This window comes from Streptomyces sp. NPDC058308, assembly GCF_042880275.1.
GTDB lineage: Bacteria > Actinomycetota > Actinomycetes > Streptomycetales > Streptomycetaceae > Streptomyces.
Genome location: NZ_JBHVZA010000011.1, coordinates 114,832 through 229,355 on the forward strand (window position 1 = coordinate 114,832; position 114,524 = coordinate 229,355).

General features: G+C 71.3%; 98 protein-coding genes, 5 tRNA genes and 2 pseudogenes (2 of these 105 only partly in view). 33 read left to right on the forward strand and 72 right to left on the reverse strand.

Annotated features, from left to right (window positions below):
* On the forward strand, nt 1-352 hold the 3' portion of the coding sequence (locus tag ACFVYL_RS17255; RefSeq protein ID WP_389716591.1) for a winged helix-turn-helix transcriptional regulator. It extends 29 nt beyond the left edge of the window; only the last 352 of its 381 coding nucleotides appear in the window; the start codon falls outside the window, past its left edge; its stop codon occupies nt 350-352.
* On the opposite strand, the gene mutM is transcribed toward ACFVYL_RS17255, so the two are convergent.
* The 9 genes from mutM to ACFVYL_RS17300 form a co-directional block, all read right to left on the reverse strand.
* Nucleotides 325-1,185 carry a bifunctional DNA-formamidopyrimidine glycosylase/DNA-(apurinic or apyrimidinic site) lyase gene (mutM, locus tag ACFVYL_RS17260; protein WP_389716593.1) on the reverse strand — a complete coding sequence of 287 codons (861 nt, stop codon included), beginning with the start codon at nt 1,183-1,185 and terminating at the stop codon, nt 325-327. The genes ACFVYL_RS17255 and mutM overlap by 28 nt on opposite strands.
* A gap of 91 nt (nt 1,186-1,276) precedes the next feature.
* Entirely contained in the window at nt 1,277-2,095 is an 819-nt protein-coding gene (gene rnc, locus ACFVYL_RS17265) for a ribonuclease III (protein ID WP_389716595.1), read from the reverse strand.
* 7 nt (nt 2,096-2,102) lie between these two features.
* Nucleotides 2,103-2,276 (reverse strand): 50S ribosomal protein L32, encoded by a 174-nt coding sequence (gene rpmF, locus ACFVYL_RS17270; protein ID WP_026165248.1) that lies wholly within the window; start codon nt 2,274-2,276, stop codon nt 2,103-2,105.
* Between the two features lie 2 nt (nt 2,277-2,278).
* Nucleotides 2,279-2,962: a YceD family protein gene (locus ACFVYL_RS17275; RefSeq protein ID WP_389716833.1), complete on the reverse strand. Its 684-nt coding sequence runs from the start codon at nt 2,960-2,962 to the stop codon at nt 2,279-2,281.
* Between the two features lie 129 nt (nt 2,963-3,091).
* Nucleotides 3,092-4,156, reverse strand: coding sequence for a cell division initiation protein (locus ACFVYL_RS17280; protein ID WP_389716597.1), 1,065 nt, complete (start codon nt 4,154-4,156; stop codon nt 3,092-3,094).
* Nucleotides 4,157-4,267: 111 nt separating this feature from the next.
* Nucleotides 4,268-4,747, reverse strand: a complete 480-nt coding sequence (gene coaD, locus ACFVYL_RS17285; RefSeq protein WP_389716835.1) for a pantetheine-phosphate adenylyltransferase — start codon at nt 4,745-4,747, stop codon at nt 4,268-4,270.
* A gap of 26 nt (nt 4,748-4,773) precedes the next feature.
* Complete coding sequence (gene rsmD, locus ACFVYL_RS17290) at nt 4,774-5,367, reverse strand: 16S rRNA (guanine(966)-N(2))-methyltransferase RsmD (protein ID WP_389716599.1); 594 nt, start codon at nt 5,365-5,367, stop codon at nt 4,774-4,776.
* A 70-nt stretch (nt 5,368-5,437) separates the two neighbouring features.
* On the reverse strand, nt 5,438-7,666 hold the full coding sequence (gene recG / locus ACFVYL_RS17295) for an ATP-dependent DNA helicase RecG (RefSeq protein ID WP_389716600.1): 2,229 nt from the start codon (nt 7,664-7,666) through the stop codon (nt 5,438-5,440).
* 122 nt (nt 7,667-7,788) lie between these two features.
* A complete protein-coding gene (locus tag ACFVYL_RS17300; protein WP_389716602.1) occupies nt 7,789-9,468 on the reverse strand; it encodes a DAK2 domain-containing protein in 1,680 nt (559 codons plus the stop codon).
* A gap of 239 nt (nt 9,469-9,707) precedes the next feature.
* Here ACFVYL_RS17300 and rpmB point away from each other — a divergent pair, with 239 nt between their 5' ends.
* From rpmB to ACFVYL_RS17315, 3 genes are all read left to right on the forward strand, one after another.
* Nucleotides 9,708-9,893 (forward strand): 50S ribosomal protein L28, encoded by a 186-nt coding sequence (gene rpmB / locus ACFVYL_RS17305; protein WP_150186427.1) that lies wholly within the window; start codon nt 9,708-9,710, stop codon nt 9,891-9,893.
* Between the two features lie 133 nt (nt 9,894-10,026).
* The gene (locus tag ACFVYL_RS17310) at nt 10,027-13,083 is read left to right on the forward strand and encodes an ATP-binding protein (RefSeq protein ID WP_389716605.1); all 3,057 of its coding nucleotides are present in this window, start codon (nt 10,027-10,029) and stop codon (nt 13,081-13,083) included.
* 35 nt (nt 13,084-13,118) lie between these two features.
* A complete protein-coding gene (locus ACFVYL_RS17315) occupies nt 13,119-14,351 on the forward strand; it encodes an FAD-dependent monooxygenase (RefSeq protein WP_389716606.1) in 1,233 nt (410 codons plus the stop codon).
* Here the strand turns inward: ACFVYL_RS17315 and thiD are convergent.
* Entirely contained in the window at nt 14,324-15,118 is a 795-nt protein-coding gene (gene thiD, locus ACFVYL_RS17320; RefSeq protein WP_389716608.1) for a bifunctional hydroxymethylpyrimidine kinase/phosphomethylpyrimidine kinase, read from the reverse strand. The genes ACFVYL_RS17315 and thiD overlap by 28 nt on opposite strands.
* Nucleotides 15,115-16,083, reverse strand: a complete 969-nt coding sequence (locus tag ACFVYL_RS17325) for a thiamine-phosphate kinase (protein WP_389716609.1) — start codon at nt 16,081-16,083, stop codon at nt 15,115-15,117. Before ACFVYL_RS17325 ends, thiD begins: the two co-directional genes overlap by 4 nt.
* A 209-nt stretch (nt 16,084-16,292) precedes the next feature.
* On the opposite strand from ACFVYL_RS17325, the gene ACFVYL_RS17330 reads away from it, so the two are divergent.
* Both ACFVYL_RS17330 and ACFVYL_RS17335 read left to right on the forward strand, forming a co-directional pair.
* The gene (locus ACFVYL_RS17330) at nt 16,293-16,526 is read left to right on the forward strand and encodes an Lrp/AsnC ligand binding domain-containing protein (protein WP_361720591.1); all 234 of its coding nucleotides are present in this window, start codon (nt 16,293-16,295) and stop codon (nt 16,524-16,526) included.
* Between the two features lie 20 nt (nt 16,527-16,546).
* Nucleotides 16,547-17,044, forward strand: coding sequence for a DUF3515 domain-containing protein (locus ACFVYL_RS17335; protein WP_389716610.1), 498 nt, complete (start codon nt 16,547-16,549; stop codon nt 17,042-17,044).
* Between the two features lie 24 nt (nt 17,045-17,068).
* Here ACFVYL_RS17335 and ACFVYL_RS17340 read toward each other — a convergent pair whose 3' ends face one another.
* The 3 genes from ACFVYL_RS17340 to ACFVYL_RS17350 are packed head-to-tail and all read right to left on the reverse strand — an operon-like array spanning nt 17,069 to nt 20,101.
* Nucleotides 17,069-18,247, reverse strand: a complete 1,179-nt coding sequence (locus ACFVYL_RS17340; RefSeq protein ID WP_389716613.1) for a D-alanine--D-alanine ligase family protein — start codon at nt 18,245-18,247, stop codon at nt 17,069-17,071.
* 46 nt (nt 18,248-18,293) lie between these two features.
* Nucleotides 18,294-19,322: an NAD(P)H-dependent glycerol-3-phosphate dehydrogenase gene (locus ACFVYL_RS17345; protein ID WP_389716616.1), complete on the reverse strand. Its 1,029-nt coding sequence runs from the start codon at nt 19,320-19,322 to the stop codon at nt 18,294-18,296.
* Nucleotides 19,319-20,101 carry a lysophospholipid acyltransferase family protein gene (locus tag ACFVYL_RS17350; protein ID WP_389716618.1) on the reverse strand — a complete coding sequence of 261 codons (783 nt, stop codon included), beginning with the start codon at nt 20,099-20,101 and terminating at the stop codon, nt 19,319-19,321. Before ACFVYL_RS17350 ends, ACFVYL_RS17345 begins: the two co-directional genes overlap by 4 nt.
* Nucleotides 20,102-20,299: 198 nt before the next feature.
* Here ACFVYL_RS17350 and cofC point away from each other — a divergent pair, with 198 nt between their 5' ends.
* Both cofC and ACFVYL_RS17360 read left to right on the forward strand, forming a co-directional pair.
* Complete coding sequence (gene cofC / locus ACFVYL_RS17355) at nt 20,300-20,935, forward strand: 2-phospho-L-lactate guanylyltransferase (RefSeq protein ID WP_389716621.1); 636 nt, start codon at nt 20,300-20,302, stop codon at nt 20,933-20,935.
* A gap of 14 nt (nt 20,936-20,949) precedes the next feature.
* Entirely contained in the window at nt 20,950-21,153 is a 204-nt protein-coding gene (locus ACFVYL_RS17360; RefSeq protein ID WP_389716623.1) for a hypothetical protein, read from the forward strand.
* A gap of 153 nt (nt 21,154-21,306) precedes the next feature.
* On the opposite strand, the gene ACFVYL_RS17365 is transcribed toward ACFVYL_RS17360, so the two are convergent.
* The 4 genes from ACFVYL_RS17365 to leuC all read right to left on the reverse strand — a co-directional run bounded on the left by ACFVYL_RS17365 (nt 21,307) and on the right by leuC (nt 24,669).
* Entirely contained in the window at nt 21,307-21,999 is a 693-nt protein-coding gene (locus tag ACFVYL_RS17365; RefSeq protein WP_389716625.1) for an HU family DNA-binding protein, read from the reverse strand.
* Nucleotides 22,000-22,160: 161 nt separating this feature from the next.
* Nucleotides 22,161-22,397, reverse strand: coding sequence for a hypothetical protein (locus ACFVYL_RS17370; protein ID WP_389716628.1), 237 nt, complete (start codon nt 22,395-22,397; stop codon nt 22,161-22,163).
* 248 nt (nt 22,398-22,645) lie between these two features.
* Nucleotides 22,646-23,239 (reverse strand): 3-isopropylmalate dehydratase small subunit, encoded by a 594-nt coding sequence (gene leuD / locus ACFVYL_RS17375; RefSeq protein ID WP_389716630.1) that lies wholly within the window; start codon nt 23,237-23,239, stop codon nt 22,646-22,648.
* A 5-nt stretch (nt 23,240-23,244) separates the two neighbouring features.
* Nucleotides 23,245-24,669, reverse strand: a complete 1,425-nt coding sequence (gene leuC / locus ACFVYL_RS17380) for a 3-isopropylmalate dehydratase large subunit (RefSeq protein WP_389716632.1) — start codon at nt 24,667-24,669, stop codon at nt 23,245-23,247.
* A gap of 180 nt (nt 24,670-24,849) precedes the next feature.
* Between leuC and ndgR the strand changes: the two genes are divergently transcribed.
* Complete coding sequence (gene ndgR / locus ACFVYL_RS17385) at nt 24,850-25,566, forward strand: IclR family transcriptional regulator NdgR (RefSeq protein WP_135330737.1); 717 nt, start codon at nt 24,850-24,852, stop codon at nt 25,564-25,566.
* A gap of 126 nt (nt 25,567-25,692) precedes the next feature.
* Here ndgR and ACFVYL_RS17390 read toward each other — a convergent pair whose 3' ends face one another.
* Entirely contained in the window at nt 25,693-26,178 is a 486-nt protein-coding gene (locus ACFVYL_RS17390) for a DUF4188 domain-containing protein (RefSeq protein WP_389716636.1), read from the reverse strand.
* Nucleotides 26,179-26,283: 105 nt separating this feature from the next.
* On the opposite strand from ACFVYL_RS17390, the gene ACFVYL_RS17395 reads away from it, so the two are divergent.
* A complete protein-coding gene (locus ACFVYL_RS17395) occupies nt 26,284-26,940 on the forward strand; it encodes a MerR family transcriptional regulator (protein ID WP_389716639.1) in 657 nt (218 codons plus the stop codon).
* A gap of 42 nt (nt 26,941-26,982) precedes the next feature.
* On the opposite strand, the gene ACFVYL_RS17400 is transcribed toward ACFVYL_RS17395, so the two are convergent.
* The 9 genes from ACFVYL_RS17400 to ACFVYL_RS17440 form a co-directional block, all read right to left on the reverse strand.
* A tRNA-Glu gene (locus ACFVYL_RS17400) sits at nt 26,983-27,055 on the reverse strand.
* A gap of 55 nt (nt 27,056-27,110) precedes the next feature.
* Nucleotides 27,111-27,182 (reverse strand) — tRNA-Gln (locus tag ACFVYL_RS17405).
* A gap of 31 nt (nt 27,183-27,213) precedes the next feature.
* A tRNA-Glu gene (locus ACFVYL_RS17410) sits at nt 27,214-27,286 on the reverse strand.
* A 62-nt stretch (nt 27,287-27,348) separates the two neighbouring features.
* Nucleotides 27,349-27,421: transfer RNA gene (locus ACFVYL_RS17415), tRNA-Glu, on the reverse strand.
* A 55-nt stretch (nt 27,422-27,476) separates the two neighbouring features.
* A tRNA-Gln gene (locus tag ACFVYL_RS17420) sits at nt 27,477-27,548 on the reverse strand.
* Nucleotides 27,549-27,635: 87 nt separating this feature from the next.
* Nucleotides 27,636-28,364 carry an HAD family hydrolase gene (locus tag ACFVYL_RS17425; RefSeq protein WP_389716641.1) on the reverse strand — a complete coding sequence of 243 codons (729 nt, stop codon included), beginning with the start codon at nt 28,362-28,364 and terminating at the stop codon, nt 27,636-27,638.
* Between the two features lie 81 nt (nt 28,365-28,445).
* A complete protein-coding gene (gene gltX / locus ACFVYL_RS17430; protein ID WP_389716643.1) occupies nt 28,446-29,924 on the reverse strand; it encodes a glutamate--tRNA ligase in 1,479 nt (492 codons plus the stop codon).
* Nucleotides 29,917-30,693 (reverse strand): fumarylacetoacetate hydrolase family protein, encoded by a 777-nt coding sequence (locus ACFVYL_RS17435; RefSeq protein ID WP_389716646.1) that lies wholly within the window; start codon nt 30,691-30,693, stop codon nt 29,917-29,919. Before ACFVYL_RS17435 ends, gltX begins: the two co-directional genes overlap by 8 nt.
* A gap of 243 nt (nt 30,694-30,936) precedes the next feature.
* The gene (locus ACFVYL_RS17440) at nt 30,937-31,137 is read right to left on the reverse strand and encodes a hypothetical protein (protein WP_389716648.1); all 201 of its coding nucleotides are present in this window, start codon (nt 31,135-31,137) and stop codon (nt 30,937-30,939) included.
* Nucleotides 31,138-31,710: 573 nt separating this feature from the next.
* Here ACFVYL_RS17440 and ACFVYL_RS17445 point away from each other — a divergent pair.
* From ACFVYL_RS17445 to ACFVYL_RS17480, 8 genes are all read left to right on the forward strand, one after another.
* The gene (locus ACFVYL_RS17445; RefSeq protein ID WP_389716650.1) at nt 31,711-35,631 is read left to right on the forward strand and encodes a nitrate- and nitrite sensing domain-containing protein; all 3,921 of its coding nucleotides are present in this window, start codon (nt 31,711-31,713) and stop codon (nt 35,629-35,631) included.
* A gap of 9 nt (nt 35,632-35,640) precedes the next feature.
* Entirely contained in the window at nt 35,641-36,054 is a 414-nt protein-coding gene (locus tag ACFVYL_RS17450) for a roadblock/LC7 domain-containing protein (protein WP_030787430.1), read from the forward strand.
* A gap of 143 nt (nt 36,055-36,197) precedes the next feature.
* On the forward strand, nt 36,198-36,599 hold the full coding sequence (locus ACFVYL_RS17455; RefSeq protein WP_389716653.1) for a DUF742 domain-containing protein: 402 nt from the start codon (nt 36,198-36,200) through the stop codon (nt 36,597-36,599).
* A complete protein-coding gene (locus ACFVYL_RS17460; RefSeq protein WP_389716655.1) occupies nt 36,580-37,170 on the forward strand; it encodes an ATP/GTP-binding protein in 591 nt (196 codons plus the stop codon). Before ACFVYL_RS17455 ends, ACFVYL_RS17460 begins: the two co-directional genes overlap by 20 nt.
* A gap of 339 nt (nt 37,171-37,509) precedes the next feature.
* A complete protein-coding gene (locus tag ACFVYL_RS17465) occupies nt 37,510-40,698 on the forward strand; it encodes a nitrate- and nitrite sensing domain-containing protein (RefSeq protein ID WP_389716657.1) in 3,189 nt (1,062 codons plus the stop codon).
* Nucleotides 40,699-40,708: 10 nt separating this feature from the next.
* Nucleotides 40,709-41,122, forward strand: a complete 414-nt coding sequence (locus ACFVYL_RS17470; protein WP_055564496.1) for a roadblock/LC7 domain-containing protein — start codon at nt 40,709-40,711, stop codon at nt 41,120-41,122.
* 94 nt (nt 41,123-41,216) lie between these two features.
* A complete protein-coding gene (locus ACFVYL_RS17475; RefSeq protein ID WP_389716660.1) occupies nt 41,217-41,807 on the forward strand; it encodes a DUF742 domain-containing protein in 591 nt (196 codons plus the stop codon).
* Entirely contained in the window at nt 41,788-42,372 is a 585-nt protein-coding gene (locus ACFVYL_RS17480; protein ID WP_030361923.1) for an ATP/GTP-binding protein, read from the forward strand. The genes ACFVYL_RS17475 and ACFVYL_RS17480 overlap by 20 nt, the downstream gene beginning before the upstream one ends.
* A gap of 86 nt (nt 42,373-42,458) precedes the next feature.
* Here ACFVYL_RS17480 and ACFVYL_RS17485 read toward each other — a convergent pair whose 3' ends face one another.
* Entirely contained in the window at nt 42,459-42,848 is a 390-nt protein-coding gene (locus ACFVYL_RS17485) for a 4-oxalocrotonate tautomerase family protein (protein WP_389716662.1), read from the reverse strand.
* Nucleotides 42,849-42,964: 116 nt separating this feature from the next.
* Here ACFVYL_RS17485 and ACFVYL_RS17490 point away from each other — a divergent pair, with 116 nt between their 5' ends.
* Nucleotides 42,965-43,828: a LysR family transcriptional regulator gene (locus ACFVYL_RS17490; protein WP_389716664.1), complete on the forward strand. Its 864-nt coding sequence runs from the start codon at nt 42,965-42,967 to the stop codon at nt 43,826-43,828.
* A gap of 54 nt (nt 43,829-43,882) precedes the next feature.
* Here the strand turns inward: ACFVYL_RS17490 and ACFVYL_RS17495 are convergent, their stop codons facing one another.
* From ACFVYL_RS17495 to ACFVYL_RS17525, 7 genes are all read right to left on the reverse strand, one after another.
* On the reverse strand, nt 43,883-44,074 hold the full coding sequence (locus ACFVYL_RS17495) for an acyl-CoA carboxylase subunit epsilon (RefSeq protein WP_389716666.1): 192 nt from the start codon (nt 44,072-44,074) through the stop codon (nt 43,883-43,885).
* 50 nt (nt 44,075-44,124) lie between these two features.
* Entirely contained in the window at nt 44,125-45,717 is a 1,593-nt protein-coding gene (locus ACFVYL_RS17500; protein ID WP_389716668.1) for an acyl-CoA carboxylase subunit beta, read from the reverse strand.
* Between the two features lie 184 nt (nt 45,718-45,901).
* Entirely contained in the window at nt 45,902-48,259 is a 2,358-nt protein-coding gene (locus tag ACFVYL_RS17505; protein ID WP_389716670.1) for a polysaccharide lyase 8 family protein, read from the reverse strand.
* Nucleotides 48,260-48,365: 106 nt separating this feature from the next.
* The gene (locus ACFVYL_RS17510) at nt 48,366-49,196 is read right to left on the reverse strand and encodes an ABC transporter permease (protein ID WP_389716672.1); all 831 of its coding nucleotides are present in this window, start codon (nt 49,194-49,196) and stop codon (nt 48,366-48,368) included.
* Entirely contained in the window at nt 49,193-50,158 is a 966-nt protein-coding gene (locus tag ACFVYL_RS17515) for an ATP-binding cassette domain-containing protein (RefSeq protein ID WP_389716674.1), read from the reverse strand. The genes ACFVYL_RS17510 and ACFVYL_RS17515 overlap by 4 nt, the downstream gene beginning before the upstream one ends.
* A 411-nt stretch (nt 50,159-50,569) precedes the next feature.
* The gene (locus ACFVYL_RS17520; protein WP_389716677.1) at nt 50,570-51,418 is read right to left on the reverse strand and encodes a DUF4097 domain-containing protein; all 849 of its coding nucleotides are present in this window, start codon (nt 51,416-51,418) and stop codon (nt 50,570-50,572) included.
* A 399-nt stretch (nt 51,419-51,817) separates the two neighbouring features.
* Complete coding sequence (locus ACFVYL_RS17525; protein ID WP_389716679.1) at nt 51,818-52,366, reverse strand: hypothetical protein; 549 nt, start codon at nt 52,364-52,366, stop codon at nt 51,818-51,820.
* A 239-nt stretch (nt 52,367-52,605) separates the two neighbouring features.
* On the opposite strand from ACFVYL_RS17525, the gene ACFVYL_RS17530 reads away from it, so the two are divergent.
* The gene (locus tag ACFVYL_RS17530) at nt 52,606-53,232 is read left to right on the forward strand and encodes a YceI family protein (protein WP_389716681.1); all 627 of its coding nucleotides are present in this window, start codon (nt 52,606-52,608) and stop codon (nt 53,230-53,232) included.
* A 46-nt stretch (nt 53,233-53,278) separates the two neighbouring features.
* Nucleotides 53,279-53,827 (forward strand): hypothetical protein, encoded by a 549-nt coding sequence (locus ACFVYL_RS17535; RefSeq protein ID WP_389716683.1) that lies wholly within the window; start codon nt 53,279-53,281, stop codon nt 53,825-53,827.
* Nucleotide 53,828: 1 nt separating this feature from the next.
* Here the strand turns inward: ACFVYL_RS17535 and ACFVYL_RS17540 are convergent, their stop codons facing one another.
* The 10 genes from ACFVYL_RS17540 to ureA form a co-directional block, all read right to left on the reverse strand.
* A complete protein-coding gene (locus ACFVYL_RS17540) occupies nt 53,829-54,719 on the reverse strand; it encodes an alpha/beta fold hydrolase (protein WP_389716686.1) in 891 nt (296 codons plus the stop codon).
* A gap of 194 nt (nt 54,720-54,913) precedes the next feature.
* On the reverse strand, nt 54,914-55,837 hold the full coding sequence (locus tag ACFVYL_RS17545) for an RNA polymerase sigma-70 factor (protein WP_389716687.1): 924 nt from the start codon (nt 55,835-55,837) through the stop codon (nt 54,914-54,916).
* A gap of 167 nt (nt 55,838-56,004) precedes the next feature.
* On the reverse strand, nt 56,005-56,478 hold the full coding sequence (locus ACFVYL_RS17550) for a carboxymuconolactone decarboxylase family protein (RefSeq protein ID WP_389716689.1): 474 nt from the start codon (nt 56,476-56,478) through the stop codon (nt 56,005-56,007).
* A gap of 115 nt (nt 56,479-56,593) precedes the next feature.
* Nucleotides 56,594-57,961, reverse strand: a complete 1,368-nt coding sequence (locus ACFVYL_RS17555) for a hypothetical protein (RefSeq protein ID WP_389716691.1) — start codon at nt 57,959-57,961, stop codon at nt 56,594-56,596.
* A gap of 59 nt (nt 57,962-58,020) precedes the next feature.
* Nucleotides 58,021-59,625, reverse strand: coding sequence for a citramalate synthase (gene cimA / locus ACFVYL_RS17560; protein WP_389716694.1), 1,605 nt, complete (start codon nt 59,623-59,625; stop codon nt 58,021-58,023).
* Nucleotides 59,626-59,986: 361 nt separating this feature from the next.
* Nucleotides 59,987-61,249 carry a hypothetical protein gene (locus ACFVYL_RS17565; RefSeq protein ID WP_389716697.1) on the reverse strand — a complete coding sequence of 421 codons (1,263 nt, stop codon included), beginning with the start codon at nt 61,247-61,249 and terminating at the stop codon, nt 59,987-59,989.
* Nucleotides 61,250-61,376: 127 nt separating this feature from the next.
* Nucleotides 61,377-61,985: a TetR/AcrR family transcriptional regulator gene (locus ACFVYL_RS17570; RefSeq protein WP_389716700.1), complete on the reverse strand. Its 609-nt coding sequence runs from the start codon at nt 61,983-61,985 to the stop codon at nt 61,377-61,379.
* 14 nt (nt 61,986-61,999) lie between these two features.
* The gene (locus tag ACFVYL_RS17575) at nt 62,000-63,037 is read right to left on the reverse strand and encodes an agmatine/peptidylarginine deiminase (RefSeq protein WP_389716703.1); all 1,038 of its coding nucleotides are present in this window, start codon (nt 63,035-63,037) and stop codon (nt 62,000-62,002) included.
* Nucleotides 63,038-63,048: 11 nt separating this feature from the next.
* Nucleotides 63,049-64,770, reverse strand: a complete 1,722-nt coding sequence (locus ACFVYL_RS17580) for an urease subunit alpha (protein ID WP_389716706.1) — start codon at nt 64,768-64,770, stop codon at nt 63,049-63,051.
* The gene (gene ureA / locus ACFVYL_RS17585; RefSeq protein ID WP_389716709.1) at nt 64,767-65,513 is read right to left on the reverse strand and encodes an urease subunit gamma; all 747 of its coding nucleotides are present in this window, start codon (nt 65,511-65,513) and stop codon (nt 64,767-64,769) included. Before ureA ends, ACFVYL_RS17580 begins: the two co-directional genes overlap by 4 nt.
* A 155-nt stretch (nt 65,514-65,668) precedes the next feature.
* Here ureA and ACFVYL_RS17590 point away from each other — a divergent pair, with 155 nt between their 5' ends.
* Entirely contained in the window at nt 65,669-67,096 is a 1,428-nt protein-coding gene (locus ACFVYL_RS17590) for a cytosine permease (RefSeq protein WP_389716712.1), read from the forward strand.
* Between the two features lie 113 nt (nt 67,097-67,209).
* Here the strand turns inward: ACFVYL_RS17590 and ACFVYL_RS17595 are convergent, their stop codons facing one another.
* Together ACFVYL_RS17595 and ACFVYL_RS17600 are read right to left on the reverse strand one after the other, a co-directional pair.
* Nucleotides 67,210-68,301 (reverse strand): branched-chain amino acid aminotransferase, encoded by a 1,092-nt coding sequence (locus tag ACFVYL_RS17595; RefSeq protein ID WP_389716715.1) that lies wholly within the window; start codon nt 68,299-68,301, stop codon nt 67,210-67,212.
* 247 nt (nt 68,302-68,548) lie between these two features.
* On the reverse strand, nt 68,549-69,589 hold the full coding sequence (locus ACFVYL_RS17600) for a 3-isopropylmalate dehydrogenase (RefSeq protein ID WP_389716717.1): 1,041 nt from the start codon (nt 69,587-69,589) through the stop codon (nt 68,549-68,551).
* A 129-nt stretch (nt 69,590-69,718) separates the two neighbouring features.
* Between ACFVYL_RS17600 and ACFVYL_RS17605 the strand changes: the two genes are divergently transcribed.
* Nucleotides 69,719-71,311: a purple acid phosphatase family protein gene (locus tag ACFVYL_RS17605; protein WP_389716719.1), complete on the forward strand. Its 1,593-nt coding sequence runs from the start codon at nt 69,719-69,721 to the stop codon at nt 71,309-71,311.
* A 16-nt stretch (nt 71,312-71,327) separates the two neighbouring features.
* Here the strand turns inward: ACFVYL_RS17605 and ACFVYL_RS17610 are convergent, their stop codons facing one another.
* A complete protein-coding gene (locus ACFVYL_RS17610; RefSeq protein ID WP_361181394.1) occupies nt 71,328-71,456 on the reverse strand; it encodes a hypothetical protein in 129 nt (42 codons plus the stop codon).
* Between the two features lie 301 nt (nt 71,457-71,757).
* A complete protein-coding gene (locus ACFVYL_RS17615) occupies nt 71,758-72,285 on the reverse strand; it encodes a GNAT family N-acetyltransferase (protein ID WP_389716838.1) in 528 nt (175 codons plus the stop codon).
* Between the two features lie 160 nt (nt 72,286-72,445).
* On the opposite strand from ACFVYL_RS17615, the gene ACFVYL_RS17620 reads away from it, so the two are divergent.
* Nucleotides 72,446-73,153: a nitroreductase family protein gene (locus ACFVYL_RS17620; protein WP_389716722.1), complete on the forward strand. Its 708-nt coding sequence runs from the start codon at nt 72,446-72,448 to the stop codon at nt 73,151-73,153.
* Nucleotides 73,154-73,227: 74 nt separating this feature from the next.
* Nucleotides 73,228-74,145 (forward strand): class A beta-lactamase, encoded by a 918-nt coding sequence (bla, locus tag ACFVYL_RS17625; RefSeq protein WP_389716725.1) that lies wholly within the window; start codon nt 73,228-73,230, stop codon nt 74,143-74,145.
* Nucleotides 74,146-74,232: 87 nt separating this feature from the next.
* On the opposite strand, the gene pruA is transcribed toward bla, so the two are convergent.
* Entirely contained in the window at nt 74,233-75,873 is a 1,641-nt protein-coding gene (gene pruA, locus ACFVYL_RS17630; RefSeq protein WP_389716728.1) for an L-glutamate gamma-semialdehyde dehydrogenase, read from the reverse strand.
* A 52-nt stretch (nt 75,874-75,925) separates the two neighbouring features.
* Entirely contained in the window at nt 75,926-76,906 is a 981-nt protein-coding gene (locus tag ACFVYL_RS17635) for a proline dehydrogenase family protein (RefSeq protein WP_389716731.1), read from the reverse strand.
* A gap of 163 nt (nt 76,907-77,069) precedes the next feature.
* Here ACFVYL_RS17635 and ACFVYL_RS17640 point away from each other — a divergent pair, with 163 nt between their 5' ends.
* A complete protein-coding gene (locus tag ACFVYL_RS17640) occupies nt 77,070-78,275 on the forward strand; it encodes a PucR family transcriptional regulator (RefSeq protein WP_389716733.1) in 1,206 nt (401 codons plus the stop codon).
* Between the two features lie 49 nt (nt 78,276-78,324).
* Here the strand turns inward: ACFVYL_RS17640 and ACFVYL_RS17645 are convergent, their stop codons facing one another.
* On the reverse strand, nt 78,325-79,716 hold the full coding sequence (locus ACFVYL_RS17645) for a sporulation protein (protein WP_389716736.1): 1,392 nt from the start codon (nt 79,714-79,716) through the stop codon (nt 78,325-78,327).
* Between the two features lie 425 nt (nt 79,717-80,141).
* Here ACFVYL_RS17645 and ACFVYL_RS17650 point away from each other — a divergent pair.
* The 4 genes and pseudogenes from ACFVYL_RS17650 to ACFVYL_RS17665 form a co-directional block, all read left to right on the forward strand.
* Nucleotides 80,142-81,608, forward strand: a pseudogene (locus ACFVYL_RS17650) (asparagine synthetase B family protein); the annotation flags it as partial.
* 221 nt (nt 81,609-81,829) lie between these two features.
* Entirely contained in the window at nt 81,830-82,270 is a 441-nt protein-coding gene (locus ACFVYL_RS17655) for an NUDIX domain-containing protein (RefSeq protein ID WP_389716739.1), read from the forward strand.
* A 72-nt stretch (nt 82,271-82,342) separates the two neighbouring features.
* On the forward strand, nt 82,343-83,662 hold the full coding sequence (locus ACFVYL_RS17660) for a UDP-glucose dehydrogenase family protein (RefSeq protein ID WP_389716741.1): 1,320 nt from the start codon (nt 82,343-82,345) through the stop codon (nt 83,660-83,662).
* 67 nt (nt 83,663-83,729) lie between these two features.
* Nucleotides 83,730-84,083 carry a hypothetical protein gene (locus tag ACFVYL_RS17665; RefSeq protein WP_389716744.1) on the forward strand — a complete coding sequence of 118 codons (354 nt, stop codon included), beginning with the start codon at nt 83,730-83,732 and terminating at the stop codon, nt 84,081-84,083.
* A gap of 110 nt (nt 84,084-84,193) precedes the next feature.
* On the opposite strand, the gene ACFVYL_RS17670 is transcribed toward ACFVYL_RS17665, so the two are convergent.
* Nucleotides 84,194-84,793, reverse strand: a complete 600-nt coding sequence (locus ACFVYL_RS17670) for a TetR/AcrR family transcriptional regulator (RefSeq protein WP_389716747.1) — start codon at nt 84,791-84,793, stop codon at nt 84,194-84,196.
* A 114-nt stretch (nt 84,794-84,907) separates the two neighbouring features.
* On the opposite strand from ACFVYL_RS17670, the pseudogene ACFVYL_RS17675 reads away from it, so the two are divergent.
* Nucleotides 84,908-86,436: pseudogene (locus ACFVYL_RS17675) on the forward strand (MFS transporter).
* Between the two features lie 123 nt (nt 86,437-86,559).
* Here ACFVYL_RS17675 and serA read toward each other — a convergent pair.
* The 6 genes from serA to ACFVYL_RS17705 form a co-directional block, all read right to left on the reverse strand.
* A complete protein-coding gene (gene serA, locus ACFVYL_RS17680) occupies nt 86,560-88,164 on the reverse strand; it encodes a phosphoglycerate dehydrogenase (RefSeq protein ID WP_389716749.1) in 1,605 nt (534 codons plus the stop codon).
* 223 nt (nt 88,165-88,387) lie between these two features.
* Nucleotides 88,388-89,389 carry a ketol-acid reductoisomerase gene (ilvC, locus tag ACFVYL_RS17685; RefSeq protein WP_389716752.1) on the reverse strand — a complete coding sequence of 334 codons (1,002 nt, stop codon included), beginning with the start codon at nt 89,387-89,389 and terminating at the stop codon, nt 88,388-88,390.
* Between the two features lie 115 nt (nt 89,390-89,504).
* Nucleotides 89,505-90,032 (reverse strand): acetolactate synthase small subunit, encoded by a 528-nt coding sequence (ilvN, locus tag ACFVYL_RS17690; RefSeq protein ID WP_055568881.1) that lies wholly within the window; start codon nt 90,030-90,032, stop codon nt 89,505-89,507.
* Nucleotides 90,033-90,061: 29 nt separating this feature from the next.
* Nucleotides 90,062-91,909 (reverse strand): acetolactate synthase large subunit, encoded by a 1,848-nt coding sequence (locus tag ACFVYL_RS17695; RefSeq protein ID WP_389716756.1) that lies wholly within the window; start codon nt 91,907-91,909, stop codon nt 90,062-90,064.
* A gap of 235 nt (nt 91,910-92,144) precedes the next feature.
* A complete protein-coding gene (locus tag ACFVYL_RS17700) occupies nt 92,145-95,129 on the reverse strand; it encodes a putative bifunctional diguanylate cyclase/phosphodiesterase (RefSeq protein ID WP_389716759.1) in 2,985 nt (994 codons plus the stop codon).
* Between the two features lie 398 nt (nt 95,130-95,527).
* Nucleotides 95,528-96,481 carry a 2-hydroxyacid dehydrogenase gene (locus tag ACFVYL_RS17705; RefSeq protein WP_389716762.1) on the reverse strand — a complete coding sequence of 318 codons (954 nt, stop codon included), beginning with the start codon at nt 96,479-96,481 and terminating at the stop codon, nt 95,528-95,530.
* Nucleotides 96,482-96,598: 117 nt separating this feature from the next.
* Here ACFVYL_RS17705 and ACFVYL_RS17710 point away from each other — a divergent pair, with 117 nt between their 5' ends.
* Complete coding sequence (locus tag ACFVYL_RS17710) at nt 96,599-97,624, forward strand: aldo/keto reductase (protein ID WP_389716765.1); 1,026 nt, start codon at nt 96,599-96,601, stop codon at nt 97,622-97,624.
* Between the two features lie 103 nt (nt 97,625-97,727).
* Nucleotides 97,728-98,891 carry a PQQ-dependent sugar dehydrogenase gene (locus tag ACFVYL_RS17715; RefSeq protein ID WP_389716840.1) on the forward strand — a complete coding sequence of 388 codons (1,164 nt, stop codon included), beginning with the start codon at nt 97,728-97,730 and terminating at the stop codon, nt 98,889-98,891.
* On the opposite strand, the gene ACFVYL_RS17720 is transcribed toward ACFVYL_RS17715, so the two are convergent.
* From ACFVYL_RS17720 to ACFVYL_RS17775, 12 genes are all read right to left on the reverse strand, one after another.
* A complete protein-coding gene (locus tag ACFVYL_RS17720; protein ID WP_389716767.1) occupies nt 98,892-99,191 on the reverse strand; it encodes a DUF6191 domain-containing protein in 300 nt (99 codons plus the stop codon).
* Nucleotides 99,192-99,271: 80 nt separating this feature from the next.
* Entirely contained in the window at nt 99,272-102,406 is a 3,135-nt protein-coding gene (locus ACFVYL_RS17725) for an AAA family ATPase (RefSeq protein ID WP_389716770.1), read from the reverse strand.
* A 67-nt stretch (nt 102,407-102,473) separates the two neighbouring features.
* A complete protein-coding gene (locus ACFVYL_RS17730; protein WP_389716773.1) occupies nt 102,474-102,653 on the reverse strand; it encodes a hypothetical protein in 180 nt (59 codons plus the stop codon).
* Between the two features lie 205 nt (nt 102,654-102,858).
* A complete protein-coding gene (locus ACFVYL_RS17735; RefSeq protein WP_389716775.1) occupies nt 102,859-103,494 on the reverse strand; it encodes a hypothetical protein in 636 nt (211 codons plus the stop codon).
* Nucleotides 103,495-103,529: 35 nt separating this feature from the next.
* The gene (locus ACFVYL_RS17740; RefSeq protein WP_389716778.1) at nt 103,530-104,108 is read right to left on the reverse strand and encodes a GNAT family N-acetyltransferase; all 579 of its coding nucleotides are present in this window, start codon (nt 104,106-104,108) and stop codon (nt 103,530-103,532) included.
* Entirely contained in the window at nt 104,077-106,338 is a 2,262-nt protein-coding gene (locus tag ACFVYL_RS17745; RefSeq protein WP_389716780.1) for an MMPL family transporter, read from the reverse strand. Before ACFVYL_RS17745 ends, ACFVYL_RS17740 begins: the two co-directional genes overlap by 32 nt.
* A gap of 244 nt (nt 106,339-106,582) precedes the next feature.
* Nucleotides 106,583-108,745 carry a phosphocholine-specific phospholipase C gene (locus ACFVYL_RS17750; RefSeq protein WP_389716783.1) on the reverse strand — a complete coding sequence of 721 codons (2,163 nt, stop codon included), beginning with the start codon at nt 108,743-108,745 and terminating at the stop codon, nt 106,583-106,585.
* Nucleotides 108,746-109,010: 265 nt separating this feature from the next.
* Nucleotides 109,011-110,525 (reverse strand): Asp-tRNA(Asn)/Glu-tRNA(Gln) amidotransferase subunit GatB, encoded by a 1,515-nt coding sequence (gene gatB / locus ACFVYL_RS17755; protein ID WP_389716785.1) that lies wholly within the window; start codon nt 110,523-110,525, stop codon nt 109,011-109,013.
* 16 nt (nt 110,526-110,541) lie between these two features.
* Nucleotides 110,542-110,781, reverse strand: a complete 240-nt coding sequence (locus tag ACFVYL_RS17760) for a hypothetical protein (protein ID WP_389716788.1) — start codon at nt 110,779-110,781, stop codon at nt 110,542-110,544.
* Nucleotides 110,778-112,271: an Asp-tRNA(Asn)/Glu-tRNA(Gln) amidotransferase subunit GatA gene (gene gatA / locus ACFVYL_RS17765; protein WP_389716790.1), complete on the reverse strand. Its 1,494-nt coding sequence runs from the start codon at nt 112,269-112,271 to the stop codon at nt 110,778-110,780. Before gatA ends, ACFVYL_RS17760 begins: the two co-directional genes overlap by 4 nt.
* Nucleotides 112,272-112,275: 4 nt before the next feature.
* Nucleotides 112,276-112,572, reverse strand: coding sequence for an Asp-tRNA(Asn)/Glu-tRNA(Gln) amidotransferase subunit GatC (gatC, locus tag ACFVYL_RS17770; RefSeq protein WP_010984178.1), 297 nt, complete (start codon nt 112,570-112,572; stop codon nt 112,276-112,278).
* A 177-nt stretch (nt 112,573-112,749) separates the two neighbouring features.
* Nucleotides 112,750-114,524: the 3' portion of a putative bifunctional diguanylate cyclase/phosphodiesterase gene (locus tag ACFVYL_RS17775; protein ID WP_389716842.1), read on the reverse strand. Its footprint extends 349 nt past the window's final position; only the last 1,775 of its 2,124 coding nucleotides appear in the window; its start codon lies off the right edge, out of view; the stop codon is at nt 112,750-112,752.

Below are 114,524 nucleotides of genomic sequence, written 5' to 3' on the forward strand. Positions count from 1 at the left end.
GTTCTCCCGGCAGTGCCCCTCCCGGGCCACGCTGGAGCACGTCACCGGACGCTGGGGTGCGCTCACCCTCGGAGCTCTGCACGAGGGGACGTTCCGTTTCAACGAACTGCGCCGCCGCGTCGACGGCGTCAGCGAGAAGATGCTCTCCCAGACCCTGCACGCCCTTGAGCGCGACGGCCTGGTGCACCGCACCGCACAGCCGACCAACCCGCCGCGCGTGGACTACCGACTCACCCCGCTGGGACAGGAGATCACCGAGCGGCTGCTCGCCCTGATCCGCTGCGTGGAGGGCAGGCAGGACGAGGTGCTGCGGGCGCGGGAACGTTACGACGAGGCGCGCGGCGCCCGCTGACAGCGGGGGCAGAAGTAGCTGGACCGGTTCATCCAGGGGCGCCGGCGGATCGCCGTACCGCAGCGGCGGCACGGCTCGTCCTCCCGGCCGTAGGCGTCCAACGACCGCTCGAAGTAGCCCGATTCGCCGTTCACATTGACGTAGAGGCTGTCGAAGCTGGTGCCGCCGACGGCGAGGGCCGCGTTCATCACGTCCCTTACGTGGCCCAGGAGTTCGGCCGTGCGCGGGCGCGTGAAGGTGCCGGTGGGCCGCTCGTAGTGCAGCCTCGACCGCCACAGCGCCTCGTCCGCGTAGATGTTGCCGACGCCGCTGATCAGCGACTGGTCGAGCAGCGCCCGCTTGATCGTCGTACGGCGGCCGCGCAGCGCCTGATGGAAGGCGTCGTCGTCGAACGCGGCGTCCAGCGGGTCGCGCGCGATGTGCGCGATGACGTCGGGCAGGCCGTCGGCGGTGTTGTCGTGCAGCGAGAGCCCGCCGAAGGTGCGCTGGTCGACAAAGCGGAGCTCGGTGCCCTGCTCGTCCGCGAAGCGCATCCGGATCCTCAAGTGCTTCTCGTCCGGGGCCTCTTGGGGCTGCACCAGAAGCTGCCCGCTCATGCCCAGATGGGCCAGGACGGACTGCGCGGAGTCGGCGAGCGGCAGCCACAGGTACTTGCCGCGCCGCTGGGCGAGCCCCATCCGGTGCCCGGTCAGCCGGGCCGCGAAGTCCGCACCGCCCGCCACGTGCCGCCGCACCGCACGCGGGTGCAGCACCTGCACCTCGCCGATGAGACGCCCGCTGACCCACCGCTCCAGACCACGCCGGACGACTTCGACTTCGGGCAGCTCGGGCATGTCCGCTCCGGGAGGGTGTGAGGGGCTGGGGAAAACACAGCGCCGGCCACCCTCACGAAGAGGGCGGCCGGCACCGAAGGATGGGCGGCCGTCAGGCCGAGGGGGTGTCGGCGGTCCCCTCGGACTGTGCGGCAGCGGCGGCCTCGGCCACCTTGATCCGCTCGTCCGCGGCGGCGCGGATCGCGCGCCACGCGGACTCGGCGGCCTGCTGCTCCGCTTCCTTCTTGCTGCGGCCGGTGCCGGTGCCGTACGAGACGCCTCCGACGCGGGCGGCAGCAGTAAAGGTCTTCTCGTGGTCGGGGCCGCTCTCCGTGACGAGATACTCGGGCACGCCGAGGCTCTCCGTCGCGGTGAGCTCCTGGAGACTGGTCTTCCAGTCCAGGCCCGCACCCAGGTTCGAGGACTTTTCGATCAGCGGGTCGAAGAGCCGGTGCACCAGCTCACCCGCCGCGTCCAGACCCTGGTCCAGATAGACCGCGCCGATCACCGCTTCAAGGGTGTCGGCGAGGATGGATGCCTTGTCCCGGCCACCCGTACCCTCTTCGCCCCGGCCGAGCCGGATGAAGGAGCCGAGTTCAAGGCCGCGGCCGACCTCCGCCAGCGCACGCGAATTGACCACCGCGGCCCGCAACTTGGCCAGCTGGCCTTCGGGCAGATCGGGGTGGGTCCGATACAGCGTGTCCGTGACGACGAGGCCGAGCACCGAGTCCCCGAGGAACTCGAGCCGCTCGTTCGTCGGCAGACCGCCGTTCTCGTACGCGTACGAACGGTGGGTCAGTGCACGCACCAGAAGGGCGGACTCGAGCTTGTACCCGAGCCGCCCTTCCAGAAGCGTGTGGGACGAGGCCGTTGTCTCCGCCAATTTCTTGGCGTCTTCCGCCTTCTTGGGGCTAGACACGGTGCCTCTCACCAGCCGCTCAGACCTCGAGGACCTGGCGCTTGTTGTAGGTGCCGCAGCTCGGGCACGCGATGTGCTGCTGCTTGGGCTCCTGGCAACGCTCACACGAAACCAGGGTGGGGACCGCAGCCTTCCACTGCGACCGGCGGTGGCGCGTGTTGCTGCGCGACATCTTCCGCTTCGGAACAGCCACGGCTACTTCTCCTGCTTCTCGTCGACGCCCGCTTGTGCTTCGGCGCCGCTCATCTCGTCCTTCTCGCCGTCCTGGATGGTGCCAGCGAGTCCCTGCAAAGCCGCCCAACGGATGTCGACGGCGTCATGGTGGTGGTCCGGGTCGTCCGCGAGCCGCACTCCGCACTGGGAGCACAGGCCCGGACAGTCGTCCTGGCACACCGGCTGCATCGGCAGTGCGAGCACCACCGCATCACGCAGCACAGGCTCGAGGTCGAACATGCCGTCCTCGAGGTAGAGCCTGCCCTCGTCTTCCTCGGCGTCGTCGGCCGGTTCCGCGGTGCGGCCCCGGTCGTCGGCGTCAGGGTACGAGAACATCTCCTGGAAGTCCGCGTCGAGCTCAAGGCCGAGCGGCTCCAGACACCTTACGCACTCCCCCTCGGCCGTTGCACGGGCGGTGCCTGTGACAAGCACCCCTTCCATGACCGACTCCAGTCGGACCTCCAGCTCGACCGGAACGCCCTGCGGCACTCCGATGACCCCTTCGATACCGAAGGCGCCCGGCGGGCCGGGCGCTTCGATCTCACGGGTCAGCCGCTGCATGGCACCAGGACGCCGCCCCAGCTCGTGTGTGTCGAACACGAGAGGGTTTCGGTGGTCGAGGCGCGTAGTCAGGGCTTTTCCTGCTTTCGAATCCGGGAAGTCCAGGGGGGAGGCCGCCGCACCGGTGCCGCGAGCACGGCTTGCGTGGGCAGCCTGCTTCGCGGACGCATGCGCGACCGAAGAGCCAGGATACTTGACCATCCGCTCTCGGCCCAATCCGGTCCGGGTGCTCGGCTAGCGCCCCTGTTCGTACTGGCGGAGCTGCTCGGCGCTGATCATGGTCGTGTCGAAGAGGCTGGTCTCGTCGAGCACCGCCGGCTGCTGGGGCTGGCCCTGCGTCTGGGGCTGGAGCTGTGCCTGCTGCAGCTGGCCCTGGTCGTAGCCCTGCTGCGGATAGCCGTACTGGTCGTGCTGCTGGTACGCGTACGGATCCTGCTGGCCGTACGGCTGCTGGTACCCGTACTGGTCCTGAGGCTGGTGCTGGTACCCATAGGGGTCGGGGTGCTGCTGCGGCGGCACGTAGGGCTGCTGTGCGGGGACCTGCGGGGCCCGGGCGGGCTGCTGCGGCAGGGGCTCCGCGGGCGCGGGGCCCGCGAGGTCCGCCAGGTACTCCGCGTCGGTGGTGTGGCCCTGGGCCGCGACACCCTCGCCCAGCGCGCCGAGCTCGTCGGCGGGGGCATGGCCGTGCAGGGTCTGACGGCCGCGGCCGACGGCCTCCAGCGTCTTGGCGAGGACCGCCTCGAAGGCGCCGAGCTTGGCGTCGACGTACGCGTCGGCGTCGCGGCGCAGCGTCTCCGGGTCGTGACTGCGCTCCGGGGCGTCCTCGTCCTCGTAGCCCTGCTCGTCGAGGCCGGGCCCGGTGCCGAGGAGCTTCTCGCGGCCGCGGCCGACCGAGCCGAGGGTCTTGGTGAGGACGACCTCGAAGTTGGCGAGCTTGCTGTCCACGTAGTCGTCGGCCTCGGCGCGGACCTCCTCGGCGGTCCTGCGGGCCTCGGAGAGAATGCGGTCGGCCTCGCCCTGGGAGTTGCGGGCGACCTCCGTGTCGGAGATCAGGGAGCCGCGCTCGGCGTGCGCGCTCTCGATGATCCGCTCCGCCTCCTGGCGGGCCTGCTCGACCAGCTGGTCGCGGCCGCCGATGAGCTCCTGCGCCTGGGCCAGGGAGCCCGGCAGGGCCTGGCGCACCTCTTCGAGCATCGAGAGCAGATCGGCGCGGTTGACCACGCACGAGGCCGACATGGGCATGGACCGGGCACTGCCGACCGCCCGGACGATCTCGTCGATCTTCTTCTGCACGTCCACCGTGTGCTCGCCACTCTCTACAGCTGGTTGGGAGACGGACGGGACGACTGTAAGGCCAGTGGCCGCCCGTCCGACACCGACTGACGCACTGTCAGTGGGGTGGCCGAGAGGTCACTTCTCGCCCAGGCGTTCCACGAGAGCCGCGTGGACCACCGGGGGCAGCAGGTGGGCGACGTCGCCGCCCCAGGCCGCGACCTCCTTGACCAGCGAGGAGGAGAGGAAGCTGTAGGTGGGGTTGGTCGGGACGAAAAGGGTCTCGACGCCCGAGAGGCCGTTGTTCATCTGGGCCATCTGCAGCTCGTAGTCGAAGTCGCTGACCGCCCGCAGGCCCTTGACGATGGCCGGGATGTCGCGCTGCTTGCAGAAGTCGACGAGCAGGCCGTGGAAGGCCTCCACCTCGACGTTGCCGAAGTCGGCTGTGACCTGGCGGATCAGCTCGATCCGCTCGTCGATCTCGAAGAGGCCCTTCTTCGACTGATTGATCATCACCGCGACGTGCACCACGTCGTACAGCTTGGAGGCGCGGGCGATGATGTCGAGGTGTCCATTGGTGATGGGGTCGAAAGACCCCGGACATACGGCGCGGCGCAACGTGAGTCCCTCGCTCTCCGGTCCGGTCATGGCGCGACACTTGAGTCGTCGCACGTAGAGGCGGCGCGACCGTACCAAAAGGTCCCTTCGCCGTAGCGACGGGACCTGAGGGACTCGAATCCCTCCGGCCAGCTGAATTCCCCGCCTCTTGTACTGCGTTCAACGGTGACGAGCGCGTCGGGCGTGAGCCAGCCTTCCGAGCGGAGTGTGAGCAGGATCTCCCGAAGATCGTCATCGCCGACGGCGTACGGCGGATCGAGAAAGACCAGGTCATACGGGGTGGTGGGGGCCCCGCCCCGGACGATCTGGGCGGCTTTGCCCGCTCGCACCTCCGCGCCGGGCAGGCCGACCGATTTCACGTTCTCCCTGATGGTGCGCGCCGCCCTGACGTCCGCCTCGACGAGCAGGGCGTGCGCGGCGCCGCGGGAGAGCGCCTCCAGACCGACGGCGCCGGACCCCGCGTAGAGATCGAGGACGCGGGCCCCGTCGAGCGGACCCTGGAGGGCCTGCCAGGTGGAGAAGAGGCCCTCGCGCGCGCGGTCGGACGTGGGGCGGGTGCCGTTGCCCGGCGGGACGGACAGGCGGCGTCCGCCGGCGGTGCCGGCGATCACGCGGGTCATCTGGTTCCTTCTGGCTGGCCGGTATGCGCCACGTTGGTGGGCTCTCTCCACGATATGGCGTACCCGGCGCTCAGCCCTTGTCGAGGTACCTCTCGCGCTCCGCGTCGAGCAGGGCGTCCAGGGCGGTGCGCAGTGCGGGAAGCCGCTCCAGGCCGGGGTCGTCGGCGACGACGGTGACTGCCTCCTCGCGCGCGGCGGCGATGATCTCCTCGTCCTCGATGACCGCGAGCATGCGCAAGGAGGAGCGGACTCCGGACTGGGCCTGGCCGAGCACGTCGCCCTCGCGGCGCTGCTCCAGGTCGATGCGGGAGAGCTCGAAGCCGTCGAGCGTCGAGGCGACGGCGCCGAGGCGGGCGCGGGCGGGACTGGCCTCGGGCATGTCGGTGACCAGGAGGCAGAGGCCGGGGGCCGAGCCGCGGCCGACGCGGCCGCGGAGCTGGTGCAGCTGGGAGACGCCGAAGCGGTCCGCGTCCATGATCACCATGGCGGTGGCGTTCGGCACGTTCACCCCGACCTCGATGACCGTCGTCGCGACCAGGACCTGCGTCTCGCCCGCGGCGAAGCGGCGCATCACCGCGTCCTTGTCGTCGGGCTGCATCCGGCCGTGCAGGACCTCGACCCTCAGCCCCTGGAGAGGTCCGTGCGCGAGCTGCTCGGCGACCTCGATGACGGCGAGCGGAGGCCGCTTCTCGGCGGTGGCCGCCTCCTCCGCCTTCTCCTCGGCGGACTTCTTCTTGCCGGACTTGCCGGCCTTCCTGGGCTCGTCCTCCTCGTCGCCGATGCGCGGGCAGACCACGTACGCCTGGTGGCCCTTCTCCACCTCTTCGCGCACGCGCTCCCACGCGCGGGCGAGGAAGTGCGGCTTGTCCTGCGCGGGGACGACGTGGCTGGCGATCGGGGAGCGCCCGGCGGGGAGCTGGTCGAGGACCGAGGTCTCCAGATCGCCGAAGACCGTCATCGCGACCGTGCGCGGGATGGGGGTGGCCGTCATGACCAGGAGGTGCGGGGGCTGCTTGCCCTTGCCGCGCAGGGCGTCGCGCTGCTCGACCCCGAAGCGGTGCTGCTCGTCGACGACGACCAGGCCCAGATCGTGGAACTGCACCTTGTCCTCGATCAGCGCGTGCGTGCCGATGACGATCCCGGCGTCACCGGTGACCAGATCGAGCAGGGCGTGCCGCCGGGCGGCGGCCCCCATGGAGCCGGTGAGCAGCGTGACCTTGGTGGCGTGCTCGGTCCCGCCGAGCATGCCGCCCTCGGCCAGCTCGCCCATCATCTCCACGATGGAGCGGTGGTGCTGCTGGGCGAGGACTTCGGTGGGCGCGAGCATCGCGGCCTGCCCGCCCGCGTCCACGACGGCGAGCATGGCGCGCAGGGCGACCATGGTCTTGCCCGATCCGACCTCGCCCTGGAGGAGCCGGTGCATGGGGTGTTCGGTGGCGAGGTCGTCGAAGATCTCCTTGGAGACCTTTTCCTGGCCCTCGGTGAGGGTGAAGGGCAGTTTGGCGTCGAAGGCGTCGAGGAGGCCGCCCGCCTTGGGCCTGCGGGCCACGGCGGGCAGTTGCGCGTCCGCGTACCGCCGCCTGGCCAGGGCGACTTGGAGGACGAAGGCCTCGTCCCACTTGAGGCGGTCGCGGGCGGCGGCGATGTCCGCCTTCGAATGCGGCCGGTGGACCTTCAGGAGCGCCTCGGGAAGCGGGACGAGACCTCGGCCGTCGCGCAGGGCTGGCGGCAGCGGGTCCTCGGCCTCCTGGGCACTGGGCAGCACCATGTCGACCGACTTGGCGATCTTCCAGGACTCCAGCTTGGCGGTGGCCGGATAGATCGGCAGGAGGGCGCCGGCCCAGGAGCCGACGGTCTCCCCGGCCTCGTCACCCTCGGCGCGCAGCAGTTCGTACGCGGGGTGGGCCAGCTGCATCTTGCGGTTGAAGACCGACACCTTGCCCGCGAACATCGCGCGGGTGCCGGGCAGGAGGTCCTTGTGCGGCTTGTGGATGCCCCGGCCGAAGAAGACGAGCTGGATCTGGCCGCTGCCGTCGGTGATGGTGACTTCGAGGCGCTGGCCCCTGCCGCCGTTGAACTTCAGGATGCGCGCGGTCGCGACCTGGGCGACCACCGTGACGTGCTCGTCCAGCGGGAGGTCGGCGAGGCGGGTGAGCTCGCCGCGCTCGGCGTACCGCCGGGGGTAGTGGTGCAGGAGATCGCCGACCGTGTGCAGGTCGAGGTTCTCGGCCATCACCTTCGCGGTGGCGGGGCCGACCACTTTCTTCAGGGGTTCTTCGAGCGCAGGCACGAGATCCATTGCACACCACGCCACTGACAATCCGCCGTACGTCCCCCGGATACGTGCCCGGTCATCCGGATCCGGGGGATGTGACGGCAACGGCGACGGCGACTGCGACTGCGACGGTGACGGCGACCTCTCTACTCGACGCCGATCAGCATCAGCGCCGACTGGCGGCCGCCGCGGTAGACCACGGTGTCGACCGCCAAGTACGCCTCGCGCACATGCTTCTCCAGGTGCTCCGCGACGGTGTCGGGCACGGATTCACCGAGCACCAGCGTGACCATCTCGCCGCCCGCCGACAGCATCCGGTCGAGGACGGAGGCCGCGGTGCGGGCCACTTCGGAGCCGATCACGGCGACATCGCCGTCGATCAGGCCGAGCACGTCCCCGGCCTGGCAGATGCCCGCCATGGTCCAGGACTGCCGCTCGGCGACGGCCAGTTCGCCGTACCGGGTCGCGCCGGCCGCCGAGGTCATGGCGACGACGTCCTCGTCGAAGCGCCGGTCCGGCGCGTGCACGGCGAGCGCCGCGATGCCCTGGACCGCGGAGCGGGTGGGGATCAGGGCGACCCGCACGCCTTCGGTCCTGGCCTGCTCCGCCGCGGCGGCCGCGGTGTGCCGCAGCTCGGCGTCGTTCGGCAGCAGCACCACCTCGCGGGCGTGGGCCCGGCGGATCGCGTCGACGAGCTCGCCGCTCGCGGGCGGCTCTCCCGCGCGCGCGGGCACGGTGGTCGCCCCGGACTCGGTGTAGAGCCCGGCGAGGCCCTCTCCGGGCACGACGGCGACGATGGCCCGCTGCGTACGTTCCCGGGGCGGCTGCGAAGTGGTGTGCGCGTCGCCCACTCCGAAGTGGGTGATCCGGATGCGGTGCGGGCGGCCCGCCTCCACGCCCGCCTCGACGGCCGCGCCCGCGTCGTCGACATGGACGTGGACGTTCCAGAGGCCGTCGCCGCCGACCACGACGAGCGAGTCGCCGAGCCGGTCGAGCCGGGAGCGGAGCCGGGCGACGGCGGCGTCGTCCGCCTCCAGGAGGTAGATCACCTCGAAGGCGGGGCCGCCTCCGTCGACGGGCAGCTCCTCGCACTCGGCGTCCTCCACGCGCGCGTGGGAGCCGTCCCCCGTCGCACGGGAACCGCCCGTGCTCTTGAGGGCGACGCTCTCGCCGGACAGGGCGACCACCAGCGCCCCGAGTACCGCCACGAGCCCCCGGCCGCCGGCGTCCACCACTCCGGCGCGGCCGAGCACCGCCAGCTGCCCCGGCGTCGCCTCCAGGGCCGCGCAGGCCCCGTCGTACGCCGCCCTGGCCACCGCCCCGCAGTCTCCTCCGGCACCGGCCACCGCGTCGGCCGCAGCCGTGGCCACCGTCAGGACGGTGCCCTCCACGGGATGGGCGACCGCCTGGTAGGCGGATTCGGCGGCCTGCCGCAGCGCGCGCTCCAGGACGGGGCCGTCGACGTGATCTCCCTCACCGTCCGCCCGGCCCCCGGGCACGTCCGCCTCACCGCCGATGACCTGCGCCATCCCCCGCAGCAGCTGCGACAGGATCGTGCCCGAGTTGCCCCGGGCCCCGAGGAGCGCTCCGTGCGCCATCGCGCGCACCGTCTCGGCGAGCGAGGGGAGGGCGGGATCGTGGCCCGTGAACGCCGCGTCGACCGCCTGGGAGGCGGATTCCACGGTCAGATAGAGGTTCGTCCCGGTGTCCCCGTCGGCGACCGGATAGACGTTGATGGCGTCGATCTCCTCGCGGGCCCTGCCGAGGGCGTCCAGAGCCAGTCGGCACCAGGCGCGCACCGCGACCGCGTCGAGGTTCTGCGGCACCTGTTCGCCTCCTTGACCTTCCGGAATGGACGCAGCGTAGACCCAGCGTGAACACCGGGCCCGGGGCGGGGGCCGGGCCGTCCGTGGTAGTTTCGTTCTATCGAAGCAGTCGTTGTATGCTGCTCCGGTTGCCCGATACACATCGGGACATTCCTCCTGGCAACGCCATCCCGATCATTGCACTGATCCCGGCATGCCGGGTTTAACCGTAAGTGCATCTGAAGTCTTTGGAGTGACCCGTGGCTGCCAACTGCGACGTCTGCGGCAAGGGGCCGGGCTTCGGCAACAACATCTCGCACTCGCACCGCCGTACGCCCCGTCGCTGGAACCCGAACATCCAGCGTGTGCGTGCCATGGTGAGCGGGACGCCGAAGCGCCTCAACGCTTGCACCTCGTGCATCAAGGCCGGCAAGGTCTCGCGCTGACGTCAGCGCGGCCACCTAGCTGGTTGCTGAAAGAGCCGGTCCCCTCTGGGGGCTGGCTCTTTCGTATGCGCTCAGCTCGTCTGCACTCGGGCGTTCGCCCACGCGCGTGCGGCGGGCTGCCAGAATCTGCCGAATGCGCTTCGGCATCCTCGGCCCCCTGACCGTCCGCTCCCCCGGCGGCGCTCCCCTGGACCCCGGCGGGCCGCGCCCCCGCGCGCTGCTCACCCTGCTGCTCCTGGACGCGGGCCGCACCATCTCCGTGGCCGGGCTGACCAACGGGCTCTACGGTGACGAGCCGCCCGCCGGCGCCGCGAACGCCCTGCAGTCCCAGGTCTCCCGCCTGCGCAAGCGCCTGGGCCTGGACATCGAGGCCACCCCGGCCGGCTACCGCCTCGTGGTCCGCGCCGACGACGTGGACCTGCACCGCTTCCAGCGGCTGGCCCGCGAGGGGCGCGCGGCCCTCGGCTCCGGCGACCACGTACGGGCCGCCGGTCTCCTGAAGGAGGCACTCGGCCTGTGGCGCGGGGCCGCTCTCGCCGAGCTGGCCGACGCCCGGCCCCTCGTCGCCCGGCTCGACGAGCTGCGCCTGACGGCGGTGCAGGACCGTGTCGAGGCGGATCTCGCGCTGGGCCTCGGCCCCGAGCTCGTGCCCGAGCTGCGCGAGCTGATCGCCGGGCACCCGCTGAGCGAGCGGCTCCACGGGCAGTTGATGCGGGCGCTGCACGCGGGCGGGCGGCTCGCCGAGGCGCTCACCGTCTACGAAGACGCGCGGCGCGTCCTGGCGGAGGAGCTCGGCACCGACCCCTCCGCCGAGCTGTCCGCGCTCCATCTGGAGCTGCTGCGGAGCCGGGGGCCGGCCCGGCAGCGGGGCGTGCCCGCCCAGCTGACACAGCTCGTCGGGCGGGCCGACGAGCTCGCGCGGATCGGCGCCCTGCTGGCCGGATCGCGCCTGGTCACGCTCACCGGACCCGGCGGGGCGGGCAAGACGCGGCTGGCGATCGAGGCCGCTCGCACGCTGCCCGACGTCTGCTTCGTGGAGCTGGCGCCGCTCGACGACGGTGCCCGGGTGACGTACGCGATCCTCACCGCGCTCGGGGTGCGGGACAGCTTCCGTGCGCAGGGCGGCGACACCACGGAGCGGCTGCTGTCCGCGGTGCGCGGCCGTGAGCTGCTGCTCGTCCTGGACAACTGCGAGCACTTGGTCGACGACGCGGCGCGGGTCACCGGGCTGCTGCTCGGGGCCTGCCCGGACGTTCGGGTGCTCGCCACGAGCCGGGAGGGGCTCGGGATCACGGGCGAGGTCCTGTGGCCGGTGCCGCCGCTGGCCCCGGGTCCCGCGGCCCGGCTCTTCGCGGACCGGGCGGCGGCGGTGCGGCCCGACCTGGAGAGCCCCCGCGACGCGCACGAGCAGCGGCTGACGGGCGAGATATGCGCGGCCCTCGACGGGCTGCCCCTGGCCATCGAGCTGGCCGCCGCCCGGCTGCGCACCCTCACCCTGGACGAGCTCGCCGCCCGCCTCGGCGACCGCTTCCGGCTCCTGTCGCGCGGCGACCGCACGAAGGCGCCCCGGCACCGCACGCTGCACGCGGTCGTGGAGTGGAGCTGGGAGCTGCTCGACGACGAGGAGCGGGAGCTGGCGCGTCGGCTGACCGTGTTCTCCGGAGGGGCCACGTCGGAGGCCGTGGAGGCCGTCTGCGGGGTCCCGTATCCGGAGGACCTGCTCGCCTCCCTCACGGAGAAGTCGTTCCTCGACGTGGCCGACGGGCGCTACGGCATGCTGCAGACCATCCGCGCGTTCTGTGCCCGGCAGCTGGCCGAGGCGGGTGAGGAGGAGCGGCTGCGGGCCGCGCACGGCGGGTACTTCCGGCGCCTGGCCGAGCTGTCCGAGCCCCTGCTGCGCGGCGGCGAACAGCTCTCCCTGCTGGCCGTGCTCGACGCCGAGCAGACGAACCTGGACATCGCCCTGCGCCACCTGACGCGCACCGCACCGCACGACGGGCTGCGGATGATGGCCGCGCTCTCCTGGTTCTGGCGGCTGCGCGGCCGCTACGGAGAGCGGACCGAGCTCGCCGTGGCCCTGCTGGACGCGGTGGGCGCGCGGCCACCGGCGGGCCTGTGCGAGGAGTACGTCCTCTGTCTGATCAACTCGATCGCGGGGGACGGTGACGACCCGGCCGAACCGGCCCGCCTCGCGCGCACGGACGCCTTGCTCACGGCGCTGGAGGGTCCGCTGCGGCTGCCGTACCTGGTGGTGCTCTGGTCGGTCGCGGGCGGTCCCGCGCGCGCCATGGAGGACCGGGTGCGGGCCCAGGTCGACGGCGACGCCTGGGGGGTGGCTCTCCTCGACCTCGGACAGGGCTTCAGGGAGCTGTTCGCGGGCCGCGCCGAGGCGGCCGACGCGGCCTTCGCCCGGGGGCTGACGGGCTTCGGGACGACCGGCGACCGCTGGGGCATGGCCAACTGCCTGGACCCGCTGGGGATGCTCGCCGCATGGCGGGGAGAGTGGGAGCGCGCGCTGGCGCTGCTCGACGAAGGTTTGGAGTACGCAAGGGAGTTGGCCGCGCCCGAGGAGAGGGCCGACCTGCTGCACCGGCGCGCCACGGTCCTGCTGCACCGGGGCGATCTCGTGGAGGCAGCCGCCCACTACACGCGCTCCGCCGCCCTGGCCCGCACGACCGGTGCCACCGACAAGGTGGCGACCGCACGGCGCGGGCTCGGCGACGTGGCCCGGCTTTCCGGCGATACGGCACGCGCGCGTACGCACTATGAGGCGGCTCTGGAGGCGTGCGCCGCCAACTGGTTCAGCCGAGCGGAGCGCGTGCGGATCCTGATCGGGCTCGGCCGCACCGCACTGGCCGAGTCCCACGCGCGGGAGGCCGCCGAGCGGTTCGAGCAGGCCCGGGCGCTGGCCCGCGCGGGCGGCGCGGGGGCTTCGGGCGGCGGCATCCGCTTCCCCGGCACCGGTGAACTGGCCGAGGTGGCCGAGGCGTTGGCGTCCGTCGCCGCGGAGCCCGAGGAGGCCGCCCGGCTCCTGGGCGCCGCCCACGGCCTGCGCGGCCTCCTGGTCGCCGGCGACACCGATGTCGTACGCGTCGAGGAGGCGGCCCGCGCGCGGCTCTCTCCGGAGGCGTACGACAGGGCCTTCGAGGAGGGGCGGAGCCTGCGGTCGGCGGCGGTCAGCGAACGGTAGGCGGACGGTCAGCGGCCACCCCGAAGCTGCCCGGCATGACGAACCTTCCCCACCCCACCCACAGCCTCGCCCACCTGAACGTGCTGATCTCCGGCGCCAGCGTCGCGGGACCCGCCCTCGCCCTGTGGCTGGCCCGCTACGGAGCCCGCGTCACCGTCGTGGAGAAGGCACCCGCCCTGCGCGCGGGCGGTTTCGCCGTCGATTTCCGGGGCCCGGTGCACCGCACCGTGCTGCGGCGCATGGGGATCTGGGACGAGGTCCACCGCCGTCAGACGCGCATGGGCCGCCAGACCGTCGTGGAGGCCGACGGCAAGGAGCGGGTCGATCTGCCCGCGTTCTTCATGAGCGGCGATGTGGAGATCTTCCGCGGCGACCTCTCCGAGATCCTCCACGAGCGCACCGCGGACCGGGTGGAGTACGTCTTCGGGGACTCCGTCGCCACGCTGAGCGAGGACTCCGAAGGCGTCGACGTGACGTTCGAGCGCGGTGCTCCCCGCCGCTTCGACCTGGTGGTCGGCGCCGACGGACTGCACTCGCACACCCGCCGTCTGGTCTTCGGCGACGAGTCGCGCCACCTGCGGCACCTGGGCTACTACGTGGCGGGGTTCGCGGTCCCCAACCACCTGGGCCTGGACCGGACCGCCCGCATCTACAGCGAGCCCGGCCGCACCGTAATGATCAACAATTATGGGGACGACCCCGGCCGGGCGGGGGTGGCCCTGGTCTTCCGCTCCGACCGGCTCGATCACGACCGGCACGACATCACGCAGCAGAAGAAGATCCTCGCGGACCGGTTCGCGGGCATGGCCTGGAACCACGCCACAACGGCCCTGGAAGGCCTCCGGAGCGCCGAGGACCTCTACTTCGACGCCATCGCGCAGATCCACGTCGAGCGGCTCTCCCAGGGCCGTGTGGTGCTCCTCGGGGACGCCGGGTACGGCGCGACGATGGGCGGCATCGGCACGGGCACGGCCCTGGTCTGCGCGTACGTCCTGGCCGGTGAGCTCGCGGCCGCGGGCGGCGACCACCGGGCCGGGTTCGCCGCGTACGAGGCGGAGATCGGGGCGTACGCCCGGGGCTGTCAGAAGTCGTCGGGCAACGCCGGGCCCTTCCTCGCCCCGCCGACCGAGAAGAAGATCCGCAGCCGCGACCGGGCGTACCGCGTGCTCAGCTCCCGCCTGGTGGCGGGCCTCTTCAAGAGGCTGACGGAGCGGGCCGCGAGCGACCTCGTGCTCAAGGACTACGCCCGCCCGGACCGCCAGCCGTGATCCACCGGGCCGATCCCGCCGCCGAGCGCGAACCCGGCGGCGATCGCCCCGGTCACGTACTCCTTGGCGGCCGTCACGGCCTCCGGGACGCTTCGCCCCTTCGCGAGCTGCGCCGCGATGGCGCTGGCGAGGGTGCAGCCCGTGCCGTGCGTGTGGCGGTTGTCGTGGCGCGGCGCGCGCAGGACGTGCTCTTCGGAGCCGTCGGTCAGCAGGTCCACAGCGTCGCCGCTGAGGTGGCCGCCCTTGATGAGCACCCACTTCGGTCCGTACGCGAGGACGGCGGCCGCCGCGCGCCGCAGGCCGTCCTCCGAGTCGACCTCGACGCCGGTGAGTTGGGCCACCTCGTCGAGGTTGGGCGTCGCGACCGTGGCGACCGGCAGCAGTGCGGTGCGTACGGATTCGAGGGCGGACGCCGCGAGCAGCGAGTCGCCGTGCTTGGAGACGCCGACCGGGTCGACGACCGCGGGGGCGTCCGTGCCCGCGAGCAGTTCGGCGACCGTCTCGACCAGTTCCGCGGAGGCGAGCATGCCGGTCTTCACGGCCTGTACGCCGATGTCGTCGACGACGCTGCGGTACTGCGCCCGCACCGCCTCGACGGGGAGCTCCCAGAAGCCCTGGACGCCCAGGGAGTTCTGCGCGGTGACGGCCGTGACGACGCTCATGCCGTGCGTCCCGTGGGCGAGCATCGTCTTCAGGTCGGCCTGGATCCCGGCGCCGCCGCCGGAGTCGGACCCGGCGACGGTGAGAACGCGCGGCGGCGCGGTCACTCGGCTTCTCCGTTGTCCCCGAAGTGGTCCCAGCCCTTGCTGGTCCACGGCGCGCCGTCGACGGTCACCTGAGGCAGCGCCGAGGGGTTGAGAACCTCGCCGATGACCTTCCAGCGGGCGGGCAGTTTCACGTCCGGCGGGAAGGTCGCCACGATCGCGTGGTCCTCGCCGCCGTTGAGCACCCAGTGCAGCGGGTCGACGCCGACGGCCTGCCCGATGTCGTTCATCTGCGTGGGCACGTCGACGTCTCCGGAGCGGATGTCGATGCGCACCTTGCTGGACTCGGCGATGTGCCCGAGGTCGGCGATCAGGCCGTCGCTGACGTCCGTCATGGAGGTCGCGCCGAGGCCGGCGGCCGCGGGGCCCGCGTGGTACGGCGGCTCGGGCCTGCGGTGGGCCTCCACGAAGGCGCGCGGCGAGCGGAAGCCGCGGGAGAGCACCGCGTGCCCGGCGGCGGACCAGCCGAGCCAGCCCGTCACGGCGACCACGTCGCCGGGCTGAGCACCCGCGCGCGTGACGGGCTCGTGGTTGCGCAGGTCGCCGAGGGCGGTGATCGCGACGGTGATGGTGTCGCCGCGCACGACGTCACCGCCGACGACGGCGGCGCCCGCGACCTGGCACTCGTCCCTGAGGCCGTCCATCAGCTCGATGGGCCAGCTCGCGGGGAGCTCGGCGGGTACGACCAGGCCGAGCAGCAGCGCGGTCGGCACGGCGCCCATGGCCGCGATGTCGGCGAGATTCTGCGCGGCGGCCTTGCGGCCCACGTCGTACGCGGTGGACCAGTCGCGGCGGAAGTGCCGCCCCTCAAGGAGGATGTCGGTGCTCGCCACGACCCTGCGGTCAGGAGCGGACACGACCGCCGCGTCGTCACCGGGGCCGAGCCGTACGGCCGGCGTGGAGGTGAGCCGCGAAGTGAGCTCTCTGATGAGCCCGAACTCCCCCAACTCGCCCACGGATCCCTTCACCGAGTCTCACCATGCCCTTTCACGCTGCCCGGCCCCCGGTCGCGAGCCGTGTCTGTCGTCGGTACGGTCGAGGTGACCGTCAACTTCTGTTGTCCGTCCACCACGATGTGCGCGCCACAGGCCACCCGGGTCTCCCCGTGGCGAGCGGCGACGCGGTACCGTGGCGTCCCTTCCCCCCACATGATCCTCGTGGCCGCCCTGGAGGTTCCGTGGTACAGGCGTACATCCTGATCCAGACAGAGGTCGGCAAGGCGTCGACCGTCGCCGAGCTGATCGGCAAGATCGCAGGAGTGATCCAGGCCGAGGACGTGACCGGACCCTACGATGTCATCGTGCGCGCCCAGGCGGACACGGTGGACGAACTCGGCCGCATGGTGGTCGCCAAGGTCCAGCAAGTGGACGGCATCACCCGAACCCTGACCTGCCCGGTCGTGCACTTGTAGCCCCCGTCTACCCTGGCCCGGTGAACATCCCCCGTCTCCGGCGCCGCTGCCTCGCAGGCACATCCGCTGTCGCACTGCTGATCACGGCGGCAGCCTGTTCAGCTACGGACGACGAGGCGTCGGTGGTGGTTCCTTCCCCGGCCGCGAAGGCCGCCGGACTCTGCCGGGACCTGCACGAACAGCTTCCGGAGGAGATCGACGGGCTGGGGCGCACCGACCCGGGACCGAAGTCCGAGCTGACCGCCGGGTGGGGAGACCCGGCGATCATACTGCGCTGCGGTGTGCAGCGGCCCCCCGAGATGATCGATCCCTCGTACGCCAGGGACAACGGCGTGCGGGTGAACGGCGTCGCCTGGCTCCTGCAGAAGCGCGACGACGGCTCGTACACCTTCACCACCGGGGCGCGGCTCGCCTATGTCGAGGTGACGCTGCCCAAGGAGCGGACGGGGGACGGCCTCGGTCCGCTCACGGACTTCGCCGCCCCCATCAAGAAGACGATCCCCAAGGGCATTGCCTGACCCCGGGCGGGACCGTCCGAGCCGTCAGCGCAGGCCCGTGGAGCGGTTGAGGGCCGACTGGATGAGCCGGTCCACCAGCTCCGCGTAGCCGACGCCGCTCTTCTCCCACATCTGCGGGTACATCGAGATGGGCGTGAAGCCCGGCATCGTGTTGATCTCGTTGATCACGAACCGGCCGTCCTCGGTGAGGAAGAAGTCCGCGCGCACCAGGCCCTCGCAGGACGCCGCCTCGAACGCCTCGACGGCGAGCCGCTGGATCTCGGCGGTCTGCTCGGGCGTCAGCGGGGCCGGCACCATCCCGGGCGTCGAGTCGATGTACTTCGCCTCGAAGTCGTAGTAGTCGTGCGTCTGCACGGGCGGGATCTCGGCCGGGACGCTCGCGCGCGGCCCGTCCTCGAACTCCAGGACGCCGCACTCGATCTCACGGCCGCGCAGCAGCGCCTCGATGAGGATCTTGGGGTCGTGGCGCTGCGCCTCGGCGATCGCCTCGTCGAGGCCATCGAAGGACTCGACCTTCGTGATGCCGATGGAGGACCCCGCGCGCGCGGGCTTGATGAACAGCGGCCAGCCGTGCTCGCCGGCGAAGTCCGCGATGCGCTGCCGGGCCCCCGTCTCGTCCTGTCGCCACTCGCGGGGGCGGATCACCAGGTACGGGCCGACGTTCAGTCCGAAGGAGGCGAACACCCGCTTCATGTAGTCCTTGTCCTGGCCGACGGCCGAGGCGAGGACGCCGGAGCCGACGTAGGGCACTCCGGAGAGTTCGAGCAGCCCCTGGAGGGTGCCGTCCTCTCCGTAGGGACCATGGAGCATCGGGAAGACGACGTCGACCTCACCGAGCGCCTTGGGCACGGAGCCGGGCTCGCTGTAGACGACCTCGCGGTTGCCCGGGTCGACCGGGAGCACGACGCCGCCCTCTACGGAGTCGGCGAGTTCGGTGACGTTCGGCATCCTGCGGTCGGTGATGGCCATCCGCTCGGGCTCGTCGGCGGTCAGCGCCCAACGGCCGTCCGTGGTGATGCCGATCGGCAGGACGTCGTACTTGGTGCGGTCGATGGCGCCGAGGATGGCGCCGGCCGTCACCACGGAGATGCCGTGCTCCGAGCTGCGGCCGCCGAACACGACGGCCACGCGCGGCTTGCGGAGCGGCTCAGAGCTCGGCTCGGGGCGCGGCTCAGGGCTCTGGGGGAGGTTCTCGCTGCTCATATCGCGTTGAGGGTACCCGTTGGCCCGGAAGTAGTCAGGCGTGCCGTCAGCGGCGCTCGGGCTTGGCGCTGCGCGACATGAGGTCCTTGAGGGCGACCACCGGGGGCGTGCCCTCGTGCACGATGCCCACGACCGTCTCCGTGATCGGCATGTCGACGCCGTGCCGACGGGCCAGATCCAGCACGGATTCGCAGGACTTGACGCCCTCGGCGGTCTGCTTGGTGACCGCGATGGTCTCCTCCAGGGTCATGCCCTTGCCGAGGTTGGTGCCGAAGGTGTGGTTGCGCGACAGCGGCGACGAGCAGGTGGCCACCAGGTCGCCCAGGCCCGCGAGTCCGGAGAAGGTGAGCGGGTCGGCGCCCATGGCGAGCCCGAGCCGGGTGGTCTCCGCGAGGCCGCGCGTGATGAGCGAGCCCTTGGCGTTGTCGCCGAGGCCCATGCCGTCCGCGATGCCGACGGCGAGACCGATGACGTTCTTGACCGCGCCGCCGAGCTCACAGCCGACCACGTCGGTGTTGGTGTACGGGCGGAAGTACGGGGTGTGGCAGGCCCTCTGCAGGCGCTGCGCGACGGCTTCGTCCCGGCAGGCGACCACGGCGGCGGCGGGCTGCCGCGCGGCGATCTCGCGGGCGAGGTTGGGTCCTGTGACGACGGCGACGCGGTCGGCGTGGACCTTCGTGACGTCCTCGATGACCTCGCTCATGCGCATCGCGGAGCCCAGTTCGACGCCCTTCATCAGGGAGACGAGGACGGTCTCGGGGGCCAGCAGCGGCGCCCACTCGGCGAGGTTCCCGCGCAGCGTCTGCGAGGGCACGGCGAGGACGGTGAAGTCGGCGCCCGCGGCGGCCTGTGCCGGGTCGGTGGTGGCCCGGATGTTCTCCGGGAGCCCGACGCCGGGGAGGTAGTCAGGGTTCGTCCGGGTGGAGTTGACGGCGTCGACGAGTTCGGCGCGGCGGCCCCACAGGGTGACGTCGCAGCCCGCGTCGGCGAGCACCATGCCGAAGGCCGTACCCCAGGAGCCCGTTCCGAAGACCGCGGCCTTCACCGGTCCCGCCGAGTTCACGGGGTTCGTCACTTGCTGTCCTCCGGGGTGCTCTCTGCGGTGCTCTGCGCGGCGCTGCGGCCCGCTGCCTTGCGTCGTTGTTCCAGCCGGGCCCTGCGCGGGTCGTACGGCGTCTCGGGGGCCTTCTCGCCCCGGATCTCCTCCAGGAGTTCGGTGATCGCGGCCATGATGGTCTCGGTCACCTCGCGCAGCACCTCGGGCGTCGGCTCCTTGTCGTAGAAGCGCGACAGGTCCACGGGGGGTCCGGCCTTCACCTGGAGGGTCTTGCGCGGGAAGAAGGCGGGCTTCTTGCTGTACGGCGGCAGCGCGAGGTTGGCGCCCCACTGTGCGACGGGGACCACCGGGCACTGGGTCTCCAGGGCGACCCGCGCGGCCCCGGACTTGGCCGTCATCGGCCACATGTCGGGGTCCCTGGTGAGGGTGCCCTCGGGGTAGAAGGCGACGCACTCGCCGCGCCGGATGGCGTCGACCGCGGCGCGGAAGGCGTCGAGCGCGTTGGTGGTCTCGCGGTAGACCGGGATCTGCCCCGTGCCCTTCATGACCTTGGCGACAAAACCGCCCCTGAAAAGCCCGTCCTTTGCCAGGAAACGCGGCACTCGTCCGGTGTTGTACTGGAAGTGCGCGTACGAGAACGGGTCGATATGGGAGTTGTGATTCACCGCGGTGATGAATCCACCGCCAGCCGGAATGTGTTCCATTCCACGCCAGTCCCGCTTGAACAGAACCACCAGCGGCGGTTTTGCAATCACCGCCGCCAGGCGGTACCAGAAGCCGATTCTGCGGCGGGACACGCGGACACCTTCCTCCATGAACCTGGTCGGCCGCACAAGTGTTGCCCCAGGCTGCCGGTCTGTCGAGAACACCGTACGCCCACCCGTCTCGCAGCACCGCTCCTGCGTGAGCGCACCGCGCACCGCCCTCTCACGACTCCCCCGCACCTCGCGCCCTCAGCAGGTCACAATGGGCCCGACGCGAAGGACGGAGCGCCCGTGCAGTGGACCCTGGTCATCCCCCTGAAACCCCTGGCGCACGCCAAGAGCAGGCTGTCCGCCGCCTCCGGGGAGGCACTGCGCCCGGGTCTGGCCCTGGCATTCGCGCAGGACACCGTGGCCGCCGCCCTCGCCTGCCCGGCGGTGCGGGATGTGGCGGTCGTCACGGACGACGCCCTCGCGCGGCGGGAACTCGCGGCGCTGGGCGCCCGCGTCGTCCCCGACCCGCCGGGAGGGGGCCTGAACGCCGCTCTGGCGCACGGCGCGGCCCTCGTGCGCGCCGCGCGGCCCGAAGCGCCCGTCGCGGCCCTGAACGCCGATCTGCCGACGCTGCGCCCCCTGGAATTGGCCCGGGCCCTCGACTGCGCCGCGCCATTTCCCCGCGCATTCATGCCGGATGCCGCCGGAAGCGGGACAACACTGCTGTGCGCGGCGGCGGGAACGGAATTGCGTCCCGCCTTCGGTACGGCTTCGCGGGCCCGGCACTCGGCCTCGGGGGCCGTGGAACTCCCACTCGACGGCGTCGATTCCGTACGCCAGGACGTGGACACCGGCGAGGACCTGCGGACCGCGCTCTCGCTCGGCGTGGGCCCCCGCACCGCGGCGGCCGCGGCCCGGCTGCTCATCGCCGACTGAGTACGCTGCTCCCCATGCAGGCCACCGCGTACACGTACGACTCCGAGACCCGAAGCGGCAGTGTGCTGCTCGACGACGGCACCCCGGTGCCCTTCGAGGCGCCCGCGTTCGACGCGGGCGGGCTGCGGCTGCTGCGGCCGGGGCAGCGGGTGCGGATCGAGGTCGACGGTGCGGGCGACTCGCGCCGCATCACGCTGGTGACCCTGCAGACGTTCTGAGGCTGGTGACCCCGCAGACGCGCTGAGACCGGGGCGCCGACGGCGCGCGCCGTCCGGGCATACGGCGCTCGGCGGACGCGCGCTCCGCAACACACGACGCGGGCCGGGCTCCCCCGTGGGAGTCCGGCCCGGCGCGTGAGTGCCCTCGTGCCCTTACTTCTTGCGGGCCGTGGCCTTCTTGGCGGTCGTCTTGCGAGCCGTCGACTTCTTGGCGGGCGCCTTCTTGGCGGTGGCCTTCTTCGCCGGCGCGGTCTTCTTCGCCGTGGCCTTCTTCGCCGCCGGCGTGGCCTTCTTGGCGGTGGTCTTCTTCGCCGCCGGGGTGGCCTTCTTGGCCGTGGCCTTCGTGGCGGTCTTCTTGGCGGTGGCCTTCTTCGCCGCCGCCTTCGTCGCCGTCGCCGTGGTCTTCTTGGCGGTGGTCTTCTTGGCGGTGGCCTTCTTCGCCGTGGCCTTCGTCGCCGTCTTCTTGGCGGTGGCCTTCTTGGCCGCGGCCTTCTTGACGGTCGCGGAAGCGCCGCCGGTCAGGCTGCCCTTGGGGGCCTTCTTGACCGCGACATCGTTCTTCGGGAGCTTCTTCGAGCCGCTCACCAGGTCCTTGAAGCCCTGTCCCGCACGGAAACGCGGAACCGAGGTCTTCTTGACCCGCACGCGCTCCCCGGTCTGCGGGTTGCGGGCGTAACGGGCCGGGCGGTCGACCTTCTCGAACGAGCCGAAGCCGGTGACCGAAACCCGGTCCCCGCTGACCACGGCACGGACGACGGCGTCCAGGACCGCGTCGACGGCGTCGGCGGCCTGCTGGCGGCCCCCCACCTTGTCGGCAATCGCTTCTACGAGCTGCGCCTTGTTCACGTCTTCCCCTTCGGAGACATTGCCGGGAGCGAAATACTCCGGCTTTTTCGCACGTTAGGCAGATATATACCGCAAATCAAACACGAAACGGGCTAATCACCCTTGTGCCGCAACGAAGTGGCCCATCTCGGAGTTCCTCGAAGGCCCGTTGAGGCTGCGGATCAGCTGTCTTGGGGGAATCGGTCCTCGTCAGCTTCATCGAGGGACGCCATCAATCGCTCCAGACGCCTTGCCGCATCGGCGAGATCGTGTTTGGCCGCGGCCGTAATGACCAGCAGCTTCCGGGTCAGCGCCATCCGTACGCCCTCCGGGACTTGCAGTGCGCGCACCCTTGCGTGCGCTTCCTTCAGTTGGTCCGCGACGAGCCCGTAGAGCTCGAGTTGGCTGTCACGTCCCATGCACCGATTGTGCCATCTGGGGCGAGTTGTCGCCTCCGCAGGGGGTAACTGCCGCCGTCAGACGCCCTTCTGAGGGTACCCCGTCCCACCGAGTACAAGGGGATTTCCAGCCTCTTCTTCCTTCCCGGACAAGGGAGTTGAGACCACCCGTTCAGGCCATCGGGGGCCCCTGAGGAGGCGCACACAGATGTACCCCCAACCGTCCACGATTGGGGGTACATCAGGATCTGGTGAGGTGTTGCGAGGTGTCAGACCCGCACGGTCCGCGGCTTGTACGAGGGGCGCTCCGTCTCGTACGCGGCGATGGCCGGCTCATTCTGCAGGGTGATGCTGATGTCGTCCAGGCCGTTCAGGAGCCGCCAGCGGGCGTTCTCGTCGAGTTCGAAGTCGGCGGTGACGCCTTCCGCGCGAACTTGGCGATCCCGCAGGTCAACGGTGATCTCGGCCTGCGGGTCGCGCTCCGTCAGCTCCCAGAGCGCGTCCACGACCTGCTGGTCGAGCACCACGGTGAGCAGGCCGTTCTTCAGCGAGTTGCCGCGGAAGATGTCGGCGAAGCGGGAGGAGATGACCGCTTTGAAGCCGAAGTTCTGCAGCGCCCAGACCGCGTGCTCGCGAGAGGATCCGGTGCCGAAGTCGGGTCCGGCCACCAGAACGGAGGCGCCCTGGCGCTCGGGCCGGTTGAGCACGAACTCCGGGTCCTTGCGCCAGGCCTCGAAGAGCCCGTCCTCGAAGCCGTCCCTGGTGACCTTCTTCAGCCAGTGGGCGGGGATGATCTGGTCGGTGTCGACGTTGCTGCGGCGCAGCGGTACGGCCCGGCCGGTGTGCGTGGTGAATGCTTCCATCGTTCTCAGACTCCGGCGGTCACGGGGGCGTCGGACAGGTCGGCGGGCGAGGCCAGGTGGCCGGTGACCGCGGTGGCGGCGGCGACCTGCGGGGAGACCAGGTGGGTGCGCCCGCCCTTGCCCTGCCTGCCCTCGAAGTTGCGGTTCGACGTGGAGGCCGAGCGCTCGCCGGGCGCGAGTTGGTCGGGGTTCATGCCCAGACACATCGAGCAGCCGGCATGCCGCCATTCGGCTCCCGCGGCGGTGAAGACCTTGTCCAGGCCCTCCTCGACGGCCTGGAGGGCGACCCGGACGGAACCGGGGACGACCAGCATCCGTACGCCGTCGGCGACTTTGCGGCCCCCGACGATGGAGGCGGCCGCGCGCAGGTCCTCGATGCGGCCGTTGGTGCAGGAACCTACGAAGACGGTGTCCACCCTGATGTCGCGCAGCGCCTGCCCCGCGGTCAACCCCATGTATTCCAGGGCCTTTTCGGCGGCGTACCGCTCCGAAGCGTCTTCGTACGAAGCCGGATCGGGGACGTCCGCCGAAAGCGGCGCTCCCTGGCCCGGGTTGGTGCCCCAGGTGACGAACGGGGCCAGCGAGGCGGCGTCGATGTAGACCTCGGCGTCGAAGACCGCGTCGTCATCGGTCTTCAGGGTCTTCCAGTACGCCACCGCGGCGTCCCAGTCCTCGCCCTGCGGGGCGTGGGCGCGGCCCTTGATGTAGTCGAAGGTGGTCGCGTCCGGGGCGATCATCCCGGCGCGGGCGCCCGCCTCGATGGACATGTTGCAGATGGTCATCCGGGCCTCCATCGAGAGCTTCTCGATGGCCGAGCCGCGGTACTCCAGGACGTAGCCCTGGCCGCCGCCGGTGCCGATCTGCGCGATGATCGCGAGGATCAGGTCCTTGGCCGTGACGTCGTCGGGCAGTTCGCCTTCGACGGTGATGGCCATGGTCTTCGGGGGCGCCATCGGCAGCGTCTGGGTGGCGAGGACGTGCTCGACCTGGGAGGTGCCGATGCCGAACGCCAGCGCGCCGAAGGCGCCGTGGGTGGAGGTGTGCGAGTCGCCGCAGACCACCGTGGTGCCGGGCTGGGTCAGGCCCAGCTGCGGTCCCACCACGTGGACGACGCCCTGCTCGACGTCGCCCAGGGGGTGCAGGCGCACGCCGAACTCCGCGCAGTTCTTGCGCAGCGTCTCCAGCTGGGCGCGCGAGACCGGGTCGGCGATGGGCTTGTCGATGTCGAGGGTCGGGGTGTTGTGGTCCTCGGTCGCGATGGTGAGGTCGAGCCGCCGCACCTGACGGCCGGCCTGCCGGAGGCCGTCGAAGGCCTGCGGGCTGGTCACCTCGTGCAGCAGGTGCAGATCGATGAAGAGGAGGTCGGGCTCGCCCTCGGCGCGCCGGACGACGTGGTCGTCCCAGACCTTCTCCGCGAGTGTCCTACCCATCGCTTTCCCTCCGACCGGCCGCTTCGCCGGCCCAACTAGAGAATCCGTTCGCCGACGCGCGTACCCCTCGTGCCGCACGTAGACCGCCGATCCGTTGGTCCGCGGATCGCTCGTACAGAGTGGCGCGTCTCGCAGAAAATTGAACTTGCGTTTCACAGAGTGAGACGCGAGTATCGACGCATGGACAACTCTAGCGGCGTCGGCGTTCTCGACAAGGCGGCCCTCGTCTTGAGCGCCCTGGAGTCCGGTCCGGCCACCCTCGCGGGCTTGGTCGCGGCCACCGGGCTCGCACGACCCACGGCCCACCGACTGGCCGTGGCACTGGAACACCACCGGATGGTGGCGCGGGACATGCAGGGCCGTTTCATCCTCGGCCCCCGCCTCTCGGAACTCGCGGCGGCGGCCGGCGAGGACCGGCTGCTCGCCACGGCGGGCCCGGTCCTCACCCACCTGCGCGACGTCACGGGCGAGAGCGCGCAGCTCTACCGCCGCCAGGGCGACATGCGCATCTGCGTGGCCGCGGCGGAGCGCCTCTCGGGCCTCAGGGACACCGTCCCGGTCGGCTCGACGCTCACGATGAAGGCGGGCTCCTCGGCCCAGATCCTGATGGCCTGGGAGGAGCCGGAGCGCCTGCACCGCGGCCTCCAGGGCGCCCGCTTCACGGCCACGGCCCTCTCGGGCGTACGCCGCCGGGGCTGGGCCCAGTCGATCGGCGAGCGCGAGCCGGGCGTCGCGTCCGTCTCCGCGCCCGTGCGCGGCCCCTCGAACCGCGTGGTCGCCGCCGTCTCGGTCTCCGGACCGATCGAGCGCCTGACCCGCCACCCCGGCCGCATGCACGCCCAGGCGGTCATCGACGCGGCGGGACGCCTCTCCGAGGCCCTGCGCCGCACCGGCTGACGCTCCGGGCACCCCGAGCGCCCGGTACGCCCACAAGCGCCGGAAGGAACCGCCTCAACGCCGCGGCGGCTCCTTCCGGCGCTTTCCGTTTTTCCCGGAAATCCCAGGCCGCGCGGGACGAGGCCGTCAGACCGTCCGCAGGCGTTCGGCCGCCCGGTCCCCGCGGCGCCCGACCGGGATCACACCGGTCGCCTCACCCAGGCCGAACCGGGGCATGTTGATGTAGACCGCCTCGTGGGCGCCGGCCGGCACGACGAACGTCTCGTGCCAGAAGCCGACCTTCCCCCTGCCCTCCTTGAGGCGGCGGTTGAAGGCCGCCCACGCGGGCCGGTGCTTCTTGTCCCGGTTCGTGGAGTACGCGAGGAGCTTCTCCTGCGACTCCCAGTACTGCACCACGTACAGCAGGCGCGGCGCCCCGATGAGCAGCTGGTAGCCCAGCATCCCGCTCTCCTTGTCCTGGGAGAGCTCCCTGAGCATGCGCGGCATCGCACGGAAGAGGGGCCACCAGCTGCGGACGGCGCGGAAGTTGTTGATGCGCATCCCGATGTGGAAGACGATCACCTCTCCTTCCCCCTCGGCGGTCATGCGCCCATCGATCGGCTTGTCGCCCATGGCGGTTCCCCTTGCTCGGCCCTTGTCCGGAGGTTGGATAGCTCCACTATCCATGCTTGGATAGTGCCACTCTCCAAAGGGGGGCGCAAGAGGAGGTACGAACCGATGAGACTGGCGGAGCTGAGCCGGCGCAGCGGGGTCCCCACGGCCACGATCAAGTACTACTTGCGCGAGGGCCTGGTGCCGCCCGGCCGACGGGTGACCGCGACGCAGTCCGAGTACGACGACGCCCACCTGGAGCGGCTCCGGCTCGTGCGGGCCCTGGTCCAGGTCGGGCGGGTGCCGATCGCGTCGGCGCGCGACGTACTGGCCGCCCTGGAGGACGACTCCCTGGACCACAACGCCCGCCTGGGCACGGCCGTCGGGGCCCTGCCGCACGGTCCGGAACCGGCCGAGGACGACGCGTCGGACGCGCAGGCGCACCGCACGGTGAACGCACTTCTCGCACAGCTCGGTTGGGAGCACACGCAGCGCCGCACGGAAGAGTCGCCGGCCCACCGGATGCTGGTGACCGCGGTCGCCACGCTGACCCGGCTCGGATATCCGTGCGCCGTCGAGGACTTGGCGCCCTATGCGCGCGCGGGGAGCCAACTGGCCGAGAGCGACCTGGACTTGATCGAGCGGTACGAGTCGCCCGACCGGCAGCTTGAGGCGGCCGTCGCGCTCACGGTGCTCTACGAGCCGGTGCTGCTGAGCCTGCGCCGCATCGCGCAGGCCGAGGAGTCCCACCGCCGCTTCGGGGCGCAGGACGCCGGGGAATGACGAAGGGGCCCTCCCTGACGGGAAGGCCCCTTGCCGTTCTTGTACCCCCGACCGGATTCGAACCGGCGCTACCGCCTTGAGAGGGCGGCGTGCTAGGCCGCTACACAACGGGGGCCTGGATCTTGCGCCATCACGCTTCCACGCGACGGGTTCACAACATCATTACTGCGCTGGGCTACCAGGACTCGAACCTAAACTAACGGAACCAGAAACCGTCGTGCTGCCAATTACACCATAGCCCAATGTGGTCTAGACCAGGTCTAGGACCTACAGTACCCCCGACCGGATTCGAACCGGCGCTACCGCCTTGAGAGGGCGGCGTGCTAGGCCGCTACACAACGGGGGCCCTAGCGATCCTGCATCAGTGACAGTGGGTGCGACCCGATCTGTCCCCGCGGGAAGGATCTGTACCCCCGACCGGATTCGAACCGGCGCTACCGCCTTGAGAGGGCGGCGTGCTAGGCCGCTACACAACGGGGGCATTGCGGATGCTGTGTCATTGAACGACACCCGCGGTTGCAGATGAGCTCTGCGAGCTGGCCTACCAGGACTCGAACCTAGACTAACGGAACCAGAAACCGTCGTGCTGCCAATTACACCATAGGCCATCAAAACTCAACCCCTTGCGGGGGTTTTGTTTGATGTGCGCTTCCCGACCGGACCTTTCGGCCCTCTCGGGCGGCGCAGGAAGAACATTACCCGAAGGTGGACGGCGCTCCAAAACGGGTATCCGCACGCAGCAGCGCGGGGAGCTCGGAGAGGCGCGAGATGCGGTGCACGCCCGTCGGGCCGTCCTGGCTCGCGCCGTTGCGGTCGAGCCAGATGCCGAGCAGACCGGCGTCCCGGGCGCCTCTCGCGTCGATGTCCGGCTGGTCGCCGACGTAGGCGATCTCGGCGGGTTCGAGCCCCAGCGTCGTGCAGACCGCACGGAAGGCCTCCGCGGCGGGCTTGGAGAAGCCGAGGTCGGCGGCGCACAGGACGGCCTCGAAGCGGCCGCGGATGCCGAGGACGGTCAGTTTGCGGTCCTGGACGGCCAGGGCGGAGTTGGAGAGCACCGCCTGCCGGTAGTCGCCCGCGAGGGCGTCCAGGGTCGGGACGGTGTCGGGGAAGAGGGACCAGGCCGACTCGTAGTGACCGACGTAACGCGTGAACCAGGCGTCGGCGTCGGGGTCGGACAGGGCCGGGTTGTCGAGGAAGTCCCGCACGCGGTCGCGGCGCTGCTGCTCGAAGGCGACCTCACCGGCCCCGAAGCGGGCCCAGTGGTGCTCCGTGAGCCGCCGCCACAGGACCAGGGCGCGCTCGGCCGACTCGTACCGCTCCAGGAGGCCCTCGGCGGTCAGGTGGGCCCGCATGCCGGTGCTGTCGGCCCGCGCGTAGTCGAAGATCGTGTCGTCCACGTCCCAGACCACGGCTTTGATCGGCATGCCTCGACGGTAAGCGAAGGACCCGGGAGCCGTCACGGCTTCCGGGTCCTTCGGTTCTTGCAGGTGCAGGTGCAGGTGCGGTCAGGCGGTGAGCTTCGCCAGGGCCGCGTCGATGCGGGTCAGCGTCTTCTCCTTGCCCAGGATCTCCAGGGACTCGAAGAGGGGCAGGCCGATCGTGCGCCCTGTGACGGCGACGCGGACCGGGGCCTGGGCCTTGCCGAGCTTCAGGCCGTGCTCCTCGCCGGCGGCCAGGACGGCCTCCTTGAGGGAGTCCGGGGAGGTCCAGTCGGCGGCCTCCAGCTTGGCGCGGGCCGTGCGCAGAAGGGCGTCGGAGCCCTCCTTCATGGCCTTCGTCCAGGACGGCTCGTCGAAGACCGGCTCCGCGCGGAACAGGAAGTCCACGTTGGCCGTGATCTCGGAGAGGACCTTCAGACGGGTCTGCGCGTGCGGCGCGATGGCCGCCCAGGCCGCCTCGTCGAACTCCTCGGGGGCCCAGTTGGCGTGCGGGGCGCGCAGCCAGGGCTCGCAGGCCTCGGCGAAGGTCTTCACGTCCAGCATGCGGATGTGGTCGGCGTTGATCGCCTCGGCCTTCTTCAGGTCGAAGCGGGCGGGGTTCGGGTTCACGTCCGCCACGTCGAACTTCGCGACCATGTCGTCGATCGAGAAGACGTCCTGGTCCGCGGAGAACGACCAGCCCAGGAGGGACAGGTAGTTCAGCAGGCCCTCGGGGAGGAAGCCGCGCTCGCGGTAGATGTTCAGGGACGCCTGCGGGTCGCGCTTGGAGAGCTTCTTGTTGCCCTCGCCCATGACGTACGGGAGGTGGCCGAACTCCGGGATCGTCTTGGCGACACCGAGCTCGATCAGCGCCTTGTAGAGCGCGATCTGGCGCGGGGTGGAGGACAGCAGGTCCTCGCCGCGCAGGACGTGCGTGATCTCCATCAGGGCGTCGTCGACCGGGTTGACCAGCGTGTACAGCGGGGCACCGTTGGCGCGCACGATGCCGTAGTCGGTGACGTTCTCCGCCTGGACGGTGATCTCGCCGCGGACCAGGTCGACGAAGGTGGTGGCCTCGTCGGGCATCCGGAAGCGGACGATGTGGCTGCGGCCCTCCGCCTCGTACGCCTGCTTCTGCCCGGCGGTGAGGTCGCGGCAGTGGCCGTCGTAACCGGACGGCTTGCCGGCGGCGCGGGCGGCCTCGCGGCGGGTGTCCAGCTCCTCGGTGGTGCAGTAGCACGGGTAGGCGTGGCCGGCCGCGATGAGCTTCTCGGCGACGTCCTTGTAGATGTCCATGCGCTGCGACTGGCGGTACGGCGCGTGCGGGCCGCCGACCTCGGGGCCCTCGTCCCAGTCGAAGCCCAGCCAGCGCATCGAGTCGAGCAGCTGCTCGTAGGACTCCTCCGAGTCGCGAGCCGCGTCGGTGTCCTCGATGCGGAAGACCAGGGTGCCCTCGTTGTGCCGGGCGTAGGCCCAGTTGAAGAGGGCGGTGCGGACCAGTCCCACGTGGGGGTTGCCGGTCGGCGAGGGACAGAAACGTACGCGTACGGGGGTCGCGTTAGCCACGCTTGATCACCTTGTTGGTGAGAGTGCCGATGCCTTCGATGGTGACGGCGACCTCGTCGCCGACGTTGAGGGGCCCGACGCCTGCCGGGGTGCCCGTGAGGATGACGTCGCCGGGGAGCAGCGTCATGGCCTCGGAGATGTTGACGATCAGGTCCTCGATGGAGTGGACCATCTCGCTGGTGCGGCCCAGCTGGCGCTGCGAGCCGTTGACCGTGCACTGGATGGTGACGTCGGCCGGGTCGAGCTCGGTCTCCACCCAGGGGCCGAGCGGGCAGGCGCTGTCGAAGCCCTTGGCCCGGGCCCACTGCTTCTCGCGGCGCTGGACGTCACGCGCGGTGACGTCGTTGGCGCAGGTGTAGCCGAAGATCACGTCCTTGACCCGCTCGCGCGGGACCTCGCGGCACATGCGGCCGATGACCACGGCCAGCTCGGCTTCGTGGTGCAGCTCTTCGGAGAACGAGGGGTACGTGATGGGGTCGCCGGTGCCGACCAGCGAGGTGGAGGGCTTCAGGAAGGCGAACGGGGTGTCGGGCACCTCGTTGCCGAGCTCCGCCGCATGCTCCCGGTAGTTGCGGCCGAAGGCCACGATCTTGTTCGGGAGCACCGGCGGCAGCAGGCGCACCTTGCTCAGCGGGACCTTGGTGCCGGACAGCTCGAAATCGGCGTAGGGAATGCCCTTGATGATGTCGAGGACGAGCCCTTCGGGGCCCTCCCCCTCGACTACGCCGTAGCCGACATTGCCGTCGATGGAGAACCTGGCGATGCGCACGCTCTAGCCTCTTGGGGTGGTTGCGGAGTGACACCCCAGGCTAACGCGGGGGCCTGCGGCCTGCTGACGGCGTTGCTTCGGGTGGTCCGGCGACGTGGCTCTGCTCATCGCCGCTGCGCGGCTCGTCCTCAAACGCCGGACGGGCTGGAAGATCCCCGGACGGGCCGGAAGATCCCCAGGCGGGCCGGAAGGTCCCCAGGCGGGCTAGAAGATCCCGGGCGGGCTGGGAGCGGCCTTCAGGGGTCAGAGCGCGGATGCGGTGGACTCTTCCGGGACCGTCATCAGGATCGTGCGCTTCGGGTTGGCCGTCTGGGTCGGGAGGTCGACCGCGTGCTCCGGCTGTTCGGGGGCGGCCTGGAACTCGTCCGCGTCCGTGAGGTGCGCGAGCGTGGTGCGGCGCGGGTTGGCTATGTTGCGGAACATCGTGGACTTCACAGTCTTCATCTGCTGTTCGGACCTCGTCGGTTGGGGCGTCGTACTGCGGACGCGGTGGTCGGATTCGCCATCCCTGTAAAGCGTCAGGCTAAACATCCAATTCCCGGCCAAAGTCCGGAAGACGCCATGATCTTCGTGTGAGTTTGCTCACGAGTGAGCCGACAAATGGGTCAATTCAGGCTCGGGGCGAGGCAGTTGGAAACGGACATTGCGCCACTGAAGGCACCATTCCGCTCCTGATCATGAACACTGGGACACCCCTCACCGGCGGGAACTTTGTGGGGATGCGTCCGTTATTTGCTAGATCACTTTCTACGTCTCGTGACTCCGCACTCACACCGTGTCACGTACGTCGCGGCGCGACACACGGGCCTTGTTGGAGATCCGGCACTGTGCTGGAATTCCCGGGACCGCCGCGGGATCGAACCGGCGCGCAGGGGCGCAACGCAGCGCCGAGTGGCGGCGGGAAGGGGGAGCAGCGCCGGTCACTCACGACCACCCATGGGGCGCTCGCCGCCCCAAGACGCCGACACCGTCCCGCCGTTATCCGGCAGGACGCCTGGTCCAGAGGTTGCGACGCTAGTGCAGGGACGTTTCAAGAGGGATGGCAAGGGGTCTCCCCAGGCCGACCACGGCCGAGGAAGTGCTCCGGCGGAGCCGGAGCGCGGCTCCGCGCCCCAGCACGCCCAGAGCCCCGGACCGGGCACGCCCGGCGACACCGGCCCCGGAGCCGCGCGCCAGGGCACCACGGGGAGCGGCACGGCGGCCGCCCCCACCAAGGGCAAGAGCAAGGGCAAGGGTTCGACCGGCACGAAGTCGCCCACCGGGCCCGGCTCACGAATAGCCCTGCGCAACTGGCGCATCTCCACCCGATTGGTCTCGCTGCTCGCGCTCCCCGTGATCACGGCGACCTCACTCGGTGCGCTCCGCATCAACTCGTCCATGGACGAGATCCAGCAGCTCGACAACATGAAGCTGCTGACCGAGATGACCAAGCAGGCCACCGAGCTGGCCGCGGCGCTCCAGGAGGAGCGCGACAAGTCGGCGGGTCCCCTCGCCCACGACGCGAACGCCTCGGACTACACGGTCAAGGGCGCGCGCCAGAAGACCGACCGGGTCTACAAGAACTTCCTGCAGGGCACCCAGGACCTCAACGACACCGACGGCGAGAAGGGCCTTCTCGGCGTCCGGCACAGCGCGGTCCAGATCACCCAGCAGCTCCAGGGCATCAGCGACGTCCGCAAGAAGGCGTTCACCGCCGAGGGCTCGACTTCGCAGACCGTCGAGGCCTACAGCCAGCTCGTCGAGCAGCTGCTCAAGCTCTCGCAGGACATGGCGCAGGCGACGAGCAACCCGGACATGATCCAGCGCACGCGTTCGCTGGCCGCCTTCTCCTCGGCCAAGGAGTACGCCTCCGTACAGCGCGCGATCATCGCCGCGGCCCTGCCGCCGAACGACAGCCAGTACGGCAAGATCTCCGAGACCGACCGCACCTTCGGCCTCAGCGCCAATGAGAAGGAGCGCTCGGAGCTCCAGACGTTCAGCAAGATCTACGCGGGCAACGCCGGTGAGCTGACCAAGCCCATCGACGGTGCCAACCCCGCGGTCAAGTCCGCCAACGAGTACGCCAAGCGCGTCCTCGAGCAGGAAGGCGGCATCAAGCTCCAGGACAAGCGGTCGTACAAGGACTGGGTCGACGCCGACACCACCAAGATCGACGCGATGTCCAAGATCGAGCTGACGCTGCTCGGCGAGATGGAGCAGAAGGCGCGCGAGCTGCGCAACGAGTCGGAGCAGTCGGCCATCCTCAACGGTGTGCTGATCCTGCTCGTGCTCGGCGTCTCGCTCGTCGGCGCGTTCGTCGTCGCCCGGTCCATGATCCGCTCGCTGCGCCGGCTGCAGGACACCGCGACCAAGGTCGCCCAGGACCGCCTGCCCGAGCTGGTCAAGCAGCTCTCGGAGTCGGACCCGCAGGACGTCGACACCTCCGTCGAGTCCGTCGGTGTGCACTCCAGGGACGAGATCGGCCAGGTGGCCGCGGCCTTCGACGACGTGCACCGCGAGGCCGTCCGCCTCGCCGCCGAGCAGGCCCTCCTGCGGGGCAACGTCAACGCGATGTTCACCAACCTCTCGCGGCGTTCGCAGGGCCTCATCCAGCGCCAGCTCTCGCTCATCTCCGAGCTGGAGTCGCGCGAGGCCGACCCGGACCAGCTGTCCTCGCTGTTCAAGCTCGACCACCTCGCGACCCGCATGCGCCGTAACGGCGAGAACCTCCTCGTCCTCGCCGGTGAGGAGCCGGGCCGCCGCTGGACCCGGCCCGTCCCCCTCGTCGACGTGCTGCGCGCCGCCGCGTCCGAGGTGGAGCAGTACGAGCGCATCGAGCTCTCCTCGGTCCCCGCGACCGAGGTCGCCGGACGCGTCGTCAACGACCTCGTGCACCTCCTCGCCGAGCTCCTCGAGAACGCGACCTCCTTCTCCTCGCCGCAGACCAAGGTCAAGGTCACCGGTCACGCGCTGCCCGACGGCCGCGTGCTCATCGAGATCCACGACACCGGCATCGGCCTCTCCCCCGAGGACCTGGCGGCGATCAACGAGCGGCTCGCCTCGCCGCCCACCGTGGACGTCTCCGTCTCCCGCCGCATGGGTCTGTTCGTGGTCGGCCGTCTGTCGCAGCGCCACGGCATCCGCATCCAGCTCCGCCCGTCCGACTCCGGTGGCACGACCGCGCTGGTCATGCTCCCCGTCGACGTCGCCCAGGGCGGCAAGAAGGTGCCGGGCAAGCCCGGTGCGCCCACCCCGACCGGCGGTCCCGCCGCGGCGCAGGCAGCCGCCGGTGCCGCGGCCGCGCGACGCGGTGTCGGTGCGGGCAACAACGCTCCCGGTCTGCCCGGCGGCCCCGGCCGCGGCGGTCCCGGTGGCGGTGGCCAGGGCGGCCCCGGACTGCTCGGTGCCGGTGCGCCGCGCCAGCAGGTCGCGGGTTCCGGTCCGCGGGCGGCGCTGCCCTCGCGGGACACGGGCCAGGGGCTCGGTCAGGGCCCGCAGGGGCCTGGGCAGCGACAGGGCAAGGGCCAGGCGCCCGGTCAGGGCCAAGGTCAGGGTCAGAGTGGTCCCGGTCAGGGTGGTCCCGGTCAGGGTCAGCAGCGTCCGCCGCTCGCCCCGCAAGGCGGTCGCGGCACCAACGCGCCCCAGCCTCCGGTGCCCCAGCAGCGTACGAACGCCATGAACCCCCCGGCCGAATCCGGTGCGGGCAACGACCGGACCGGCCAGGGCCGCAGGCCCCAGCTGCCGCCGCGCGGCGGACCCCGGGCCGAGCTGCCCGGCGGCAATCCCGCGCCGAGCGCCCCGGGCGGCTACGCCGGTCCGCGCGTGCCCAGCTGGAGCGACGAGAACGCGCAGCCGCAGGTGGCGCGCGAGCCCTTCGACACCCCGCGCGGGCACGAAGAGCCCGAGTCCACCGGCCAGTTCCCCCAGCACAGGTCCGACGACCTGCAGGGCCCCGGCTCCACCGCCGAGTTCCCCCGCCCGGACTTCGACGGGCCGCCGCCCGGCGCGCCCGCGCCGCAGGACGAGGGGTCCACCGGCCAGTTCGTCCGCTCGGACGTCTTCGGCGGCCAGGGCAACGGCCCCGGCAACGGCTCCGGCGGCGGTCAGCCGTCCGGTCGGCCCGCGGGTCCGAACGGCCAGAACGACTTCCGGCAGGACCAGCAGCAGAGCCAGCAGCATCAGAGCCAGGGCAACGGCCCCGTTCAGCGCGGCAACCGGGAGATGCCCGACTACACCGTGCCGCGTCCGCCCGCCCCGCGCCGCGGCCAGGGCGACTCCCCCCAGGGCGTCCCCCAGCAGCCGCAGCCGCAGGCCCCGCAGCCGCAGCAGCACTCCCAGCCGCCGCAGCCCGCCGAGCCCGAGGCCCTGCCGCCCGCCGGTCCCGGCGACGGACGTACGCCGCTGTACGACACGCTGGAGACCAACTGGTTCCAGCAGCAGCAGAACCAGCAGGCCGCACAGCAGCAGGAGCAGCACAACCAGCAGGCCGCGTACCCGGAGCAGCAGGGCGGGCGGGCCCCCGAGGCCGCGCCGCGCCGCGCCCCGGAGCCGCCGCGCCACCAGGCTCCCGAGCCGCCGCAGCGTCCGCTGCCCTCGCGCCCCCAGCGCCAGGACCCGGCCGCCGCGCCGGTGCCCGCGGCCGGGGACGGCACCAACGGCAGCGGCACGCACGGCAGCTGGCGCTCCTCCCCCAATGACGAGCTGGGCCGCCAGGCCGAGCGCGTCCGGCAGCCGTCCGCGGGCGGCGTCACCACATCCGGACTGCCGCGCCGCGTCCCGCGGGCCAACCTGGTCGCGGGCACGGCACAGCAGCAGCAGGACAGCACAGGTCCGCAGGTCTCGCGTGCGCCCGAAGAGGTACGCGGCCGGCTGACGAATCTCCGTCGGGGCATCCAGCAGGGTCGCCAGGCCGGTACCGGCCAGACCGGCAGTTTCCCCACTCACCAGCAGGAGCGTTAGTTGAGTCCGATGAGCCAGGCTGCACAGAATCTGAACTGGTTGATCACCAACTTCGTGGACAACACCCCCGGGGTGTCCCACACGGTCGTGGTCTCCGCCGACGGCCTCCTTCTGGCGATGTCCGAAGGCTTCCCGCGTGACCGAGCCGACCAGCTCGCCGCGGTCGCCTCCGGCCTTACCTCCCTCACGGCCGGGGCCTCCCGGATCTTCGAGGGCGGCACCGTCACGCAGACGGTGGTGGAGATGGAGCGGGGGTTCCTCTTCATCATGTCCGTCTCCGACGGCTCGTCCCTCGCGGTGCTCGCGCACCCCGAGTGCGACATCGGCCTCGTCGGGTACGAGATGGCGCTCCTCGTCGACCGCGCGGGCGCCGTCCTCACCCCGGACCTCCGGGCCGAGCTGCAGGGCAGCCTGCTCCACTAGCCCCGAGCAAGCTCCGAAGTCTTCATCCCCTTCGGCCGCCCCACCGACCGAACGTACTGACCAACCGTCCGGCCGCCACACTGCCCCCACCGGCTCTGTCAGACGGCACACGCAGATGACCTGCTGTCCCGCCCGGAGGATCCATGACCCCGCCCACCGCCTCTCACAACCCGTACGGCGATGCCTCGTACGGAATGGAGGGCGACCAGCCGCTGGTGCGTCCCTACGCGATGACCGGCGGCCGGACCCGGCCCCGCTACCAGCTCGCCATCGAGGCGCTGGTGAGCACCACGGCCGACCCGGCCCAGCTGATGGGGCTGCTCCCCGAGCACCAGCGGATCTGCCACCTCTGCCGTGAGGTGAAGTCGGTGGCCGAGGTGTCCGCTCTCCTGTCGATGCCGCTCGGCGTGGCCCGGATCCTCGTGGCGGACCTGGCCGAGGCCGGGCTCGTCGCCATCCACCAGCCCGGCGGCGACGAGTCCGCCGGCGGCCAGCCTGCCGTGACACTGCTCGAAAGGGTGCTCAGTGGACTTCGCAAGCTCTAGCGACTCGGGCTCGGACGCGGCCCGTTCCACCACTTCCGCGAAGATCGTGGTGGCGGGCGGCTTCGGCGTGGGCAAGACCACGTTCGTCGGGGCGGTCTCCGAGATCAACCCGCTGCGCACCGAGGCCGTCATGACGTCCGCGTCCGCGGGCATCGACGACCTCACCCACACCGGGGACAAGACGACGACCACCGTCGCCATGGACTTCGGCCGCATCACCCTGGACCAGGACCTGATCCTGTACCTCTTCGGTACGCCGGGCCAGGACCGCTTCTGGTTCATGTGGGACGACCTCGTGCGCGGCGCGATCGGCGCGGTCGTGCTCGTGGACACCCGCCGTCTCGCCGACTGTTTTCCGGCCGTCGACTACTTCGAGAACAGCGGGCTGCCGTTCGTCATCGCCCTCAACGGCTTCGACGGCCACCAGCCGTACACGCCCGAAGAAGTGCGCGAGGCGCTGCAGATCGGGGACGGCACTCCGATCATCACGACCGACGCGCGACACCGTGCGGACGCAAAGAGTGGCTTGATCACTTTGGTTGAACACGCACTTATGGCACGCCTCAAGTAGGCAGGTCAGTACGGCAGTTGCCGTAGTCCGTACGGAGTGATCTGTGTCCTTAGACACGGCCGCGCGCCGTGTTCATAACGTTTCGACAGAGAATTGCCGGGTGACCGCCACGCGTCGCGGTCACCTGGTGTCGCTGTGCTCACAGGAGCCCCGCCTTTTGGCGGGGCTCGCTCTTTATGACCGATTTATCTGAGGCTTACACCACTCGGAACTTCCGCTTCCCAGTGTTTGGTGCAGCAGGCTCTGACGTGCTGGAATGCGCTGAACTGCCCAGTAGCACGGGCCTTGGAGACGACAGCGGCACGACGTGAGTGCCGCCGCCGAGAGGTTGTTGGTCGAGTGAGGCGAAGCAAGCCGAGTCCCGCGGCATCCCCCACCGGGGACACGCGGGGCAACTTCACCCCGCCGCCGCGCGCAGCGGCGTCCCCCGCCGACATGGCCGCCGCGCCAGGAAACGAGCCCCCGGCCCCCTCCGGTGGACGGATGTCCCCCCGCAACTGGCGCGTGCCGACCCGGCTGAACGCGATCCTGCTCATACCCGTGCTCGTCGGCCTTGTCATGGGCGGCTTCCAGGTGAAGGGCTCCATCGACACCTGGAGCGAGGCGCAGGACGCCGAGAACACGGCCCGCCTGGTGCGGGCCTCGCTGGACTACGGCAACCGCCTCGTCGAGGAGCGCGACATCTCCGCCGCTCCGCTGCTGAACGGCAAGCGGAACGACCCGGCCGTCGTGAAGGCGCGCAAGGCCACCGACCAGGCCGCCGCCGCCTTCAAGGACGCCGCCGCCAACATGCCGGACAAGGAAGGCCTCAACCGCCGCCTCGCCGGCTTCCGCAAGGTCGAGCCGAAGCTCGGTCCGCTGCGCCAGGCCGCGTACACGACGAAGCTCCCCGGTGTGCAGACCGAAGAGGGCTACGTCGCCATCCAGCACCCCCTGATGGAGTTCGCCAACGAGCTCGGTCTGGGCACCGGCAACATCACCAGCTACGGCCGGACCGTCTACGCGATCTCCCTCTCCAAGGCCGCGCTCTCCCTCGAGCGGTCCATCGGCACCCACCTCCTGGTCAAGCCGGGTCCCGGCACCGGCTCGCTGACGCTGCAGCGCACCTCCCTTGCCTCGTACGCCTACCTCGAGCGCATCGCCATCGAGGAGTACACCGGCGGCGGCACCCCCGAGGACGTCGCCAAGCTGGAGGACGCCAAGAAGGAGCTGACGGCCGCCGGCGAGAAGCAGGCCAAGCAGGCCGCGGCCGACGCGAAGGCCCGGGGCGAGGCGTTCGTCCCGCCGCCGTCGCAGGACAAGATGGTCGCGGCCCTCGCCACCCTGCCGAGCACCCAGCCGAGCGCCCGCGTCACGCTGGCCGGCAAGGGCATCACGCGGCAGGCCTGGTGGGCCACGACCACCGCCAAGTTCGACGCGTACCGCACGATCGAGTCGGACCTCGCCGACAAGGCCGTGGACGAGGCCTCCGACATCGCCGACAACGCGCAGCGCAACGCCTACATCACCGGCGCCATCGTGGTGCTCGCACTGCTCGCCGCCTTCATCCTGGCCGGGCTCATGGCCCGCCAGATGTCCAAGGCGATGCGTCAGCTGCGTACCGCCGCCTTCGGCATCGCCGAGCAGCGCCTGCCGATGCTGGTCGACCAGCTCTCGCGGACCGACCCGGGCCGCGTCGACACCCGCGTCCAGCCCATCCCGATCAACACCACGGACGAGATCGGCGAGGTCGCCCGCGCCTTCGACCAGGTGCACCGCGAGGCCGTCCGGCTCGCCGCCGAGCAGGCCCTGCTCCGCGGCAACATCAACGCGATCTTCACCAACCTCTCGCGCCGCAACCAGTCGCTGATCGAGGGCCAGCTGACCCTCATCACCGACCTGGAGAACAACGAGGCCGACCCGGACCAGCTGGAGAGCCTCTTCCGCCTGGACCACCTGGCGACCCGTATGCGCCGCAACGGCGAGAACCTCCTGGTCCTCTCCGGCGAGGAGCCGGGCCGCCGCTGGGACCAGCCGGTCCCGCTGGTCGACGTGTTGCGCGCCGCCTCCTCCGAGGTGGAGCAGTACGAGCGCATCGAGCTCTCCGGCGTCCCGGAGGCCGAGATCCACGGCCTGGCCGTGACCGACCTCGTGCACCTGCTCGCCGAGCTCCTGGAGAACGCCACCACGTTCTCCTCGCCGCAGACCAAGGTCCGCGTCACCGCGACCCGTCTCCCCGACGGCCGCGTCATGGTCGAGATCCACGACAAGGGCATCGGCCTCACCGCCGAGGACTTCGCGGACATCAACCACAAGCTGGCCAACCCGCCGACCGTGGACGCCGCGATCTCGCAGCGCATGGGCCTGTTCGTGGTCGGGCGCCTTTCCGACCGGCACGGCATCCGCGTCCAGCTGCGCCCCTCGGGCGAGCAGGCGGGCACGACCTCGCTGGTCATGCTGCCGGACGCGATCACGCACGGTGGCGGTGGCGAGCACGCGCCGCACGACAACGAGTTCACCGTCTCCTCGATCATCCCCGAGCAGCAGGCCCTGGAGGCCGAGCCGCTGCGCACGGCCGCCGAGCTCGGCTTCGACGACAGCCGCTACCACGGTGACGGCTCCGAAGCGCAGCCCGAACTCGATCCGGTCGGCCGCTCGTTGATGCGCGAGGAGCGCCGCGCGGCCCTGGAGGCGCAGGCCCAGCAGCCCGGCGGCCACCGCCCGCTCTTCCGCGACGAGGTGGAGCCGCAGCCCCAGACCCAGCAGGGCGGTTACGAGCAGCAGGCCCCCGCGTACGAGGAGCAGCAGGCCGACTACGGCCAGGGGCAGGGCTACGACAACCAGCAGTACGCCCCCGGCCAGTACGGCGACCCGCAGTACACGGATCCGCAGTACGCCGACGCGCAGTACACGGATCCGCAGTACGCCGAGCAGCAGTACGCCGACAACGGTTACCGCGACGAGCAGTACTACCCGGCCCAGCCGTCCCAGGACGGTTACCAGGACCCGCAGCTCCCGTATCCGGAGCGGTCCCGTCAGGACGACTGGCCCAGCGCCGACGGCTATCAGGGCGAGTACGGACAAGAAGCGGAATCTGCTTCACCGGCCCCCACGGACGACGCCGAGCGCGTAGGCTTCGACCGGCCGGGACCGACGCCGTCGACCGTCCACGACATGACCGACGCGGGTCTCCCCCGCAGGGGCTCCTCCGCCGCGAACGGGAACGGAAGTTCCCCCGCCGCGAGCGAGGGCAAGGCCGACTGGCGTTCGTCCAACGACGAGCGCTGGCAGCGAGCCGAGCGCCTCAAGGAGCCGAAGGCGGGCGGGGTCACCTCGTCCGGGCTCCCGCGGCGGGTGCCCAAGGCCAATCTGGTCGAGGGCACCGCTGAACAGACTCCGCAGGGTGGCCCTCAGGTCTCCCGCGACCCCGAGGACGTACGGGGCAGGCTGAGCAACCTGCGCCGCGGCGTCCAGCGGGGCCGCACCGCAGGCAATGACACGAATGGCCAGGGCTTCAGCCCTGATAGCACCTACAACCAGGAGCGTTAGTGTGAGCCCGATGAGCCAGGCGGCACAGAACCTGAACTGGTTGATCACCAACTTCGTGGACAACACCCCCGGGGTGTCCCACACAGTGGTGGTCTCCGCCGACGGACTCCTTCTGGCGATGTCCGAAGGCTTCCCGCGCGACCGCGCCGACCAGCTCGCGGCCGTCGCCTCGGGTCTGACCTCCCTCACGGCCGGGGCCTCCCGGATCTTCGAGGGCGGCTCGGTGACCCAGACCGTTGTGGAGATGGAGCGAGGATTTCTCTTCATCATGTCCATCTCCGACGGCTCCTCGCTCGCCGTTCTCGCCCACCCGGATGCGGACATCGGTCTCGTTGGGTACGAAATGGCACTTCTTGTCGATCGTGCGGGCACCGTCCTCACCCCGGACCTGCGCGCGGAGCTCCAGGGGAGCCTTCTCAACTAACAGACGGACGGTGCGTTTTCGTGTCCCGTGCCCGTAAGGTTTCGGGACGCGGCTCCACAGTGATGGGCCCGGCACAGTTGGAGGAGGAAGCAACGTGGCAACACCCCCAGACGGTTCGTCTTCGGCGAACTGGTCCCCTGGTCACGGCCAGGGTGGCCAGCGCGACGGCGGCCCGAACAGGTACAACTTCCCCTCCGCGCCGAGCCACCGCCGCCAGCCGTACGCGCAGCCCCAGCAGCCCGGGCCGCGCCCCTACGACCAGGGCACTCCGGCGCACGCGCCCCGCATCCAGCCCGTGCAACCCCAGCGGCGCACCCCCGAGCCGGCGCCCGCGGGGTCGGCGAACAACCCCCTGGTGCGCCCGTACGCCATGACGGGCGGCCGCACCAGGCCGCGTTACCAGCTCGCCATCGAGGCGCTGGTGCACACCACCGCTCAACCGCACCAGTTGCAGGGCCAGTTGCCCGAGCATCAGCGCATCTGCAACCTGTGCCGCGAGATCAAGTCAGTCGCCGAGATCTCGGCACTGCTCTCCATCCCCCTCGGCGTCGCCCGGATCCTCGTAGCCGACCTGGCGGAGGCCGGACTTGTCGCCATCCATCAGCCCGGCGGCGACGAGTCCGCCGGCGGCCAGCCAGACGTGACACTGCTCGAAAGGGTGCTCAGTGGACTTCGCAAGCTCTAGCGGCGGAGCAACAGCCCGCTCCACCACCAGCGCGAAAATCGTGGTGGCGGGCGGCTTCGGCGTGGGCAAGACCACGTTCGTCGGGGCGGTCTCTGAGATCAACCCGCTGCGCACCGAGGCCGTCATGACGTCCGCGTCCGCGGGCATCGACGACCTGACCCACACCGGAGACAAGACCACCACGACGGTGGCCATGGACTTCGGTCGCATCACCCTGGACCAGGACCTGATCCTGTACCTCTTCGGTACGCCGGGCCAGGACCGCTTCTGGTTCATGTGGGACGACTTGGTCCGTGGCGCGATCGGCGCGGTCGTCCTGGTCGACACGAGGCGGCTCGCCGACTGCTTCCCCGCCGTCGACTACTTCGAGAACTCCGGGCTGCCCTTCGTCATCGCCCTCAACGGCTTCGACGGCCACCAGCCGTACACGCCCGACGAGGTGCGCGAGGCGCTGCAGATCGGCCCGGACACCCCCATCATCACCACCGACGCGCGCCACCGCGCGGACGCGAAGAGCGCGCTGATCACGCTGGTCGAGCATGCGCTGATGGCGCGGCTGCGGTAGGACCTCGGATCATCCTTCCCGCCAGGTACGGACCCTGTCACCGGTACGCGGATGTGGGCCCGCACGCTTCGGCGTGCGGGCCCCTTTCAGTGGTGACGGTAGTGGTCGAACTGGGTCACGCCCTGGTAGCCGTAGCTCTCCGGGTGCAGTTCGTGCAGGGCGACGCCGCCCCTGGCGAGCGGGCCGAGCAGGTGCGAGAGGAACGCGGCGGCCTCGCTGATGAAGGCCGCCTTCTGCGCCGCGCTGTTCGTGCCCGCGGTGATGCTGACCTCCAGATGTGCGTCACGGGCGCCTTCGGCAAGGGTCTTTCCGGCCACGTAGTAGCGCTCTGCGGGGACGAGGTCGAGGTGGACGATGGTCCGCGCGGCGGACTTGCCGAGCGCGGAGACCGCCAGGCGGGTCAGGCCCTCGGCGAGGGCGCGCCGGACGTCGGCGGGCAGGTCGGGGTCGGTGACGGTGGCCCTGATGTGGGGCATGGCGCTCCTTCGCGTGGTCTTCCGTGTCCGCCCGGTCCGGCGGCACGGAGCAACCCTCGCCCGTCCTGGCACCATTGATCCAACGCATAGCCGTCATAGACGTATGAGGTCGCCTCATGACCGTGAACTTCCCGCAGCTCAGAGCCTTTGTCGCCGTCGTCGACGCGGGCGGCTTCAGCGCGGCCGCCGCGGAGCTCGGCATGAGTCAGTCGGCGGTCTCGCACGCCGTCGCCTCCCTGGAGCGGGAGCTGTCCGGCCCGCTCCTCGTCCGGGCGGCCCCGGTGCGGACGACGGCGCTCGGTGAGCGGATCCTGCCGCATGCCCGCGGCGCGCTGTCGGCGGTCCGGTCCGTGGAGGAGATCGCGGCCCACTCCGACCCCGCCATGACCGGCACGGTGCGGCTCGCCGCGACGCCCACCGTCTGCCAGGGCCTGCTGCCCGGCCTGCTGCGGCACTGGCGCGAGAGCAGGCCGCGGGTCACCGTGCGCGTCTTCGAGGGCGACAGCGCCGAGGTCGAGGAGTGGCTGGAGAACGGCACGGCCGACGCCGGCGTGCTGATCGACCCGCCGCCGGGCCCGGGCGTCCTGCTCGCGGTGGACGGCTACCGCGCGCTGCTCCCCCGCGACCACCCGCTGGCGGGCGAGCCTGCCGTCGACATCGGCGAGCTGGCGGACGACGACTTCCTGATCTCGCCGGGCGGCTGCGAGGAGCGTGTCCGCGCGCTGCACGACGTGGCCGGAGTGCGCCTCACCCCGGCGCACCGCGTCCGCGACCTGGCGACCCTGATCAGCATGGTGCAGGCGGGCATCGGGGTGACCGTCCTGTCCGAGGTGTCCCGCTCGCTGGTCCCGCCCGACCTGGTACTGCTCCCGGTGACGCCGCGGATCTCCCGCCGCCTGGTGCTGTCCGGGCCGCGCAGCCGCCCCTGGCACCCGGCGGTACGGCCACTCGCGGAGTCGGCCGCGGACCGGCTGCCGTGACAGCACGAGGCCCCGCCCTCCCGGAGGAGAGCGGGGGCCTCGAAGCGAGTGGCGTCAGCCCTGCCAGCTGTGCGGGGCGCGGAAGCCGGGGGTGCGCTCAAGGCGGCGCCAGCCCGCCCTGTCACGGCCGCGGCGCGCGGGGGCGGCCGGCTGGGCGGCGGCGCGGGCCAGCAGGATCGCGGTGATGGCCGCGACCTCCTCGGGCTCGGCGTGACCCTTCTCGACGCGGATGTCGGGGGTATTCATCTGCAGCGTTCTCCTTGTGGGCTACTGCGGCGCAGTCGGCAGGTCTGCTGCTACTGCGGGGGGTTGCCGTGCTTGCGCGAGGGCAGGTCGGCGTGCTTGTTGCGGAGCATCGCGAGGGACTTGATGAGGACCTCGCGGGTCTCGGCCGGGTCGATCACGTCGTCGACCAGGCCGCGCTCGGCGGCGTAGTAGGGGTGCATCAGCTCGGCCTTGTACTCCTTGACCATGCGCGCCCGCATGGCCTCGGGGTCCTCGGCGGCCGCGATCTGGCGACGGAAGACCACGTTGGCGGCGCCCTCGGCGCCCATCACGGCGATCTCGTTCGTCGGCCAGGCGTAGGTGAGGTCGGCGCCGATGGACTGGCTGTCCATGACGATGTAGGCGCCGCCGTAGGCCTTGCGCAGGATCAGCGAGATCCGCGGGACGGTGGCGTTGCAGTACGCGTAAAGCAGTTTCGCGCCGTGCCGGATGATGCCCCCGTGCTCCTGGTCGACGCCGGGCAGGAAGCCCGGGACGTCCAGGAGGGTGAGGATCGGGATATTGAAAGCATCGCACATCTGCACGAAGCGGGCGGCCTTCTCGGAGGCCTCGATGTCCAGGACACCGGCCAGGGCCTGCGGCTGGTTGGCGACGATGCCGACGACCTTGCCGTCCAGGCGGGCCAGGGCACAGATGATGTTGCGCGCCCAGCGCTCGTGGATCTCCAGGAAGTCACCGTCGTCGACGAGCTCCTCGATGACCTTGGTCATGTCGTACGGCCGGTTGCCGTCCGCCGGGACCAGGTCCAGCAGGACGTCCGAGCGGCGCTCGGCCGGGTCCTCCGACTCGTGCGCCGGCGGGTTCTCCCGGTTGTTCGAGGGGAGCATCGAGATCAGGTAGCGGACCTCGGACAGGCAGGTCTCTTCGTCGTCGTAGGCGAAGTGGCACACGCCCGACGTCTCGGCGTGCACGTCGGCGCCGCCCAGGCCGTTCTGCGTGATCTTCTCGCCCGTCACCGCGCGGACGACGTCCGGCCCCGTGATGAACATCTGCGAGGTCTCGCGGACCATGAACACGAAGTCGGTCAGCGCCGGGGAGTAGGCCGCGCCGCCCGCGCACGGGCCGAGCATCACCGAGATCTGCGGGATGACACCCGAGGCCTTGGTGTTGCGCTGGAAGATGCCGCCGTATCCGGCGAGCGCCGAGACGCCCTCCTGGATGCGGGCGCCCGCACCGTCGTTGAGCGAGACCAGCGGGGCACCGGCCGCGATGGCCATGTCCATGATCTTGTGGATCTTCGTGGCGTGCGCCTCGCCGAGGGCCCCGCCGAAGATCCGGAAGTCGTGCGCGTAGACGAAGACCGTGCGGCCCTCCACCGTGCCCCAGCCGGTGATCACACCGTCGGTGTACGGCTTCTTGCTCTCCAGGCCGAAGCCGGTGGCACGGTGCCGGCGCAACTGCTCGACCTCGTTGAACGAGTCCGGGTCGAGGAGCAGCTCGATCCGCTCGCGCGCGGTCAGCTTTCCCTTGGCGTGCTGTGCCTCGGTGGCCTTCTCGCTCGGCCCGCGCAGCGCCTCCGCACGGATCTCGTGCAGTTCGGCCACGCGGCCACGCGAATCGGTGGGCTCGCCCCCAGGGGAAGCGGTCTCGTCCAGAACGGTCATGTAGCGACCTTACGGAGAGCGCCTGGGGAAACGGACCGTCGACTCCGCACAGTCTCCGGGCCGATTTCCTGGCACCCCCGGACAGAAGAACGCCACAGCCATGAAGAAGTGACGGCCCAGCCCCTCCACCGCTGTGGGAAACCCACAAAAATACGCCCTCGGCGGGCCTTCCTTGAGTCTTGCTTCAGCCGAGATACACCTCACATCGATGGCTCGCGCACGCCGTCCCCGGTGTGATACGCAGCCGCAGGGACCGGCCCGTGGCCAAGACTTCCACCGAGGGGTCCTTGCTCACCACCCTGGACACCGGCCGGTGCCAGGTGAGCTCGAAGGTCTTCCCGGTCCGCGGCACCTCGCTGACCTGCACCGCAGCGCTTCTTCCCCGGCGCCGGACGAGCACGCTCGAAGGAGCAGTGACGGTGAAAGGCCCCGCCTCGCCGGCCTGCCAGAAATTGGCCGCCGTGAGGCCGAGCGAGTCGACGGCCACGGCCTGGGCCTCCGCCGAATTGGCGAGGACCGACAGCCAGCGCCGGTCGGCGGCGCGGGCCGCCAGGGTGCGGCGCGAGGCCCCGGGCATCAGGACATAGGCGTACGTGGCGTCCGTGGGGTCGGTGCCGTGGTCGAGCCAGAGCGTCTGCCAGCGCCGGGTCCGCCGCTCGGTGGAGCTGGTGGTGTTGATGTCGGACCAGGCGCCGGAGCGGTCCTCGCGCAGCGTCCGCAGCCGGGAGGTGCCGCCGGGGAAGACCCAGCCGCCGTGCCCGTCGAGGTGGGCCCAGCGGGGGCGCGGGCCGTCGTCCAGCGTGAACGCCGCGGTGCCCGCCTCACCCAGATTGCGGTTGTCGACGACCGTCTCCACGGGGACGCCGTCGGAGGCGGTGATCCCGGCGCCGAGGCAGATCACGGCGTCCGCGACGCAGAACCACGACTTGCGGGCCCGCAGTGTGGAGCCGAGGCCCTTGACGTGCTGGCCGAGGGCCGCGAACTCACCGTCGGTCGCACCGCCCACCCACCGCACGGCGGGCCTGGCCGCGCCCCACTCGCCGCCCGCCTTGTCGGGGAGGCGCTTGGTGGACACGGTCGTGCCGGGCATCCGGTAGGGGTCGACGGTTGGCCAGAACCAGTCCGTGTACTGGTCGCCGCGCTGTCCTGCGACCCACCAGGAGAGCATTCCGGCGCCCGTGTGCCAGCCGCGCGGGTTCTCGCCGTTGCCGCACTCGTAGTACGCGATCCGTTCCGAGGCCATGGAGAAGTTCACCGCGAAGCCCGGGCGCCGGTGCACGGCACGGTCCATGGCGGCGAACAGCCGGTGCCCGACCGGCTCGGGTGCCGCCCGCACGCCGGAGTCCGCGACCGCGTGCAGCCGCGCGAGGTCGGCGACGCCGAACTGGCGGGCGGTGAGCAGCGGTGTGACGGTGTCCCGCTCGATCCAGCCCTTGATCCGGCCGTACCAGCGCTTCCGCTCGGCGGCGCTCGCACCGCCCGCGAGCAGCGCCATCGCCGCGATCAGGCCCTGCCCGTGGAAGTGGTCGCTGCGCATGATCTTGCGGTCGTCGCTCTTGAGGTAACCGCGGCTGACGGCACGGCCGTTGACGCTGTCCATCATCAGACCGTCGAAGATCAGGGGCGCGTACGCCCGCTCGACGCTGTCGAGGATGATCTGCTTCTTGGGATCGGTGACCGCCCAGGTCGACCCGGCGAGCAGCGCGAAGAGCTTGCCGAGCCCGTCCAGCATGACCTGCCCGTACGTGCCCGAGTACGCGACCCAGGTGTGCTGGATGAACGAGCCGTCCTCGTAGAGGCCGTCGCCCTTGGTCACGTAGGGGAAGACGGGCGAGAGGGCGTCGCGGGCGAGGGCCACCTTGGCGGGCGCCCGGCCGAGGATGCCGCGCAGGGCGACGGAGCGGCACAGGTCGACGCGGTTGGCGCCGGTCGACGTGCCGGTGTAGTCGCCGATCGCGGAGTCGGGGACGAAGTGGTCGACGGCGGCGAAGGCCTTGTCCCTGCGGGCCGCGCCGAGCTCGTCGTGGAGCGCCGCCACGGTGTCCATGAGGAGCCGCGGGCTGCCGATCTGCCACTCCCACCAGTTTCCGTAGCGGGTGGTGGAGGGGTTGTAGACGGTGGCTTCGACGTGGTCGAGGCCGCGCAGGATGTCGGCGAGGAGGCCGGCGTCCCCCGTCGATCCGGTGCCCTCGCAGACGTACGCCTGGGTCATCGTCCAGAGCCTGCTGTAGCTCAGGGTGACGCCCGCCGGAGGGTCGAACGGGGCGTCGGGCCACAGGGACTTGGCGGCGGGGGCCATGGACGAGCGGAACGTGCGGGCGAGGGCGCCGGTCTCCTTGAGGCGCGAGGCGTACGGCTCCTCGGCGGGGTCGTAGCCGGTGCCGAGGGAGATCTCCAGCCAGCGCTTGCGCAGGACGGTGAACTCGTCGTCCCCCTCGGCGGCGTACGCCTGGGGCGGCAGGGTCAGCATGGCGGCGGTTCCGGCGGCTCCGGCAGTACCGAAAGCGGTTGCAGCAAGGAAGGCGCGGCGGCTTGGGGTCATGCGACAGGGTTTTTATCAGTCGCCAGAAAGCGCTGTCTATACCTCTGACAGAGCCGGACCGGGCGCCTCCGCACCCCCTCCCCCATCCCCCCTCCCCCTCACGCCGCTATCGCGAGGCGGCCCGCCGGAAGAGGGAGCGGGACCACAGGAAGCCGAGCACGGTGATGGCCACGCCCCAGCCCACCGCCAGCGGACCGAACTTGCCGATCTCGCTGCCGAGCAGCAGCCCGCGCAGGGTCTCGATGAAGGCGGTGTACGGCTGCCATTCGGCGAAGTGGCGCAGCCAGTCCGGCATCGAGTCGAACGGCACGAACGCGCTGCTGAGGAAGGGCAGCAGGAAGGAGAAAGGCAGCGCCGCGCTGCTCGCCGCCTCCGGGGCCTTCACCAACTGGCCGAGCGCGACCGCGAGCCAGGTCAGGGCGGCGGACATGAGGGTGAGGAGCCCGGCCGCGGCGACCCATTCGAGGGGCCGCGCGCCGGACCGGAAGCCCACGAGGAAGGCGACCCCGATGACGAGGACGATGCTCAGCAGCGTCTGGATGACGGCGCCGACGGCACGGCCGGTCAGGACCGACGAACCGCTGATCGGCATCGTACGGAAGCGGGCCACGATGCCCTCGGTCATATCGACGCTGACGCCGACCGCGGTGGGCAGCACGCCCGCGCCGACGGCCATCAGCAGGATGCCGGGGACGAGGTACTGGAGGTAGTCACCGGAGGATCCGCCGCCGGTGCCGGCCGCCATCGCGCCGCCGAACACGTAGTTGAAGAGCAGGAGCATGGCGATGGGCATGCTCACCAGGCTGATCGTCATCGCGGGATAGCGCCGCGCGTGCCTGAGGTTGCGGCGCACCATCGTCAGGGAGTTCCGCGCGGCGGAGGTGGGGGCGGGGTTGTAGGTGCGCGGGCCGGCCGGAGTGGCGGTGACAGTACTCATCGGGTGGTCGCTTTCTCGTGGTCGGGGCGGCCGGTCACGGCGAAGAAGACGTCGTCCAGGTCGGGGGTCTCGATGCCCAGCCCTTCGACCTCGATCCCGGCGGCGTCGACCCGGTCGAGCACCGCCCTGACGGACTTCAGGCTGCCGTCGCCCGGCACGTGGAGGGTCAGCGCGTCGTCGTCCCTGGCGCCGACGCCGAGCGTCCGCGCGGCCCGCTCCAGAGCGCCGAGGTCGGCGAAGCGCAACTGGACGTGGCCGCCGGGGACGAGGCGCTTGAGCTCGGCGGGGGTGCCCTGGGCGACCAGCTTGCCGCCGCTCAACACGGCGACGCGGTCGGCGAGTCGGTCGGCCTCGTCCAGGTACTGGGTGGTCAGGAAGACGGTGACGCCGTCGGCCACGAGCTCGCGGACGATCTCCCACATGCCGCGCCGGCTGCGCGGGTCGAGGCCGGTGGTCGGCTCGTCGAGGAAGATGATGCGCGGATTGCCGACCAGGGTCATCGCGATGTCGAGGCGGCGCCGCATGCCTCCGGAGTACGTCGACGCGGGCCTCCTGGCCGCCTCTGCAAGGTCGAACCGCTCGACGAGACCGGCGGCCACCTGCCGGGCCACCCGGCGGCCGAAGCCGTACAGGTCGGCCATGAGGAGCAGGTTCTCCTCGCCGGTCAGGAGGTTGTCGACGGCGGAGAACTGCCCGGTGACACCGATCGCGGCACGCACCTTCCCGGGCTCGCGCCGCAGGTCGTGCCCCGCGATCCGCGCGTCGCCCGCGTCGGCGGCGATGAGCGTCGACAGGATCTGCACGGCGGTCGTCTTGCCGGCGCCGTTGGGGCCGAGCAGGGAGAAGATCGTCCCTTGCGGGATGTCCAGGTCAATGCCGTCGAGGACGGTCTTGTCCCCGTACGACTTGCGCAGACCGGTGGCGGTGATCGCCGCGGGGCGGGTGGTGAGGGGAGGTGGCATGTCCGTTCCTTTTCGGGTCGGGTTCGGGTCGGGGCAGGCTTCGCCATCGGACGCCAGTTCGAATCTGGTGCCGGGCGGGTGCCTGGGCGGCAGCTGAGGAGTGGGTACGAAGACCGGCGGAGCCGGTAAAGACCGGTCGAGCCGGGAAGGGAGGTACGGGCGGGCGGGGCGGGCACCGGGCGGGCCGTCAGGCGCGGTCGCCTGTCAGGCGCGGCGCCCCGTCCAGGCGCGGTGGGACGTCAGGCGCGGTGACCGTCCAGGCGCGGAGCGCCGTTGGGCACGGTGGGCAGCCAGGCCCCATGGCCCGTCAGACGCGGCGACCCGTCCAGGCGCGCTGGCCCGTCCAGGCGCGGCGACGCGTCAGGCGCGGTGGGGCGTCAGAGCCGGTGGGGCGGCACGCCCGGCGTTCCGTCAGGCGCGGTGGATCGTGATGTCGCCGAAGCCCGTGCGGGCGCGCACCCTGAGCGTGTCGGTGGCCTCGCCGGGCGCCTCCGACGCGCCCACCTCCTCCAGCGTCCGGTGGACGGCGCCGCCACGGGTCCGCACGTCGAGCCACGCGGCCGTGCCCTCACGGATGCCGACCTCGATCCTGCCCGCCGCCGTCTCCAGCTCGCTCGTGCCGCGCACCAGCTCGCCGACCCGGATGTTGCCGCTCGCGGTCTTCACGGAGACGTCGGCGGTCGCACGACCGATGGTGACGGAGCCGCTGGCCGTCTTGGCGGTGACGGCGCCCTCGACGTCGCCGAGGTCCACGGCGCCATTGGAGTTCTTCGCGACGACCGCGCCCCGGACCTCGCCGAGCCGGATCTCACCGGAACCGGTGGTGGCGTGGGCCGGCCCGTTCGCGTGGCCGATGGTCACGTCGCCGAACCCCGTGCCGGCCCGCACCTCGCCGACCCGCTCGATCCGCACGTCCCCCGCGGAGGTCTTGAACTCGCCCTCGCCGAGCGCGCCTTCGGCGGTGATGTGCGCCATGGTGACCGTGGTACGCACCTCGGAGCCGGCCGGCAGCGCGATGTCCACCTCGATGGACGAGCCCTTGCCGAAGAGGGAGCGCTCCTTGGGTCCCTTGACCACCAGCTTGCCGTCGGCGTACTCGACCCGGGTGCGCTCGGCGGCCTTGACGTCCGCGTCCCGGGACGCGCTGCTGGGGCGTACGTCGACGACGGTGTCCGCGCGGTCTCCCGCGACGATGCGGAGGGTTCCCACCTCGAACGTGACGGTGGCGGCGATGGGCTTTGGGGTGTCGAAAATAGGCATGGCTGTCCCGTCCTGGGGGCTCGCCGAGCCACGGAGGCTCGGTCGGTGAAGGTGGAACTGGGTCCTGTGCGGGTCGGGCCGGGGCCCGGGGCCCGGGCTAAGCGGGTCTGGCGAAGTCGGCTGCGGTTCGGCCGCGCTCTGAAGGGGCGCGGGGAACTGCGCGACCAGCCACGTTGGTGCCGCAGACGATCGACGGCATGTCGCCGCACCTCCGGCGGAGCGCCTAGGTCCTGTCGTCAAGCTCGCGTCGTTCGCCCGGAGGGCGGCCTCGCGGCGTCTGGTGCGTGCGATCGCAAGGCGGAGGGTCATCCCGGTACTGGGCGTACCGGGATGAGCCCGACAACGCGGCGAGCGTGCGTGCCAGACGCCGCGAGGCAGACGCGAGTTTGACGACAGGGCCTAGCGCACCCAGCCCGTGAAGTTGTTGCCGGGGCTCCAGCCGTCACGGCGTCCGGACTTCGGGCCGGAGCGGGCGTCCGACCCGTCCACCGCGCCGGAGACCGCACGGACGAGCCAGGCGTTGACCGAGAGGCCGTCCCGGCTCGCGGCCTCCTCGACGCGGGCCTTCACGTGGGCCGGGAGGCGGAGGTTGATCCGGGCGGTGCCGCCGTCGTCCGCGGCGTCGGGCGCGGCGGGCGGCGGGGGCGGCACCTGCGCCGCCATGAGGGCCTCGTACTCCGCCTTGGCGTCGAACGTCTCGGCAGCGGGCGGCGGCGTCACCACGAACTCGGGGTCGATGCCCCGCAGCCGTACGTCGACCGAGCCCGGCGCGAGATCGGCGGTGATCTCGTCCGCGGCGGCGGAGAGCGCGTTGAGCAGAGTGAGACGGGCGGCCGACTCCAGCGGGGCGGTGAGGCGCTCGGCCAGGGCGCGGGCCTCGTCCCCGCCCGCCGCGGCGGCCACCGCGAGCTCCTGCCGGAGCTGATCGACGTACTGCGTGAGGTCCATGACGCCATAGTGGCACCATCTTGGCGCCATAGCAACCCCTCGTGGCGCCACCACCGCTCCCCCACTGACGCCACCGCGACACCACGGTGCTACAGCGCCGCAGCACCGCAGCACCGCACAGATTCACCCCGACACACCCCACTTAGAGGTTGAACCTTGAACTTAATCGCGCTACCTTCGTTCATGTTGAACATTCAACATCAGCTCTCCATCGGAGCTCGTCCCCCAAGGAGCACGTCATGGGCATCTTCGGCCGCAAGAACGAAACCGCCACGGCAGCGGGCACCACCACCGCCCCTACCCCCGCCCCGGTCACCCCGGAGCTTGCCGCGCTGACCGGCGACTACACGATCGACCCCGCGCACACGACGATCGGCTTCGTCGCACGGCACGCGATGGTCACCAACGTCAAGGGTTCCTTCCTCGACTTCACCGGGTCGCTGCACCTGGACGGCACGGACCCGTCCCGCTCGACGGCCTCCATCGACGTCAAGATCGACAGCATCGACACGGGCAACGCCGACCGTGACGGACACCTGAAGAGCGCGGACTTCTTCAAGACCGAGGAGTTCCCCGAGATGACCTTCCGGTCCACCAAGGCCGAGGCGCTCGGCGGCGACGACTACCGCGTCACCGGCGACCTGACGATCCTGGGCACCACGAAGCCGCTCTCCATCGACCTGGAGTTCAACGGCGCGGCCAAGGACCCGTTCGGCAACGAGCGCGTCGGCTTCGAGGGCAAGGCGGAGATCCTGCGCTCGGAGTGGGGCCTCACCTGGAACGCCGCGCTGGAGACCGGCGGCGTGCTCGTCTCGGACAGGATCAAGCTGAACTTCGACGTTTCGGCGATCAAGGACGGCACCTGAACCCGACCGCCCGCGCCACAGGGCGGGTGCGCGCTACCGTTCCGCCGTGCCCGAGTTCATACAGCAACTGCCCGCGCTCCTCGGCGTGATCATCGGTGCGCTCGGGTCCTACGTGGCGATCACGCGGGGCGACCGCATCCGGTTCCGCCGGGAGCAGGCGGCACGGTGGGAGGAGCGGCGCCTCGCGGTCTACACCGAATACGCCCGCGTCCTGCGGCAGACCGTCAGCCTCACCTACCGGGTCGCCGCCCACCTCGGCAACGACCCGCACCCCCATCCCCTCTCCCCCGAAGAGGCGGTACCGCACCTCACCCAGGCCGCCGAGGCACGGGACCCCGCCGGAGAGGCGCTGCTCATGCTCGGCGCCCCGGAGGTGGTCGACGAGGCGCGGGCGTGGGTGCTCCTCGTGATCGAGATGGAGCGGTTCCTGCGCGCGGACACGCACGACCCCGACGCGTGGGCCGGGCTTCTGGAGCGGCAGCGGGCCGCGCGCGAGGCGTACTACGCGGCGGTCCGGCGGGACTTGGCGCTGCCGCCGGGGCACCCGGGCCGGTGGCCGGTGACGACTCCCCCGGCCGGCCCGCGGACGGACTGATTCACCCGGTGCCGAGCGTATGCCCGAGAATCGCCTTCGCCAGGGGTTCGTGGACCCCTGGCGGCAGCGAGTGGCCCATGCCGGGAATCTCCACGAGCCGTGCACCGGCGACGACCTGGGCCAGGTGCTGGGGGTGCGGGAGCGGGAAGACGGGCTCGGCGGGGGCGGACACGACGAGCACGGGGACCTGGTTCCGGGCCAGTTCGGCGGTGCGGAGCATCTCCGAGTCGTCGGCGCGGCCGTGGGCGGACGAGTCCACGTGACTACCCGCGTGCTCGATGATGCGGCGTTCCAGATCCCTGAAGTACGTGGCGTCGAAGGGCAGTTGGCCCCCGCTCAGCAGCCGCCAGTGTTCCACCCGGCGGTCCAGCTCGACCTCGGGGCCGTGATCCTCGACCGGGCGGGCCCACAGTTCCAGGATCTCCGGTGCGATGCCGGGCAGCTCCGCGACGGGCACGCGAACGCCGTCCGGCCTCACGTACGGGGTCTCGCTCAGCGCGCACGTGCCCATCAGGGTCGCGCTCAGCACCCGCTCGGGGTGGTCGGCGAGCACCAGCTGGCAGAGCATGCCGCCCAGCGAGAGGCCCACGAGGTGCGCGCGCCCGACGCCGAGGCCGTCCAGGACCGCGACCACGTCCCGCGCCAAGTCGGTTACGGCATAGGGGTGTTCGTCGAAAGAGCGACTGGAACGGCCCGTGTCGCGGTGGTCGTAGCGGATGACGTGATGGTGCGCGGCGAGCGCGTCCACCAGCGGCTCGGGCCAGCCTAGCCCGGAGGCCTGGGCCCCCATGACGAGGAGCAGCGCGGGAGCGTCGGGTGCTCCTCGCCGCTCGGTCCACAGCCGTACCCCCGGCGCCACCTCGACGTACTGCTCCTGGACTTGTCCCGGCATGAGCGGACCTCCTCGCGTGCGATTGAAAAGACGATACGTATCGTCTCGTGTTGGTGCCGCGCGGTCAAGCGCCGGAATCCTTCCGCCTCATGGACCGCCCTGTTCACCGGGCTGAGCCCGCGCCCCTTCGGCAAGTTGGTGACTCAGCCGCGCCGAGAGGGTGTCGACGCGCCGGGCCGCGGCCGGCCCCGGGGTCACTTCGTCTGCCGGCAGGCCTGTTTCACCTCGCCGTCGATGGCCCAGGCGTCGGCAACCGGTCCGAGGTGGCCGAGCTTGTCGGGGTTGATCACCGAGCGGATGGTCTGGATCTGCCCGTCGAGCACGTCGAGGGCCAGGGTATGGAGGACCTTGCCGTCCCGGTCCCGGAAAACGGCGCCGGGCTGGCCGTTGACCTCGTGCGGCTCGAACGTCACGTCGATCCGGGCCATCAGCGGGAAGACGGAGGCCAGCAGCCGGGCCACGTTCTCGGTGCCGACGACGGCCCTGGCCAGCTGCGGGGCCTTGCCGCCGCCGTCCCCCACCATCTGCACGTCGGCGGCCAGCAGATCCCGCAGGCCGGCGACATCGCCTTCGCGCAGGGCGTCGAAGAACCGCGTCGCCAGCTCCTGCCGCTCCTGACGGTCCGCTTCGAACCGCGGCCGCCCGGCCTCCATGTGCCGCCGCGCCCGTACCAGCAGCTGCCGGCACGCCGCCTCCGAACGCCCCACCGCCGAGGCGATGTCGTCGAACCTGAAGCCGAACACCTCCCGCAGCACGAACACCGACCGCTCCAGCGGGCTGAGCCGCTCCAGAAGCAGCAGCGCCGCCATCGACACCGAGTCGGCCAGCTCCGCCGAGCGCGCCGGATCCTGATACGGATCGCTCAGCAGTGGCTCGGGGAACCACGGGCCGACGTACTCCTCCCGCCGCACCCGTGCGGAGCGCAGCACGTCGATCGAGATCCGCGTCACCGTGGCGGACAGGAACGCCTTGACCGACCTGGGAAGGGTCGTCGAGCCGTCGAAGCGCAGCCATGTCTCCTGCACCGCGTCCTCGGCTTCGCTCACGCTGCCCAGAATCCGGTAAGCGATCGAGAACAGCAGGGGCCGCAGCTCCTCGAACTCGTCGACCTTGTTCACGCCGCATCCCCCTTGAGAGCCTGTGTCATATCCCCGGCCGGGCGGCCGTATTCCCGGCGCGGTCTGTTCTAGTGATCTTGCGGACCGTCAGCAGGGCTGTGCAACAGGGCTGTACAACGCCCCCGCGCCCGGAGTGACAGTGCCCCGGGCGGCTCATCGATGACCCCTCAGTGGAACTGCCCGGCCTCGTAGTCACCGGCCCGCTGCTTGGCGATGATGTTCAGCCGAGTCGCCGTGTTCATGAAGCAGACCAGGACCACCAGGGCGGTGAGCTGCTCCTCGTCGAAGTGCTTCGCGGCACGCGCCCAGACCTCGTCGCTGACCCCGCCGGCCGCGTCCGCGACGCGGGTCCCCTGCTCCGCCAGCTCCAGCGCGGCACGCTCGGCCTCCGTGAAGACCGTGGCCTCCCGCCACGCCGCCACCAGGTTCAGCCGCACCGAGTCCTCGCCGGCCGCGGCTGCCTCCTTGGTGTGCATGTCGATGCAGACGGCGCAGCCGTTGATCTGGCTCACGCGCAGGGCCACGAGCTCCCGTGTCGCGGCCGCCAACGGCGAGTCCTTGAGCGTCCTGCCCGCCGACATGAGGTGCTTGAGGGCTTTGGCGGCGGTGGGGCCGGCGAAGTAGTTCAGTCGCGCGTCCATGGGTGGGCTCCTCCGTGCTCGTCGGTGGCTACACCCCCTGGGACGAGACAGCCCGACGCCCTGTGACACGCACACGTGTGATCCACGTCGCCCCGTACTCGCTTAGGGGCAGCCCTTAGAAGCCGCCCCCTCCGCCGAAGTCCCCGCCGCCGCCGAAATCGCCGCCCCCGCCGAAGTCCCCGCCGCCGAAGTCCCCGGGCTCGAAGTCGGCGCCCGAGAAGTCGCCGCCCTCGTAGCCGCCGCCGAAGTCGCCGTACCCGGAGCCGTAGTCCGACGCGTAGGCGGGTGTCGACATCATGCCGCCGAGCATCGTACCGAGCAGCAGACCCGGCAGCAGGCCGCCGCCGAAGTATCCGCCCGCCCACGGCCCGTAGGCCGGGCCCGCCTCCCAGTAGGGGCGGCGCTCGCCGGACTCCGTGGCCACCGTGCGGGCCATCGGGTCCCGGCCGTCCGCGAGGCGTGCCGCGTCCGCCGCGCACACCGGGACCGAGCGCTCCGGCGCACCCGGGGGCGCCCACATCACGTCCTCGGTCGAGGGTCCGTGCCGCGGGTCGAAGAAGCAGGGGGCCCGCCGCTCCGGCAGCTCGCGTCCCTCGCGCCGCGCGGCGAGCAGGGCCAGGGAGAAGCGGCCGTCCTCCAGGGACTGGGTGACGGCCCGCACGTCCTCGGGGCGGGTCGCGGCGGCCATGTAGGACTTCGCCTTCTCGTAAGCGTCCAGGGCGCGCTCGTAATCCGCGCGCATCGCGTCGTCCGCGCCCGCCTCCGCGGGGTGGAAGTCGAGCCGGTCCAGCTCCTCGCCGAACGCGGTGATGTCCTCGTCCACGACGACGGACAGTTTGTTCAGCGCCTCGCGCCTGCTCTCCTCGTGCCGCCGCTTCTTGCGCCGGATCACGGCGTACGCGCCGCCCGCCCCGGCCACCACGACCACGCCGACCGCGATGAGGGAGCCCGCGGAGACGCCGTCACCGGAGCCGCCGCCCCAGGATTCAGGGGCCTTGCCGCGCGCCTGCACGAGCGCCTGGCCGACGAAACGGTCGAGCTGGGCGGGGGTGTCCTCGCCCTGGACGAGGGAGACGAGGTTGTTGACGGCGTTGGGCGTCAGCACCGACCGGTCGGCCTTCGCGTCGAATCCGCCGCCGAGCCGCACGGCGTACGCGCCGGTCACGCCGGTCTCGGTGCGCAGCTGCCGGAAGAGGTTCTGCTGCGGGAAGTCGTCCGGCAGCACGGCGACGAACACCGGCTTGTCGGCCTTCTTGATCTTCTCGGCGAGGGCGTCCGCCTGTGTTTCGGACAGCTGGTCCGACGCCGCGGGATCGACGTACACCGGACTCTTCTCCCAGGCGTCGGCCACCACCGACGCACTGGAGGCGTCCGGGGCCGCGGGCGCCGCCGCCGCCCCGGGCGCGGCAGTGAAGGACACGGCACCCAGGGCGAGCAGCAGCCCCGAAAGTCCGACGGTGATCCGCTTCGCCCGATTCCTCATACTTCGAACGTAACCCAGCGCGGTCCCCGGCGGGGGTTCGGGTGGCGGTTCGGCTGGGGTTATTCGACCGGCTCGACCCCGGCCCGCAGCAGGCCGTAGGTGTACGCGTCCTCCAGTGCGCCCCACGACGCGGCGATGACGTTCTCCGCGACGCCGACGGTCGACCACTCGCCGACGCCGTCCGAGGTGGAGATCAGGACGCGCGTGGTGGAGGACGTGCCGTGCTTGCCCTCCAGGATGCGGACCTTGTAGTCGACGAGCTCCAACTTGGCGAGCTGCGGATAGATCCGCTCCAGGCCGACCCGCAGCGCCCGGTCGAGGGCGTTGACCGGGCCGTTGCCCTCCGCCGTGGCGACGATGCGCTCGCCCTTGGCCCACAGCTTCACGGTGGCCTCGTTGGCGTGCGTGCCGTCGGGGCGGTCCTCGACGATGGCCCGCCAGGACTCGACGCGGAAGTAGCGCCGCGCCCGGCCCTCGGCCTCCTCGCGGAGCAGCAGTTCGAAGGAGGCGTCGGCGGCCTCGTACGTGTAGCCCTGGAGCTCGCGCTCCTTGACCCGCTCCACGACGCGGCCGATCAGCGCGCGGTCGTCGCCGAGGTCGACGCCGAGCTCCTTGCCCTTGAGCTCGATGGAGGCGCGGCCCGCCATGTCGGAGACGAGCATGCGGATGCGGTTGCCGACGAGGTCCGGGTCGATGTGCTGGTACAGGTCCGGGTCGACCTTGATCGCGGAGGCGTGCAGGCCCGCCTTGTGCGCGAAGGCGGAGACGCCCACGTACGGCTGATGGGTGGAGGGCGTGAGGTTGACGACCTCGGCGATGGCGTGCGAGACGCGGGTCATCTCGCGCAGCGAGCCCTCGGGCAGGACCTGCTTGCCGTACTTGAGCTCCAGGGCGCCCACGACGGGGAAGAGGTTGGCGTTGCCGACGCGCTCGCCGTAGCCGTTGGCGGTGCACTGCACGTGGGTGGCGCCCGCGTCGACGGCGGCGAGGGTGTTCGCGACGGCGCAGCCGGTGTCGTCCTGGGCGTGGATGCCGAGCCGTGCGCCGGTGTCGGCGGCGACGGTGCCCACGACGGCCTGGACCTGCGCGGGCAGCATGCCGCCGTTGGTGTCGCACAGGACGACGACGTCGGCGCCGGCCTCGGACGCGGCCCGCACGACGGCCTTCGCGTACTCGGGGTTGGCGCGGTAGCCGTCGAAGAAGTGCTCGCAGTCGACGAAGACGCGGCGGCCCTCGGCGACCAGGTGGGAGACGGTGTCGCGGACCATCTCCAGGTTCTCTTCGAGGGTGGTGCGCAGGGCCAGTTCGACGTGCCGGTCATGGGACTTGGCGACGAGGGTGATGACGGGGGCGCCGGACGCGAGAAGGGCGCTCACCTGCGGGTCGTCGGCGGCCTTGGCGCCCGCGCGGCGGGTGGCGCCGAAGGCGACGAGCTGGGCGTGCCGGAAGGTGATCTCCTGCTGTGCCCGCGCGAAGAACTCGGTGTCGCGCGGATTGGCGCCGGGCCAGCCGCCTTCGATGAAGCCCACGCCGAAGTCGTCCAGGTGCCGTGCGATGGTCAGCTTGTCCGCGACGGTGAGGTTGATGCCCTCGCGCTGCGCACCGTCGCGCAGCGTCGTGTCGAAGACGTGGAACGAGTCATCGGGTGTGCTGGTTTCCGTCATGCTGATCTGGCTCCTGTGTCGGATCTCGGTCTACCGGAATGACCGGCTCCACCACCCCCAATGATCCCTCGCGCTCCGTGTCCGGCTGCAGTTGGGCCGGGAAACGAAAAAACCCCTCGCGGGTGCGAGAGGTCTGCGCGCGGGTCGAGGCGACGGTGTCCGCCCGTACGTGATGGGTACGAGGCGGTCACTGCGGACCGGCGCGCCTGCTGCCAATAATCATGGCGAACGAGAGCACGGGGGCAGCTTGCCATGCTTCGCGGCCGGGCGGGACGCCCGTCTCACGATGCGGGCGGCGCGTCGTCGCGCCGCCCGTATCGCGCAGGCATCCGGTGAGCCGTCAGCGCAGATGACATACGAATCAGCGCAGATGACGTACGAAGACGTCGTCGCCGTCGTTCGTGTCGCCCGGCAGCAGCGTCGCATCACTGGAGGCGAAGGCGATCCTGCGGGCGCCCGCCGAGATGCCGCCCGGGTCGACCGACGCGGTGGCGGTGCCTCCCGAGGTGTCCGGGGTGACGAGCGTGGTCGTGCCCCGCTTCAGGTCCCGCAGGTAGACGGGCCACTCCTTGCCGTACTCGCTGCCCGGCTCGGCGAGCTCGGACATGAAGGTGAGGTACCGGCCGTCGGCGCTGATCGCGGGCGCGCGGGTGTAGACCTCGCCCGGGCCGCCCTGGGTGCCGTGGATCCGCTGGTTCCTGCCCGAGGCCACGTCGTGCACGAACACGTTCCAGGAGGCGTCGTCGTCACCGGGGACGAGATGGGTGTCCCGTGACTCGAAGACGACCGTGCGGCCGTCACCGCTGATGGACGGCTCCAGGGACTCCTTCTCGGTCCTGGACCCGTCGTGGGAGCGGTCGACCTGGCTCAGCTTCCCGGTCCTGCGGTCGCGCAGCCACAGGTCGCTCCAGTCGTCGCCGCGCGGGCCGTTCACGAAGGAGGTGGCGTAGACGACGTAGCGGCCGTTGTCGCTGACGGTCGGCGCGTGGGCGTCGCGCTCCCCGTCGCCACCCGTGTAGGCGTGGCTGACCTTCTCGGTGGTGCCGGTCCTGCGGTCGCGCAGGAAGACCGCGGTGCCGTCGAAGCGCGGCCCGTCCGTGCTGAAGACGGCGTAGCGCGCGTCCGCGCTCAGCGAGACGCTGCCCGCGCTGTCGCCCGGGTAGCCGTCGGGCAGCTCGACGTCGAGGCGCTCGGTCTTCCCCGTCCTGCGGTCGTGGAGCCGGACGTCGCGGTCGGAGTAGGAGCCCGCGGGGCTGGAGACGAACGCCACGTAGCGTCCGTCGGCACTCAGGGACGGGCCGCTGACCTGGCGCCCCGCCAGGGCGATGCGCTCCGTCCGCGCGGTGCGCAGATCGCGTACGAAGATGTCGCGCGCCCCGTTCGTGTCCCCCGCGGTGAGGTCGGTGGCCTCGGAGTCGAAGGCCGCGAACCGGCCGTCGCGGCTGATCACGGCCCCCTCGGACCGGTCGTTCGCCGCCTTGCCGGCGCCGGTCACGCTGACCGCTTCCGTGCGGGGCGCTGCGGTGGCGCCCGGCGCGGCGAAGGCGGCAGGCAGCGTGCCGATGGTGACGGCGACGACGGCCGCGGCGGCCAGGGCGGTGCGCTTGCGGTGGTTCCTGTGCATGGTCAAGTCCCCCGTGCTCTTGGTGCCGTGCGTGGCGGGCGAGGGCGGTGTGGTGGCGTCGCCCGGGCCCCTGTCGACAGGGACGGTCCCGCCCGCGGCGCGGTTCCGCACGAGCCGCCGCACGACCCTAGGAGTTCGCGACGAGCGCTCCGTCCAGGAACTCCCTTACGTGGCCGAGGACTTGGTCCCGGCCCGTCCCGCGCAGTCCGATCGCCACGTGGATGGCGAAGCCGTCGAGCAGCGCCCGCAGCCGGGTCGCGAAGCGGTCGGGGTCGACCGTCCCGAACTCGCCGCGCGAGACGCCCTCGGCGAGCAGCGCCACCAGGTCCCGGTGCCAGGCGCCCTCGATCGCGGCCTGCCGGTCGCGGCCTTCCTCGTCGGCGCCCAGGGAGCGGTTCCAGACCTCAAGCCAGAGCGTCCAGTGGGGGTCGCCGGGGCCGTCGGGCACGTAGAGGTCGACGTAGGCGTCCAGGCGGGCGCGTGCCGTGCCGGGGCGGGCGAGGAGGCGGCCGCGCTCGGCGCCGAGACGGCCCTCGCTCCACTCCAGGGTGCGCAGGAGCAGCTCGTCCTTGGTGCGGAAGTAGTAGAGGAGATGGCCGGAGCTCATGCCGACCTCGCGGCCGAGCGCGGCCATGGTCAGCTTCTCCAGGCCGCGCTCGGCGATCATCTCCATGGCGGCCGTCAACACGTCCTCGCGCGGCGGGGCGTTCTTCCGCGCGCGGGCCTGAGCCGCCATTTCGTTCTCCTTGATCACACCTTCGGCTGCTGCTGGGTGATGCAGTGGATGCCACCACCCCCGGCAAAGATCGTACGGGCGTCGACGAGCGTCACCGTACGGTCGGGGAAGAGGCCGCGGAAGATGCCGGCCGCGATCTCGTCGTTCGGGTCGCCGAAGGCGCACAGGACGACGCCGCCGTTGCAGAGGTAGTGGTTGATGTACGAGTAGTCGACCCAGCCCTCGGCATCCTTCAGGACGGTCGGGGCGGGCACCTCGACGATCCGCAGGGTGCGGCCGCGCGCGTCCGTCCGGCCCTTCAGCGCGGCCACGATCTCCTTGCTGACCTCGAAGTCCGGGTGGCCGGGGTCGCGCTGGGAGTGCACGAGGACCACGCCGGGCGCGGCGAAGGCGGCGACGATGTCGACGTGGCCGAGGGTGCCGAAGCCGTGGCCGGGGTAGTCGGCGGTGAGGCCGCGCGGCAGCCAGATCGCCTTGGTGGTGCCGAGGTGGGCGTGGATCTCCGCCTCGACCTGCTCCTTGGTCCAGCCGGGGTTGCGCTCGGGGCCGAGCTGCACCGTCTCGGTGAGCAGGACGGTGCCCTCGCCGTCGACGTGGATGCCGCCGCCCTCGTTGACGAGGCGCGAGGTGTACGTCCGGGCCCCCGCGAGGTCGGCGACGTACGCGCCGACCTTCGCGTCGTGGTCCCAGCGGGCCCACTCCTGGGCGCCCCAGCCGTTGAACGTCCAGTCGGCGGCGGCAAGGCGCCCCTTGCCGTCGGTGAGGAAGGTCGGGCCGATGTCCCGCATCCAGGCGTCGTCGAGCTCCCGCTCCACCACGTCGATGTCCGGACCGAGCAGCTCGGTCGCGTACGCGGACTGGGCGGGCCCGCAGACCACGGTGACCGGCTCGAAGCGGCGTACGGCGCGGGCGACGTTCGCCCAGGCGAGGCGGGACTCGTCCAGGCCCGAGGGGTCGTCGAAGGTCGGGTTGGGGCACGGCCACGCCATCCAGGTGCGCTCGTGCGGGGCCCACTCGGCGGGCATGCGGAAGCCGTCGGCGGCAGCAGTCATGACGTACACCTTTAAAGGAAGTAGAGGCGGTTGAGGGAGACGGAGTCGGCGGGCTCGGAGCGGACGGGGTCGCCGTCGAGGGTGACGAGGCCGGTGCGCTGGTTCACGTCGACTGCGCCGGTGCGGGAGTTCAGGCGCAGGTCGGCGGGGCCGATGCCGCGCGTGCCCCGGACGGCGACGCGGCGCCTGCGGGTGGGCATCCTGTCGTTGCCCTGGTCGACGGCGGCCCGGGCGACGAAGGCCACGGAGATGTCGGCGGGCGTCGCCCCGTACGCGCCGAACTGCGGCCCGAGGACGAGGGGTTCGCAGGTGTCGGTCGCGGCGTTCGGGTCGCCCACGACTCCGTAGGCGGGGAAGCCGGACTTCAGCACCAGCTGCGGCTTGGCGCCGAAGTACTCGGGGCGCCACAGCACGATGTCGGCGAGCTTGCCGACCTCGATGGAGCCGACCTCGTGGGCGAGGCCGTGCGCGAGGGCGGGGTTGATGGTCAGCTTGGCCATGTAGCGCAGGACGCGCGCGTTGTCGTCGCGCTCGCCGTCGCCCTCCATCGGGCCGAGCTCGGCCTTCATCTTCCCGGCCATCGCGAAGGTGCGGCGCACGGTCTCGCCCGCGCGGCCCATGCCCTGCGCGTCGGACGAGGTGATGCCGATGGCGCCGAGGTCGTGCAGCACGTCCTCGGCGCCCATCGTCCCGGCGCGGATGCGGTCGCGGGCCATCGCCGCGTCGCCCGGCAGGTCGGTCTTGAGGTCGTGGACCGAGACGATCATCCCGTAGTGCTCGGCGACCGCGTCCCGCCCGAAGGGCAGCGTCGGATTGGTCGAGGAGCCGATGACGTTCGGCACGCCCGCCATCTTCAGGACGTTCGGTACGTGGCCGCCGCCGCAGCCCTCGATGTGGAAGGCGTGGATGGTGCGCCCTTCGAGGACCTTCAGCGTGTCCTCGACGGAGAGACACTCGTTCAACCCGTCACTGTGCAGGGCGACTTGAACGTCGTGCTCCTCGGCGACACGCAGCGCGGTGTCCAGCGCGCGGGTGTGCGCGCCCATGTCCTCGTGCACCTTGAAGCCGGACGCGCCGCCCTCGGCGAGCGCCTCGATGAGCGGCGCGTCGTGGGAGGACGAACCCCGGCCGAGGAAGCCGATGTTGACCGGCCAGGCGTCGAAGGCGTTGAAGGCGTGGCGCAGCGCCCAGGGCGAGTTGACGCCGACGCCCCAGACGGGCCCGAACTCCTGGCCGATGACCGTCGTCACGCCGGAGGCGAGGGAGGCCTCCATGATGCGCGGGGAGAGCAGGTGGACGTGGGTGTCCACGGATCCCGCGGTGGCGATCAGCCCCTCCCCCGACACGATGGACGTGCCGGTGCCGACGACGACGTCGACGCCGTCGAGGGTGTCGGGGTTCCCGGCCCGCCCTATGGCGTGGATGCGGCCCTCGCGGATGCCGATGGACACCTTCCTGATCCCCTGCACCGCGTCGATGACGACGACGTTGCTGATGACGACGTCACAGGTCTCGCGGACCGCGGCGGCCTTCAGGTGCAGTCCGTCGCGGGCCGTCTTGCCGAATCCGGCGAGGAATTCGTCGCCGTGCTTCTGCGAGTCGGACTCGACGCGGATCGTCAGACCGGAGTCGCCGAGCCGGACGTGGTCGCCGGCGCGGGGGCCGTGCGTCGAGGCGTACTCGTACGGGGTGAGGCGGCGCGGTGCGGCGGGGTGGCCTCCGGGGCGGCTCATCGCTCGTCCTCCTGCTCTGTCATGTCCGGCTCCTGCTCTGTGGTGTCCGGCTCCTGCTCTGCCGTGTCAGGAACGCCGAGGTAGCCGCAGGCGGCGGCCCGGCACAGGGCCTCTTCACGGGCGCCCGGCGCGTCCAGCGGCCCGTCGACCAGGCCCGCGAAGCCGATGGCGATCCGCTCGCCGCCGATGGGCAGCAGCCCGACCTCTGCGCTCTCGCCGGGCCCGAAGCGGACCGAGGAGCCGGCGGGGACGGCGAGGCGCAGGCCGTACGCGGCGGCGCGGTCGAAGTCGAGCCGGGGGTTGGCCTCGAAGAAGTGGAAGTGGGAGGTGACGGAGACCGGCACCGTCGCGGTGTTGCGCACGGTCAGCGTCACGGTCGGGGCGGGGTCCTCGTGCACGGGTCCCGGCAGGAGCGCGCCGGGCGCCTCGTCGCCGAGCCCCGGCCCGATCGGTTCCGAGACCACGGCGAGCCGGGACCCGTCGTCGAAGACGGCCTCCACGTGCACCTCGGTCACCACGTCCGCGACGCCGGGCAGCACGTCGTCCGGGCCGAGGACCGAGCGGGCCCGCTCGACGGCCTCGGCGAGCCGGGCGCCGTCGCGGGCGGCCTCGCAGACCGTGTCGGCGATCAGCGCGGTCGCCTCGGGGACGTTGAGTCTGAGGCCGCGCGCCTTGCGGGACCTGGCGAGCTCGGCGGCCCCGAAGAGCAGCAACCGGTCGCGTTCGGTGGGCGTGAGTCGCACGCGCCGTACCTCCCTGTTCCACGTTTAGAGCAACACTCTAACTACGGAATCCGCATGCGGGAAGCATTGACGGAACAGGGCTTCACACGTCACATTGAGCGCTGCTCAAATGTCGGGGCAACCATCGGGACCAAGCGAGCGTCAGGGGCACCCTCATGCCGATAGAACAGCGCGGAGTCGACACCATCCCGGACGGGGAACGCACCAGCGGCCCCCGCGATCTCGTGTCGATCCTCATCGGCTCCAACCTCTGCCTGGGGGTGATCGTCTTCGGCTGGCTGCCGGTGTCGTTCGGCCTCGGCTGGTGGGAGTCGGTCAGCGCGGTGGTGACGGGCACGGTGGTCGGCACCGCGCTGACCGCGCCGCTCGCCCTGGTCTCGCTGCGCACCGGGACGAACCTCTCGACCTCCTCCGGCGCCCAGTTCGGGGTGCGCGGCCGCCTTGTCGGCTCGGTCGTGGGCCTGCTGCTCTCGCTCGGCTACACCGCGCTGACCATCTGGATCGGCGGCGACGTCATGGTCGGCACCCTGCACCGGCTGCTCGGCCTGCCCGCCGGCGGACTCTCGTACTCCGTGGTCTACGCCCTGCTCGCGGCGGCCACCGTCGCGGGCGCCGTCTACGGCTACCGCGTGCTGCTCCGCCTCTCGCGCATCCTCGCGGTCGGCATGACGGCGCTGCTCGTCCTCGGCGTCGTCGCGTACGCCCCCGACTTCACGACCACCGCGCTGCCCGGCGCGGGCGGCTACGCGCTCGGCTCGTTCTGGCCCACGTGGCTGCTCGCGCTCGTCGCGGCGGGCCTCTCCGGACCGATCGCTTTCATCACCCTGCTCGGCGACTACACCCGCTACGTCTCCCCGGCCCGGCACAGCTCCCGCGCGGTCCTCGGCGCCGCCTGGCTGGGGCTCATCGCGGGACTCCTGATCCCCCAGCTCTTCGGCACGTTCACGGCGTACGCGGCGCGCGCGGCCCTCGACTACGCGGGCGGGCTCGTCGGCGCGTCACCCGCCTGGTACCTGGTCCCGCTGCTGCTCGCCGCCTCCGCGGGCTCGGTCGGCAACGCGGGCCTGATGCTCTACTCCATGGGCCTGGACCTCGACGCGATCCTGCCCCGCGCGTCCCGCGCCCGCGCCACGTACACGGTCGCGGGCGTCGCCACGGGCTGCGTCTTCGTCGGCCACTACGCGTGGGAGGCGCAGGACGCGATGACGTCCTTCGTACTGCTCCTGACCGCCATCGGCACGCCGTGGGCGGTCATCACGCTGATCGGGTTCGCGCGCTGCCGGGGGGAGTACGACGCGGAGGCCCTGCAGGTCTTCAACCGCCGCTCCAGGGGCGGGGTCTACTGGTATCGCGCCGGCTGGCACGTCCGGGCGACGGTGGCCTGGGGCCTGGGCGCGGTGGTCGGGCTGCTCGCGGTCTCCCTCCCCTCGTACGAGGGGCCGCTGCTGTCCCTGACGGGCGGGGTCGACTGCAGTTTTCTCCTGTCCGGAGTGGTGGGCGGTCTCACGTACACCGCCCTGACCCACCGGTCCCCGGCAGTGACTCCGCTTCCCCGGCCGGACGAGAACCCCGTACCGAGCTGACCGCCCGTTTACACCCGCCCCCCGGTGGGGGCTGGTCGCGCAGTTCCCCGCGCCCCTGACCAAACCTCCGGGCACCGCCCCCTCAGGGGCGCGGGGAACCGCGCAAGAATCGCTCAGCCCAGGTCGTGCATCCAGCCGTGCCGGTCCTTCGCCGTCCCCCGCTGCACATCGAGCAACGCGTCCCGCAGCTTCATCGTGACCTCACCCGGCTCGCCACCGCTCTGCAGCCACTCACCACCCGCGGACTTGACCGTCCCCACGGGCGTGATGACCGCGGCGGTGCCGCAGGCGAAGACCTCGGTGAGGGTGCCGTTCTCCGTGTCCGTCTTCCACTGGTCGATGGAGACACGCGCCTCCTCCGACTCGTAGCCCAGGTCACGGGCGACGGAGAGGAGCGAGTCACGGGTGACGCCCGCGAGCAGGGAGCCCGTCAGGGTGGGGGTGACGATCTTGTTCCCGTACACGAAGTACAGGTTCATGCCGCCCAGCTCCTCGACCCACTTGTGCTCGACCGCGTCGAGGTAGGCCACCTGGTCGCAGCCCTTCGCCGCCGCTTCCGCCTGCGCGAGCAGCGACGCGGCGTAGTTGCCGCCCGTCTTCGCGTCGCCCATGCCGCCGGGCACGGCGCGCACGCGGTCCTCGGAGAGCCAGATCGAGACGGGCTTGACGCCACCGGGGAAGTAGGCGCCCGCAGGCGAGGCGATGACCACGAAGAGGTATTCATTGGCGGGCTTCACGCCCAGGCCGACCTCCGTGGCGATCATGAAGGGACGCAGGTAGAGGGACTCCTCGCCGCCGTGCGCCGGAACCCACGCCTTGTCCTGCCCGACCAGCACGTCGCACGCCTCGATGAACGTCTCGACGGGCAGCTCCGGCATGGCGAGGCGGCGCGCGGAGGCCTGGAAACGGCGGGCGTTGGCGTCGGGGCGGAAGGTGGCCACCGCGCCGTCGGGCTGCCGGTAGGCCTTGAGGCCCTCGAAGATCTCCTGCGCGTAGTGCAGGACGTTCGTCGCCGGGTCGAGGGCCAGCGGACCGTACGGCACGAGCTGGCCGTCGTGCCAGCCGCGGCCCTCCGTCCACTTGATGGTCACCATGTGGTCGGTGAAGTGGCGGCCGAACCCGGGGTTGGCCAGGATCGCCTCGCGCTCGGCAGTGGCCAGCGGCGTCGAGGAGGGCTTGAGCTCGATGGTCGGCGTCGTCGTCATGAGTGCTTCGTCCTTCACGTGTGATGGTGACGGACCGCGCTCATATCCGTACGCCCAGTACTAGGACGTCCGAGTTTCCCTGCTGCTGTCACGGCCCCACGTTCGATTATCGCTCGTGGGGGTCCCGAGGGAGAAACGGCATGATTGCGGCCCGGGGGTCGATGGTGACACCCGGGGGCCGGATACGAGAAGCCGCCGGGTGTCCTTGGGGACCCGGCGGCTTCCGTCTGATCTTCGCGCTGCCGGGTCAGCCCGCTACTCGTACGGCGAGCGCGTCACCGATCTGCTCGGTCGTGCGCACGGTGTCCCCGCGCTCCGCGAGGTCGGTGGAGACCGCGTCCTCGATGCGGGCGGCCTCCGCCTCGTACCCGAGGTGGCGCAGCAGGAGGGCGACGGAGAGGACCGTGGCCGAGGGGTCGGCCTTGCCCTGGCCCGCGATGTCCGGCGCCGAGCCGTGCACGGGCTCGAACATGGACGGGAACTCGCGGCTCGGGTTGATGTTGCCCGAGGCCGCGACGCCGATGCCGCCGGAGACGGCGGCGGCGAGGTCGGTGATGATGTCGCCGAAGAGGTTGTCGGTGACGATCACGTCGAAGCGGCCGGGGTCGGTGACGAGGTAGATCGTCGCGGCGTCGACGTGGATGTAGTCGGTGGTGACCTCGGGGTACTCCGCGGCGACCCTGTTGAACACGTTCGTCCAGAGGTGGCCGGCGTAGGTGAGGACGTTGTTCTTGTGGACCAGCGTCAGCTTCTTGCGCGGGCGGGCCTGGGCGCGCGCGAAGGCGTCGCGGACCACCCGCTCCACACCGAAGGCGGTGTTGACCGAGACCTCGGTGGCGACCTCGTGCGGGGTGCCCGTGCGGATGGTGCCGCCGTTGCCCGTGTACGGGCCCTCGGTGCCCTCGCGCACCACGACGAAGTCGATCTCGGGCTGGCCCGCGAGCGGGGTCGCGACGCCCGGGAGCAGCTTCGAGGGCCGCAGGTTGACGTGGTGGTCGAAGAGGAAGCGGAGCTTCAGCAGGAAGCCGCGCTCCAGGACGCCGGACGGGACCGAGGGGTCGCCGATCGCGCCGAGGAGGATCGCGTCGTGCTGCTTGAGTGCGGCCGCGTCGGCGTCGGTGAGGGTCTCGCCGGTGGCGTGGTACCGCTTGGCGCCGAAGTCGAATTCCTTCGTCTCCAGCTTCACGTCCTGCGGAAGCACGGCGTTGAGGACCTTGAGCCCCTGGGCCACGACCTCTTGGCCGATGCCGTCTCCGGGGATGACTGCGAGATTGATGCTGCGAGACATGTCCGCACCCTACTCTCCGTCCCACGGGATGACACCGGATGTCCGGCATGCGGACAGTCGTTTCGTCGACGGCCGCTGTTCACCCGGGTGTCCGACCCCAGTTGGCACGCGCTGGGTACTCCTCTCGGCATGGACACCCCGAACGTCGGCATCCCGGCGCCGCTCGCGGCGGAGCTGAGCATGCCGGAACAACACGCCTACCTGCGCGCGAAGTTCTCCCGCCGCACGGTGCTCGCCGGTGCGTTCGCGGCGGCCGGGGCGGCGGGCGGCATGAGTCTGCTCGCCGGCGGTTCGGGCCCGTCCGGTGGTGCGGGCCCGTCGGCGGCGGGCCCCCGGAGCGCGCCGCCCGCGCCGGTGCGCGTCGACGGCAGGCTGGTGGCCCCGTTCGGGCGGCACCTCGCCTTCGGCGCCGATCCGATGACGCAGATGCGGATCTCCTGGCAGGTGCCCTTCGCGGTCAGGTCCCCCTACGTGCGCGTCGGCCCGAAGCCCTGGGACCTGAGCCAGAAGATCGAGGCGGAAGTGCGCGACCTGCACACCCCCTCGCTCTCGAAGAAGCTGCCCGCGGTCGAGCAGTACTACGTGCACGCCGCGCTCGACGGCCTCGCGCCCGGCACGACGTACTACTACGGCGTCGGCCACGACGGCTTCGACCCCGCCTCGCCCGAGCGGATGGGGACGCTCTGCTCGTTCAGGACCGCGCCCGCGCGGGCGGAGAAGTTCGTCTTCACGGCCTTCGGCGACCAGGGCGTCAGCCCGCACGCGCTCGCCAACGACCACGTGATCCTGGGCCAGAACCCCTCGTTCCATCTGCACGCGGGCGACCTCTGCTACGCGGACACCACCGGGCACGGCAAGGACTCGGACACCTACGACGCGCGCGTGTGGGACACCTTCCTCGCGCAGACCGAGTCCGTCGCGAAGTCGGTGCCGTGGATGGTGACCACCGGGAACCACGACATGGAGGCGTGGTACTCGCCGAACGGCTACGGCGGCCAGTACGCGCGCTGGTCGCTCCCCGACAACGGCTTCGACCCGGCGGGCGTGCCCGGCGTCTACTCGTTCCGGTACGGGAACGTCGGGGTCGTCGCGCTCGACGCCAACGACGTCTCGTACGAGATCACCGCCAACAAGGGCTGCACGGACGGCCGGCAGACCGCCTGGCTCGACCGGCGCCTGCGCGCGCTGCGCGCGGACGGCTCCGTCGACTTCGTGGTGGTCTTCTTCCACCACTGCGTGTACTCGACATCGACGCACGCCTCCGACGGCGGGGTGCGCGACGCCTGGCTCGACCTGTTCACCCGGCACCAGGTGGACCTGGTCGTCAACGGCCACAACCACGTCTACGAACGCACGGACGCGATCAAGGGCGGCGAGGTCGGCAAGCCCGTGCCGGTCGGCGCGTCGACGGATCCGACGCGCGACGGCATCGTGTATGTCACCGCGGGCGGCGCGGGCAAGGACCTGTACGGCTTCGGCCCCGGGGTGAAGGACAGCCACGAGGGCGACGTCCACGACCACGAGAGCATCGCGACCTTCCACTGGACGAGGTCGCGCACGCGGGCCCCGGAGACCGTGGAGTGGTCACGGGTGCGCTACACCGGCTTCTCGTTCCTCGCGGTGGAGGTGACGGCCGGGGCGCACCCGCGGCTCTCGGTCTCCGCGCTCGCCGAGAGCGGCGAGCGCATCGACCACTTCGAGGTGGCGCGCGGGTCCCGGTGACCGGCGCGCTCCGGGCTCAGTGGCCCGTCTCGCCGCCGTTGTCCCTGCGGTCGAGGGCGCGCTGGAGGGCTGCGGCGGCGTTCTTGCGCTCGGAGTCGCTCGTACGGGAGGTGTGACGGACTCGGCGGGCGGTCGTCTCGGCCATGGGAGATCCACTCCTTGAGGGAAGGGTGTTTTCGAGAACTCCCCCACTGCCTGATGCGTGGGGGGACCCCCAACGGGGCGGGGAGCGGTGGAGCGGCAGGGTTCGCCTGCATGGGGCTCCGGCTCACAACCGCCAGTCGCTTGATCAAGCGAGACGTTCGGCTTCTACAAAGCTAAGGGAGGACGGAGCGTCTGTCTCCACAATTACTCGGACTTCCTACTATCTGAGACGGCGGTCGTGCGGGCACCGCCCTGAAAGACAGGCTCTGAGCTGGGCGCCCCACCGCGGCGGACGCCCGGCCTCAGTAGACGTCCCCGTCGCGCCAGTCGATGAGGAATGCGTACGCCGGGTCGAGGTCCGCGCCCCGGAGCAGCGGAGGCTCCTCGTCCGGCAGATGGATGACGCCCTCGGGCCCGAGCGTGCCGACCGCGCCCTTCCACTCCTGCCACCCGCGTCCGAGGTAGAGCCGCGCCCCGTCGTCGGACGCCGAGAGCGCGCCCAGCTCGTACGCCCCGTCGATGACCCGTTCCAGGGCGCCCATCACCTGCCCGCCGAGGCCCTGCCGCTGCCGGTCGGGGCGGACGGCGACCGCTTCGACGTAACCGATGCGCAGGGAACGGCCGTTGTGCAGGAGGCGCCGCTGCACCACGGACCCGTGCGCGAGCAGCCGGCCGTCCTCTCCGTGGACGAGGGCGTGGACACCGCCCAGCCCGTGCTCCCAGTCCTGGTCGCCGAAGTCTCCGTCGAAGGCCTCGTCGAGGAGGGCGCGCGCGGCCCGCAGTTCGGCCGCCGTCAGATCGCTGGTGTGGGCGGTGCGCAGGGTGTTCATGGTCACGTCCCCACCGTACTCAGGCCGTATCCGCGCACGCACCCCGATAAGCCGCCCGGCGGGCGAGCGGCGCTCGCCGACCGTGCCGTTCCGGCCGACGGGGGTCCGGAATTGGTCTGCACCATGGCGTCGGGGCCGCCTCGCGCCGCAGAATCTGACCATGTCTGAAACCGAGCAGCAGCGAGAGTGGACCCCCGTCCACGGCGAGCCCTACCGCTCCGTTCCCTACCACCCCGCCCGCATGCCCGAGACCGAATCCCTCGCGCAGGCGGCCGAGTTGAAGGACCGGATGCGGGAGCGGCGGACCGTGCGCCAGTTCGCTCCGGACCCCGTACCCACGCAGGTCGTGCGCGACGCCATCGCCTGCGCGGCGACGGCGCCGTCCGGCGCGCACCAGCAGCCCTGGACGTTCGTCCTCGTCCAGGACCCGGAGATACGCCGCCGCATCCGCGAGGCCGCCGAACACGAGGAGCAGATCTCCTACGACGGCCGGCTCGGCGAGGAGTGGCTCGCGGCGCTGCGCCCGCTCGGCACGGACGAGGTGAAGCCGCACCTGACGGACGCGCCCGCGCTGATCGTCGTCTTCCAGCAGCGGTACTGGCTGGGCGAGGACGGCGCCAAGCACAAGCACTACTACGTCGACGAGTCGGTCGGCATCGCGGTGGGAATGCTGCTCTCCGCGCTGCACCTGTCCGGCCTGGCCGCGCTGATCCACACGCCGAGCCCGATGCGTTTCCTGCAACAGGTGCTCGGCCGCCCCGAGAACGAGAAGGCGTTCGCGGTGATCCCCGTGGGGTATCCCGCGCCGGACTGCCGGGTCCCCGATCTCGTACGGAAATCCCTTGACCAGGTGCTCGTGGAGGTGTGAGCGGGCCGTGCGGCGAGCGGCGCCCGGGGGACCGAAGCGGCCGCGCGGCGGAGCTCCCCGCTAGCGTGAGGATCATGAATGCCATCCCCTCCCGCAGAACGCTCCTCGGCGCCGCAGCCGCCACCCCCGTACTCCTCGCGGCCTCCGGCGCCGCGGGCGCGTCGGCCGCGACGGGCGGCGCGCCCGCGGCGGCCACCGACGACGTCCGGCGCCGGCTGCGTGACCTGGAGAAGGAGTACCCGGGCCGCATCGGCGTCCACGCGCTCCACACCGGCACCGGCGCCACCGTCGGCTACCGCGCCGACGAACGCTTCGCCATCGCCTCGACGTTCAAGGTCCTGGCCGCCGGCGCGATCCTGCGCAGGGCGCGCGAACAGGAGCCCGGCCTGCTCGACATACTGATCCGGTACGGGCGCGGCGACCTCGTCGCGTACTCGCCGCGGACCGAGATGCACCTCGAAACCGGCATGACCGTACGGGAGTTGTGCGACGCGGCGGTGACGTACAGCGACAACGCCGCCGCCAATCTGCTGATGCGGCGGATCGGCGGACCGTCCGGCATCACCGAGTTCGCACGCTCCCTCGGCGACTCCCGTACCCGCCTCGACCGGTGGGAGACGGACCTCAACAGCAACATCCCCGGCGACCGGCGGGACACGACGACGCCCGCCGTCATGACGGCGAACCTGCACAAGCTCGTCGTCGGCGACGCCCTCCACCCGCTCGACCGCGGCCAGCTGACCCGCTGGCTGGTGGAGAACACCACCGGCGACAAGCGGATCCGCGCCGGGCTCCCGAAGGGCTGGCGGGTCGGCGACAAGACCGGCTCCCCGGCCTACGGCGGTGTCAACGACGTCGCCGTGGCCTGGCCGCCCAAGGGCGGTGCGCCCCTGGTGATCTCCGTCTACACGACCCGGCTCGACCCGGACACGCCCGGCGAGGACCGGATCGCCGCGGACCTGGCCCGGATCGTCGTGGACGCGCTGGGCTGACCCCGGGAACGACACCGCCTCCGACCGGGGTGGGGCCCAGGTCGGAGGCGGGGTTCAGGGGCGGGCCGCAGGGGCCCGGGCGGGGCGTCAGCCCATGTGCGGGTAGCCGTACTCGGTCGGCGGGACCAGCGTCTCCTTGATGGCGCGGGTCAGCGTCCAGCGCTGCAGGTTCTGCGGGGCGCCCGCCTTGTCGTTGGTGCCCGAGCCGCGGCCGCCGCCGAAGGGCTGCTGGCCGACGACGGCGCCGGTCGACTTGTCGTTGATGTAGAAGTTGCCCGCGGCGTAGCGGAGCTTCTCCATCGTGTACGCGGCGGCGGCGCGGTCGCCCGCGATGACCGAGCCGGTGAGCGCGTAGTCGGAGGCCGATTCCATCTGGGTCAGCATCTCGTCGTACGCGTCGGCCTTGCTGTCGTCGTACACGTGCACGGCGAGGAACGGGCCGAAGTACTCGGTCTTGAAGACCTCGTTCTCCGGGTCCGAGCACTCGACGACGGTCGGGCGCACGAAGTAGCCGACGGAGTCGTCGTACGTGCCGCCCGCGACGATCGTGCAGGACTCGTCGGACTTCGCGCGGTCGATGGCCGCCTTGTTCTTGGCGAACGCGCGCTCGTCGATGACGGCGCCGATGAAGTTCGACAGGTCGGTGACGTCACCCATCTTGATGCCGTCGACCTCGGCCGCGAACTCCTCCTTGAACCCGTCGTTCCAGATGGACGCGGGGACGTAGGCGCGCGAGGTGGCGGAGCACTTCTGGCCCTGGAACTCGAAGGAGCCACGGGTCAGCGCGGTCTTCAGGATCGCGCGGTCGGCGCTCGGGTGCGCGACGACGAAGTCCTTGCCGCCGGTCTCGCCGACGAGGCGCGGGTAGGTGCGGTACTTGGCGATGTTCTCGCCGACCGTCTTCCACAGGTGCTGGAAGGTCGGGGTGGAGCCGGTGAAGTGGATGCCGGCCAGGTCGCGGTGGTTGAGGGCGACCTCGGAGACGGCGATGCCGTCACCGGTGACGAGGTTGATGACGCCCTTGGGCAGGCCCGCCTCCTCCAGGAGCTGCATGAGCAGCACGGCGGCGTGCGTCTGCGTCGGGGACGGCTTCCACACGACCACGTTGCCCATCAGGGCCGGGGCGGTGGGCAGGTTGCCCGCGATGGCGGTGAAGTTGAACGGCGTGATCGCGTAGACGAAGCCCTCGAGCGGGCGGTGGTCCAGGCGGTTCCAGACGCCGGTGGAGTTCGCCGGGGGCTGCTCGGCGAGCAGGTCACGGGCGTACTTCACGTTGAAGCGCCAGAAGTCGACGAGCTCACAGGGGGTGTCGATCTCGGCCTGCTGGGCGGTCTTCGACTGGCCGAGCATCGTGGAGGCGGCCAGCGTCTCGCGCCACGTCGTGGAGAGCAGCTCGGCGGCGCGCAGGATGATCGCGGCGCGGTCGTCGAAGGACATCGCGCGCCAGGCCGGGGCGGCGGCGAGCGCGGCGTCGATCGCGTCCTGGGCGTCCTGCTGCGTGGCGCCGCGGCCGGTGCCGATGACGGCCTGGTGGTTGTGCGGCTGCACGACCTTGAAGGGCTCGCCGCCACCGAGGCGCTTGACGCCACCGATGGTCATCGGCAGCTCGATGGGGTTCTCGGCCAGCTCCTTGAGCTTGGTCTCGAGGCGGGCACGCTCCGGGGAACCGGGGGCGTAGCCGTGCACCGGCTCGTTGACCGGGGCGGGGACCTGGGTCACAGCGTCCATGAGTTCCGTATCTCCTTAAGAGGGTCGAGGGGGTGGGAGCTCAGCCCTTGGTTCAGTCCTTGGTGAGGATGGAGCGGGCGAAGAAGAGCAGGTTGGCGGGCTTCTCGGCGAGACGGCGCATGAAATAGCCGTACCAGTCGGTGCCGTAGGCGGTGTACACGCGCATGCGGTGGCCCTCGGCGGCGAGCCGCAGGTGCTCGTCGCTGCGGATGCCGTACAGCATCTGGAATTCGTACTCGTCCAGTTTGCGCCCGGCGCGGCGCGCGAGCTCCTGCGTGATGGAGATCAGGCGCGGGTCGTGGGACCCGATCATCGGGTACCCGTCTCCCTCCATCAGGATCCGCAGGATGCGGACGTACGCCTTGTCGATCTCGGCCTTGTCCTGGTACGCGACCTCGGCGGGTTCCTTGTAGGCACCCTTCACGATACGCACCCGGCTGCCGTTCGCGGCGAGCCGCCGGGCGTCGGCCTCGGTGCGGAAGAGGTAGGCCTGGATGACACAGCCGGTCTGCGGGAAGTCCTTCCGCAGCTCGTCGTGGATGGCGAACATCGAGTCGAGGGTGGTGTGGTCCTCGGCGTCGAGGGTGACCGTGGTGCCGATCGCGGCGGCGGCCTCGACGACGGGCCGCACATTGGCGAGGGCCAGCTCGTGGCCGCCCGGGAATCGTTCAGCGAGCCCGGAGGGCTCTCCGTTGAGGGCGGTGGTGGGCGACGGGAGGGACTGTCCGAACATCGACAGCTTCACGGACATCTCGGCCCTGGTGCCGAGACCGAGGTCCTTCAGGCGCCCGATGAGCTCCAGGTAGGCGTCGCGCGCCTCGTGGGACTGCTCGACGGTGGTGATGTCCTCGCCCACCACGTCGAGGGTGACCTCCAGGCCCTTGTCGGCGGCGTCGACGATGACCGGGACGACCTGGTCGACGCTCTCACCGGCGATGAACCGGGCCACGACCTGCTTGGTGCCGGGGGCCGCCGATACAAAACGGCGCATCTTGTCGCTGCGCGACGCGGCGAGGATCACGGGACCCAGCACGGGGCACCTCCACGGGTGTACGAAATCGAGGGGCCGTACCGGCAGAGCCCTCCACGGAGGGAACGCGGCGGTACGGCACGGAGAACCACCGTGAAATCTAAGGATCCCCCCGGACACGGGCCATCGACAGCTGTCACGCATCCGTGCCCTGGATCTCAGACAGATGTCTGAAGAACGCGGCGGGGTGCGTGAGAATGGGGTGGTGAAGGGTGACTACCAAGAACTGGTCGACGAGATCTCGGCGCTGCTCGGCGCCCCGGCGACCCTGGAGAACCGGGATTTCGAGCTGATCGCCTTCGGCGCGCACGACGGCGGCGGCGACGGCGACAGCGGCTTCGACGCGACCGTCCTGGACCCGGTCAGAACCCGTTCGATCCTCACCCGCCGGTCCACGGCCGAGGTCCGCTCCTGGTTCGAGAGCTTCGGCATCACCCGCGCCACGACCCCCGTCCGCATCCCGCCCACCCCGGAGGCGGGGGTCTACCGGGGCCGCATCTGCCTTCCCGTACGCCACCGGGGCTTCGCCCTCGGATACGTCTGGCTGCTCGACGACGAGCCGGGCCCCGGCGATCACCAGCTGACCGCCGCCATGGAGGTGGCCACCCGGATCGGCGCGCTGCTCGCCGACGAGGCACAGGCCGGCGCCGACCTGACCCGGGAGTTCCGCGCGGTCCTGACGGCCGAGCGCGGCTGGCAGCGCGACATGGCGGTGGCCTCCCTGCGCACGGCGCTCGGCACCCGCGGCGACGGCCTGCACGCGGTGGTGTGCGTGGCCCCGTGGCGCTCGGCGGACCCGGACGACGCCCCGGCCGCCCGTACGGTGCCGGGCGCGGCGGCGGTGTGCACGGTGCCGTGGGGCACGACCGCGCAGTCCTTGGCGGCCCTGGTGCGCCTGCGCTCGGCCGACGCGCCGTCCCCCGCGCACACGGCGGCGGCACGCCTCCTGGAGTCGGCGCGGGGGGCCGCGGCCGGTATCGCGGGGGCCCGGCACGGCCTGGAGGACCTGGGCGCCGCCTGGTGGGAGGCGTCGGCGGCGGCGCGTGCGGCGCTGGCCGAGCGGCGCTTCGGGCCGGTGGCGCAGTGGTCGGACGTGGGGCCCTACCGCCTGCTGACCGCCCTGCCGCCGGAGGCGGCGCACGACCCCGTGGCACGGCAGCTCCTCGGCCCCACCCACCGCGAACTCGCCCGCACCGCCGAGGTGTTCCTCGACTGCGCGGGCCAAGCGGGCCGGGCGGCGGCGGAGTTGGGCATCCACCGCCAGACGCTCTACTACCGTCTCTCGCGGGTCGAGCAGCTCACCGGCCTCGACCTGGACGAGGGCGAGGACCGCCTGTTGCTGCACATGGTCCTGAAGTCGTCACGGCTGTAAGGACCTGTCGGTTCCGCAACTCCGTTGGCACTTCCACGTTCAGCAGCGGTCAGGCGGCGACGGCGAGCTCCCTGCGGGTCCGGTGGATGAACTCGCGCACGGCCGGCTCGCGCCGCCAGGGGGCCAGGGCCGCGTTGAACTCGGCCACGTAGTCCTTGGCCCGGGAGGACTGGACGCGAGCGAGGATGTCCACGGACCGGTTGCCGAGCTCGAGGCCGTGCTCCAGGTCGCGGGCCTGAAGGTGGGCGGTTCCGACGATGGCGAGGCGCATGCCGACGGAGCGGGTGAACACCCCGGTCGGCATCGCGGCGGCCTGCTGGTTCCAGGCAAGGGCCGTCTTGGGGTTCTTCAGGTCGCGGAAGATCTCGGCCGCGTCCGCCGAGAGGCGGGCGTGGTGATAGAAGTCGATCCACGCGGGTTCGTCGCCGCTGTCGTCCTTCGCCTGCCCCAGCAGGTCCTCAGAGGCTTTCAGGGCCTTCGAGGCGGCCTTGGCGTCGTTCTCCCGGGCGTGGGCTCGGGCCTCGATCAGCTTGGTGAACGCCAGCACGCGGGGGGCGGCCCGGCCCTTGGCCCGCTCGTAGGCGCCCTGGGCCATGTCCACGGCCTCGGACGCGAACCCGCGCATCAACGTCTGCATGGCCATGGTGGTCAGCACGTAGCAGCCCAGCTGCACGTCCCCGCCGGCACGGGCGAGGCGGAGGGCCTGGATGAAGTGCCGCTGGGCGGCATCGTGCTGACCGACATCGAAGGCCGTCCAGCCCGCGAGCCTGGACAACTCGGCGGTCACGCTGAAGAGCTCGCGGCCGATCTCGTCCGAGAAGGAGCCCTGCAGCAGTGGGCCGGCGCGGTGGTCGAGGCAGCCGGTGACGGAGTTGGCCTTCCAGTTCCCGCCACCGTATTTCGAGTCCCACCGCCTCGCCTCGTCGGCGGCCTCGCGCAGTTCGTCGAGGTCGGCCCGGCCGACCTGGCCGCCGCCTTTGTGGTCGGCCGTCTCGTCGGCGGGGGTGACGAGCCATCTGGTGACGGGAGTGGTGAAGGCGGAGGCGGCGAAGCCGGATCCGGCCAGAAAGTCGCGGCGGTTCACGGAGCTCCAGAACGAAGTGGCGACGCGGACGGCGTCGGCGGGGCCTCGCGGGAAATCCAACCCCACATCCGCGTCGATTGTCTCCGCCTCGCCCATACCGATCTCGCCGAGCTTGACGGGACGGCCGAGCCTCTCGCTGATGGCCTGCGCCAACAGCTTCGGGACCGGCCATTTCGGCGTCATCCCCCGCTTGCACCAGTTCGCCACGGACGTGTGTGAGTAGTCGGTCTCCATCCCGGCGGCATGGGCGAGCTGGTTGACGCGCAGAGCCAGCGACTTGTGGCTCGCGCCGCTGGCTTCGATGAGCCGGGCCAGGTCCGCATTGGGCGGACGAGCCCGGCGGGTGGTCGATGCCACGACCTTCTCCCTTTGCCGGCGGAGGGGACCATGTACGACTCGAACAAGCAGTTGAGCACGTATGTCGGTACGGGGTGGAGCACAGGGCCCGTACTCGACCGGGGACGAAGAGTCGTACATGTTCCGCGTGTTGGGTCAGTAACGATATTCCTCCCCGCCCGGTCGCGAACCGCGCTTGCGAGTTGTGAGCCCCCCTGCGAGCCCTCCCGCCGATCTGGCCGGGCGGCTGTGATGAGAGCCCAGGCCGCCGCCGGAACCGGAATGGATCTCCTTCCGGCGGCGGCCGCCGCCAAGGCACCACCACACTCGGGGGTGAACCAGATATGTGCGGAATCGCAGGACTGGCCGGAGCCGACGCCGCCCGGCACGAACGCACGGTCGGCGCCATGGGCGCCTCGCAGGCCCACCGTGGCCCCGACGGCACCATGCACGCCGCTTCACAGGACGGCCGAGCCGTGCTGGCCATGAACACGCTGCTGATCGTCGACCCGCAGGCGGCGCCCGGCCCCTACCTGGACCGCGAGAGCGGGGTGCTGCTGGCCTTCAACGGCGAGGTCTACAACTACCGCCAGCAGGCTGCTGCCTGGGGCATCCCGCTCGGGCACCGGGAGTCGGACGCGCACTTCGTGCTGCGGGCCTGGGCCAAGACCGGCCCGTCCTGCCTGGACGGGCTGGACGGCATGTTCGCCTTGGCGATCTACGACCCGCGCGTCGGGAAACTGTTCCTGGCCCGCGATCGGCTCGGCGAAAAACCGCTCTACTGGCGCCTGGACGGCGGCCGGCTCGCTTTCGCGTCCGAGGTCACCACTCTGACCGGCTACGGCCCGGCCTCGCTGGTCCTGCGGCCCGAGGTCCTGGCGATCGAGACGCCGGTCGGCGTCGACACCCCTTTTCAGGGCATCCAGCTGCTGGCCCCTGCCACCCTGCTGGCCTTCGACGTCGCCTCTGGCTCTCTCGACCAGCACACCTACTGGAGCCTGGCCGGCCGACAGCTGTTCACCGGCACCTACGCCGAGGCCCTGGCGAAGTTCTCCGTCATCCTGGCCGAGCAGATCCCGCTGCGAGCTCCGGCCTGCGACTTCGCGCTCTTACTCTCCGGCGGGCTCGACTCGTCGGTGCTGGCCTGCCTGCTGCGCCCCCCGGTCTGCGTCACCGTCCGCTATCCCGGACAGGACCGCCTCGACGAGTCGAGGATCGCGGCCCGGGTCGCCGCCGACATCGGCGCCGAGCTGGTGGTGGTCGAGCCGGACCCGATCGACTTCGCCACGGTCCTGCCGCACATGGTGTCCGCCCTGGACTACCCGATGGGCAACGCGTCCACGTTCTCCGAGTACATGGCCTACCGCAAGATCGCCGACCTCGGCCTCAAGGTCGCCGTCGGCGGACTGGGCCCGGACGAGTTCTTGATGGGCTACGTCCGACACTCCCTGGTCCTGTTCGGTCCGGACGCCGTGCTTGCCGCGGGGATGGACGTCTACCGGCCGCTGGCCGCGAAACTGATGCACGCCGCCGGCGAGGACCTCATTCCCGCCGAGGCAGTGACCCGGCTCGTCCTGCGCGGTCCCGACCCCGACGACCGCGTCCGTGACCTGGTCGCCACCGCGCTGGAGAAGACCGGCGGGGATCTGGCCCGCGGGCTCACCCTCGCCGACCTGGCGACGGCCTGGCGACCGCTGGTGATGACCAGCGACAAGCTCGCTTCCGCCTGCGCCCTCGAACGCCGGTCCCCCTACCTGGCCCGCGACCTGGTCGAGCTCTCCTACCGGCTCCCCGCCGACCACAAAATCGCCCACCCCGCCGAGGGCAAGCGGATCCTCCGCGATGCAGCGAAGGCCCTCGGGCTGCCGCGGGAGGTCTGGGGCAGCCGGGACAAGCTCGGCTTCGCCTCCCCGGTCCCGTCTTGGTTGAACGGCAAGCTCTCCAGCTGGGCGGACGCCCAGATCAGCACCGCCCTGGCGGAGGCACCGGCAGCGATGCGGCCCCTGCTGGAGGGCGGGCTCAAGCCCGGCGTTCGACCGCACCCGCATGCAGGCCCTCATGACGGCCGTCTGGTTATGCGACCGGACGGTGAGGGCTGCCGCATGACGACCCCTCACCTCACTACGGTGACCGGATGCACCAGAACACCACGGCCGACAGCCCGGCCACCGCCCGCGGAGCGGTCGCGATCATCGCCAACCGCCGCGGCGAACTCCTCCTCCACCTGCGTGACAACCTGCCCGGCCAGATCGCCTGGCCGGATCACTGGAGCGTTCTGGGCGGCGGCGGCGACCCCGGCGAGGACCCGGCCGACGCGATCGTCCGCGAGCTCGACGAGGAAGCCGGCCTGACCGACATCGCCGATCTCACCGAGCTGTTCGAGATCCGCGACGAGCACGGCTCCGGGCAGCTGATCACCTTCTTCGCGGCCTCCTGGGACGGCGACGAGACGCAGCTGCCTCTCGCCGAGGGCGTCAAGCTCCAGTTCCTCGCCCCCGAGGATCTCGCATTTCGCACGATCCCGCCGTTCACCCAGGACGGGATCAACCGCTACCTGGCCACCCGGCCCGCCTGAGCACCCCGCCCGTCCGGGCGAGGCAGAGGTGGGGGCCGTCGGCGACCTCCCACCTCGCAAAGGAATCCCGTCATGAAGCTCACCGTGATCGGCTGCGGCTACCTCGGCGCCACGCACGCGGCCTGCATGGCCGAACTCGGCCACGAAGTCCTCGGCATGGACTGCGACATGGACAAGGTCGCGATCCTCAACTCCGGGAAGGCGCCCTTCCACGAACGCGACCTCGACGACCTGATCGCCAAGCACACCGCCTCGGGCCGGCTGAAGTTCACCGCCTCCTACGCGGAGGCCGCGGCCTTCGCCGAGCTGCACTTCATCGGAGTCGGCACCCCGCAGCAGCCCGGCGAGAACACCTACGACCTCAGCCACCTGTTCTCCGCAGTCCGCCAGCTCGCGCCCCGCATCAAGGGACCCGCCGTGGTCGCGGTGAAGTCGACCGTCCCGGTCGGCACCGCACCCCGCGTCCGCGACCTGCTCCATGAGTTCGCGCCCGCCGGGAACGCGACCGAGGTCGCCTGGAACCCGGAGTTCCTGCGCGAGTCGTGCGCCATCGAGGACACCCTCCGCCCCGACCGGCTCGTCCTCGGCTTCGAGAAAGAGCACTCCTGGGCCGAAGCCGTGCTGCGGCAGTGCTTCGGCAAGATCATCGAAGCGGGGACGCCGACGATCGTCACCGACTGGGCCACCGCTGAGCTCGCCAAGGCGTCCGCCAACGCCTTCCTCGCCACGAAGATCTCCTTCATCAACGCCGTCGCCGAGGTCTGCGAAGCCTCCGGCGCCGACGTCACCACGCTCGCCGACATCCTCGGCCACGACACCCGCATCGGCCGCCGGGGCATGCGGCCCGGCCTCGGGTTCGGCGGTGGCTGCCTGCCCAAGGACCTCCGCGGATTCATGGCCCGCGCCGGCGAACTCGGCGCCGGCCAGGCAGCGGCGGTCCTCCGCGAGGTCGACGCCATCAACAACCGGCGGCGCGAGCGCATGGTGGACCTTGCCCGCGAACAGCTCGACGGCGACCCCGCCGGCAAACAGATCACCATCTGGGGCGCCGCGTTCAAGCCGGACACCGATGACATCCGCGACTCACCCGCCCTGGCCGTCGCCCAGAAACTCCACGAACTCGGTGCCACCGTTACCGTCACCGACCCACGGGCCCTGGACAACGCCCGCAAGACGCACCCCGAACTCGACTACATCGACGACCCGATCGTCGCCGTCCAGGACTCCGACCTGCTGCTGCACCTGACCGAGTGGCCGCAGTACTCCCACGTCGACCCGCACCGCATCGCCTCCCGCGCAGCGAGCCCGAAGGTCATCGACGGACGCGGCACCCTCAACACCGAGACCTGGCGCGAGGCCGGATGGACTGTCCGATCGCTGGGTCGCCCCTGACCGTGAGGCGATACGGTTCTCCGCGTCCGAACATCCGTCCCCCCACACTTGGGAGAACGAACACCGTATGAAGTTCACACTGCTGGCCCCCGCGGTCGCTTTCTCCGCCGTCGCGCTCATCGGCACCACCGTCGCCACGGGCGGCACCGCCGTCGCCGCGTCGAAGCCCGACTGCTCGCGCGCCATCACCAACGTCCCCGCCAAGCAGACGGTCAAGATCCGCACCCACGCCAAGGTGGGGGCCACCGCGGTCGGCCAGTGGAACAAGGGCAAGAAGGGCGGCCTCTGCGAGGACGGCAAGTTCTTCAAGGGCGGCTCGTACAACCTGTGCGGCAAGAAGAGCAACAAGTGGCTGTACGGCGGCCCGTACAGCAGCAACAAGCGCGGCTGGATCCCCGCCTCCTGCCTCAAGTGGTCCTAGCCACCACCGGGCGGTAGCCGGTCACCCGCTCCCGCCCGCGCACCCGGAGCCGCGCTCACGCCGGCCCCGGGTGCGCCCGCAGGCCCCTCCCCCCGCCGAGGGTCTGACCGCTATCGGGAGTCGGCCCGCTCGCGGGAGCGAGCCCGCTCCATCACGCGCCGCAGCCCCTCGGTGAGCTGCTCCGCGGTGGTCGCCGATGCCGGGTCGAACAGCCACTGCACCATCAGGCCGTTGAGCAGCGTCGTGTAGAGCCGGCCCTCGCCCTCCACGACGTCCTCCGGCAGCTCGCTCTCCTCGATGCCGGTGAACAGCGCCGCGAGCCCGCTGCGCCCCTCCTTCTGCGCCTCGATCAGCAACTCCCGGATGCCCGCGAGGCGTTCGCCCTGCGTGACGACCTCCAGGGTCAGCATCCAGATGGGCCGCGTCGCGGGCACCGAGCGGATGATGCCGTCCCACACCTTCTGGAAATGCTCCAGACTGCCCGGCTCGGCACCCCCCTCCTCCCCCGCGCCCTCGAAGCCGTCGCCCATCGGCTCGACGAGCGCGATGAACGCCTCCACCAGCAACGCGTCCTTCGACCCGTAGTGGTAGCCGATGGAGCCGAGGTTGGTGCCCGACTCCTTCACGATGTCGCGGGCCGTCGTGCGCATGAACCCCTTCTCCAGCAGGCAGCGCTTCGCACCTTCGAGCAGATCTTCACGGTGTCCCATGCGCGGCACGATACGCCGGATTTCATACGGGCGTCCTATACCGGCGTCTCACACGGGCGACGATTTACACGCTCGTACTAGACAGCTGTATAAGACGCCCGTACAGTCCTCGGCATGCAGACGAACCCGCGCGCCACCCGCAAGGAATGGACCGCCCTCGCCGTCCTGATGCTCCCGCTGCTCCTGGTCTCGATGGACGTCTCCGTCCTCTACTTCGCGGTCCCGCAGATCAACGCCGACCTGCGGCCCAGCGGCACCCAGCAGCTCTGGATCTTCGACATCTACGCCTTCGTGCTCGCCGGGCTGCTGATGACGATGGGCTCCGTCGGCGACCGCGTCGGCCGCCGCAAGCTCCTGATGTTCGGCGCCGCCGCCTTCGGCGCGGCATCGCTCACCGCCGCGTACGCGCAGAGCGCCGAACTGCTCATCGCCGCCCGCGCGGTCCTCGGCATCGGCGGCGCGACCCTGATGCCCTCGACCATGGCCCTCGTCCGCACGATGTTCCGCGAGCCGGACAGCGCGCGAAGGCGATCGGCATCTGGACCGGCGTGATGGTCGCCGGCATCGCGCTCGGCTCGGTGATGAGCGGCATCCTCGTCGAGCACTTCTGGTGGGGATCGGTCTTCCTGGTCAACCTGCCCGCGATGGCGATGCTCCTGCTCCTCGCGCCGGTCCTCATTCCGGAGTCCAAGGACCCCGAGCCCGGCCGCTTCGACCTCCTGAGCGTGCCGCTCTCCATGGCCGCGGTACTGCCGCTCGTCTACGGTCTCAAGGAGACAGCCGCCGAGGGCCTCGAACCCGCCTACGTCGCGTCGCTCGCCGTCGGCCTCGCCTTCGCCGCCCTCTTCGTCCACCGCCAGCGCACCACGCAGTCCCCGCTGATCTCCCCCGCGCTGTTCCGCGGCCGCGGCTTCGCCCCCGCGGTCCTGCTGAACCTGATCGCGTCCCTGGCGATGATGGGCTCGGCCTACTTCACCACGCAGTATCTGCAGTCCGTCCTCGGCAAGAGCGCTCTGGAGGCCGCGCTGTGGGCCCTGCTGCCCTCGGTCCCCATCGGCGCAGCCGCCCCGGTCGCCACGGCACTGGTGCAGCGCGGGACGAACCGTGCCTACGTCGTCTCGTCCGGGTTCGCCGTCTCGGCGTCCGGCTTCGGTCTGCTGGCCCTGACCGGCACGGACTCGCTGTGGACGGTCCTCGCCGCCGCCGGACTCCTCGCCTGCGGCGCCGTGGTCATCGGCTCGCAACTCACCGACCTGGCCCTCGGCTCGGTCCCCGCCGAGAAGGCGGGCTCGGCCTCCTCACTCCTGGAGACGGGCCAGGAGTTCGGCGGCGCGCTCGGCATGGCGCTGCTCGGCTCCATCGGCAACGCGGTCTACCGCAACGAGATCCCGGACACGGCCCCGGCAGAGGCGCACGAGACACTCGGCGGCGCGCTGGCGGTGGCCCGTGAGATGCCGGACAAGGCGGCTTCCGCCCTGGTGGACACGGCCCGGGAGGCGTTCACGAGCGGGATGCATGTGGCGGCGCTCAGCGGGGCGGCGACACTGCTGATCGCGGCGGCCCTGTCGGCAGCGACACTGCGCCGGATCAAGCCGACTCCAACTCCGGCTCCGGAGCCCGCGCCGGAGAAGGCCCTGGCCTGAGAGCCTGTCTTTGAGACCGCACGACAAAACGCCGGACGGGCTGGATCTCTCCAGCCCGTCCGGCGTTTGAGGACGAACTCGGCGAAGCCGGTGATGGTCGGCGACCGAAGCTCCGGGGTGCCCCTAGTCGGTCAGGTTCACCGCACGCGCGGAATCCGCACCGATCTCCTCGGCCAGTTCGTTCAGCACCGACTGCGGCACCGTGTCGTCGACGGTCAGCACGGCAAGCGCCTCGCCGCCCACGTCGGCGCGGGCGACCTGCATGCCGGCGATGTTGATGCCCACCTCGCCGAGGACGCGGCCGACGGTGCCGACGACGCCCGGACGGTCCGCGTACCGCAGGACGACCATGTGTTCGGCGAGCGCCAGGTCCACGTCGTACTCGCCGACGGCGACGATCTTCGGCAGGTGCTTGGGCCCGGCCAGCGTGCCGGAGACCGAGATCTCCTCGCCGCCGGTGAGCGTGCCGCGCACCGTGACCACGTTGCGGTGGTCCGGGGACTCCGAGCTCGTGGTGAGGCGGACCTCGACGCCGCGCTCCTGGGCGAAGAGCGGCGCGTTCACGTAACTCACGGTCTCGTCGACGACGTCCTCGAACACGCCCTTGAGCGCGGAGAGTTCGAGCACCTTCACGTCGTGCTGGGTGATCTCGCCGTACACCTCGACGTCGAGGCGGGCCGCGACCTCGCCCGCGAGGGCGGTGAAGATCCGGCCGAGCTTCTCGGCGAGCGGCAGACCGGGACGCACGTCCTCGGCGATGACACCGCCCTGGACGTTCACGGCGTCCGGCACGAGCTCACCTGCGAGGGCCAGACGCACCGACTTGGCGACGGAGACGCCTGCCTTCTCCTGCGCCTCGTCCGTGGAGGCGCCGAGGTGCGGGGTGCAGACGACCTGGTCGAACTGGAAGAGCGGGGAGTCCGTGCAGGGCTCCTTCGCGTACACGTCCAGACCGGCGCCCGCGACGCGGCCCTCCTTGAGCGCCGAGTACAGCGCCTCCTCGTCGACGATCCCGCCGCGCGCGGCGTTCACGATGCGGACGGCGGGCTTGACCTTGTGCAGGGCCTCGTCGCCGATCAGACCGACCGTCTCGGGGGTCTTGGGCAGGTGCACGGTGATGAAGTCGGAGACCTCGAGCAGCTCGTCGAGGGTGAGGACCTTGACGCCCATCTGCGCGGCGCGCGCGGGCTGTACGTACGGGTCGTACGCGACGACCTTCATGCCGAAGGCGCTCATGCGCTGGGCGACGAGGGCGCCGATGCGGCCGAGGCCGACGACACCGAGGGTCTTCTCGGCGAGCTCGACGCCGGTGTACTTGGAGCGCTTCCACTCGCCGGCCTTCAGGGCCTGGCTGCCCTGGGGGATGTTGCGGGCGGTCGCGATGAGCAGACCGCAGGCGAGCTCGGCGGCGGTGACGATGTTCGAGGTGGGGGCGTTCACCACCATGACGCCGGCCTTGGTGGCGGCGGACACGTCCACGTTGTCCAGACCGACGCCCGCGCGGGCGACGACCTTCAGCTTCTTGGCGGCGGCGATGGCCTCGGCGTCCACCTTGGTCGCGGAGCGGACCAGGATCGCGTCGACGTCGGCGATGGCGGGCAGCAGCTCGGCGCGGTCCGCGCCGTTGCACTGGCGGATCTCGAAGTCCGGGCCCAAGGCGTCGACGGTGGCGGGCGACAGCTCTTCAGCGATGAGTACGACCGGTTTGCCGTTGGCAACAGTGCTCACGTGAGTCCTCACAAGTCCAATGCGGACGGCCGTCCCGACGGCCGCATGCGGTGTCGCTTAGCCGCGTGGAAGACGCACGACGCTGTGGGCCCGACGCGAATGTTGCAAGCAGTGTAGTGGCGCCAGGGAGGCCGACATGCGCCTCCGTGGAAGGATCACTCGTCCGTGGCTGGACGCAGTGGACAAGGGCCGGGGCTGGTGCCCCGGCCCTGTGCCGTACGACTTACGCGTCGTCGTCGTTGACCCAGCTCATGAGCTTGCGCAGCTCCTTGCCCGTGGTCTCCAGGAGGTGGTTCTCGTCCTGGGTCTTGTACTCGTTGTACTTCTTCAGACCGCCGTGGTACTCGTCCATCCACTGCTTGGCGAAGGTGCCGTCCTGGATCTCGGCGAGGACCTTCTTCATCTCGGCCTTGGTGGCGTCCGTGATGATCCGGGGGCCGGTGATGTAGTCGCCCCACTCGGCGGTCTCGGAGACGGACCAGCGCATCTTCTCCAGGCCGCCCTCGTACATGAGGTCCACGATCAGCTTCAGCTCGTGGAGGCACTCGAAGTACGCGATCTCCGGCTGGTAGCCCGCCTCGGTCAGCGTCTCGAAGCCCGCCTTGACCAGCGCGGCGGTGCCGCCGCAGAGCACGGCCTGCTCGCCGAACAGGTCGGTCTCGGTCTCCTCGGTGAAGGTCGTCTTGATGACGCCCGCACGCGTGCCGCCGATGCCCTTGGCGTACGAGAGCGCCAGCTGGAAGCCGTTGCCGGTGGCGTCCTGCTCGACGGCCGCGATACACGGAACGCCGCGGCCCTCCTCGTACTGGCGGCGGACCAGGTGGCCCGGGCCCTTCGGGGCGACCATGCAGACGTCGACGCCCTCGGGGGCCTTGATGAAGCCGAAGCGGATGTTCAGGCCGTGGCCGAAGAACAGCGCGTCGCCGTCCTTGAGGTTGTCCTTGATGGACTCCTCGTAGACCTGGGCCTGGATCGGGTCCGGGACCAGGATCATGATGACGTCGGCCTCGGCCGCCGCCTCGGACGGGGTGACGACCCGCAGGCCCTGCTCCTCGGCCTTGGTCTTGGACTTGGAGCCCTCGTGCAGACCGACGCGGACGTCGACACCCGAGTCGCGCAGCGACAGCGCGTGGGCGTGGCCCTGGCTGCCGTAGCCGATGACCGCGACCTTGCGGCCCTGGATGATGGACAGGTCGGCGTCGTCGTCGTAGAACAGCTCGGCCACTGGGAATCTCCTATGTGTGCTGGTGTTGCGTCCCACCGTACGGCGGGTTCAGTGAGGGAAGTTCGCGGGTCTCGCCATGCGGGCGGACCCGGGGGCGGGTTCTGGCCGTCCGGCCTCAGGCCGACCGGTCGAGCGCCCGCAGGCTGCGGTCCGTGATGGAGCGGGAGCCCCGGCCGATCGCGATGGTGCCGGACTGGACGAGCTCCTTGATGCCGAAGGGCTCCAGCATCTTGAGCATGGCCTCCAGCTTGTCGCTGCTGCCGGTGGCCTCGATGGTGACGGCCTCCGGGGAGACGTCCACGGTCTTGGCGCGGAACAGCTGGACGATCTCGACGATCTGGGAGCGGGTCTCGTTGTCGGCGCGGACCTTCGCCAGGACGAGTTCGCGGGCCACGGCGGCGCCCGGCTCCAGTTCGACGATCTTCAGGACGTTGACGAGCTTGTTGAGCTGCTTCGTGACCTGTTCGAGCGGCAGGTCCTCGACGTTCACGACGATGGTGATGCGGGAGATGTCGGGGTGCTCGGTGACGCCCACGGCGAGCGAGTCGATGTTGAAGCCGCGGCGCGAGAACAGGGCGGCGATCCGGGCGAGGATGCCGGGGGTGTTCTCGACCAGGACGGAGAGCGTGTGCTTGGTGGACATGACTCTGGGTCTCTCTTTCGCTCTCGGTCTCAGTCGTCTTCGTTGTCGCCGAAGTCGGGGCGGACGCCCCGGGCGGCCATGACCTCGTCGTTCGAGGTGCCGGCGGCGACCATCGGCCAGACCTGGGCGTCCTCGTGGACGATGAAGTCGACGACGACGGGCCGGTCGTTGATGGCGTTGGCCTCGGCGATGACCTTGTCGAGGTCCTCGGGGCGCTCGCAGCGCAGCGCCACACAGCCCATGGCCTCCGACAGCTTCACGAAGTCCGGGACGCGGGTGCCCTTGTTGGGGCCGATGTCCTCGGGACCGCTGTGCAGCACGGTGTTGGAGTAACGCTGGTTGTAGAACAGCGTCTGCCACTGGCGGACCATCCCGAGGGCGCCGTTGTTGATGATGGCGACCTTGATCGGGATGTTGTTCAGGGCGCAGGTGGTGAGCTCCTGATTGGTCATCTGGAAGCAGCCGTCGCCGTCGATCGCCCAGACCGTGCGGTCGGGCCGCCCGGCCTTGGCGCCCATCGCCGCGGGGACCGCGTAGCCCATCGTCCCGGCGCCGCCGGAGTTGAGCCAGGTGGCCGGGGTCTCGTACTCGATGAAGTGCGCGGCCCACATCTGGTGCTGGCCGACGCCCGCCGCGAAGATCGTGCCCTCCGGGGCGAGTTGACCGACGCGCTCGATGACGTGCTGCGGCGAGAGGGAACCGTCCTCGGGCTGCGTGTAGCCGAGCGGGTAGGTGTCGCGCCAGCGGTTGAGGTCGTTCCACCAGGCGGTGTAGTCGCCCGTGTGGCCCTCGGTGTGCTCGGCCTGGACCGCCTGGACGAGGTCGGCGATGACCTCGCGGGCGTCACCGACGATCGGCACGTCGGCGGCGCGGTTCTTGCCGATCTCGGCCGGGTCGATGTCGGCGTGCACGATCTTCGCGTACGGGGCGAAGCTGTCCAGCTTGCCGGTGACGCGGTCGTCGAAGCGGGCTCCGAGGGCGACGATCAGGTCGGCCTTCTGCAGCGCGGTGACGGCGGTGACCGCTCCGTGCATGCCCGGCATTCCCACGTGCAGCTCGTGACTGTCGGGGAATGCGCCGAGCGCCATCAGTGTGGTGGTGACGGGCGCTCCGGTGAGTTCTGCCAGGACCTTCAGCTCGGCGGTGGCCCGTGCCTTCAGGACACCACCACCGACGTACAGGACCGGCCGCTTGGCGGCGGTGATCAGCTTGGCCGCCTCGCGGATCTGCTTGGCGTGCGGCTTGGTCACCGGGCGGTAGCCGGGCAGGTCCTGCTGCGGCGGCCAGGAGAAGGTCGTCTGCGCCTGCAGCGCGTCCTTCGCGATGTCCACGAGGACGGGGCCCGGGCGTCCGGTGGAGGCGATGTGGAAGGCCTCGGCGATGGTCCGCGGGATGTCCTCGGCCTTGGTGACCAGGAAGTTGTGCTTGGTGATCGGCATCGTGATGCCGACGATGTCGGCCTCCTGGAAGGCGTCCGTGCCGATCGCCTTGGAGGCCACCTGGCCGGTGATCGCGACCATGGGGACGGAGTCCATGTGGGCGTCGGCGATCGGGGTGACCAGGTTGGTGGCGCCGGGGCCGCTCGTCGCCATGCAGACGCCGACCTTGCCGGTGGCCTGCGCGTACCCGGTGGCCGCGTGCCCCGCGCCCTGCTCGTGGCGGACCAGCACGTGCCGCACCCGGGTGGAGTCCATCATCGGGTCGTACGCCGGAAGGATGGCTCCGCCGGGAATGCCGAACACGGTGTCGGCCCCGACTTCCTCGAGAGAACGAATCAGGGACTGCGCACCCGTGACGTGCTCGACAGGGGCGGACTGGTGTCCTGACGTACGGGGCCGCGGCTGCGGATGGTGGGCCCCGGTGGCCTGCTCGGTCATCGGCATTCTCTTCTCGAAGCTGAGGGTTTTTGCGGGGGTTTTGCGGGGGTTTGGCGGGTGCCAGTGCAACAAAAAACCCCTCGTGCCGTGAGGCAAGCGAGGGGAGCGCGCCGGGTGCGGTCGCGGGGATTGACGGTGTTCGGACCGGTCAGTCCCAGCTTCAGCCGACGCGCTTTCCAAGTACGAGAATTCGGGTGCGCATGGCATTGACCCTCCCCCCGGCACGCAGCACCTGTCAAGTAGGTGGGACGGGGGTCTCATTATGTGAACGGGCATAGGTCGTGGGGCCGCCCGTGTACACCCCCGGGGTGGCGCTGAACAGCGCCGCGGGCCCGCCGCCGTACGCACCGGAGGGACTGCTCGCGTACGCCCCCGGTGGCCCGCCCGCGAGCACCGGCTCGGCAGGACCGAGCGGCACCGGATACTCCCCGACGGAGAGCGCCCGGCGCAGCCGGTACTCATCCAGGGCCCCGGCGAACGCCGTCCCCTGTCCGTGCGTGCAGCCCATGGCGCGGAGCGCGACCGCCTGCTCGGGCAGGTCGACGCCGTCCGCCACGGAGAGCAGCCCCAGGTCGCCCGCGATGCGCAGCAGCCCGGAGGTGATCTTGTGCAGGCGGGCGGACTCCACGACACCCTCGATCAGACCGCGGTCCAGCTTCAGGATGTCCACGGGGAGCCGGCGCAGCGCCGTGATGGCCGCATAGCCGCTGCCGAAGCCGTCGAGCGCGATGCGCACGCCCAGCCTGCGCAGGGACGCGAGACGGCGCTCCAGTTCGTCGAGCGAGACCCGGGGGTCGCTTCCCGCGAGCTCGATGATCAGCGCGCCGGAGGGCAGCCCGTGCCGGGTCAGGAGCGACTCGATGGAGGCCAGCGGCATGGAGCGGTCGAGGAGGCGGCGGGCGCTCATCCGCACGGCGACGGGCACCGCGTGGCCACTCCTGCCGCGCTCGGCGGCCTGCTCGACGGCCGCCTCGAACATCCAGCGGCCGAGCTCGGCCGCGCGGCCGCCGTCCTGGCGCTCTCCCCTCTCGGACACCCGCAGGAACTCGGCGGGCGTGAAGAGGACGCCCTGCGCCGAGCGCCAGCGGGCCTGGGCGGAGACCGCCGTGATCCGGCCGTCGTCCAGTGCGACCACGGGCTGGTGGAGCAGCGCGAACTCGCCGTCGTGCAGGGCGGCGCGCAGCCTGGTGGCGAGCTCCGCCTTGCGGACGACGTCGGCCTGCATCTGGGGCGCGTACAGCTCGACGCGCCCCTTGCCCGCGGCCTTGGCGCGGTACATCGCGAGGTCGGCGTTGCGCAGCAACTCCCCCGCGCCGATGCCCGGTTCGGCGAAGGCCACGCCGATGGACGCCGCCACGCGCACGTCGTTGCCGTCGATGGCGTAGGGCTGGGACAGGGTGATTCTCAGCCGGTCGGCGAGCTCGTAGATGTGCCGTTCTCTCGCGGCCTGGTCTCTGGTTCCGTCGCCGACGATGAGAGCCGCGAACTCATCGCCGCCGAGCCGGGAGGCGGTGTCGCCCGAACGCACCGCCTCCTGAAGTCTGCGTGCCGCCTGGATGAGGAGCTCGTCACCGGCCTGGTGCCCGATGGTGTCGTTGACGGCCTTGAAGCCGTCGAGGTCGATGAAGAGCACGGCCGTGCCGCGGTCGGTCACTCTGCGGCCGGTCAGGGCCTGGCCCACGCGCCGGGTGAACAGGGCGCGGTTGGGCAGGTCGGTGAGCGGGTCGTGCTCGGCGTTGTGCTGCAACTGCGCCTGGAGGCGGACCCGTTCGGTGACGTCTCTGCTGTTGAAGATGAGGCCGCCCTGGTGGCGGTTGACGGTGGACTCCACGTTCAGCCACTCGCCGTCACCGGACTTGAAGCGGCACTCGATGCGGGTGGTGGGCTCCTCGACGGGGTTGGCGGCGAGGAACCTGCGGACCTCGTGGACGACCCGGCCGAGGTCCTCGGGGTGCATGAGCGTGGCGAGTTCGCAGCCGACGAGCTCTTCGGCGTCGCGGCCGTAGACCCCGGCGGCGGCCGGGCTCACGTAGCGCAGGATGCCGTTCGGCGCGGCGATCATGATGACGTCGCTGGAGCCCTGGACCAGCGATCTGAAGTGGTTCTCCTTCTGGGCCAGCTCCTGGGTCAGCGTGATGTTGTCCATGAGCATGATGCCCTGGCGCACCACGAGGGCGAGCACCACGGTGCCGCCCGTGAAGAGCACGACGCGGTCGACGCGCTGGCCGCTCAGGACGTTGTAGAGAATCCCCAACGTGCAGACGGCGGCGGCGAGATACGGCGTGAGGGCGGCCAGCGATCCGGCGATCGGACGGGTCGCGGCGGTCCGCGGCTCTTCGGGCCCGCTGTCGTACGACACGCGCGCGCGGCCCTGGCCGTTCGCCTCGCGCGCGTGCCAGGGGGCGGCCCACGGGGCGTACGCGAGGAGCAGCGAGCCCGCGAACCATCCCGCGTCGAGCATCTGACCCGAGCGGTAGGCGGCGTGCAGCAGCGGAGAGGTGAACAGGGCGTCGCACATCACGGTCAGGGCGAGCGCGCCGATCGCGGTGTTCACCGGGGTGCGCTGGGCGGACGAGCGTCTGAAGTGCAGCGCGAGGACCATGCTGACAAGGGCGATGTCGAGAAGCGGGTAGGCGAGGGAGAGCGCGTCCTGAGCGACGCCCTGCCCCTCGAACCTCGCGGCACTCGCGAGCGCCAGGCTCCAGGAGAGCGTCAGGAGCGAGCCCCCGATGAGCCAGGCGTCGAGGCCGAGGCAGACCCAACCCGCCCGCGTCACCGGGCGCTTGGCCAGCACGAGCAGACCGATGATGGCGGGCGGCGCGAAGCACAGGAAGAACACGTCGGCCAGGCCGAGCGGGGGCACCCGTTCGCCGAGCACCACCTCGTACCAGCCCCACACCGCGTTGCCCAGGGCTGCCATCGCGGAGGAGAGCGCGAACAACAGCCATGCGGGTCGAAAGCGACTGCGGCGGGTGCGGGCGTACCGGAAGCAGGAGACCGCGGCTGCCGCGGCGGCGACGCTCAGGCCGAAGTCCCCCATGATCAGGGCGAGTCGGTGCGATCCCCAGCCGAGCGCGGAGCCGGTGGCATACGCGCCGCAGACCAGCAGGAGGACCAGCTGGGAGGCGAGACCGCGGCCACTCTGTGACGGTCGGCGAACCGACGGCGCCCTGGACGGCAGCGCCGCCAGGCCCCCGTCGAGGACAGCGGCGGTGGTCATCCGGGCACTCACCGCGCCGCCTCGGTCCGTGCAGCTCCCGTGTCCGCTCGGCCCGGACGCCGGCCGGGCCGGCAGGGGCGCTGGTGCGTGCGGCGACGGCCGTTCGTGCGGCTCCCGACGCGCCTGCGCCTGCGGGCCGGTGTGCACCGGAGTCGTCGGCTGCGCTCCCGCCGCGTCGGATCTTTCGCCCATAGGCAATGCATCGCCCGTCGCCCCCCTCGCAGTCTCATGTCTCATCCCCGGCGCCGAAGGGTCCACGGCGCATCCCCTGTCGGGACGATACACCAGACTCGTCACTCAGGGACATAGCTCCTCTACGCTCTGTGACTGTCGACAACGAAGCGGACACGGGGCGCACGCAGGCGGGTGCGGAGCGTGCACAAAGCGGCTTCGGGCGATCAACTGCCCGTGGTCAGCACGATGTTGCCGAGTGGCTTTCCGGCCGCGTACGCGGTCAGCTGCGCGGCAAGGAGTCGCTTGGCGCGCGGCCGGAACGCGGACGACGAGCCTCCCACGTGCGGGCTGATGAGCGCTCCGGGAGCGTGCCACAGGCGGTGACCTGCGGGCAGCGGTTCGGGATCGGTCACGTCGAGGGCGGCGGTGATGCGCCCCGACTCCAGTTCGACGACGAGCGCTTCGGTGTCGACGACGGGTCCGCGGGCGACGTTCACGAGCAGCGCGCCGTCCTTCATCCGGGCCAGGAAATCGGCGCCCACCAGCCCACGTGTGGTCTCTGTGAGCGGGGTCGAGAGGATGACGACGTCCGCTTCGGGCAGCAGGGACGGCAGGTCGGCGAGGGGGTGCACCGGGCCGCGCTCTGTGGCACGGGCGGAGCGCGCGACGCGCGCCACCCGCGCGCATTCGAAGGGGGCGAGCCTGTCCTCGATGGCCGCGCCGATCGATCCGTATCCCACGATGAGCACGGACTTGTCGGCGAGCGCCGGATAGAACCCCGACCGCCACTCCTCCTGCCGCTGTCCCTCCACGAACCGCGGAATCCCCCGCAGGGCGGAGAGGACCAAGGTGAGCGCGAGCTCGGCGGTGCTCGCCTCGTGCACGCCCCGGGCGTTGCACAACCGCACACCGGGCGCCAGGTACTTGATCCCGGGTTCCACGTGATCGATGCCCGCGGTGAGGGTCTGTACGACGCGTACGGACGTCATCGCGGACAGGGGGCGTACGGCGGTCTCCGTGGGCTTCATATAGGGCACCACGTAGAAGGCGCAGTCGGCCGGGTCCGCGGGGAACTCCGGTTCGCCGTCCCAGTACCGGTAGGTGAGGCCCGCCGGGGAGGCCTCGGGCAGCCCCTCGATCTCGTGCGCTTCAAACGGAAGCCAAACATCTGTCGTCATGGCTGGAGGCTAATGCGCGCCGCTCGGACGGCGCCCCCGGGGAGGCAGCGCCCGGGGCCGGAGCGCCAGCGGTTAGTTTTGATGATCTCCGGACGAGGAGTGGGAGGGTACGGCCAGGTGGAGCGCAGGACGATCGGTGCGGGGGCGCTCGAAGTGGGCGCCGTCGGACTCGGCTGCATGCCGATGAGCTGGGCGTACACCGGCTCGCGGCAGCGGGGCGACGCGTCGCTGCGCACGGTGCACGCCGCCCTGGACGCGGCCGGTGCCGACGGTGGTGGGGTGACGCTGCTGGACACCGCTGACATGTACGGGCCCTTCACCAATGAGCTGCTGATCGGCAGGGTGCTCAAGGAGCGGCGCGCCGAGGCGTTCGTGTCGACGAAATGCGGGCTGCTCGTCGGCGAGCAGCACATCGTCGCCAACGGCCGTCCCGGCTATGTGAAACGGGCCTGCGACGCGTCGCTGCGGCGGCTGCAGACGGACACCATCGACCTGTACCAGCTGCACCGCCCCGACCCCGAGGTGCCCATCGAGGAGACCTGGGGCGCGATGGCCGAGCTCGTCGCCGCGGGAAAGGTGCGGGCCCTGGGGTTCTGCGCGATGGGGGCGCGCTCGCACCGGCGTGCGGCGCCGGGGCGCCCGGGTCCGGGGCTGCACGACGGAACGATCCGGCTGCTTGAACGGGTGCAGCAGGTGTTCCCGGTGAGCGCGGTGGAGGCCGAGCTCTCGGTGTGGTCGCCGGAGGCGCTGGACGCGCTGCTGCCGTGGTGCGTGGCGCGCGGGATCGGCCTCCTCGCGGCGATGCCGCTGGGGAACGGTTTCCTCACGGGGACGCTGACGCCCGGTCAGGGCTTCGAGCCGGACGACCTGCGGGCCCGCCACCCGCGCTTCACCGCCGAGATGATGGCGGCCAACCAGTCGCTGGTGGTGGGGTTGCGCCGGGTGGCGGAGCGGCACGGAGCGACCCCGGCCCAGGTCGCGCTCGCCTGGGTCCTCGCGCAGGACCGGTACGTGGTGCCGATACCCGGGGCCAAGCGGGAGCGCTGGGCGGTCGAGAACGCCGGGGCGGCGGCGGTGCGGCTGACGGAGACGGACCTGGCGGAGATCGCGGCGCTGCCTGCGGCGCTCGGGTCGTGGGACTGAGATGAGAAACCCCTCGTGACGTCCCCGGTCCAGTGGCGGCGGAAGGGGAACCTGCGGGGCACGAGCGGTGTATGAACAGGGGAAGCGCTGCGTCGAAGGGAACCTGATCGTGCAACGACCTGCTGTTACGGCCGTGCTTGCCGCCGCCGCCCTCGTGTTCGCGGCCGGGTGTTCCTCCGGCGGCGGCGACGAACCGGACCGCCGCGAGGGCCCATCGGGACGAGAGTCCAGCCACGCCCCCACCGGCAGGGCGGGCTCCGAGGCACCGCCGGAGAAGGGGTCCGCCAAGGTCACCCGCACACTCGCCACCGGCCTGAAATCCCCCTGGGGCCTCGCGCCGCTGCCCGGCGGCGACCTCCTCGTCTCCTCGCGCGACGAGGGGACGATCATCCGGGTGGACGGGCAGACGGGCAAGAAGACGGAGCTCGGCACGGTGCCCGGCGTCTCCCCCGGCGGCGAGGGCGGCCTGCTGGGCCTCGCCCTCTCCCCGTCCTACGCCTCGGACCACTTGGTGTACGCGTATTTCACGACGGAGTCCGACAACCGCATCGCCCGCATGCTGTACGAGGAGGCGAAGCCGTCCGGTGAGCAGCTCGGGGCACCGGACACGGTCTTCAAGGGCATCCCCAAGGGCATGATCCACAACGGCGGCCGGATCGCCTTCGGCCCGGACAAGATGCTGTACGCCGGAGCGGGTGAGACGGGCGAGACCGGCCTCGCGCAGGACAAGAAGTCCCTGGGCGGCAAGATCCTCCGCCTCACACCGGACGGCGACCCGGCCCCCGGCAATCCCTTCGGCGACTCCCCCGTCTATTCGTACGGCCACCGCAATGTGCAGGGCCTGGCCTGGGACGAGCAGAAGCGGCTGTGGGCCTCGGAGTTCGGCCAGGACACCTGGGACGAGCTGAACGAGATCAAGGCGGGCGGAAATTACGGCTGGCCGGAGGCCGAGGGCAAGGCCGGCGAGGAAGGCTTCCGCGATCCGGTCGCCCAGTGGAAGACCTCGGACGCCTCACCGAGCGGTGTCGCTTATGCCGAGGGCTCCGTCTGGATGGCGGGCCTGCGCGGCGAGCGGTTGTGGCGCGTCCCCGTGCGGGGCGTGGAAGGCGAACCGGAGCCACAGGCCTTCCTGAAGGGCGAGCACGGCAGACTGCGCACGGTCCTCGCGGCGGGCGGCGACAAGCTGTGGCTGGTCACCAGTGAGACGGACTCGCGGGGGACGCCGGAGAAGGGGGACGACAAGATCCTGGAAGTGCAGGTGAAGTAGTCAGCTCCCCGGCCCACCGGGACGCGCCACCTCAGCGCCGTCCGCTGCCGCGTCAGGAGCCGGTGAGGCATCAGGACCCGGTGACGGGTCAGGGCCGGAAGAATCGTCGGCATCGGCGGACGCATCGGTCCTCGGGGTCGGTACAGGTGGGCGTACGACCACCTTTCCCGAGGTCAGGTCTATCGGCCCGCGTCCCGGGTCGCCGTCGGCGAGGTCGACGCGCGCCAGCTCCAGGCGCTTCTGCTCGTCGTCGGTGTGCTTGCGCCCCGGCGCGAACAGGGCCTCGATCGCGTTGAACACTGCGCCTCCCAGGAGCCGAGTCTCTGCCGTCAAGCGTAAGCGAGGCCGCAGAAAGCCCGGCCGGCCCGGGAACGCGCAGGTCAGCGGGCGGCCTGCGGCTGAGCGTCGGCCGACGGGAACAGGCGCAGCCGGTGGGCGAGCGCGGCGGCCTCGCCGCGGCCGGTGACGGACAGCTTGGCGAGGATGTTGGAGACGTGGACGCTCGCCGTCTTGGGGGAGATGAAGAGCTCCTCGGCGATCTGACGGTTGCTGCGGCCCACCGCGACCAGGCGCAGGACGTCCCGCTCCCGGCTGGTCAGGCCCAACGCCGCCGCGGGGTCGGCCGGGGTGGCGGGCGCGCGCGTGGCCTCCGTCGGGTGCAGGGTGAGGCGGGCCCGCTGGGCGAGTCCGGTGATGGCGTCGGAGAGCGGCCGGGCGCCGAGCCGGTCGGCCACTTCACCGGCCTGGCGCAGCAGTCGGGCGGCGCGGTCGCGGTCGGTGGTCTCGGGGGCGAGGAGGCATTCGGCCAGGCGCAGGCGGGCGCGCGCGAGGTCGTAGGGGCGGTCCAGGGGTTCGAGGGCGGTGGTGACGGCGGACCAGTCGGCGGGGCCGTCGCTGCCCTCGGAGCGCAGGAGTTCGGCGCGGGTCCACTCGTCGTAGACCCGCCAGAGCGGGATGGGGGTGGCCAGGGACTTGGCGGCCCTGCGGATGCTTTCGACGGCGGCGGGGCGGCCGGGCTCGGCGGCGGGCAGGCCGCGGGCGTCGGCCTCCATCGAGGCGGCGGCGAGCAGGAGGGGCCAGGCGTACCGCTGGGTGCCCACGGGGAAGCCGGCGGCGAGGGCGCGTTCGAGCTCGGCGCGGCCGTCCAGGACGCGGCCCTCGCCGGCGGCGATGCCGAGGGCGATGCGGGTCAGCGGCAGGAAGTACTGCGGCTGCGGGTCGTGGCTGCCGTAGTGGTGGCGGGCGGACTGCATGTGGCGGGTCGCGGCGGCGTGGTCGCCGCGGGAGAGCGCCAGGTGCGCGGAGCACCGGGCGGCGGAGCCCCGGGGCTTGGAGCTCTGTGCGCAGCGGTGGGTGCGTGCGACGGCTTCGGCGCACTCGTCCCAGCGGCCGAGGGCGAGCAGGGACTCGGCGGCGTTCGCCCAGACCCAGCCCTCGGTGTCCACCAGGCCGTACTTCCGGCAGAACTCGATGCCTTCCATCGACACCTTCACGGCCTCGGCGGAGCGGCCCACGCCCTCCAGGGCGGAAGGGAGGTTGATGTGGGCCCGGCTGAGGTCCGTGACCAGGGCCTCCGCGATGACGCGTTCCCTGACCTCGTACATCTCGGCGAGGCCGGCCTCGGGGTCGCCGGCCTCGATGAGGAGGTTGCCGCGGGTGAGGCGGGCGTTGAGCTCGATGGTGTCGGCCTTGACCATGCGGGCGTACTCGACGGCGCGTTCGGCGGCGGCCAGGGTCTCGGGGCCCGGGTCGTGCAGCATGCCCCAGGAGGCGCGATGGACGAGGACGTCCGCGTGCACCTCGGACGGCGGCAGGCCGCGCATCAGCTCCTGGGCCTTGGCGATCTCCGTCCAGCCGTCGCCGCGGCCGAGGGCGGAGACGATGCTGGAGCGGGCCACCCAGAACCAGGCGGCGCGCAGGGGGTCGTGTTCGCCGTCCAGGAGGCGCAGGGCGCGCTTGGTGATCTTCAGGGCGCGTTCGCGTTCGCCGCAGAGGCGTCCTGCGACCGTGGCCTCGGCCATCAGGTCGAGGTACCGCAGCGGGGTGGTGGCCGGGTCGCAGCCGTCGGGGCCGTCGGGGGTGCCGCACCCTTCGGGCAGTGCGGGCGGGTAGCCCTCGACGTAGTCGGCGGGGCGGAGGTCGTCGCGAACGGCCTCGGGGGCGTCGTCCCACAGCTCCATCGCCCGTTCGAGGAGGCGCAGTTGCTCGGCGTAGGCGTGCCGGTGGCGGGCCTCGACGGAGGCGGCGAGCACGGCGGGCAGGGCCTTGGCGGCGTCGTGCGCGTAGTACCAGTAGGTGGCGAGGCGGGCGGCGCGCTGGTCGGCGGAGACGAGGGCGGGGTCGGCCTCCAGGGCCTCGGCGAAGCGGCGGTTGATGCGGGAGCGTTCGCCGGGCAGCAGGTCGTCGCTGACCGCCTCGCGGACCAGGGAGTGCCGGAAGCGGTAGCCGTCGCCGTCCGGGGAGGCGAGCAGGATGTTGGCGCCGACGGCGGCCCGCAGCGCCTCGATCAGGTCGTCCTCGCCGAGCCCCGCGACCTCGGCGAGGAGTTCGTACTCGACGGTGGAGCCGCCCTCGGCGACGATCCGGGCGACCCGCTGGGTGTCCTCGGGCAGCTCCTCGACACGGACCAGGAGCAGGTCGCGCAGGGAGTCCGTCAGGCTCGCGCAGCTGCTGCCGTGGGAGGCGACGGCGAGCTCCTCGACGAAGAAGGCGTTGCCGTCGGAGCGGTCGAATATGTCGTCGACCAGGCCCTGTTCGGGCTCGGCCGCGAAGATCCCGGCCATCTGGCGGGCGACCTCGACCTTGCTGAAGCGGCCGAGTTCGATGCGGCGCACGGTGCGCAGCCGGTCGAGTTCGGCGAGCAGGGGGCGCAGCGGGTGGCGGCGGTGGATGTCGTCGGCCCGGTAGGTGGCGAGCAGGACGAGGCGGCCGCCGCGCAAGGTGCGGAAGAGGTAGGCGAGGAGGTGGCGGGTGGAGGCGTCGGCCCAGTGCAGGTCCTCCAGGGCGACGACGACCGTGCGGTCGCGGGAGAGCCGCTCCAGGAGGCGTGCGGTGAGTTCGAAGAGGCGGGCCATGCCCTGTTCGTCGGGGCGGCTTCCGGGGCCGTGGCCGTGCGGGGCGGGACCGGCCAGTTCGGGCAGGATCCGGGCGAGCTCCTCCTCCTGGCCCTCGGCCGCGGCGGCCAGTTCGTCGGGGAGGCGGCGGCGCAGCGAGCGCAGCGCGGAGGAGAAGGGTGCGAACGGCAGGCCGTCCGCGCCGATCTCGACGCAGCCGCCGAGCGCGACGACGGCGCCCTGCCGCTCGGCGGCCGCGGTGAACTCCTCGACGAGGCGGGTCTTTCCGACCCCCGCCTCACCGCCGAGCAGCAACGCCTGCGGCTCGCCCGGGCCGGGGCCCCCGGCTCCTTCGAGGGGGGTGCCCGTGGCGCGGGCGAGCGCTTCGTTCAATACGCCCAGTTCATCGGTGCGACCGACGAACACGGGGCTGACGGACCTGGTCTCCACAGCGGCGAGCATCGCACAGCGTGCGGACGATGTGTCACCCGTTATCCGAGGAGCGGACACCAGGGCCGGTCCGCGCATCTCAGGCGGCCCGTGTGAAGTGGGACTTCCAGAGCGACGTCCTCACCTGCCCCTCTGCTGCGTCGCGGGCCGATCGGCGGGCGGCTGCGCGGTTCTTGCGGGCCTCGCCGACCAGCCGGCGGTGGGCGGCCTCGCGGCTCAGTTCGGCGGCGCGCATCTGGTGCATCTCGTACTCGAACATCTCGTACCCCTCGGGTTGTCGGTGGTATCGCCGGTGTCGTTCTCCGCGATGTCTCCACTGTCGTTTCCCAGGGGGGTCGCCCACATCGGGCGGGTGCCGCATCTCCGGGAGGCCGGGGGCCTTAGACACGACGAGGGGCGGGGCCGGGGCCTTAGGCCCTGCCCCGCCCCTGCCCCGCCCCTGCCTTATCCGCGGGTTCGACGGCTCAGGAAGGTGCCGACGGCAGTCCGAGCAGCAGGTCGCTGTACTTGGCGACGGCGAGGACGAGCCCGATCACGCCGAGCGCGACACCCGCCCACGCCACGGACTTGATCCACGGCGCCTGCTCCTTGCCGGGCGCGCCGAACGCGGGCCTGACCAGGACGAGGAAGCCGACGACCAGCGCGGCGAGCGCGAAGAGCCCGGCGATCAGCGCGGTGGCCTGCCAGGAGTCGCCGTAGAGCGCCTGGAGCTGGTCGGAGACGCTCGCGGACTGCTTGGTCTCCAGCTGTCCCATGATGTTGGAGCGGGCGCCGGCGATCGTGCCGAGCCAGCCGCCGGAGAGGCCGATCACGCCGAGTGCGGCGGAGACGACGGCCGCGGCGCCCTGGCCGACACCGGCGGAGCCGGCGGGCCGGACCGTGGCGTCGTACGTATCGTCGGCCTCGGCCGCGTCCTCGTCCACCTCGGTGTCGGCTCCGGGGGCGGCGTCGGACGGCTCCCCGGACTTCGTGACGTCTGCCTTCGGCGCCTGCGTCTTCGCTTCCGACGTGTCGGAACCGGTCACTTCCTCGGTCTGGTCGGCGTCCTTGGCCCCGGTGGCAGCCTTCGCCCCGGTCGCGTCCTCTGTCTTGGTACCCATGCTGCGCACCGTACGGACGGAGTCTGAGAGCTCTCTTAACGAACGGGTCCGCCGGGACCCTCACCCTCCCGCAGCACCCTCCACTCCGGGGCGAGGACGGACCAGACCTCCATGTCGTGCCGGATCCCCTGCCAGGGGAAGCTCTCCCGCAGCACGCCGTCCTTGACGAACCCGAGCCGCCGGGCGGCCGCCCTGCTGCGGTCGTTGAGCGAGGAGACCAGCCACTCCACGCGGTGCATGCCGCGCTCGTACACGGCCCAGTCGATGAAGACCTTCGAGGCCTTGTTGACCAGACCGCGCCCGGCGGCCGACGGCTCCAGCCAGACGCCGACCTCGCAGCCGTCGACGCTCGTGTCGAAGACGCGGAAGAAGACACCGCCCACCAGCCTGCCGTCCAGCCAGATGCCGCAGAAGCGCCCGGTGTCGGCGGCCTGCCTGTCGGCGTGCCTCTGGAGCACGTTCCGCGCGGACGCGAGGTCGTCCACGGTCGCGGTGAAGGGCACCCATGGCCCCGCGTACTCCCGCGCCCGCCCGATGTGTTCGAGGAACTCCTGCGCCTGCCACGGCTCCAGTGGCCGCAGCTCAGCCCCCTCGTCCAGCGTTGTCGCGAACATCCTGCTCCTTCGGCCCGCTCAGGTCATCGTCTGGGTCCGGCTGTGCGGGGATCCTCGCACGCACGCCGTGCGACTTCGAACGAGATTCGGGCGGCTCGATGCTGATGCGCGGCAGGAGGCGGTCCAGGCGGCGCGGCAGCCACCAGTTGGCGCCGCCGAGCAGGTGCATCAGCGCCGGTACGAGCAGGGTGCGCAGCACGAAGGCGTCGAGCGCGACGGCAGCGGCGAGCGCGATGCCGAACATCGCGATGACCCGGTCGCCGCTGAGGACGAAGGCGAGGAAGACCGAAATCATGATCACGGCCGCGGAGTTGATCACGCGGCTGGTCTCGGCGAGGCCGATGCGGACGGCCCGCCGGTTGTCGCCGGTCTCCAGCCACTCCTCGTACATCCGGCTGACCAGGAAGACCTGGTAGTCCATGGAGAGGCCGAAGAGGACGGACACCATGATCACCGGCAGGAAGGGCTCGATCGGCCCGGCCCTGCCGAGTCCGAGCAGTTCGCTCCCCCAGCCCCACTGGAAGACCGCGACGACGATCCCGAAGGCGGAGGCGACCGCGGCGACGTTCATCGCGGCGGCCTTCAGCGGGATCCCGATGGACCGGAAGGCCAGCAGGAGCAGCACGCAGCCGAGCCCGATGACCACGCCCACGAAGAGCGGGAGCTTGCCGACGATGATCTCCGCGAAGTCGTCGTAGCTCGCGGTGACGCCGCCGACGTGCACGTCGAGAGAGCTCTCCGCCGCGGCCCTCGGCAGGACGTCCGCACGCAGCCGGTCGACGAGTGCGCTGGTCGCCTCGGACTGCGGGGCCGTGTCGGGGACGACGGTGAGGAAGGCGGCGCGGCCGCTTTCGCCGTACGTCACCGGGCTCACGGAGGCGATGCCCTCGGTCGTCCTCAGCGTCGTGGCGAGGCCGTCGAGAGCTATCCGGTCGCCGGCTCCGTAGACCTCGCTGACCAGGGTCAGGGGGCCGTTCACGCCGGGCCCCCAGCCCTCGGCGAGGAGGTCGTAGGCCTGGCGCGTGGTGGCCTTCGCCGGGTTGTTGCCCTGGTCGGACGTGCCCAGGTGCAGGGCGAAGGCGGGCAGCGCGAGGACGGCCATGACGAGGACCGCGAGGGCGCCGAGGAGCCGCGGGTGGCGCTCGACGAAGGCGGCCCAGCGGGCGGCGAACCCGGTCGGCGGCTCCGGCTGGGGCCCGTGCTCGGCGAGTCCGCGGCGTTCGCGGCGGCTGAGCGCGCGCGGGCCGACGCAGGCGAGGAGGGCGGGCAGCAGGGTCACGGAGGCGGCGACGGTGAGGACGACGGTCAGCGAGGCGGCGACGGCGACGCCGTTCAGGAAGCTGAGCCGCAGGATGAGCATGCCGAGCAGGGCGATGCAGACGGTGGCGCCGGCGAAGACGACGGCGCGGCCGGTGGTGGCGACGGCGCGCTCGGCGGCTACGGCCACGGGCAGGCCGCGTTTGAGGCCCTTGCGGTGCCGGGTGACGATGAACAGGGCGTAGTCGATGCCGACGCCGAGCCCGATCAGGGTGCCGAGCATCGGCGCGAAGTCCGCGACGGTCATCAGGTGGCCGAGCAGGACGATGCCCGCGTACGCGGTGCCGACGGACACCAGGGCCGTGGCGATGGGCAGGGCGGACGCGGCGAGCGAGCCGAAGGCGAGGAAGAGGACGACGGCGGCGACGGCCACCCCGACGACCTCGGCGACCTGGGCGCTCTTGGACTCGGTGAGTCCGACGGCGGTGCCGCCGAGCTCCACCTGCAGGCGATCGGAGGCGGCGGCCCTTGCGGTGTCGACGACGGCCCGCGCATCGGCCTTGTCGATGTCGTCGGCCTGCTCGCGGAAGGTGACGGCGGCGTACGCGGTGCGGCCGTCCGCGCTGATCTGCCCGGCGCCCTGGCCGCCGTAGGGCCCGGTCACGGACGCCACGGCGGGCAGCTGGGAGATCTTGTCGAGCGCGTCGGACATCGTCTGCTCGACGTCGGCGGCGCGGACGGTGGTGCCGGGTCCTGTGTGCCAGACGACGGTGTCGCTGTCGCCGCCGAGGCCGGGGAAGTTGTCGTTCAGGAGCTCGCTCGCGCGGCCCGACTCGGTGCCCGGCACGTCGTAGTCGTTCGAGTACGCGGTGCCGACGGCCGCGGCGGCCGACGCGGTCGCGCCGAGAGCGAGGAGCCACAGCAGGACGACGACGAGACGGCGCCTGACGCACCACCGGGCGAGTGCTGCCACGGACTGACTCCCTGGATGTTCTGTGGATCTTCACCGGGAGCAACAGTCGACCAACTGGGCCCGCAAAGAACGCATGAGTGGCGACATGAGCGCCGCTGTCACCTTGACAGCCCTTGGAGATCATTGGCCCCTTTCGTGGCCATACTCACAAGAGCACAAGCAGCGCCGCACACCGCCCAGGGAGGTGCGTGGCGAGGCGCGCGGGGGCCCGCTGCGGGCCCTCGCGCTCCCCGTGCGCCGGGTCTCAGCCCGAGACGCTCGCGCGTCCGTTCTCGATGTGTCCCATGAGCCGCCGCCGGAAGGCGGAGTCGCCGTCGGCGGTCACCTCGACGTCGTACCAGCCGTGCTCGTCGGCGGTGTGCCAGGCGACCGTACGGCTGCTGCCCGCCTTGACGCGGACGGTCCGCGTCCGCGACCTGATGTCGCCTTCGTCCACATATCCGAGCGGCTTGACGGTGAAGACGAGGGAGTGGCTGCCGCGGTTGGCCAGGGTGAGGTGGATCTCGCGGCGGGTGATCGCGGAGGCGAGCCGCGCGCCCCCGTCCCGGCCGCTCCCACCGCCCTGTCCACTCCCGCTGCCCGTGCCGCCCTTGCCGCCCTTGGCGCCCTTGCCGCCCGCGAACTCGCGCCGGAAGCCGTTAGGCCCGGTGATGGTGAAGGCGTACGCGTCGCCCGGCACCGGCACCGTCCAGGAGCCCTTGCGCACGACGTCCTGATGCTGGGGAACCTTGAACTCCCCGGCGTACGGATAGAGCGCGAAGTGCGCGCTGGAACTGCCGCCGTTGCGCAGCCGCACCGTGAGCGTGCCGTCCTCGCCGGGCCGCACGTCCGCGTCGGGCTGGTACGGCAGCGGACGGGCGCGGCGGGTGCCGGGCTCCTGGACCGGCATGGACTGCTTCAGGGGCGGCTGCGGGGCCCAGCGGCCGCTGAACGCCGGTATGGCGCCCGGCTGTTCGACGTCGGGCTGCCGGTGGCCGCGGCGGAAGTCGAACGCGCCGGTGAGATCGCCGGTGACCTTGCGGCGCCAGGCGCTGATGTTGGGCTCCCGTACGCCGGTCCACTTCTCCAGGAAGCGCACGACGGAGGTGTGGTCGAAGACCTCGGAGCAGACGTAGCCGCCGACGGTCCACGGCGAGACGACGAGCATCGGCACGCGCACGCCGAGCCCGGTGGGCCTGCCCTCCCAGCGCTCCTCCCGCTCCTCGGCGGAGTCGCCGCCGGGCACGGGCGGCGGGACGTGGTCGAAGAAGCCGTCGTTCTCGTCGTAGTTGATGAAGACGGCGGTGCGGCGCCAGACGTCGGGGTGGGAGGCCAGGGCGTCGAGGACCTTGTAGACGATGGTCGCGCTGTGGATCGGCGAGGAGACGCTGGGGTGCTCGGAGTCCTGGGCGGAGGGGACCAGATAGGTGACCTTCGCGAGCTTGCCGGCCGCGACGTCCTTGGCGAACTCGTCGGCGAGCTTGCCGGTGGGCACGCGCCGCAGACCGCGCTCGAAGAGCGACCGCTCGGCCTTGGAGAGGGTCTTGACGCCCTTCTCCAGGTCGGCGAGCAGCTTGCCGCGCTCGGCCTCGTCCCTGGCGTCGCGCACCTTGGCGTAGAACGCCTCCATGAAGGTGACGCCCGTCCCGGCGAGCACCTTGCGGGCGATGGCCTTGAAGGTGGTGAAGAACTCGATCTGGTTGTCGGTGAAGTTCTCCCACTCGGTGTACGTCCGCCAGCTCACGCCCGCCTTCTCCAGACGCTCGGCGTACGTGCCCCAGCCGTACCCGGGGTGCGTGCCCTCGTCGTACGCGTCGTTGCCGACGGCCCGCTTGCCGTTCGCCTCGTAGCCCGTCCTCCCGCTCCACAGGTGGTTGCGGTTGGGGCTGGTGGAGCTGTGGATGGACGAGTGGTAGGCGTCGCAGACGGTGAAGGTGTCGGCGAGTTCGTAGTGCAGCGGGATGTCCTCGCGCGTGTAGTACGCCATCGTGGCCGCCGTCTTGGCGGTGATCCAGCCGTCCATCCAGCCGTCGTGCCAGGCCGTGGCACCGCCGCCCCAGGAGTGGTCGAGCGCGCCGATGTACTGGAGGTCCTTCTTCTGGGTCTCGGCGGCCTGCCGGACCGGGAAGGGCAGGATCGTGCGCAGGACGCCGGGCTGCTCGAACACCGGCTTGCCGGTGGGCAGTTGGATCGCGTTGCGGTCGCCGAAGCCGCGCACACCGCGCAGGGAGCCGAAGTAGTGGTCGAAGGACCGGTTCTCCTGCATCAGGATCACCACGTGCTCGATCGAGTCGAGGCCGCCACCGCGCGGCGGCTCGTGCGCGAGCGCTTCCTGCAACGACGGTGGCAGGAACGAGCCGACGGCGGCGACGCCCAGGGCGCCACCGCCGACCGCCATCAGGCGTCTGCGCGAAATCTCCGGAGTCACGTGCGACCTCCCAGTCGACATCCAATGGTTCTCTGACGATCCATTGACCTGTACGGCGGGGACGCTAGTGACGTCCGGTTTCCCTGTGAAGGCCGCGGGACGAAGTCGGGGTGAACGTCCAAAAGGTCTCGGACGCGAGGGCGTTGGAGGTACGCGGAGGTTCTGGAGGTACGTGAGGCGTCGGGCGTACGCGAAGGGGGCAGACGTACGCGAAAGGGGCGGCGCCCCAGTGGGTGCGCCGCCCCCTTCGTCCGGGGAAGAGCCGTCAGCCCTCGCTGACGCCCAGCTTCTCCAGGATCAGTTCCTTGACGCGGGCCGCGTCGGCCTGGCCGCGGGTGGCCTTCATGACCGCGCCGACCAGGGCGCCGACCGCGGCGACCTTGCCGCCGCGGATCTTGTCCGCGACGCCCGGGTTGCCGGCGATGGCCTCGTCGACGGCGGACGTCAGCGCGCCCTCGTCGGAGACGACCTTCAGGCCGCGCTTCTCGACGACCTCGTCCGGCGTGCCCTCGCCCGCGAGGACGCCCTCGAAGACCTGGCGCGCCAGCTTGTCGTTCAGGTCGCCCTTGGTGACGAGCTCGGCGACCCGGGCCACCTGCACCGGGGTGACCGGCAGCTCGTCCAGGGCCCTGCCCGACTCGTTGGCGCTGCGGGACAGTTCGCCCATCCACCACTTGCGGGCGGCAGCCGGGTCGGCGCCCGCCTCGATCGTGGCGACGATGGGGTCGACCGCGCCGGCGTTCAGGATCGACTGCATGTCGTGCTCCGTGACGCCCCACTCCTCGCGGAGGCGGTTGCGGCGCACGCGCGGCATCTCGGGCAGGCCGGCCCGCAGCTGCTCGACCCACTCGCGGGCCGGGGCGACGGGGACGAGGTCGGGCTCCGGGAAGTACCGGTAGTCCTCGGCGTTGTCCTTGATGCGGCCGGAGGTCGTGGAGCCGTCGTCCTCGTGGAAGTGGCGGGTCTCCTGCACGATGGTGCCGCCGGAGTTCAGGACCGCCGCGTGGCGCTGGATCTCGAAGCGCGCCGCGCGCTCCACGGAACGGAGCGAGTTGACGTTCTTCGTCTCGCTGCGCGTGCCGAACTCCTGCCGCCCGTGCGGGCGCAGCGAGAGGTTCACGTCGCAGCGCATCTGGCCCTTGTCCATCCGGGCCTCGGAGACGCCGAGCGCCTTGATGAGCTCGCGCAGCTCGGCGACGTACGCCTTGGCGACCTCGGGAGCCCGCTCGCCCGCGCCCTCGATCGGCTTGGTGACGATCTCGATGAGCGGGATGCCCGCGCGGTTGTAGTCGAGAAGGGAGTGCGAGGCGCCGTGGATACGGCCCGTCGCGCCACCGACGTGCGTCGACTTGCCGGTGTCCTCCTCCATGTGGGCGCGCTCGATCTCCACGCGGAAGATCTCGCCGTCCTCCAGCTGGACGTCCAGATAGCCGTTGAAGGCGATCGGCTCGTCGTACTGGGAGGTCTGGAAGTTCTTCGGCATGTCCGGATAGAAGTAGTTCTTCCGGGCGAAGCGGCACCACTCCGCGATCTCGCAGTTCAGCGCGAGGCCGATCTTGATCGCCGACTCGACACCGATCTCGTTGACGACCGGCAGCGCGCCGGGCAGACCGAGACAGGTCGGGCAGGTCTGGCTGTTCGCGTCCTGCTTGAGCGTGGTCGAGCAGCCGCAGAACATCTTGGTCTTGGTGCCGAGCTCGACATGGACCTCAAGGCCCATGACGGGGTCGTACGTCGCGAGGGCTTCCTCGTACGACACCAGGTCAGAAGTGACAGTCACGGTGAAACTTTCCCTCTCAGCCCAGCAGGACGTCGTCGTCGCCGAGGCGCTTGAGCTCCCGCAGGAGCAGCGCGACGCCGGTGGCGATGGCGGCAGCGGAGACCACGGCGTCCACGAGACGGAGCGTGTCGTTCTCGTAGCGGGCCTTCTTGGCCTGCTTCAGCACGGAGACCGCGCCGAACGCGGTGGTGCCGATCGACAGGTACGTGCCGGTCTTGGACTTCTTGAAGCCCTTGGCCTTGTTCAGTGCACTCACAGCGACGGTGCCTCCTCAAGCAGCGGGTGTCCCCACTTTTCCACGAAGGCGGCCTCGACGGCGGCTCCGACCTTGTACAGCCGGTCGTCCTTCATGGCGGGGGCGATGATCTGCAGTCCGACGGGCAGGCCGTCCTCGGGCGCGAGGCCGCAGGGCAGCGACATGGCGGCGTTGCCCGCCAGGTTGGTCGGAATGGTGCACAGGTCCGCGAGGTACATCGCCATCGGGTCGTCGGCGCGCTCGCCGATCGGGAAGGCGGTGGTCGGCGTCGTCGGGGAGACGATCACGTCGACCTGCTCGAAGGCGGCCTCGAACTCGCGGGTGATGAGGGTGCGGACCTTCTGGGCGCTTCCGTAGTACGCGTCGTAGTAGCCGGAGCTGAGGGCGTACGTGCCCAGGATGATGCGGCGCTTGACCTCGTCGCCGAAGCCCGCCTCGCGGGTCAGCGCGGTGACGTCCTCGGCCGAACGGGTGCCGTCGTCGCCGACGCGCAGGCCGTAGCGCATGGCGTCGAAGCGGGCGAGGTTCGAGGAGCACTCGGAGGGCGCGATCAGGTAGTACGCGGAGAGCGCCAGGTCGAAGGTCGGGCAGTCCAGCTCGACGATCTCGGCGCCGAGCTCCTTGAGCAGCTCGACGGACTCGTCGAAGCGCTGGACGACACCGGCCTGGTAGCCCTCGCCGCGGAACTGCTTGACGACACCGACGCGCATGCCCTGTACGGAGCCGCTCCGCGCGGCCTCGACGACCGGCGGGACCGGGGCGTCGATGGACGTCGAGTCGAGCTCGTCGTGGCCGGCGATGACCTCGTGCAGCAGCGCGGCGTCCAGGACCGTACGGGCGCACGGGCCGCCCTGGTCGAGGCTGCTGCTGAACGCGACCATGCCGTAGCGGGAGACGCCGCCGTAGGTCGGCTTGACGCCTACCGTGCCGGTGACGGCCGCGGGCTGGCGGATGGAGCCACCGGTGTCGGTGCCCATCGCCAGGGGGCTCTCGTACGCGGCGAGCGCGGCGGAGGAGCCACCGCCGGAGCCGCCCGGGATGCGGGTGAGGTCCCAGGGGTTGCCGGTGGGGCCGTAGGCGCTGTTCTCGGTGGAGGACCCCATGGCGAACTCGTCCATGTTGGTCTTGCCGAGGATGACCACGTCGGCGGCCTTCAGGCGCCGGGTGACCGTCGCGTCGTACGGCGGGATCCAGCCCTCGAGGATCTTCGAGCCGACCGTGGTCGGCACGCCCTCGGTGGTGAAGATGTCCTTCAGCGCGACGGGGACGCCGGCCAGCGGGCCGAGCTTCTCGCCCCTGGCGCGCTTCTCGTCGACGGCGCGGGCCTGCGCGAGGGCGCCCTCGCGGTCCACGTGCAGGAAGGCGTGCACCTTCTCGTCGACGGCCTCGATACGGGCCAGGTGGGCCTCGGTGACCTCGACGGCGGTGAGCTCGCCGGAGGCGATCCTCGACGCGATGTCGGCGGCGGTGAGCTTGATGATGTCCGTCATGTTCTTAGTCCTCCCCCAGGATCTGCGGCACCTTGAAACGCTGCTGCTCCTGGGCGGGAGCGCCCGAGAGCGCCTGCTCGGGGGTGAGCGACGGACGGACCTCGTCCGCGCGCATGACGTTCGTCAGCGGCAGCGGGTGCGAGGTCGGCGGTACGTCTTGGTCGGCGACCTCCGAGACGCGGGCGACCGCGCCGATGATGTCGTCGAGCTGTCCGGCGAAGTGGTCGAGCTCCTCGGCCTTCAGCTCCAGACGTGCAAGGCGGGCGAGGTGGGCGACCTCCTCGCGCGTGATGCCAGGCATGCGGCGATCCTCAGGGGTGGTGAGTGTGTGGGTTATGGCCCCAATCCTATGGGGCGGGGCGGTGTGCCCGTGAAACGGTTTCCTCCCCGCCGCCCCGCACCGGTCTCCGGGCCGCCCCACGCCGGTCTCCGGGCCGCCCATCGCCGGGCACCGGCCCCTGTCCCCGGGCGGGGAGGCCTACTGGACCACGTGCCCCGAGGACTGGTCCGCGTCGGCCCTCTTCGCGCACGCCGCCGCCTCCGCGGCGACGTCGGCGGGGCGGCGCCACCCGCGGGAGCCCCGCGCCCGCAGCCACGCCGTCGTCTCCTCCGCGGGCATCGCCGCGGCAACCAGCCAGCCCTGCACCGCGTCGCAGCCGAGGTCCCGCAGCCGCTCCCAGGTCTCGTCGTCCTCGACGCCCTCGGCGACGACGAGCAGGCCGAGCGAGTGCGCGAGGTCGACGGTGCAGCGGACGATCTCCGCGTCCTCATTGTCGACGGCGAGCCGCGCGACGAAGGAACGGTCGATCTTCAGTTCGCTGACCGGGAGGCGGCGCAGGTGGACCAGTGAGGAGTAGCCCGTGCCGAAGTCGTCGAGCGACATCTTGACGCCGTGGCCGGTGAGCCCGGCCAGCGTGTCCGCGGCCCGCTGCGGGTCCTCCAGGAGGACGTGCTCCGTTATCTCCAACTGCAGCGCCCCCGCGGGCACTCCGTGGCGGGCGAGGCGCGCCGCGACGGCCCCGGCGAATCCCGGCGTGTGGACGTCGCGCGGCGACACGTTGACCGCGACGGGCACCTTCAGGCCCTGGGCCTGCCACTTGGCCACCTGGCCGAGGGCGGTCTCCAGGACGTACTCCGTCAGGTGCGGCATGAGGCCGGACGACTCGGCGATGGCGATGAACTCGTCGGGCGGCACCTTGCCGCGCTCGGGGTGCACCCACCGCACCAGCGCTTCGAGGCCCGCGACCTTGCCGTCGAAGCGGACCTTGGGCTGGTAGTGCAGCTCGACGTCGCCCGCGTCGAGCGCCCGGCGCAGGTCGCCGAGGAGGCCGAGCCGGTCCGGAGTGTTGGAGTCCCGCTTGGACTCGTACACCTCGACGCCGGTGCGGTCCCGCTTCGCCTGGTACATCGCGACGTCCGCGCGCCTGAGGAGGCCCTCCGCGTCGAGCGCGTGGTCGGGGAAGACGGCGAGACCCGCGCTGGCCTCAAGGACGAGGGTCAGGCCGTCCAGGTCGAGCGGCGAGCCGAGCGCGGCGACCAGCTGGCGCGCCACGCGCGTGGCCGACGTCGTGGAGTCGGCGATCGGGATCAGTACGGCGAACTCGTCACCGCCCAGGCGTGCGGCCTCCGCACCCCGGGGCAGGGCGAGGCGCAGCCGGTCCGCTATCTGCAGCAGCAGCCGGTCGCCCGCGAGGTGGCCGAGGGTGTCGTTCACCGACCGGAAACGGTCCATGTCGATCAGCAGCAGGGCGGCCCGCGCCCCGATCCGCTCGGCGTCGTCGAGGGCCGTCCAGGTCCGTTCGAGGAGCCACTGCCGGTTGGGCAGTCCGGTGAGCGGGTCCCGGAGCTGCTCCTCGGCCCTGGCGCGGGCGATCCACAGGGTGGAGTCGAGGGCGACAAGGGGGATCGCGAAGAGCGGCAGCAGGATGGGCAGGGAGATCGCCACGACGCAGATCAGCGGGGCGATGCCGAGCAGGGCGGCGGCGAGGAACCCCTGCCTGACCAGGGCGGTGCGGGTGACGGTGGGCAGGGCGCCGGTGCGCGGTGCGTGGACGTACCAGAGCAGGGCGCGGGTGACGACGAGGTAGGCGACGGCGACCAGGGCCACTTGGGGCGCGGTGTACAGGTCCCAGGTCTCGGGCAGCCAGGGTGACTCGGCGCTCGGCGCCGTGCCGAAAGTGGCCAGGGCGAGCGCGCCCGCCCCGATGCCGAGGATGTCGACCGCGCCGTGCAGGACGCCCTGCCGCCAGCGGT

Bases quoted from the DNA above. Each gene is read 5' to 3' on its own strand.
- ACFVYL_RS17725 (WP_389716770.1), bottom strand. From the start codon at position 102,406: ATGCTCGCCGCTGTGGAGACCAGGTCCGTCAGCCCCGTGTTCGTCGGT.
- ACFVYL_RS17485 (WP_389716662.1), bottom strand. From the start codon at position 42,848: ATGCCCCACATCAGGGCCACCGTCACCGACCCCGACCTGCCCGCCGAC.
- cimA (WP_389716694.1), bottom strand. From the start codon at position 59,625: ATGACGGAAACCAGCACACCCGATGACTCGTTCCACGTCTTCGACACG.
- ACFVYL_RS17505 (WP_389716670.1), bottom strand. From the start codon at position 48,259: ATGACCCCAAGCCGCCGCGCCTTCCTTGCTGCAACCGCTTTCGGTACT.
- ACFVYL_RS17340 (WP_389716613.1), bottom strand. From the start codon at position 18,247: ATGAGCAGCGAGAACCTCCCCCAGAGCCCTGAGCCGCGCCCCGAGCCG.
- ACFVYL_RS17620 (WP_389716722.1), top strand. From the start codon at position 72,446: ATGTCTGAAACCGAGCAGCAGCGAGAGTGGACCCCCGTCCACGGCGAG.
- ACFVYL_RS17470 (WP_055564496.1), top strand. From the start codon at position 40,709: ATGAGCCAGGCGGCACAGAACCTGAACTGGTTGATCACCAACTTCGTG.
- ACFVYL_RS17440 (WP_389716648.1), bottom strand. From the start codon at position 31,137: ATGAAGACTGTGAAGTCCACGATGTTCCGCAACATAGCCAACCCGCGC.
- ACFVYL_RS17525 (WP_389716679.1), bottom strand. From the start codon at position 52,366: ATGGACCTCACGCAGTACGTCGATCAGCTCCGGCAGGAGCTCGCGGTG.
- bla (WP_389716725.1), top strand. From the start codon at position 73,228: ATGAATGCCATCCCCTCCCGCAGAACGCTCCTCGGCGCCGCAGCCGCC.
- ACFVYL_RS17705 (WP_389716762.1), bottom strand. From the start codon at position 96,481: ATGACGACAGATGTTTGGCTTCCGTTTGAAGCGCACGAGATCGAGGGG.
- ACFVYL_RS17700 (WP_389716759.1), bottom strand. From the start codon at position 95,129: ATGACCACCGCCGCTGTCCTCGACGGGGGCCTGGCGGCGCTGCCGTCC.
- leuD (WP_389716630.1), bottom strand. From the start codon at position 23,239: ATGGAAGCATTCACCACGCACACCGGCCGGGCCGTACCGCTGCGCCGC.
- recG (WP_389716600.1), bottom strand. From the start codon at position 7,666: ATGGATCTCGTGCCTGCGCTCGAAGAACCCCTGAAGAAAGTGGTCGGC.
- ACFVYL_RS17660 (WP_389716741.1), top strand. From the start codon at position 82,343: ATGAAGCTCACCGTGATCGGCTGCGGCTACCTCGGCGCCACGCACGCG.
- ACFVYL_RS17670 (WP_389716747.1), bottom strand. From the start codon at position 84,793: ATGGGACACCGTGAAGATCTGCTCGAAGGTGCGAAGCGCTGCCTGCTG.
- ndgR (WP_135330737.1), top strand. From the start codon at position 24,850: ATGGACAACTCTAGCGGCGTCGGCGTTCTCGACAAGGCGGCCCTCGTC.
- ACFVYL_RS17655 (WP_389716739.1), top strand. From the start codon at position 81,830: ATGCACCAGAACACCACGGCCGACAGCCCGGCCACCGCCCGCGGAGCG.
- ACFVYL_RS17540 (WP_389716686.1), bottom strand. From the start codon at position 54,719: ATGCCGGGACAAGTCCAGGAGCAGTACGTCGAGGTGGCGCCGGGGGTA.
- ACFVYL_RS17730 (WP_389716773.1), bottom strand. From the start codon at position 102,653: ATGTTCGAGTACGAGATGCACCAGATGCGCGCCGCCGAACTGAGCCGC.
- ACFVYL_RS17600 (WP_389716717.1), bottom strand. From the start codon at position 69,589: ATGTCTCGCAGCATCAATCTCGCAGTCATCCCCGGAGACGGCATCGGC.
- ACFVYL_RS17520 (WP_389716677.1), bottom strand. From the start codon at position 51,418: ATGCCTATTTTCGACACCCCAAAGCCCATCGCCGCCACCGTCACGTTC.
- ACFVYL_RS17395 (WP_389716639.1), top strand. From the start codon at position 26,284: ATGAGACTGGCGGAGCTGAGCCGGCGCAGCGGGGTCCCCACGGCCACG.
- rsmD (WP_389716599.1), bottom strand. From the start codon at position 5,367: ATGACCCGCGTGATCGCCGGCACCGCCGGCGGACGCCGCCTGTCCGTC.
- ACFVYL_RS17640 (WP_389716733.1), top strand. From the start codon at position 77,070: ATGTCTGAAGAACGCGGCGGGGTGCGTGAGAATGGGGTGGTGAAGGGT.
- ACFVYL_RS17310 (WP_389716605.1), top strand. From the start codon at position 10,027: ATGCGCTTCGGCATCCTCGGCCCCCTGACCGTCCGCTCCCCCGGCGGC.
- ACFVYL_RS17615 (WP_389716838.1), bottom strand. From the start codon at position 72,285: ATGAACACCCTGCGCACCGCCCACACCAGCGATCTGACGGCGGCCGAA.
- ACFVYL_RS17580 (WP_389716706.1), bottom strand. From the start codon at position 64,770: ATGAGCCGCCCCGGAGGCCACCCCGCCGCACCGCGCCGCCTCACCCCG.
- ACFVYL_RS17495 (WP_389716666.1), bottom strand. From the start codon at position 44,074: ATGAATACCCCCGACATCCGCGTCGAGAAGGGTCACGCCGAGCCCGAG.
- ACFVYL_RS17605 (WP_389716719.1), top strand. From the start codon at position 69,719: ATGGACACCCCGAACGTCGGCATCCCGGCGCCGCTCGCGGCGGAGCTG.
- ACFVYL_RS17575 (WP_389716703.1), bottom strand. From the start codon at position 63,037: ATGACTGCTGCCGCCGACGGCTTCCGCATGCCCGCCGAGTGGGCCCCG.
- ACFVYL_RS17425 (WP_389716641.1), bottom strand. From the start codon at position 28,364: ATGCCGATCAAAGCCGTGGTCTGGGACGTGGACGACACGATCTTCGAC.
- ACFVYL_RS17315 (WP_389716606.1), top strand. From the start codon at position 13,119: ATGACGAACCTTCCCCACCCCACCCACAGCCTCGCCCACCTGAACGTG.
- ACFVYL_RS17455 (WP_389716653.1), top strand. From the start codon at position 36,198: ATGACCCCGCCCACCGCCTCTCACAACCCGTACGGCGATGCCTCGTAC.
- ACFVYL_RS17500 (WP_389716668.1), bottom strand. From the start codon at position 45,717: ATGACCGTTCTGGACGAGACCGCTTCCCCTGGGGGCGAGCCCACCGAT.
- ACFVYL_RS17490 (WP_389716664.1), top strand. From the start codon at position 42,965: ATGACCGTGAACTTCCCGCAGCTCAGAGCCTTTGTCGCCGTCGTCGAC.
- gatA (WP_389716790.1), bottom strand. From the start codon at position 112,271: ATGACGGACATCATCAAGCTCACCGCCGCCGACATCGCGTCGAGGATC.
- pruA (WP_389716728.1), bottom strand. From the start codon at position 75,873: ATGGACGCTGTGACCCAGGTCCCCGCCCCGGTCAACGAGCCGGTGCAC.
- leuC (WP_389716632.1), bottom strand. From the start codon at position 24,669: ATGGGTAGGACACTCGCGGAGAAGGTCTGGGACGACCACGTCGTCCGG.
- ACFVYL_RS17565 (WP_389716697.1), bottom strand. From the start codon at position 61,249: ATGCACAGGAACCACCGCAAGCGCACCGCCCTGGCCGCCGCGGCCGTC.
- ACFVYL_RS17740 (WP_389716778.1), bottom strand. From the start codon at position 104,108: ATGTTCGCGACAACGCTGGACGAGGGGGCTGAGCTGCGGCCACTGGAG.
- ACFVYL_RS17515 (WP_389716674.1), bottom strand. From the start codon at position 50,158: ATGCCACCTCCCCTCACCACCCGCCCCGCGGCGATCACCGCCACCGGT.
- ACFVYL_RS17360 (WP_389716623.1), top strand. From the start codon at position 20,950: ATGCAGGCCACCGCGTACACGTACGACTCCGAGACCCGAAGCGGCAGT.
- ACFVYL_RS17370 (WP_389716628.1), bottom strand. From the start codon at position 22,397: ATGGGACGTGACAGCCAACTCGAGCTCTACGGGCTCGTCGCGGACCAA.
- ACFVYL_RS17570 (WP_389716700.1), bottom strand. From the start codon at position 61,985: ATGGCGGCTCAGGCCCGCGCGCGGAAGAACGCCCCGCCGCGCGAGGAC.
- ACFVYL_RS17390 (WP_389716636.1), bottom strand. From the start codon at position 26,178: ATGGGCGACAAGCCGATCGATGGGCGCATGACCGCCGAGGGGGAAGGA.
- ACFVYL_RS17590 (WP_389716712.1), top strand. From the start codon at position 65,669: ATGCCGATAGAACAGCGCGGAGTCGACACCATCCCGGACGGGGAACGC.
- ACFVYL_RS17610 (WP_361181394.1), bottom strand. From the start codon at position 71,456: ATGGCCGAGACGACCGCCCGCCGAGTCCGTCACACCTCCCGTACGAGC.
- ACFVYL_RS17530 (WP_389716681.1), top strand. From the start codon at position 52,606: ATGGGCATCTTCGGCCGCAAGAACGAAACCGCCACGGCAGCGGGCACC.
- mutM (WP_389716593.1), bottom strand. From the start codon at position 1,185: ATGCCCGAGCTGCCCGAAGTCGAAGTCGTCCGGCGTGGTCTGGAGCGG.
- ACFVYL_RS17510 (WP_389716672.1), bottom strand. From the start codon at position 49,196: ATGAGTACTGTCACCGCCACTCCGGCCGGCCCGCGCACCTACAACCCC.
- ACFVYL_RS17450 (WP_030787430.1), top strand. From the start codon at position 35,641: ATGAGCCAGGCTGCACAGAATCTGAACTGGTTGATCACCAACTTCGTG.
- ACFVYL_RS17595 (WP_389716715.1), bottom strand. From the start codon at position 68,301: ATGACGACGACGCCGACCATCGAGCTCAAGCCCTCCTCGACGCCGCTG.
- ACFVYL_RS17665 (WP_389716744.1), top strand. From the start codon at position 83,730: ATGAAGTTCACACTGCTGGCCCCCGCGGTCGCTTTCTCCGCCGTCGCG.
- ilvN (WP_055568881.1), bottom strand. From the start codon at position 90,032: ATGTCCACCAAGCACACGCTCTCCGTCCTGGTCGAGAACACCCCCGGC.
- ACFVYL_RS17735 (WP_389716775.1), bottom strand. From the start codon at position 103,494: ATGGGTACCAAGACAGAGGACGCGACCGGGGCGAAGGCTGCCACCGGG.
- ACFVYL_RS17550 (WP_389716689.1), bottom strand. From the start codon at position 56,478: ATGGACGCGCGACTGAACTACTTCGCCGGCCCCACCGCCGCCAAAGCC.
- gatC (WP_010984178.1), bottom strand. From the start codon at position 112,572: ATGCCTGGCATCACGCGCGAGGAGGTCGCCCACCTCGCCCGCCTTGCA.
- ACFVYL_RS17555 (WP_389716691.1), bottom strand. From the start codon at position 57,961: ATGAGGAATCGGGCGAAGCGGATCACCGTCGGACTTTCGGGGCTGCTG.
- ACFVYL_RS17695 (WP_389716756.1), bottom strand. From the start codon at position 91,909: ATGACCGAGCAGGCCACCGGGGCCCACCATCCGCAGCCGCGGCCCCGT.